Genomic DNA, 111286 nt, shown 5'->3' with positions numbered 1-111286 from the left:
CGTGCGGACCGGCGCCGGACGACGAGCGGTCGCCCTCGACGGATCAGCGGTCGAGCAGGGCCGACTCGGGTGTGTGCAGCCGGGCCATGATCGAGGCGGTGTCGGCCGGCACCGACCTCCGGGTGGCGGAGGAGACGAGCACCATCACGAGGACCGCGAGCGGGATCGACCACGCGGCAGGGGCCTCGAGGAGCGAGCCGAGCCAGCCGCCCGGCGGCGTCCCGACGATCGTCGTCGTCGCGGCGCCGATGGTGGTGGCACCGCCGACGGTAATCCCGGCGGCCGCCCCGGCCGGAGTCAGTCCACGCCACCAGACCCCGAGGATGACGAGGGGGGCGAAGGTGGAGGCAGCGATGGCGAAGGCGTGGCCGACCGCCCGCGACAGCCCGACCGGGTCGATGAGCTGGCTGACCGCGAGCGGAGCGAGGATGCCGAGGGCGGCCGCGACCCGGAACACCTGGACGGGGTGGAAGTCGCCCCCGGTACGGCGGCTCACGGCGCGCCGCAGCGCGTCCTGGTCGATGGCTCCCGCGACGGACATCGCCAGGCCCGACGCGGTCGAGAGGAATGCAGCGAAGGCTCCGCCCGCGAGCACCGCGGTGATGATCTCGGCACCGATCCCAGGGAGCATCGCCGAGGGCAGGCCGAGCACGACGTCGTCGGCTCCCACCCCTTCGCCCTCGGTGAGGTAGCTGCGTCCGAGCACCCCGTACACCGGCGGGAAGAGGTAGAACAGCCCGAGGAGGGCGAGGACGGCGACCGTGGTGCGCCGGGCCGCGCGCCCGTCAGGGTTGGTGTAGAAGCGGACGACGATGTGCGGCAGGCCCATCGTGCCGAGGCAGAGCGCGGCCAGCGTGCTGTAGGTGGTGAAGAGCGGGTGGTCGGTGTACACCGGCGCGGTCAGCGGCTCCCACCACGACTCGCCCGCCTGCGGCGCTGGTCGGCCCTGGCGCAGCCACACGGCGGTGAGGACGAAGGCGGGGACGGCGATCGCGGTCAGCTTGACCCAGTACTGCACCGCCTGCACCAGGGTGATCGAGCGCATCCCGCCTCCGACGACGTTGGCGGTCACCACGGCGGCGAGCACGACGCTGCCGACCCAGGTCGGCAGCCCGCTGACCTGGCGCAGGACGAGACCGGCGCCTTGCAGCTGGGGCAGCAGGTACAGCCAGCCGATCCCCACGACGAGGGCTGCGCTGAGCAGCCGCAGCGGGGTGGAGCCCAGGCGCATCTCGGCGAAGTCCGGCAGGGTGTACGCGCCGGACCGCCGCAGCGGTGCCGCCACGAGGAGAAGCAGCACGAGGTAACCGACCGTGTACCCGACGGGGAGCCAGAGCATGTCGGCGCCGCGCTCGTAGACCAGCCCGGCGACGCCGAGGAAGCTTGCGGCGGAGAGGTACTCGCCTCCGATCGCGCTGGCGTTGCGCCACGGTCCGACGGTGCGTCCCGCCACGTAGAAGTCGCTCGTGCCGCGGGCGAAGCGCATGCCGAGCAGCCCGAGCGCGAGGGTGACGACGCTGACGAGCGCGATCGCCGCGACGCTGACGGGCGCGATCTGCTCGCTCATCGGTCGCGCACTGCCTCGGCGAACTGCCTCTCGATCCGCTCCGCCGCCCGGGCGTACAGGTGAGCAACGACCACCACGGCGGGGTAGACGACGACACCGAGGAGGATCCACGGGGCCGGGAGCCCGCCGACCGACAGGGACCGAAGGGAGGGGAGCAGCGCGAAGAGGAGCGGCAGGGAGCCAAGGGCCGAGGCGACGACGACGCCGACGGTGACGGTGAGCCGGAGCTGGGCGCGCATCAGCGAGTCGAGGTAGGCGGCGCCGAGCGGACTCTGGGTGGTGATCTCGCGTCGGAGGGAGGGACGCCGCTGCGGCATCCCCGTGGTTCGCGTCCGGGTGACGCGGACCCGCTCAGGCGGGTGGGTCACGACCGGTCGTCGGGTCGTACGAGGGTGGAGCGCAGCGCGCGGGTGTGCCGACGTGAGACCTGCAGCTCGGTCCCCAGGTCGACGACCACGGTGTATCGCCCCTGGCTGGTGCGCACCTCGGTGATGTGGCGTGTCGCGACGAGGGTGCTGCGGTGGATCCGGACGAACCCGGCCTCGGCCCAGCGCTCCTCCAGGGTGGCCAGGGGGATCCGGACGAGGTGCGACCCGGTCGGGGTGTGTAGCCGGGCGTAGTCCCCCTGGGCCTGGACGTACCGGATGTCGCTGCGGGAGACGAAGCGGGTGACCCCACCGAGCTCGACGGGGATCGTCTCGTCCTCCTCGGCGGCCGGGACCTCTCCACGCTCGCGCTGGGCGAGGCAGCGTCGTACCGCCTCGCCGATGCGCTCCTGGCGCACGGGCTTCATGACGTAGTCAACGGCCTCGAGGTCGAAGGCGTCGACGGCGTGGGTGTCGTAGGCGGTGACGAAGACGATCTGCGGCGGCTCGGCGAAGCGTCGGACCACCCTCGCCAGCTGCATCCCGTCCAGGCCGGGCATGGAGATGTCGGAGAAGATGACGTCGACCCGCTCGTTCTCCAGCGCGGCGAGAGCCGCGGTGCCGCTGCCGGCGGTGAGGACCCGACCGATCCGCGGGTCCTGGTCGAGCACCCAGCCGAGCTCGCCGCGCGCCGGCGTCTCGTCGTCGACGACGAGCGCGACGAGGCCCTCGGTCTCCTCGGGCGTTCCAGCGGCCATGCGAGGCAGCCTAGGGCCCGGCTGCGGCCGGCGCCTCCCGGATGGCAGGAGAGTACTTGGGGAGCCGGAAGGTCACCCGCATCCCGGCGCCTGCCGCGGTCTCGACCGTCAGCCCGTACTGATCGCCGTACACCTGACGCAGCCGCGCGTCGACGTTGCCCAGCCCGACGGAGTCCGCGCGGCTCTGCCCGTCGAGGATCTTGCGGATGCTCGCGGGGTCCGTGCCCACCCCGTCGTCGTCGACGGCGACCTCGACCTCGGTGCCCGCGTCGGTCACCGAGATGGTCACCACCCCTTCGCCCTCCTTCGCCGCCAGCCCGTGCCGCACGGCGTTCTCCACCAGGGGCTGGATCACGAGGTAGGGCAGCTGCACCGGCAGCGCCTCGGGCGCGATCTTGAGGCTGACCCCCAACCGCTCGCCGAAGCGAGCCTGCTCGAGGACGAGGTAGCGCTCGACGTTGGTCAGCTCCTCCGCGAGGGTGGTGAAGGCGCCATCGCGGCGCAGCGCGTAGCGGGTGAAGTCGGCGAACTCCAGCAGCAGCTCGCGGGCCCTCGCGGGGTCGGTGCGGACGAAGGAGGCGATCGCGGCGAGCGAGTTGTAGATGAAGTGGGGGCTGATCTGCGCTCGCAGCGCCCGTAGCTCGGCCTCCATCGCCCGGGTGCGCTCGAAGGAGAGCTCGGCGACCTCTACCTGGGTGGCGACCCACGAGGCGAGCTCCTCGACCGCCCGGGCCATCGCCGCGGACGTCGCGGGTGCGTAGGCGGCCAGTGCGCCCACCACCCCGTCATCCACCGTGATCGGCACTATGACGCCGGCCCGGACCGGGCACTCCGTGCTCGAGCAGGTGACCTCGGCGGGCCCGAGGACGACCGTGCGTCCCTGCTCGAGGGCCGCGGCGGCCTGGTCGACGACGCCCTTCAGGTGATGCTCCCCCTCGCCGTCCCAGACGATGACCGACTTGCGGTCGGTGATGGCCAGGGCGGGGGTGGCGAGGAGGGCGCGAAGGTAGGGGGCGGCCGCCTCGCAGCCGTCGTCGGTGAGCCCTTCGGCGAGATGACGGCCCGCGAGCGAGGCCGTGTGCAGCGTCTCGTAGGTGGCCTGCTCACTCACCGTCATGAATCCGCGGGGTCGGGTGCGCCCTCGCCACAGCCCGACCGCGACGACGATCACGAGGCAGGCCATCGCGACGACGAGCGCGGTGGGCAGGTGCAGCCCGGTCATGCACAGCAGCGTAGGCCGACCCGGGCGTGGGTGCCGCGCACCGTAGGGTGGCGAGGTGTCCTCGCCGCTCGTCACCTCGCTCCGGACCCTCGCCGACCTTCCCGACGTGACCGAGGCCAGCGAGGCCGCCAGGGAGGCCTGCACCTCCCTTCGCTGGCACGAAGGCTTGCGTCGGCGCACCGCCGAGGCGGCGGCCGAGTCACGAGTCCGGGGAGCGTGGGCCAGTGCCGAGCTCGACGGGGCACGCTCGTCGGCGACGATCGTGCGCGCTCTGATGATCGGCAGCAGGGAGCGCTCGCTCGACCCGGACCCGGCGGAGCGAGTGATCCACGGGGCGATCGCGGCCACCGCAGAGACCGAGCACCTGCGCGCAGCCGTCGTCTCGGCCCCGGGTCAGGTCCTCGCCCGGCTGCACACCGTCGCTGCGGCCGAGCTGGTCGAGCACCCCGACCAGCTCGGCCGACCGAGGGTGGAGGGTGAGGGGTGCGGGGAGCTCTCGGACCTCGGCGAGCCGCCGGAGCGAGGCGAGCTGCGCGCCCGGCTGACCGGGATCCTCGACCTCATGGCCGTGGCCGGGGAGGTGCCCGCGTTGGTAGCCGCTGCTGTCGTGCACGCCGAGATCCTCGCCGTGCGCCCCTTCACCACGGGCAACGGGCTGGTCGCGCGCGCCGTGGAACGCCTGCTCGTGCAGGCGCTGGGGCTCGACCCGACGGGGGTCGCCGTGCCCGAGGCGGGCCACGGAGCCGAAGGGGGACCGGCTTACCTCGGCTCGGCGGCGGGGTACGTGCACGGGGGGCCGGACGGGGTCCGGCTGTGGCTGCGTCACTGCGGAGCGGCGGTCGTGGCGGGGGCCGGCGAAGGGGTTCTTGTGGCCGACTCGGTCAGGGCCGGTCGGTTGCGCTGATCATTGACCAATTCCTTACCTTCGAGAGCGCCTCTCCGTGTGGCCCGGGCGGCTCTATGAATGTAGAGTGAATGTCGTCGCTCCCTACGGGTTGTAGCGACCACGGCATGACTCCTCTCCCCCCGGAGCATGTTGTGAGGTGGCCCCGGCCCTCCCCCGGCCGGGGCCACCGCCGTATCCCCCCTCCTATCGATCTGCGAGAGTGCCGGATTGGCTTGCCTGGGGGCGTGGGGAGGCGGCCAGTTCGGCACTCTCGGCGCGAAGGGGGAGGGGCGGGCTGCGCACGATCCACAGCCGCCTAGCGCGTGTGGTGGTTCTTCACAGGCGGCAGCGCCCCGACCCGGCAGCGGTCTCGGCCCTGGACCGTGGGGGCATGGCACGTCACCAGCTGCTCACCGTCGTCGGGACGTCCGGCGGGCTCGGCGCCTCGACGCTCGCCGCCGCCCTCGCGCGGCACCTCGGAGGGTCGGTGGTGGACGGGGACCGCTGCGGCTCCGGGATCGACGCCACCATGGTGCTCGAGGAGGAGGACGGTCTGCGCTGGCCTGACCTGGCGGGGGTCGAAGGGGGCCTGGACCCGGCCCGTCTGGTGTCGCGCCTGCCCGGCCGGGAGGTCCCGACCCTGGCGTCGGCGGGCCCGCGCACTCCGCCCCAGGCCGCCGTGGAGGCGGCGCTGCGTGCCCTGCGGTCGTTCGCACCGGTCGTCGTCGACCTCCCCCCGCACGCGCTGGCAACTCTCCCTGAGCCCGACGAGGTCGATCTCGTCGTGCTGGTCGCGGGTCTGCGGCCACGCCAGGTGAGAGACGCTGTGGTCCACGCGGCGCGGGTGGACCCGTCCCGGTCGGTGCTGGTCACCCGGGGATCGAGACGGTCTGCGCCTGCGGCGGACGACGTGGCCCGCCTGCTGGAGATCCCGCTGCTCGAGCACGTCGAGGACCAGCCATCGGTGCTCCGGGACGAGGGGCGTGGCCTGGCGCCGCGACCCAGGGGTGCCTGGGGTCGCGTGGCGCGAGCCGTCGAGGCGGAGCTGGCCCGCCTCAGATCGGTCGAAGAGGACCTGAGGCCGAAGGGGGTGGCATGAGCGCCTCTTCCGGTGACCCGACCGCAGACCTGATCCGTCACGGGCGGCTGCCGGACGACGAGACGATCCGTGACGTGGCCGAGAGCGAGGCGGCCGTCCTGGGCTCGCGGGGGGTGATCCGGCGCGTCGACGACCTGCGGACGGCCCTCGTGGGTCTGGGGCCGGTGGCGGAGGTGGTCGCCGACGGCAGTGTCACTGACGTACTCGTCAACGGGGACGGCTCGGTCTGGGTCGACCGCGGTCACGGCGTGCAGCGCTCGACGGTGACCATCGGCGGCCCCGAAGCCTTGCGACGGTTGGCTACCCGCCTGGCCGGGCTGGCTGGGCGTCGCCTCGACGACGCCCAACCCTGGGTCGACGGGCTGCTGCCGGACGGGTCTCGCCTGCACGCGGTGCTCCCACCGCTCGTCGACGGTGGGGCCCATCTCAGTCTCCGGATCCCGCGGCACCGGGGCAGGAGCCTGATCGACCTCGTCGACCTGGGGATGCTCAGCCACGAGCAGGCGGCACTGCTGGAGCAGGCCGTGGCTGATCGGCGCGCCATCGTCGTCAGCGGGGGGACTGGGAGCGGCAAGACCACCCTGCTCGCCGCGCTCCTGGGCGCCGTCGCCCACCACGAGCGGATCCTCCTCGTCGAGGACGTCGCGGAGATGAGCATGGATCACCCGCACATGGTCCGGCTCCAGGCGCGTGGTGCCAACGTCGACGGAGCCGGGACCGTGACGATGACCGAGCTGGTGCGCCAGGCGCTGCGGATGCGACCGGACCGGCTGGTCGTAGGAGAGGTGCGAGGAGCGGAGGTCCGAGAGCTGCTCATGGCGCTCAACACCGGGCACGAGGGAGGGTTCGGGACGATCCACGCCAACACGGCAGCAGACGTCCCCGCGCGCTTCGAGGCACTGGGAGCCCTGGCGGGGATGTCCCCCGAGGTCACCAGGGCCCAGCTGCGCCTGGCCGTGGATCTGGTGGTGCATCTGCGCCGGGACGGTAGCTGCCGTCGCGTCGAGGAGCTCGTCGCGATGAGAGAGCTGATCAGCTCGTGATGTGGGTCCTCGCGCTGCTCACGCTGGCCGCCACGGTCTGGCCGGTGGCCGTTCCGAACCGCCCGGGGCGCGGCCGACTGGCGAGCGATACGAGGCTGACGAGCCCGCTGCGCTCGACGAGCACGAGATCGGGGAAGCTGCCGAGTCGGCTGTCGCGTCTTCGTCGCTCCCCGAGCATGACCGCCGCGGACATCGCGGACGCCGCCGAGCTGCTGGCCATGGGACTGCGGTCCGGGGCTCCGCCCGTCCGTGCGGTCGAGGTGGTCCTGCCCGACTGCCCCGACGCCGTGACTCCCCTTCTGCGCTCCCTCGCCGAGGACCTGCGCCGTGGCGAGTCGGTCGAGCCGACATTGTCCGACTGGACCCAGCGGCATCCCGAGCTGGCTCCGGTCTCGGCTGCCTGGGCGCTCAGTGAGCGGGTCGGGGTGGCGCTGGCGCCGGCCCTGGACCAGGCGGCGAGATCGAGCCGCGAGATCGTGCAGGCTCGGCGGCGGGTCGAGGCAGCCGGTGCGGGGGCGCGCGCGACGATGTGGCTGCTCACCGCGCTGCCGATGGTCGGCCTCGGCGCCGCCGTCCTGCTCGGCGTGACCCCGGCGGTCCTCGTCGGCGAGCCGGCAGGTCTGGTCAGCATCGCCGTCGGCGTGCTCCTCACCGGCGTGGGGTGGACGGTCAGCACGATCATCGTGCGGCGTGCGACCCGCCCGGGCGTGGGATGACCGATGGTCCTCTCGCTCGCCCTGGCCGTCCTCGCGATCGTGCTGTGGCCCGTTCCGGTTCTCGCCCGGGGGCTCGCGCCGGCCCGGCCGTCGGTCGCCGCTGAGCACCGTCCGACGACGGAGCAGATCGCCGCGGCGACCGACCTGCTCGCCCTGGCGCTGCGCTCGGGCAGTCCGCTCGTCGTGGCGCTCGATGCCGTCGCGGCTGTCAGCCCGGATGCAGTCGCCCAGGACCTGCGCCGTGTGCGGGCGGCGTTGGGCTGGGGACGATCACTCCGAGAGGCCTGGGCCTACGCCGGTCCCGGGTGGAGCCGCACAGCGGTCGCCACCGTCGTGGCCAGCGAGTGCGGTGCCCCGGTCGCGGACGTTCTTCGGGAGTGCGCCGCCGCCCTGCGAGAACGAGAGAGCAGACGGTTGGAGACGGCTGCGGGTCGGGCGGGGGTGCTCCTCGTGCTGCCCCTGGGTGTGTGCTTCTTGCCCGCCTTCATCGCGACCTCGGTGGTGCCGGTCGTCGTGGTGATGCTCGCCCGTCAGCTGCCCTGAGACCCGGCGCCCTCCCACCAGATCGCGCCGACACTGGTGATCTCTGGCCTCTCGACGCGCATCGGGTCGGTTCCGGCGAGGGCTGTCCGGGCTGCGCCGAGGGGGGTCGCCGACGGTCCACACCTCAAGCGCTGGCCCAGGCTGTGTCCACAGGACGCGCTCGCGGTCCAGCGTCGGTTCGGCCAGAGCGGTTGCCTGGTCCTGGTGCGGCGCACGAGGCGCCGTTCGAGCAGATCAGGAGGATCTCGACGATGAGAAGTTCCCTTGCACGATGGATGCGACGAGTCAGGGCCCTGGGTGACGCCGGGATGACGACCGCGGAGTACGCGGTCGGCACGCTTGCAGCAGTGACGTTCGGCCTGGTCCTGCTCGCGGTGGTCAAGTCCGGCCCGGTGAAGTCAGGTCTGGCCGGTGTCATCACCGAGGCCCTTGGCCTGCGGTGACCCACGGCGCCGCGACGCCGGGATGGTGACCGCCGAGCTTGCGGTCGCCGTCCCGGCCGTGGTGCTCGTGCTGTCGTTGTGCCTGACCGGGGTCGGGCTCGGGGTGGACCACCTGCAGTGCGCGGACGCCGCTCGGATCGGCGCGCGCGAGCTCGCGCGCGCAGAGGACCCCGAACGCGTGGCGCGTGATACCGCGCGTGCGGCGCCACCGGGGGCGGCTATCGCCTGGGACCACCACGGCGATCTCGTCGAGGTGACCGTCCGGGTCGGCACGCCGGCTCTGGCTGGAGTCCTTGGCGTCGACTCGCTGAGCTGCAGCTCAGCCGCCCGGGTGGAGAGCAGCCCCGGATGAGCACGCTGAATCGCGCCGTGCCGCCGGGCACTCGTCGGTCGGGCGACGGCGGGTCGAGCGCGGTGCTCGCTCTGGCGGCGATGTGCGTGGTGATCCTCTGCGCCACGGGGGCACTCGGGGTGGCTAGCGCCCTGGGAGCTGCTCACCAGGCACGCTCTGCGGCCGATCTGGCCGCGCTGGCCGGGGCGGGGGCCCTTCAGGCGAGCGCCCCGCTCGATGCGTGTGCCGCCGCGCGTGATCTCGCGCATCGCAACGACGCCCAGCTGGTCTCCTGCCGGGTCGAGCGAGGTCAGGAGGTGATCGTCGAGACCTCCTCGACGGTCCCGTTGCGGCTACCAGGCCTCTCTCCGGAGGCCATGGTCGGCCGGGCGCGGGCGGGACCTCACCGGCCCTGACGGGGAGAGCCGTCCCGCGGGGGAGGAGGCGGGAGGGCGCCGTCGCCGCGGCTGCTGCGGACCTGGCCCTCGGCCACCTCCGCGCGCTCCCGGGCGATCTGGGTCGAGGTCCGCTGGTCGTCCAGCTCCGCGTGGTGGCGGCGCTCGCTCTCGGTCCGCTCCCGCTCCAGCCGGGCGTCGGCCTCCTCGCGGTCCCGGCGGCGAGCCTCCTCCTCGGCGGCCAGGCGCTCGCGCGACTCCCGCTCGGCCTCCTTGCGCTCCCGGCGCTTGCGGCGGGAGCGGGCCAGTGCAGACCGGATCATCACCAGGCCGAGCCAGAAGAGGAACATCACCGCCATGCCCGCCACGACGAGGGCGAGCGGAGTCAAGGAGACACTGACGGCGTCGAAGAAGGTCAGGTCCACCTCCTGGCTCATCGGCCCCTCCGCCCCTGTCCCGAGGATGAGGGCGACGCCGAGAGCGATCGCGATGAGAAGGACGATCAGGCCGAGGATGAGCATCGTCGTCTCCTTGCTGCTGGCGAATGGTGTGCTGCTGATGGCGGTGCGCACGGTGGCGGTGCGGTGGCGAACGGTCGAAGGCCGTGACCGGGGTGCCGGCCGTCCGTCGAGCATGACGACCCTATCTCGCGGCCGAGCGGCTCGCCTGGTGAGATCCGTCGTAGAGCCCGGGCCGGTGAGACCCGCTCAGCGGTCCCATTCACTCAGGAGCGCCCGGAGGAGCGCGAGCGCACCGGCCTTGTGCAGCGGGTCGTTCCCGTTGCCGCACTTCGGGGACTGGACGCACCGGGGGCATCCATGGGTGCAGCCGCAGCTGCTGATCGCCTCGTGGGTCATCGCCCACCACTCACGGGCGACCTCGAAGGCGCGCGCGCTGAACCCCGCGCCACCGGGGTAGCCGTCGTAGACCATGATCGTCGGCAGGCCGGTATCGACGTGCCGCTCGGTGGACACCCCGCCGATGTCCCACCGATCGCAGGCCGTCAGCAGCGGGAGGGTGCCGATCGCCGCATGCTCGGCGGCGTGCGCGGCACCCGGGACGTCCGGCGCCGCGACCCCTGCCTCGGCCAGCAGGCGGGGGTCCATCGTCCACCACACCGCCTCGGTCCGCAGCGACTGCTCCGGCAGCTCCAGGGCGTGTCGACCGATGACCTCACCACCGGGCAGACGGCGCAGGAACGAGGTGACCTGGCGACGGACGGTGACCCGCCCCCGCGAGAGACGCACCGCGCCTCGGGTCTCACCCTCGCGCTCGGCGACGATGTCGAAGCTCGAGACCGACTGTGCGGTCGTGGTCCACCCTGGGTCGCCGCGGACGACGGTTGCCGTGGCCGCGTCCAGGTCGAGGTCGGTGACGACATAGGTCTCGCCCTGGTGGACGTGCACCGCTCCCGCGTGCACCTGGGAATGCGCGGCAGCCGCGTCGACCGTCCCGACGACCCGGCCGGTCCTCCCTTCGACGACGCTCACGACCGGTCCGGCCCCGCGCAGCGAGACGTGGTCGCCCGGCCGGTCCGGGCGCGCCCAGAACCACCCCGCCGGTCGTCGCCGGAGCACCGCCCGGGCGGTGAGCCGGTGGAGGGCCGCGGCGAGCCCGTCGCCGAACCACCGGTCGTCGCCGAGGGTGACCGGGATCTCCGCCGCGGCCGCCGCGATGTGGGGCGCGAGCACGTGGACGTTCCCGGGGTCGACGACGACGGACTCGACCGGGCCGCCGAAGAGGTAGTCGGGGTGGTCGAGCAGCCAGCTGTCCAGGGGGTCGTCCGCTGCCACAGAGACCACCAGAGCGGGCGAGTCGTCGCCGGTGGCCGCGTCCCGGCCGGCCCGCCCGGCCTGCTGCCACCACGACGAGCGTCGCCCCGGCCACCCAGCGATGACCACCGCCTCGAGCCCGCTGATGTCGACCCCCAGCTCCAGGGCGTTGGTGGCCGCCACGCCGAGGAGCTCACGGCTGCGCAGCCGACGCTCGAGCTCACGCCGCTCCTCGGGCAGGTAGCCGCCGCGGTAGGCCGCGACCTGGTCGACGAGGTCCGGCTCGCGCAGGGCCAGCTCCTCCCGGGCCTGTGCCGCCAGGGTCTCGACGCCCGCGCGCGACCGGGCGAAGGCCAACGTCTGGACGCCGCTCCCCACGAGCGTCGAGACGATGTCGGCGGACTCGGCGGTCACCGAGCGCCGCCCTCCTCCGGCGCGCTCGGGCGGCTCCCAGAGGACGCAGGTCCGCGCCGACCGGGGGGAGCCGTCGTCGGTCACCGCCGTCACGGTGCGTCCGGTCAGCGCTTGGGCGTGCCGTCCCGGGTCGGCGATCGTGGCCGAGCACAGCACGACCACCGGGGTCGCGCCGTAGTGCTGCGCCACCCTGAGCAGGCGGCGCAGCACCAGGGCGACGTGACTGCCGAAGACCCCCCGGTAGGCGTGGCACTCGTCGACCACCACATAGCTCAGCGCTCGCATGAACGGAGCCCAGCCGCGATGGCCGGCCAGCAGCGAGTGGTGCACGAGGTCGGGGTTGGTCAGGACGATCTGAGCGTGCTCGCGGATCCAACGCCGCTCGTCCGGCGGTGTGTCGCCGTCGTAGGTCGCGGCACGCACTCCCGGCACCGCGAGCGAGTCGATCCGGGCGCGCTGATCGGCTGCCAACGCCTTGGTGGGCGCGAGATAGAGGGTCGTGCCGCCCCGGATCTCGCCTCCGGGTGCCCGGCCCGGCGGCGGTCCGTCCAGCGCCGCAGAGAGGGCGGGCAGCAGGTAGCCCAGCGACTTGCCCGACGCGGTGCCGGTGGCGATGACGACGTCCTCGCCCCGATGGGCGAGATCCGCGGCGGACCGTTGGTGGGTCCACAGCTGCGTGATCCCGGCAGCTTCGAGGGCGGCCCCCACGAGCGGGGGGACCCAGGGTGGGAGCTCGCGGGTCCGGGCGCTGCGAGCCGGGAGGTGCTCGACGTGCCGCACCCGCCCGGGCAGCGCCGTGCTGAGCATCGCGAGGGCGTCGAAGGGGGTGGGCTTGGCCGGCATGGAGCCGTCACCGCCGCCGACTTCTTCGGTCGGAGAAGTGAGATGGCTCATGGTGGTCTACGGTATGGGCAGCAGCACGAGTCGGGCACGCACGCCTCTTGCCTGCAAGACCGTCGAGACATCGGCGCCTAGCAGGCGCCTGACCCATGAAGGAGATCGCCCGTGACCCTGACGCTGGCGACCAGCGAGACCCACGACGTGGCGGTCGTGGCCTGTTCCGGTGAGATCGACGCGACCAACGCCGGTCGGCTGCGCGACGCGGTTCAGGAGCAGATCCAGGCGGGCCACCTGCACGTGGCGCTCGACCTGACCGAGGTCACCTTCTTGGACTCCACGGGCCTGGGAGTGATCGTCGGGCGGCTGAAGACCCTCCGACGCGAAGGGGGTGCGCTCACCATCGCCGTCACCGCGCCTCGGGTGCGGCGGGTCTTCGAGATCACCGGCTTGGACAAGGTCTTCACCCTCCACGAGAGCATCGACGAGGCGGCTCGGGAAGCCGGAGAGGCACGCGACACCGCACGGCTGTAGGGTGACGACACCTCCCGCCTGAGGGAGTTGTCGAGCACGCACCATCGAGGAGGATGGCATGCCGCTGATCACCCCTGCCGCGGAGACGCTGGACCTGTCGAGCGGCAACCTCTACGTGACCGCCGGCGTGGCGGTCATCGGCATCGTCGCCCTCTTCATGGGGATCGTGTTCCGGCAGCAGGTCATCGCCGCCGATGCGGGGACCGAGCGCATGCAGGAGATCGGCGCGGCGGTGGAGGAGGGCGCCCACGCCTACCTGCGCCGCCAGTTCCGCACGCTGGCGATCTTCGTCGTCCTCGTCTTCCTGCTCCTCCTCGCCCTGCCCGCCGACACCGAGGCCGTGCGCTGGGGCCGGTCCGGCTTCTTCGTCGTCGGCGCGGTGTTCTCCGCGGCGATCGGCTACCTCGGGATGTCGCTGGCGGTGAAGGCCAACGTGCGCGTGGCCGAGGCCGCCCGCACGCAGGGCCGCGATGCCGGCATGAGGATCGCCTTCCGCACCGGTGGAGTGGTCGGCATGTTCACCGTGGGCCTGGGCCTGCTGGGCGCCGCGGTCGTCGTCCTGGCCTACCAGGGCTATGCGCCCAAGGTGCTCGAGGGCTTCGGCTTCGGCGCGGCCCTGCTCGCGATGTTCATGCGGGTCGGTGGCGGGATCTTCACCAAGGCCGCCGACGTGGGCGCCGACCTCGTCGGCAAGGTCGAGGCCGGGATCCCCGAGGACGACCCGCGCAACGCCGCGACCATCGCAGACAACGTGGGTGACAACGTCGGCGACTGCGCCGGCATGGCTGCCGACCTCTTCGAGTCCTACGCGGTGATGCTCGTCGCCGCTCTCATCCTCGGCTCTGCCGCCTTCGGCGAGTACGGCCTGGTCTTCCCCCTCATCGTCCCGGCCATCGGTGCCCTCACCGCGCTGCTCGGGGTCTTCATCACCAAGGCCGCGCCTGGGGGCGACGCGCTTGCGGCGATCAACCGCAGCTTCTATCTCACCGCGGGCATCGCCGCCGTCCTCACCGCGGTCGCGGCCTTCATCTACCTGCCGAGCAGCTACGCCGAGCTCGGCGGCGACGAGCAGGTCGCCCAGTTAGCGGGTGACCCGCGGTTGAGCGCCCTGCTCGCGGTGATCATCGGGGTCGCCCTGGCCGCCGTGATCCTCTGGCTGACCGGCTACTTCACCGGTACCGACAAGCGTCCGACCAGGGACGTCGCCCGCACCACGCTCACCGGGGCCGCGACGGTGGTGCTCTCCGGGATCGGGCTCGGGCTGGAGTCGGCGGTCTACAAGGTGATCACCCTCGCGGTCGCGATCTACCTGGCCTTCCTCCTCGGTGGCGGGTCGATGACCTTGTCGCTGTTCTTCATCGCCCTCGCCGGGTGCGGCATCCTCACCACCGTCGGGGTCATCGTCGCGATGGACACCTTCGGACCGGTGTCGGACAACGCCCAGGGCATCGCGGAGATGAGCGGCGACGTGGACGGTGAGGCCGAGCAGGTGCTCACCGAGCTCGACGCTGTGGGCAACACGACCAAGGCGATCACCAAGGGCATCGCGATCGCCACGGCAGTATTCGCCGCGACCGCCCTCTTCGGCTCGTACACCGACGCCTGGTCCAGCCAGCTGCAGGCGAGTGCCCAGGAGCTGGGCCAGCGGGTCCAGTCCGGGGAGATCGCGCCGGACGCGGTGCCGGCGATCGAGCAGACCCTTCGTGACTTCCAGACCTCGGCAGGGTCAGAGGTCGTCAGCCCCCTGACGCTCGTCGGGGTGTTGCTCGGGGCCGCGGTGGTCTTCCTCTTCTCGGGGCTGGCAATCAACGCGGTAACCCGGGCCGCGGGCGCCATCGTCTTCGAGGTGCGACGCCAGTTCCGCGATCACCCGGGCATCATGGCGGGCACCGAGCGCCCCGAGTACGGACGGGTGGTCGACATCTGCACCCGCGACAGCCTGCGCGAGCTGGCCACCCCGGGTCTGCTCGCCGCCCTCACCCCGGTCGTCGTCGGGTTCGGGCTTGGCATCGGCGCCCTCGCCGGGTTCCTCGCCGGTGCCATCGCCTGCGGCGCGCTCATGGCCGTCTTCCTGTCCGACTCCGGCGGCGCCTGGGACAACGCGAAGAAGATCGTCGAGGACGGCTACCACGGCGGCAAGGGCTCTGACGCCCACGCCGCCGCGGTCATCGGTGACACCGTCGGCGACCCCTTCAAGGACACCGCCGGCCCCGCGATCAACCCGCTGATCAAGGTGATGAACCTCGTCTCGGTGCTCATCGCCCCGGCGATCGTGTTGCTGACCGTCGGTGAGGACCCGCAGGACTGGATCCGGTACGCCATCGCCGCGGTGGCCCTTCTCGTCCTCGTCGTGGCCGTGCTCATCACCAAGCGCCGCGACCTCGCGATCGGGGACGCCGACGAGCCGGAGGACGTCCTCGTCCACACTGCCTGAGCGCACCGGACACACGAAGGGGCCGCCCGGGATCATCCCGGGCGGCCCCTTCGCGTCGGTGCCGGGTCTACTTCTCCCGGACGACCGAGCCGTCCTCCTGCAGCCGCAGGAGCGGGTAGATGCCGTCCTCGTCGTGCACCTCACGGCCGGTGACGGGCGGGTTGAAGACGCAGTACATGCGCATCTGCTCCTCGCAGACGACCCGGTGCCGCTCGTTCCCGTCGAGCAGGTACATCGAGCCGGCGCCGATCTCGAACTCCTCGCCGGTCTCGAGGTTGGTCAGCGTGCCCTTGCCCTCGACCAGCCACACCGCCTCGATGTGGTTGGCGTAGTGGAACTCGTTGGTCGTGCCCGCCTTGATGGTCGTCTCGTGGAAGGAGAAGCCGACCCGGTCGTCGGCAAGCACGATCCGCTTCGAGCGCCAGGTCTGGGCCTCGTTGCTCACGTCCCGGTCGGTGTCGGTGATCTCGTCGATGGTTCGCACGATCATGGGGACCTCCTCGATCAGGCAGCGGCGTCGTGGGCGAGCGCGCGCTCGACCGCCGCGTAGGTGATGTCGGCGCCGCGCTGGCGCTCCTCGTCGGTGATGATCAGCGGGGCGAGGAACTTCACGACCTCGTCCTGCGGCCCGGCGGTCTCGACGAGCAGGTGGTTGTCGAAGCACTCCTTCATCACCTGCTCGGAGAGCTCGGGGTTGGTGAAGGCGATACCGAATGCCATGCCGCGTCCGCGCAGCTCGACCTGGCCGGGGAACTTCTCGACCAGGGGCGCGAACTTCTCCCGCAGCCAGCGGCCGTTCTCCAGCGTCCGCTTCTCCAGGGTGTCGTCGGACCAGAACTTGCGCAGCGCCACCTCCGCGGTGACGAAGGCCATGTTGTTGCCGCGGAAGGTCCCGTTGTGCTCGCCGGGGGTCCACTCGTCGAGCTCCGGGCGGAAGAGGGTCAGCGCCAGGGGCAGGCCGTAGCCGCCGATCGACTTCGAGATGGCGACGATGTCGGGCTTGATGCCGGCGAACTCGAAGGAGAAGAACTCGCCGGTCCGGCCGCATCCCATCTGCACCTCGTCGACGATGAGCAAGAGCTCGTGCCGGTCGCACAGGTCACGCAGGGCCCGCAGCCAATCGGCGCGCGCGGCGTTGATGCCGCCCTCGCCCTGGACGCACTCGACGATCACTGCGGCCGGCTTGTTCAGGCCGGAGCCGGAGTCCTCGAGCAGGCGGTCCATCCACTTGAAGTCGGACTCGACCCCTTCGAGGTAGTTGTCGTAGGGCATCGGGGTGGCGTGCACCAGGGGGACCCCGGCGCCGGCACGCTTCATCGAGTTGCCGGTCACCGCGAGCGAGCCCAGCGTCATGCCGTGGAAGGAGTTGGTGAAGTTGATGATCGCCTCGCGGCCGGTCACCTTGCGCGCCAGCTTCAGCGCCGACTCCACCGCGTTGGTGCCGGTCGGCCCGGGGAACATGACCTTGTAGTCCAGGCCGCGCGGCTCGATAATGACCGACTGGAAGGCCTCGAGGAAGCGCCGCTTGGCCGGCGTGTACTTGTCGAGCGAGTGGGTGATGCCGTCGCGCTGGACGTACTCCAGGAGCGCGGCCTTCATGTCGTCGTCGTTGTGGCCGTAGTTCAGCGCCCCGGCGCCGCCGAAGAAGTCGAGGTACTCGACGCCGTCCTCGGTGGTGAGGGTCGCCCCCTTCGCGGTGTCGAAGACGACCGGCCAGTTGCGCGAGTAGCTGCGGACCTCGGACTCGTGCTTCTCGAAGGCGGAGATGTCGCTCGTGCCATCAGCTGTCATGTCGTTCACTCTCCTGTGGTCTGCTCGGGCTCGGACCCGACCGTGTAGAGGTTCTCGTCGACGAAGCCCTCACCAAGGTGCTCGCCGGACATGTACTCCTCGACCCCCAGGTCGAGGTCTCGCTCGCGGGCGAGCGCGGCGAAGGTGCGCTGGCTCGCCTCGTTGGTCGCGGTGACGGTGGTGCGCAGTCGCACCACCCCGTGGTCGGCCAACCGGTTCATCAGGGCGTGGAGCATGCGCTTGGCGTACCCCTTGCCGCGCTGGTCGGCCTCGACGCCGACCTGCCAGACGAAGAGCGAGTCGGGCTCGCTGGGCCGGATGAAGCCGGTGACGAAGCCGACGATCCGCCCGTCGTCCTCGACGACGATCGAGGAGTCGGCGAACTCGGCACCCCACAGCGCATACGCGTACTCGGTGTTGAGGTCGAGCACCCCGGTGTCGCGAGCGATCTCCCACATGCGCAGTCCGTCGTCGACGGTCGGCGGGCGGAAGACCGGCTCGGGGCCGGGGGTGGAGTCGGGGTCAGATGGGCGGGAACCGGCGTCATCGTGAGGACTCATGTCGCCTCCAGGATAGCGAGGTCGGCCCGGCCGGGCCCGCGGGCACCAGGATCGCGCCGACCACGACCCCGCGCGGGGCTGAGATCATGGCGGGCGTGGACTCCCGGACGACGCCCCTGACCGACCCGGCCGGGCTGCGCGACCTGCGCGCCGATCTCGCCGGTCACGGTGTCGACAGCGACGCGCTGAGCACGCTCCTCGGCCCGGTCGCTGCCGCCGCCCTGCGCCGCGACGACCCCGTGCCGGTGCGCCGACGGCTGCGCGATCTCGACGGCCCGCTCGCCACCTTCGTGCGCTTCTTCACCCTCGGCGACCCGGTCGACGCCGCCGAGCTCGACGAGCTCTGCCCCTCCCTCGGCGCGGGCGGGCTGCTCGAGCTCGGCCTGGCCGCCCCGGCAGAGGGGGGTCTGCGCGCGACCTGCGACCTCATGCCCTACGGGGCCGATGCCGCGACCTGGCTCGTGGCGTCCGATCACGGCGAGCTGGCCCTGGGCTCGTCGCTGCCGCACGACCACGTCCTCGGGGTCGGCGGAGCATCGACGACGCTGGCCTCGTGGACGCCGCGGCCGCAGGTGGCCCGAGCCCTCGACCTCGGCACCGGGTGCGGGGTCCAGGCGCTGCACCTCTCGACCCACTGCCGTGAGGTCGTGGCGACCGATGTCGCCGCCCGGGCGCTGGGGTACGCGTCGGTCAACGCCGCGCTCGCCGACGTCGAGCTGGAGATGCGGTCCGGTTCGCTGCTCGAGCCGGTGGCCGGCGAGCGCTTCGACCTCGTGGTGAGCAATCCCCCCTTCGTCATCACGCCCCGGCGCGAGGACGTGCCGGTCTACGAGTACCGGGACGGGCAGGGCACCGGGCACGAGGTGGTCGCCGACCTCGTGCGCGGCGTCGGTGACCACCTCGAGCCCGGGGGGCTCGCGGTGCTCCTGGGCAACTGGGAGACCGGCGAAGGGGGTGACTGGCGCGACGTCGTCGGTGGCTGGCTCGACGACGCCGAGCGAAGGGGGACCCCGCTCGATGCCTGGGTCGTGCAGCGCGAGGAGCAGGACCCTGCGGAGTACGCCGCGACCTGGGTCCGCGACGGCGGGCAACGCCCCGGCACGCCGGAGCATGCAGCTCTCGAGGAGGCGTGGCTGGCCGACTTCGCGGCCCGAGGGGTCGCGCGGATCGGCTTCGGGGTGATCGTGCTGCAGCGGCCGGCGGGGGAGCGGGGCACGTTCCGCGACCTGGTCGACCACCGTGGGCCGGTCGAGCAGCCGATGGGCCCACGGGTGCTGGAGGGGGTGCGGGCCCGGACCTGGCTGGCCGAGCATGACGACGACGCGGTCCTCGACGTCGCGTGGCGCTGCGCGCCGGACGTCATCGAGGAGCGGCACACCCGACCGGGCGAGAGCGACCCGGTGCTCATCCTCGCCCGGCAGGGCGCGGGCCTCGGGCGCACCGCGGGCCTCGACACCCTCGGGGCCGCCCTGCTGTCGGTCTGCGACGGGGAGCTTACGGCGCGTCAGGCGGTGGCCGCGATCGCCGGGCTGCTCGACCTCGACGCCGCCCAGGCTCAGGAGCAGGCCGTCGCGCTGCTGCGCGAGCTCGTCGCCGACGGCTTCGTCGCCGGTGGTGTCACGGACCGAGGTTGACCCGCCAGCGGTCGTCGATGCGGACCAGCTTGATCTCGCTGGAGCGGCCGTCGTAGGTCGTCGGCACGGTCGCGGTCACCCCGTCCTCGGAGACGGTGGCCTCGCCGATCTCGAGCTGGTCCGGGTCGCCGATGAGGGCCCCGCCCGGGCTCTCCTGCGCCACCTCGGCCAAGGTCTGCGGGCAGCTCTCGTCCGGCGCCGACAGCTCGAACGCCTTGAGCTGCTCGGGGTCGAGCAGCTCGCACACCCGCTCGAAGTCGCCCGCGGACGCCGCCTGGGCGAAGTCCTCGACGGTCGCCTCGGGGGTGTCGCCGGACGCGCAGCCCGCAAGCCCGACCAGGCACGCAAGGGCGAGCGTCTGCCAGCGACGGATCACGGCGCTCCCTCCCTTCGTCGGTCATCAGCGGTGCACTGCTCCGCCGGGTGATCGCGAGGCTACCGGCCAGGGCTGGGCTCACCTGACCCGCGGGTACGACGACACGAGTGCGAAGGGCGGGCCTGGACCCGACAGGCACAGGCTGGCCGGTGGCGGTCGCCAGCCCACTTCTGTCGTCCTACCCGCGCGTCAGTCGAAGGTCCAGGACCTCTTGCTCAGGCCGAACCAGAAGCCGTCGACCTCGGTGCGCCCGGCCGGGGTTCCCCCTTCGGCGCCCGCCCCCATCGCCACGAGCAGGGGAGCCCAGTGCTCGGTCCGGGGATGTGCCACCTGGGCAGCGGGGGCGCGCCGGGCGAAGTCGGCCATGGCGTCGACATCGCCCGCCCCCACCGTCTCGGCCGCCCAGTGGTCGAACTCGGCCGACTCCGTGGGGGCCGTCGCGTCCGCTCCGGCCCGTGGGTCGAACCAGGCGAGGTTGTGGGTGGTGAACCCGCTGCCGAGGACGAGCACCCCCTGATCGCGAAGGGGGCTCAGGGCGCGCCCGACGTCGAGCAGCCGGCGGGGCTCGAGGGTCGGCAACGACATTTGGAGCACCGGCACGTCAGCCTCGGGGTACATCTCGACGAGGGGGACGTAGGCGCCGTGGTCCAGCCCCCGCCGGGGGTCGTGACGAACGCTCTCACCGGTCGCGCCCAGCAGCCCGGCCACCTCGTCGGCCAGCCAGGGCGCGGTCGGAGCCCGATAGGTGACGTCGTAGTAGCGCTGCGGGAAGCCCCAGAAGTCGTAGACCAGGGGCGTGCCCGCCTCGGTGGCGCCGAGGGTGATCGGGTCGGACTCCCAGTGGGCCGAGACGACGAGGACGGCCCGGGGGCGGGGGAGCCGTCCAGCCCAGTCGGCGAGCTCGCCGCGCCAGCGGGCGTCGTCGGCGAGCGGTGGAGCGCCGTGGCTGAGGAAAGCGACAGGCATCGTCATGCCACCAATTTTAGTTGATGATGAAACCACTGCGAAGGGGGTGCGGCAGGACCTGGCAGGGCCGGTCGATGCGTGGGCTACCGTTCGACTCGCGCCCTCGTCCAGCGCCGCGACGAATCCGTGGCACGAGGCCGGAGCAAGAGGAGTCACCTATGAGCGCTCGCAATCTCGTCATCGTGGAGTCACCGGCCAAGGCCAAGACCATCGCCGGGTACCTCGGTCCCGACTTCGTCGTGGAGGCCTCGGTGGGCCACATCCGTGACATCCCGCAGCCCCGTGACCTGCCGGCCGAGGAGAAGAAGGGGCCGTTCGGCCGCTTCGGGGTCAACGTCGAGGACGGCTCCTTCGACGCCCTCTACGTCGTCGACCCGGACAAGAAGAAGAAGGTCGCCGAGCTCAAGCGCCTGCTCAAGGACGCCGACACCCTCTACCTCGCCACCGATGAGGACCGCGAGGGCGAGGCGATCGCCTGGCACCTGCACGAGGCACTCGCCCCCAAGGTGCCGGTCAAGCGGATGGTCTTCCACGAGATCACCCAGGAGGCGATCCAGCGGGCGATCGAGGCCACCCGTGACATCGACATGGATCTCGTCGACGCCCAGGAGGGGCGCCGGATCCTCGACCGGCTCTACGGCTTCGACATCAGCCCGGTGCTGTGGCGCAAGATCAAGCAGGGCCTCTCGGCGGGGCGGGTGCAGTCGGTCGCCACCCGGATCGTCGTCGAGCGCGAGCGGGAGCGGATGGCCTTCGTCGCCGCCTCGTACTGGGACGTCACCGGCACCTTCACCCCGAAGACCACCCGGGAGGAGTTCTCGGCCCGGCTGACCGCCCTGGACGGCAGCCGGATCGCGACCGGCCGCGACTTCGCCGACGACGGCACGCTGAAGAAGGCGGACGCCCGCCACCTCGACGAGGCCGAAGCGACCCAGGTGGCCGACGCTCTCCGCTCGGCCCGCGCGCACGTCTCCGCGGTCACCGAGAAGCCGTACACCCGCCGCCCGTATGCCCCCTTCACCACCTCGACCCTGCAGCAGGAGGCCTCGCGCAAGCTGCGCCTCGGCAGCCGGGACGCGATGCGGGTGGCGCAGCGGCTGTACGAGAACGGCTACATCACCTACATGCGGACCGACTCGACCAACCTGTCGCAGACCGCGATCCGCGCGGCGCGGGGCCAGGCGCGGGACATGTACGGCGGCGACTACGTCCCCGACCAGCCGCGGGTCTACGGCAAGAAGGCCAAGGGTGCCCAGGAGGCGCACGAGGCGATCCGTCCGGCCGGCGACCACTTCCGCACCCCGGCTCAGGTCCAGGGCGAGCTGCGCGGAGACGAGTTCCGCCTCTACGAGCTGATCTGGAAGCGCACCGTGGCCTCGCAGATGGCGGACGCGAAGGGGTCGACCGCCACGATCAAGATCGCGGCCGACATCAGCGGCTGCCCAGCGGGCAGCGACGCCGAGCTGAGCGTCTCGGGGACGGTCATCACCTTCAAGGGCTTCCTGGCCGCCTACGAGGAGGGCAAGGACGAGACCCGTTCGGGCGACGGCAGCGGGGGCGACGCCGAGGAGCGCCGGCTGCCCAAGCTCGGGGAGGGCGCCGGGCTCGACGTCGTCCGGGCGAGCGCGGACGGGCACGAGACCTCCCCGCCGCCGCGCTACACCGAGGCCAGCCTGGTGAAGAAGATGGAGGAGCTCGGCATCGGCCGGCCCTCGACCTATGCCTCCACCGTGGCCACCGTGCAGGATCGCGGGTACGTGCGCCGGCAGGGATCGGCGCTGGTGGCGACCTGGCTGGCCTTCGCCGCCACCCAGTTGATGGAGCGGCACTTCCCCCAGCTCGTCGACTACGACTTCACCGCGCGGATGGAGGAGGACCTCGACGAGATCGCGGCCGGCGACAGCGACCGGGTGCGCTGGCTGAACCGCTTCTACAACGGTGACGAGGCGACGAGCGCGGTCGGCCTGCGGGCGATGGTCGAGGACCTCGGCGAGATCGACGCGAAGGGGGTGAGCACCGTCCCCATCGGTGACGGGATCGTCGTGCGGGTGGGACGCTACGGCCCCTACGTCGAGGAGGTCGCCCCTGCCGGGGTCGACCCCGCCACCGGCGAGGTGACCGGCGAGCTGGGCGAGCCCGCGCAGACCGAGGACGGCAAGCCTCGCCGGGCGAACATGCCCGAGGACATCGCCCCGGACGAGATGACCGCGGCGAAGGGGCGTGAGCTGCTGGCGCAGTCCGCGGACGACGGGCGTGAGCTCGGCACCAACCCCGAGACCGGTCGGGTGGTCGTGGCCAAGGCGGGCCGGTACGGGCCGTACGTCACCGAGGTGCTCACCGACGAGGAGGCGGCGAAGACCGGCAAGGCCAAGGTCAAGCCGAAGACCGCCAGCCTCTTCGCGGACATGGATCTCGCGACGATCGAGCTGCCCACCGCCCTTCGCCTCCTGTCTCTCCCTCGGGTCGTCGGCACCGTCACCGAGACGACCACCGACGAGGACGGCACCGAGCGCGAGGCCGAGGTCGAGATCACGGCCCAGAACGGCCGGTACGGCCCCTACCTGAAGAAGGGCAAGGACAGCCGGAGCCTGGAGACCGAGCAGCAGCTCTTCGACATCACCCTCGAGGAGGCGCAGGCGATCTACGCCCAGCCGAAGCGACGCGGTCGCGCGGCGGCCAAGCCGCCGTTGCGTGAGCTCGGCACCGACCCCGAGAGCGGCAACGAGGTCGTCGTCAAGGACGGGCGATTCGGGCCGTACGTCACCGACGGGGCGACCAACGCCACCCTGCGGCGGGGCGACGAGCCGGAGTCGATCACCGCCGAGCGGGCTTACGAGCTGCTTGCCGAGAAACGCGCGAAGGGGCCGACGACCCGGAAGAAGTCAGCGGCGAAGAAGACCGCGAAGAAGGCCTCGGGCACGGCCAAGAAGACCGCGAAGACGGCCTCGGGCACGGCCAAGAAGTCCACCGCGAAGAAGGCGGCGAGCACGACGAAGAAGGCGGCCTCGAAGCGGACGTGACCTCCGTCTCGACTCGTTGAGGCACTTGCTACCGCTGGGTATGGTCCGGATGACCGTTCCCCACGAAGGAGTGCAGGCATGGATCTCGACCCGTCGACCCTCTCGACGATGAGCCCACGCGAGTTCGCCCAGGTGGTGGGGGCGATGTCGGACCGGGAGATCGCGGCAACGATGGGTGGCGAGCACCGGCGCGCGATCCTCGATGCGATCTTCGCGCGGTTCCAGGACCAGTTCCGGCCCAGCGCGGCCGACGGGGTGTCGGCGGTCACCCAGTTCCGCGTGACCGGTGGCCCGCCGACGGACCCGCACGACACCTACGAGATCGTCATTGACGACGGCAGCTGCACGCTGAGCGAGGAGCCCGGTGACACCTTTGACCTGTCCTTCATGATGCCGCCGGCAGAGCTGGCGAAGATGCTCACCGGTCGTGGCAACCCGACCCTGGCGGTGATGCGCGGGAAGATCTCGGTGCGCGGCGACCTGGCCCTGGCCGCGCGGTTCCCCTCCTTCTTCGAGACGGCGAAGGGGTGAGCATGAACCTCCTGACCGTCGGCAAGACCATGGCTAAGCGGGGGATGCTCGCCCCTGGGCCGCCGCACCAGCAGGTCGCCCAGCTCGTGGCGCTCAGGCGGTGGGGCTTCGGCCTGGCCGGTGAGCTCCGCCAGGCTGCCAATCGCAGTCCGAAGGCGGTTGCCGTCATCGACGAGCGGCGGGGCAGCATCACCTATGCCGAGCTGCTCGAGCGCAGCGAGCGGGTGGCGGCGGTCCTGCAGGACCGCGGCTACGGTGAGGGCGACCGGATCGCGCTGCTCGCCCGCAACCATGTCGGCGCGATCGAGGTGATGTGCGGCGCGGCTGCGATCGGGGTCGACGTCGTGCTCGGCAACACCGGTCTCGGCCCGGCGCAGCTGGCCGAGGTCATGCGCCAGCAGGAGGTCGCGGCGGTCATCCATGACGACGAGCTCGCCGAGGCGGTCTCGGCGCTACCCGTCGAGGTGGAGCGGATGGGGGAGAGCGAGCTCTCGGCCCTGGTGGAGTCCGCGGCTCGCCCCGAGCTGGCGCCGCCCGCGCGCGGTGGTCGCACGATCATCCTCACCTCGGGGACGACCGGCACCCCGAAGGGCGCGGCACGCAAGACGCCGGGTGGCTTCGGCCCGCTTATCTCGATCATCGACCGGATCCCGCTCCGCGCGGGAGACCGGATCCTCATCTCCGCCCCCTTGTTCCACACGTGGGGCTACGCGGCGATGCAGCTCTCGATCGCGATCCGGGCGACCATGGTGCTGCAGCGACGCTTCCGCGCCGAGGAGGCCCGACGGGCGCTGGAGGAGCATCAGCCCGACGCGATGTTCGCCGTCCCGGTCATGCTCCAGCGGATGATGGAGCTGCCCAGCGACCCGCAGGCTCGCACCCGCCGTGCGCTCCGGGTGGTTGCCACCTCCGGCTCGCCCTACCCGTCGGGCTTCACCACCGGCTTCATGGACGAGTTCGGCGACGTCCTCTACAACCTCTACGGCTCGACCGAGGCGTCGTGGGTGTGCATCGCCACGCCGCAGGACCTGCGCCGCGACCCGGACACAGCGGGGACCCCGCCCCTCGGCACGGTCGTCAAGATCGTCGACGGCGACGGGCGCGAGCTGCCGAGCGGGCAGACGGGACGGATCTTCTGCGGCAACGAGTTGGTCTTCGACGGGTACACGAACGGCCAGGGCAAGGAGTTCCTCGACGGCCTGGTCTCCACGGGGGACATGGGCTACGAGCGGGACGGGCTCTACTTCGTCGTCGGGCGCGACGACGACATGGTGATCGTCGGCGGGGAGAACGTCTACCCGATCGAGGTCGAGTCCCTCCTCGCCCAGCACCCGGCTGTCCGTGAGGTCAGCGTCGTCGGTGTTCCCGACCCCGATCTCGGGCAGCGTCTGGCCGCCTTCATCGCACTCATGCCGGGCGAGGAGCTCACCGCCGAGGAGGTCACGCAGATGGTGCGCGCCGAGCGGGCCCGCCATTGCGTCCCGCGCGAAGTAGTCTTCCTAGACGAACTGCCGCGCAACGCGACGGGCAAGGTCCTCGGCCGCGAGCTGCGCCAGCAGTTCAGCTGAGGTCGGTTGTCCTCCCTTCGGGCGAAGGGAGGGAAGGTCCCGTCAGCCCGCCTCGGCCTCGGACACCAAGCCTTCACCGGTGAGCCACTCCCAGGCGACGTCGCCGGGCTCCTCGCCCTCGACGTCGATCCGGGCGTTGAGCTCGATGAGCACGTCGTCGGTGAGCGCCTCGCTGACCGGGGCGAAGAGGTCGCGGATCTGGGGAAACTCCTCGATCACCGTCGAGGTGACGACGGGGCAGAGGTTGTACTTCGGGAAGAACTCGCGGTCGTCCTCGAGGACGACGAGGTCGAGTGCCTTGATCCGCCCGTCGGTCGTGAAGATCTCGCCGAAGTTGCACAAGCCCTGGTCGGTGGCCTCGTAGATCGCGCCGGTGTCGAGGACCTTCACCTGGTCCTCGGGGACCTCCCGGCCGCGCTGGAGGTCGTAGGTCTGCAACATCGGGTCCATGCCGTCGTTGCGGTTGTTGAACTCGGACTCGACGCAGAAGCTCAGCTCGCCGGAGTCGAGGTCCTGCAGGTCAGAGAGCGCTTCGACACCCAGCTCCTCGGCCTTCGCCCGGGGGGTGGCGAAGCCGTAGGTGTTGTTCATCGGTGCGGGGCTGAGCCAGACCAGGTCGTTCTCCTCCAGGTCGCGCTGGCGGACGGCCTCGTACTGCTCCTGCTCATCAGGGATCGGGTCGGTCTCGCCGAGGTAGGCGATCCACGCCGTACCGGTGTACTCCCACATCACCTGGATCTCGCCCTGCAGCATCGCTTGGCGGCTGCTGGCCGAGCCGGGAATGTTCGTCAGGTCCTGCACGTCGGCTCCCGCCGACTTCAGCAGGATGACCGCCATCTTGCCGACGAGGACCTGCTCGGAGAAGTTCTTCGACCCGACCGCGGCCTCGAGCCCATCGAGATCGATCCCGGAGATTGCTCCGCTCAACGTCCCCGACCGGGTGAAGCCGCCGCCGGTGCCCAGACCGCAACCGGTGAGCGCCGCGGCTGCGGTGCCGCCGAGCAGGAGGGCCCGCCGGGAGATCGCCTGGGTGGGGCGAGGGGTGGTCATGAGAGCCCCTTCGGGGTGGCGATGCGCTCGAAAACCCGGCCGGCCCAGTCGATGAGCAGGGCGAGGACGGCGATGATCAGGGCGCCGCTGATGAGGACGGAGTTGCGGAAGAGGGTGATGCCGGTGACGATCAGCGCGCCGAGGCCACCGGCGTTGATGAAGGTCGCGAACGATGCGGTACCGACGACGAGCACGAGCGCGGTGCGGACCCCGGCCATGATGATCGGGATCGCCAGCGGCAGCTCGACCCGACGGAGCACGTCGAAGCCGGACATCCCCATCCCGCGCGCCGCCTCGACCAGCGTCGGGTCGACCTGCTGCAGGCCGACGATGGTGTTGCGCAGGACGGGCAGGAAGGCGTACAGCCCGAGCGAGATGACGGCCGCGCGGAACCCGAAGCCTATCCACATCGCGAGGAGCACGATGATGCCGATCACGGGCGCGGCCTGGCCGGCGTTGGCGAAACCGACCACCGGGGTGCTGAGCCGTCGGAAGGCCGGGCGGGTGAGCAGGATCCCCAGCGGGACGGCGGTGACGAGGACGATCGCCGTCGTGACGAGGGTGAGCACGATGTGCTCCCTCGTGAGGTCCAGGATGGTGCCCCAGGCGAGCTGCCTGGACTCGATGTCGTCCAGCTCGGCGGTCTGGCGCCAGAGGGTCCAGCCGCCGAGGATCGCCGCGCAGATGAGCGGCAGACCCACGAGGAGGCCCAGGCCGTGGCTCGGCTGCTCCGCGCCGGCCTCGGCGGAGGAGGGGTCGTTCTGCTCGCTCACGCTTGCTCCCCCCTCGACGGATCGGCGTCGTCCTCGCTGCCGTGCTTGGAGCCGGAGCCGGTGTCGTCCTCGACCGAGCTGTCCTGCAGCTCGTCCTCGGAGGGGGTGATCGCGTACTCGTCGGACTCGCCGGTGCGCGCCTCGCGGGTCAGCGTCTGGATGTGCTCGGTGACGGTGTCGAACTCGAGCACCCCGAGGAACTCGTCGCGCCGCCCGGTGACGAGGACGCCGCCGTGCGAGGCGGCAAGCATCGAGTCGAGGGCGTCGTTGAGCGTCGCGCGATGGTCGACGACCTCGAGGTCACGGCTGGAGGCGCGCAGCGTGCCGACCCGCTCCGCCTCCCGCAGTCCGACCCACGCGGCGGGTCGCCTCTTGTCGTCCAGCACGATCACGCCGCCCTGCCTCGCCGAGCGCGCGGCCCGGGCGGCCTCGGCACCGTCGTCCCCGACGCGGGCGGTTACCGCGTCGTGGAGGTCGAGCTCGCTGACCCGCATGAGCGCGAGCTGCTTGAGCGAGGAGTCGGAGCCGACGAAGTCCTCGACGAAGGAGTTGGCCGGCGCCGCGAGGATGTTGGCGGGGGTGTCGTACTGGGCGATGTTGGCCCCCTCCTGGAGGATGAGGATGCGGTCGCCGAGCTTGATCGCCTCGTCGATGTCGTGGGTGACGCAGACGATCGTCTTCTGCAGCTCCTCCTGGATGCTCATCAGCTCGTCCTGCAGGCGCTGGCGGGTGATCGGGTCGACCGCCCCGAAGGGCTCGTCCATGAGCAGCACCGGTGGGTCCGCGGCCAGCCCCCGGGCGACACCGACGCGCTGCTGCTGACCACCGGAGAGCTCACGCGGGTAGCGGTCCCGGTAGCGCTCCGGGCTCAGCCCGACCAGGTCGAGCAGCTCGTCGACCCGCGAGGCGACCCGCTTCTTGTCCCAGCCGAGGAGGCGGGGGACGAGGGCGATGTTGTCGCGCACCGACATGTGCGGGAAGAGGCTTCCGCCCTGGATGACGTAGCCGATGTGTCGGCGCAGCTCGGTCTCGTCCTTGGAGCGGATGTCCTCGCCGTCGATCGTGATCGTCCCCGACGTCGGCTCGTGGAGCCGGTTGATCATCTTCAGCGAGGTGGTCTTGCCGCACCCGGACGGGCCGACGAACATCACGACCTGCCCTGCGGGGATGGTCAGCGAGAGGCTGTCGACGGCCGGCGCGGTCTGCCCCGGGTAGGTCTTGGTGACGTCGTCGAAGACGATCTCCGCTCCGCTGACTGACCGGTCAGCGGAGCGGGCTTCCCCGGTGTCTCGGGCGTCTCGCGGCTCGGCGGCCTCGGTGCTGGCGGTGCTCATGCGCGGATTCCCTTCGAGGTGGTCAGGCGAGAGACGAGGAGGAGGATCGCGTCGAGCAGCAACGCGAGGATGATGATCCCGACGGTCCCGACGACGGCGTAGGGCACGGCGTTCTGCCCGCCGATCTGGGTCAGCCCGGTGAAGATGTACTGCCCGAGGCCAGGGCCAAGCGCGTACGCGGCGATCGCCGCGACCCCCATCGACATCTGGGCCGAGGTCCGCAGCCCGGCCATGATGACCGGCCAGGCCAGCGGCAGCTGGACGCGCAGGAAGCGTCCGAAGGCAGACATCCCCATGCCCTGAGCCGACTCCATGAGGAGCGGGGAGACCCCCATCAGTCCGACGACGGCGTTGCGCAGGATCGGCAGCGTCGCGTAGAAGGTCACGAGCAGCACCGACGGGAGCGTGCCGATGCCGACGAGGGGGAGAAGGAGCCCGAGAAGGGCGAAGGAGGGGATCGTCAGCCCGATCGCGCTGATCGCGTTGGCCACCGGCTCAAGAGCCTTGACCCGGGTGACGAGCAGCGCGACGGCGATCGCGATGACCGTCGCCAGGACGAGGGCCTGGACCACCAGCGAGGTGTGCTGGAAGGCGCGGTAGGCGATGTCCTGCCAGCGTTCGGACACGAACTCCCACATGGACATCGCTCCTCGGCCATGGTCGGGAGGTCGACCGTCGGCGCACTCGGGTGGCTCGTTCTTATCCCGCTACGGCGAAGGGGTCAACGCTGCGGGTGAAGTCGTGGCGAGTCTGTGACCTGCGCCGTTGTCCGGAGAGAGGCTCTTGGTAGGTCGAGAAGAGGGCCGGTTCAGAGCCACTGACCGAAGGCGAGGGGCTCCCGGGTGAAGCGGTAGGTCGCCCAGGTGAGGTGGCTCACGGATCCGTCGGAGGACCGCTCGACGGTCAGCACCTCGCCGCGCTCACGGCCCGAGACGGTCCGGTAGGTCCGCTCGTCCACCCGCTCGAAGACGGCGGGCGGATCCCCCTTCGCCGCGCCCTCGACCCGAGCCTCGAGCTTGCCCTCACGGACCGAGAGGACGAACCCGGTGCCCTCGGAGTACCAGTGGCCGAGCAGCTCGGCCAGCCCCTCGGGGATCTCTGAGCCCGGGACCCAGGGCTCGAGCTCGGCCGGCTCCCGCTCGACCGCCTCGTGACCCATGCCGATCGCCGCGGCGGCCGGCGGGACCGGGTTGGTCTGGTTCATCAGGAGGACGGCCGTGGTCCGCGAGTCGCGCTCGGTGAAACACCCGGTGACCGACCCCGGCCACCCGCCGGTGTGACCGACCCACGTGCGCCCTTCCTTGCGCAGCAGCTGCAGGCCCAGACTCCAGGCCATGGTCCACCCGGTCGCGTCGGCCATCGTCTGCGGCTGGCACATCTCCTCAAGGGTGTCCGGCGCGAGCACCTCCGCCACCGGGTCCGCGACGAACGCGCCCCACCGGGCCAGGTCCGCCGGCGTCGAGCGCAGACCGCCGGCGGGGTCGAGCGCCTTGGCGTCGAACTCGGGCTCGGGCACCGGGACGTCGCTGAAGGGCGGCACGTAATACCCCTTCGCCCGCCGTCCGCTCGGTCGGGTCCCGGTGCGCCGCATCTCCAACGGGCCGAGGATCCGCCGGCGGATCGACTCCTCCCAGCCGCACCCGTCGAGGCGGGCGACCACCTCGCCGAGCATCGAGTAGGCGAGGTTGGAGTAGTGCCACCGGTCGTGCGGCCGGCCCACCCGGGCCGCCTCGTCCCAGCCGGCCACGAGATCCTCGCGCTCGGGCATGACCATGGTGTCGAAGATGCCGCCGACCGGCTCACGCTGCATGCCCGAGGTGTGCGAGAGCAGCTGGCGGATCGTCACCCCTTCGTGCACCGTCCCGGCGACGTACCGGTCGACGGTGTCGTCGAGGTCGAGCCTGCCTTCGTCACGCAGCGCCATGATCGCGACCGCGGTGAAGGTCTTGGAGTTGCTCGCCACGGGGTACTGGGTGTCCTCGTCCGGTGTGTCGGCAGGCCGGGCGAGGTCGATCGTCCCCACCCCGCGGAACCACTGGAGCGCTCCGCGGCGCGCGACGCCGGCGGCCAGGCCCGGCACCCGGCCGTCCCGCTGCGCCGTCAGGGCCAGTCGGTCGAGCGCTCGGCAGGTGTCGTCGCGGAAGGTCATGGCCGTCAGGGTACGAGGGGTCGGGCGGCCCGTCGCGGTGCGGCCAGGAGGAGCAGCGCCAGCACGATCAGGGCCATGCCGACCGCACTCAGGCCGCTCAGCCGCTCCTGCAGGACGAGGACTCCGAGCAGGGTCGCGGTCACCGGTTCGGCGAGCGAGAGGGTCGCCACGGTCCCGGCAGCGAGACCGGCCAGGCCCCGCTGGAAGAGCACGTAGGAGACGCCGGTGGCCACCACCCCGAGCCAGAGCGCCACGGCAAGCCCGCGACCGGTCGCGAGCCAGGAGAGGTCGGCTCGGGTCAGGGCGGGACTGAGCACCACCGCGCCGATCGAGAAGAGCCCGGCCATCGCCGTCATCCCCGGCACCCCGCGCAGCAGCAGCCCGCGGGCGGCGACGGTGTACCCGGCGTAGCTGAGCGCGGCACCCACGGCCGCGGCCACGCCGATCGGCTCGACCGGGCTCGCGCCTGCGGTGCCGACCACGAGCAGCACCACGCCGAGGACCGCTCCAGCTGTGGCCACCGACCACCGGCCGCCGAGGCGCTCGCCGAGCAGCAGGCCGAGCGCCCCGGTGGCCAGCGGCGCCAGGCCGAGGGTGATGACGGTTCCGACCGCGACCCCTGCGCGCTCGACGCCGAGGAAGAAGCAGGCCTGGTAGGCGGCCACGGCGAGCCCGCCGAGGCCGAGCAGGACCGCGACGGGGGCCCGGCGGCTTCGATCGGGCTCGACCGGGACCGGGCGAGCAGACCCGGCCCGGCTGCGGCTGCCCGCGGCCGCGGCGAGCACGACCAGGACGAGCGCGCCGATGCAGATCCGGATCGCCCCGACGCTGACCGGGTCGGTGCCGGGCGGGCCGAGGGCCTGAGCGGTGCCGGTCGTACCCCAGAGCGAGGCGGCAGCGACTGCCGCCAGGGCGGCGTGGGCACGGCCTGCTCGTCTCACGGCAGGCATTGCACCATGCGCCGCTGGGTCGGGCGACGGGGTCGGTGGCGTGACCTAGGCTCGACGACGTGAGCGCACCTCCTCCGCCCGGTGGCCCGGGCCTCTTCCTCGCCTTCGAGGGTGGGGACGGTGCGGGCAAGTCCACGCAGGTGGGCCTGCTCGCTGAGGCCTACGAGTCGGCCGGCCGTGAGGTGGTCCTTACCCGGCAACCAGGTGGGACCGAGCTGGGTGCCCGCCTGCGCGACCTTGTCCTCCACGGCCAGGCGATGTCGGCGCGGGCGGAGGCGCTGATCTTCGCCGCCGACAAGGCGCAGCACGTGGCCGAGGTGGTCCGCCCGGCGATGGCGCGCGGGGCCGTGGTCATCACCGACCGGTACACCGACTCGTCCGTGGCCTACCAGGGCGCCGGCCGTGACCTCTCCCACGACGAGGTGCACGGCATCCAGATGTGGGCCGTGGGCGGGCTGGTGCCGGATCTCACGGTGGTCCTCGACATCACCGCCGAGGAGGGCCGCCGGCGGCGGGGCGTGGTGCACGACCGGCTTGAGCGCGAGCCGGACGGGTTCCACGAGGCGGTCCGCGCGCACTTCCTCGCGATGGCGGCGGGGGACCCGGGCCGCTACGTCGTCGTCGACGGGTCGCGGCCGGCGGAGCAGATCCACGAGTCGGTGCGTGCCGGGCTGGAGGCGAAGGGGGTGGCGCCGGCATGAGTGGGACGGCCGTCGTCGACGGACCGGCAGATCAGCTGCCCGGCGGGGTGTGGCGTGACGTCGTCGGCCAGGCGCCGGCGCTGGAGGTGCTCCGGCGAGCGGTGGCCGACGAGGACGCGATGACCCACGCGTGGCTCTTCACCGGCCCTCCCGGGTCGGGCCGCTCCACGGCAGCCCGCGCCTTCGCCGGGGCGCTGCTGTGCTCCCGGGGCGGGTGCGGTGAATGCAAGGAGTGCGCCACCGCGGTGGACGGCACCCATGCCGACGTCGACGTGCTCGCGACCGACGCCCTCTCGATCGGCGTGGCTCAGGCCCGTGAGCTGGTCCAGCTCGCGGGTCGCTCACCATCGGTCGGGCGGTGGCGGATCATCCTCGTCGAGGATGCCGACCGGCTGACCGAGCAGTCGGGCAACGCCCTGCTCAAGGCGCTCGAGGAGCCGACCCCACGGACCGTGTGGCTGCTGTGCGCCCCCAGTCCCGACGATGTGCTCGTGACCGTGCGCTCCCGCGCCCGCCAGGTCCGGCTGCGCACCCCTTCGGTCGAGGACGTCACTGCCCTCCTGGTACGCCGCGACGGCATCGACCCGACCACGGCGGGGTATGCCGCTCGGGCAGCCCAGAGCCACATCGGCATGGCCCGGCGGCTGGCGACCGACGAGAGCTCACGGGCCCGGCGCCGCGAGACGATCTCTATGGCCACCAGGATCCGGGGGGTGGCCGACGCGGTCGGCGCTGCCGCGGACCTCATGAAGATCGCCGAGGAGGAGCGCGACAAGGTCCTCACCGACCGGCACGCGGAGGAGAAGGCCAAGCTCCTGGCCACCCTCGGCGCCGAGGCCGGTGCGCGGACCCAGCCGCCGCACGTGCGCGCTCAGATCACCGCCCTGGAGAAGGCGCAGAAGACCCGGGCGACTCGGTTCACCCGAGACATGATCGACCGCGCCCTGCTCGACCTCTTCTCGGTCTACCGCGATGCGCTGGTCGTCCATGCCGGTGGCGCGGTGCCGTTGATCAACGAGGACTCGCGGGTGGTCGTCGAGGAGGTGGCGCAGGCTCTCAGCGCGGAGCGGATCCTCCTGGCGATGGACTCGATCGGCGTGGCCCGGCGGCGCATCGACGCCAACGTCGCGCCGCTCCTGGCGCTGGAGGCGATGGCGATCGACCTCACCCTGCCGCGCTGAGCCCGGCTCGGTAGCGTTGACGACCATGCGCGCTCGCCTGCTCGGTCTCACCTGCTCGGTATCGCTCCTCCTCGCGGGCTGCTCCTGGCTGCCAGGGCAGGACGAGCCGCGGGAGGTCCCCGCGGAGGCGACCAAGGCGCCGGAGGGGCAGGCCGGTCTCGCGCGCTTCTACGCGCAGGAGCTGGAGTGGGGCGGCTGCGACGACCGCGACGGTGAGTGCGCCGAGCTCGAGGTGCCCGTCGACTACGACGACCCCGAGGGCGAGAGCATGACGATCGCCCTGCTCCGGCAGCGGGCCAAGGGCAAGAGCACCGGCAGCCTGGTCTACAACCCCGGTGGCCCGGGTGCCGCCGGCACCGACTGGGCTGCGTACTCGGACTACTACTCGAGCCCGTCGGTGCGCCGCGAGCTCGACTTCGTCGGCTTCGACCCGCGGGGCACCGGCGACTCCTCACCAGTCGACTGCCTCGACGACGCTGCGCTGGACACCTACCTGGGGACCGACCTCACCCCCGACGACCAGGCTGAGGAGGACCGACTCGCCGAGGTCAACCGCGGCTTCGGCGAGGGGTGCAAGGCGATGTCGGGCGACATCGCCCCGCACATCTCGACGGAGGACGCCGCGCGTGATCTCGACGTGCTGCGAGCGGCGCTCGGCGAGAGCGAGCTGACCTACCTCGGCAAGTCCTATGGCACCTATCTCGGGACCGTCTACGCCGGCCTCTTCCCCGACCGCGTGGGCCGCTTCGTCCTCGACGGGGCGATCGCCCCCGACCTGAGCGCAGCGGAGTTCACCATCGGGCAGGCGACCGGATTCGACGGGGCGACGAGGGCGTGGGCGCGGGACTGCGCCGACTCGGGGTGCTCGCTGGGGTCCAGCGAGGACGAGGTCGTGCAGTCGGTGCAGGATCTCCTCGCCGACCTCGACCGGCAGCCGCTCGAGGGTCTCGACGGCCTCGAGCTCACCGAGTCGTGGGCTTCGCTGGGGATCGCCCAGGCGATGTACGACCAGGGCCAGTGGGCGACGCTCACCGCAGCCCTGGAGTCGGCCCGCTCGGGCAACGGCCAGGACCTGATGCAGCTCGCCTTCGCGTACGCATTCCGCCAGCCGGGCGGTGGCTATCGGAGCAACATCATGGAGGCGCTCTACGCGGTCAACTGCCTGGACCGTCCCGAGCCGGAGGGGGCCGAGCGGGAGGCGATGGTCGAGGAGGCCGCCGGGGCGGCGCCGATCTGGGGCGAGATGATGGCCGGCACCTCGGGCCCCTGCTCGCAGTGGCCGTACGAGCCGGTCGGCGAGCCGGGCGCGATCGAGGCGAAGGGGGCGAACCCGATCCTCGTCGTCGGGACGACCGGGGACCCGGCCACCCCGTACGTGTGGGCCGAGCAGCTCGATCGCCAGCTCGACTCCAGCACCCTGCTCACCTACGAGGGGGACGGGCACACCGCCTACATGCGCCAGAACGACTGCGTCGACAAGGCGGTCGACGGCTACCTGCTTTCCGGAGAGATGCCAGAGGCGGGCACGGTCTGCTCCTAGCGCACCGAGATTTCGTGGCCGTGAGCGCGCTACGTATACTCGTGGCTTGCGTCCGGGCGATCCTCGGACGTGCTGCCGCCTTAGCTCAGACGGCTAGAGCGTCTCACTCGTAATGAGAAGGTCAAGGGTTCGATTCCCTTAGGCGGCTCACGCACGACCCCGTCCTGACCAGCGGAAGCGCTGGCCTCCAGGGCGGGGTCGTTCTGGTTTTTCATACCGACGTCCGAGGCCGCGCGTAAAGAATGCTTGACGGAGTGAAGTGCGTAAACATAGCTTGACGCGTGCAGATCCGAGACTGCGTCGCGCAGACGGCGATCGGCGGTCAACGTTTTACGACTCCCTGAGGTGAAGCGATGACTGTCACGAAGCACGATGAGTCCACGGGGCTTGACCGGATCGAAGTTGGTACGCATCCGGCTCGCGATGCGGTGCACTTCCGCCGGATCCTCGCTGCGCGCAAGTCCGTTGCCGAAGCCGAGCAGGAGCTGCGCGACGCGGTCAGGGACGCCCGTGCGGCCGGCGACTCCTGGAGCATGATCGGTGCCGCGCTCGACACAACTCGCCAGGCTGCTCACCAGCGCTTCGGCCGAGACTGACCCTCCGCAGCGCGGCAGACCCGCGGCGTCGCCCTCCGCGAGGCAGGACCTCGGTGGGCGAGCGGGGGAGTATTTGCTAGGTGATCCTTCCGAGAGTGCGTGACCCTCGCCTCGTCACGGTCCGGCGAGGCGGCTCCCTGACCGACGAGCATCACCAGCTCCTCGCCCTGTGGGCCGCCGCCTGCGCAGAGCACGTTGTGACGCTCTTCGAGTCGGAGTGCCCTTCGGACCCCCGGCCACGGGCGGCGATCGAGGCGACCCGCGCCTGGGCCCGCGGCGAGATGGCGATGATGACCGCCCGCGCGCAGGGCGGGCATGCCATGGGTGCGGCCCGACCCCTACGGGGCGCTGCGCGATACGCCGCGTACTCCGCGGGCCAGGCGGCGTGCGTGGCGCACGTAGCCGAGCACGACCTTGGCGCGGCTGCCTACGCGATCCGCGCAGCGCAGGCCGCAGAGCAGAGCTCACCGGAAGCCGGCGTGCGGGAACGGGAGTGGCAACGCCAGCGCCTCCCCGAGGCGGTCAGATCGCTGGTGCTTGAGGACCAGGTCCGCCGCAGCGAGATCTGCTGGAACCTCTTCACCGATTGACCGGGAGGCGCTGTCCGCGGTTGGTCGCCGTGGAGAGTGTGCTCTTCGGGCGTCGTCGGGTGATGCCACCTGGCTGTCGGGCCGGTTAGCGGACCATGCGTCGCTCGACTCCCACTGGCTCGCTCTTGCTCGTGCCGTCGAACCGAAAGCCCTGACGCTCGTAGAAGGCGATGGCCCGGCGGTTGCCGTCCAGGACCCAGAGATAGGCCGGGCCGTCAGCGATCGCAGCGTTAAGCAGTGCATGACCGACCCCGGTCCCGTACACCTCGGCCCGCACGTACAGGGCCATCACCTCGCGCTCTGGCAGGTCCGAGGACGGCTCATCTCGACCTGAGCCGACACTGACGAAGCCGATGAGCCCCCCTTCGCCATCCTCCGCAACGAGGTGAGTGCCCGTTCTTGTCGCCAGGGTCTTGCGCCAGCGGTCGAGCCGGACACTTCGACGAGCTCGCCTCCCGGTCTGGATGTCGGCGTCGATGAGGCCGGTGTAGGCCTCCTCCCACACGTCGAGGTGGAGGTCGGTCAGCGCTTCGGCGTCCTCGAGCTGCGCGGGTCTGATGCGCACGAAGGGATCGTAACGAGCGTTGTCAGTGCTTGCCTCTACCGTCGTCAGCATGAGCACAGCAGCTGTGGCGAACGGGTGGACCGGGCCGGCCGGTCCGGGGCTCCCCGCAGCCGTGGCTGCGCGGGAGGTCGTGGACTGGTTGTCGACGGTCGGCGCGGAGAGCCTGGCGGAGGCCGAGGCGCTCGAGGTGATCGGATTGCTCGAGCGGGCGAAGGGGGCGGCTGCCGCTGCACAGGCTCGTCTCACCGTGTCCTTCGTCAAGGGTCGAGACGCAGCGGTGGCGGCCGTGGAGGGCAGCGGCGAGATCGACGCACGGACGGCGCGGCAGCGGCGGGCCGCCGCGCGTTCGGAGGTGGCGTTGGCGCGTCGGTGCTCCCCGAGCCAGGCCGACCGTCACGTCGGTCTCGCGCGCGCCCTCGTCGACGAGCTCCCCGAGACCATGGCCGCGCTCACCGCGGGAGACATCAGCGAGTGGAGGGCGACCGTCGTGGCCCGAGGCACCGCCTGCCTGAGCCGGGCGGACCGTCTCGAGGCCGACCGGCGGCTTGCTCCCGACCTCGACCGACTCGGCGACCGCGGCATCGACCGCGCTGCCCGACGGGTCAGTGCGGAGCTGGATGCCGAGTCGGTGGTGGAGCGTCACCGGCGGGCGGTTGCGAGCCGGAGCGTGAGCGTCCGGCCGGCGCCGGACGGCATGGCCTGGCTGAGCATCCTCGGCCCGCTGGTCGACGTCGTGGGGGCGCACGCCGCGCTGACGGCGGCGGAGCAGGCGAGGTGGGTCGCCACCGGTGACCCTGCCCGTGACGCGGCCCGTGCCGGCGACGAGCGAGGACGAGGAGCGTGGATGGCCGACACCGCGCTGGAGCGTCTCTCCGGTCGCGGTGAGGGGGAGGTTCAGCCCGTCGAGATCGGTCTGGTCATGACTCCCGCGGCGTTGCTGCCTCGGTTGGGCGATGTCTCAGGTGGCCCATGCGGACATGAAGCCAGCAACGGGCCGGTCGAGGTCCCGGGCTGGGGGTCCATCCCGGGCGCTGCGGTACGCGAGCACCTTGCTCGGCTGCTGGAGGGGCCCGCCGCTGGTGCAGCAGAGCACAACGCCTCCGGTGAATCGGCGGAGACCAGCGCCGAGCGTGAGCGGAGGGTGTGGCTGCGTCGCCTCTTCACCGGCCCGGACGGACGGGATCTCGTGGCGACCGACTCGCGGCGCCGGCTCTTCGGCGGAGCGCTGCGAGCGATGTTGATGATGCGCGACCCCACCTGCCGCATCCCCTGGTGCGACGCGCCGACCCGCGAGATCGATCACGTGAGGGCCGTCGCCGACGGAGGGGAGACGAGCGCCGCCAACGCGATGGGGGTCTGCTCCCGCCACAACCTCGACAAGGAGACCCCAGGGTGGGGAGTCGAGGTGCGTCGCAGCGGGCTGGACCCCGGCGAGAGCACCCACATGGTTCGACTCGCCACGCCTACGGGCGTCGTCTACGACGCCCAGGCGCCGCCCCTTCGCGGGCACGGGACCCACCCACCGCCCGCTGAGGAAGCCTTCTCGCCGCTGGAGCGCTACCTCGAGCACCTCATCGCCGCCGCGGCCTGATCGGAGGTCAGTGCCCGCGGACCCGCTTGAGGACAGCGTCGGCGACCTCTGCGGGCCGCTTCTCTGGCAGCCAGTGGCCGACCTCCAGCTCGACGAAGCGGTAGACCGCGTCCGGGTCGAGCCCGGCCCGCTCAGCTGCCCGGCGCATGACGACCCCGGTCCGCTCGGCGGCGTCACGTCCGAGCGCTGCGTCCTTGGACCCCCAGACGTAGGTGGTGGGCACGATCCCAGAGGCGTCCTTCGCACGCTCGGCGGACCCGTTCGGTGCCTGCGACCGCCCCCGGCCGAGGCGCTCCTGGAGCATCTGGCGAAGGGGGAGCGAGGCCCGGTACCAGTTCAGGCTCGCCCTGGCCGCCCCGGGCCGGCCCATCCGCTGTCCGTACATGGCGGCGAGATCGCTCGGCAGGCCGCTGCGCACGAGGAAGCGTCGGGTCGCGCGCTTGAAGATCGCCGCCGGCAGCACCGGCAGGGCGAAGAAGACCATGTACGCCGAGCGCCGCGCCTGGTCGCCGTTCTTGAACGCCCACGCCATGGCCGCCGGGTGAGGGGTCGAGAGCACCGTCAGGCTGGCCACCCGCTCGGGGTGGCGGGAGGCGACCACCCAGGCGAGCGCGCCGCCCCAGTCATGCCCGACGACGTGGACGCGCTGCGCGCCGGCGGCATCGGCGAGGGCGATGACGTCGGCCACCGACTCGGTGATCTCGTAGGCGGCCGGGTCAGGCGGGCGTGCTCCCGGAGAGTAGCCGCGCAGGTCGGGGGCGAGGACCCGCAGCCCACCCTCGACGAGGTGGGGGGTCACGGACCGCCAGGCCCTGCGGTCCTGCGGCCACCCGTGCAGGAGCACGACGACATCGCGTGGCGGAGACGACTCGCCGTCGTGCGAGTCGTCCAGGTCGAAGGTCAGACCGTCTCGGTCGAAATAGCGCACCCGACAAACCTAACCACGCGAGAGCGAGCAGGCAGAGTGGTGACGGTGATGCGTCGCTTCGCCTTCGTCGACCGGTGGCTCCTGCCGGCGCGGCCGGGTGAGGTCTTCGAGGTGCTCGCTGACGTCGACGGCTATCCCCGGTGGTGGCCCGAGGTGCGCAGCATGAGGCGCATCGACGACTGCCGGGGGACCGCCGTGGTGCGCTCCCGGCTGCCGATGAACCTTCACCTGCAGATGACCCGCGAGACGGTCGATCCCGACGAGGGTGTGCTCCGGGTGGGGATCCGCGGTGACCTGCTCGGCTGGGCCCAGTGGATCGTCATCGACGAGGGCGAGGGGACAGCCGCGGTCTTCACCCAGGAGGTCGAGCCGGCCAAGCGGGCCTGGAGGGCGGCAGCCTCGGCGGCCCCGGTGCTCGGTCGCCATCTCCTCGTGCGCAACCACGAGGCGATGATGCACTCTGGTCGCGCCAGCCTCGCCCGATACCTCCGCACCGGACCGGCCGGACCGGCCGGGGCGGGCTGACTGGCCTACTCGTCGTCGGAGAGCGGGTTCTCCTTCGTCGCCAGCTCCTCGCGGGCCCGGGCACTGGCGGCGGCGTGGTCCTCCTCGGAGCGTGCGACGACATTGTGAGAAGTGTCGCCGAAGGGTGCGCGCCACCGGGCCGTCGAGACGCCGGCGGCCTTGGCCCGCTCGATGGCTTCGTCGATGCACCGCTCGGCCTCGCTGCGCCCGGCCCAGTGCGCGCCCTCGACCGACTTGCCCGGCTCGAGGTCCTTGTAGGTCTCGAAGAAGTGCTGGATCTCGAGGCGGTCGAACTCGCTGACGTCTTCGAGCTCCTGGATGTGGTCCTTGCGAGGGTCGCCGGCAGGGATGCACAGGATCTTGTCGTCGCCGCCGGCCTCGTCGCGCATGTGGAACATGCCGATGGGCCGGGCCCGCACCAGGCAGCCGGGGAAGGTGGGGTCGTCGAGGAGCACCAAGGCGTCCAGCGGGTCGCCGTCCTCACCGAGGCTCTCCTCGACGTACCCGTAGTCGCTGGGGTAGGCCATCGAGGTGAAGAGCATCCGGTCCAGACGGATGCGTCCGGTCTCGTGATCGACCTCGTACTTGTTGCGCTGACCCTTCGGGATCTCGATCGTGACGTCGAACTCCATGAACAACCCCTTGCGTGCGATGACCTAGTCTCGTCCCGGACAGTGTCCACCATCGGTGACCGATGACCGGCGAAGGGGGCAGGCGATGCGCCGCGCGCTGCCGATTCTCGCCGCCCTGCTCACGGGCCTCGTGACGTACGGAGCCGCCGATGTCGTCGATGTCGCGCCGGGGGTCCTCACCTACGACAGGCCCGGGGATGTGGCGCAGATCACCTCCGAGGCGCAGGTCGGGGCTCCTCCGACGGTGCTGCCCGCTGCCGGGGAGCAGGCGCCCCGTCCGACCGACGACAGCCTCGCGCGCCAGCTCGACCCGCAGGTGCGCGACGCGTGGCTCGGCCCCTCGGTCGGCATGGTCGTGCGCGACGCCCTCACCGGTGACGTGCTCTACGACCACCGTGGCGATCGGCCCATGACCCCGGCGTCGACACAGAAGATCCTCAGCGCGGCGGCGGTGGCACGCACCCTCGACCCGGCGACCCGGATGCAGACCCAGGTCGTCGAGGGAGCGAAGGGGGAGCTCGTCCTCGTCGCCTCCGGCGACACCCTGCTCGCCTCGGGCGCCGGCGACCCCGGCGCCACCGAGGGTCACGCCGGCCTGCGCGACCTCGCCCGGGCGGTCGCGGAGAGCCTTGGGCCGCAGGCGAAGGGGGAGAAGCTCCCCCTTCGCCTCGACGGGACCTACGCGGCCGGCCCCCGCGTGCCCTCGACCTGGGACCCGGCCGACCTGGCCGCCGGGTACACCCAGCGGGTGACGATGATCGGACTCGCCGATGAGCGGCCCCAGGTCTTCGAGCCGTCGCCGAGGTATCCGGAGCGCTCCGTGCTCAAGGCGCTCGCCGCCGAGCTGAAGAAGGAAGGGGTCGCTACGACCCCGGAGCTCGACCCGGACTCGTGGTCCGAGCCGGCACCGGACGGGGCCGAGGTGCTCGGTCAGGTCGAGTCCGCCCCGGTGAGCGAGGTGCTCGCCGAGGCGCTGCGCTCCAGCGACAACGCGCTCACCGAGAACCTCGCCCGCCAGGCCGCCCAGGCAGATGGTGCCGAGGCCTCGACCGCACGCGACGTGGCGGACTGGGTGCGGGCCACCCTCGACGAGGCCGGGGTGGACATGAGCGGCGTGACGATGGTCGACGCCTCCGGCCTGAGCTCGGGGCAGAAGATCCCTGCCTCGGTCATCTCCGACACGATGCAGCTCGGGATCACCGGAAGCGCCCGGTCGCTGCGCACGGTCCTGCTCGAGCTGCCCGTGGCCGGGGTGAGCGGCACGCTGCACGACCGCTTCGTCGCTGAGGACTCGCGGCCGGCCGCCGGGATCGCGCGGGCGAAGACCGGGACACTCACCGGCATCTCGAGCCTCGCCGGGACGACTGTCACCAGCGACGGGCGCGTGCTCACCTACACGATCTTGGCCGACAAGGTGCCCGACACCACGGGAACACTGGGAGCCCGCGCGGTGCTGGACCGGATGGTCGGCATCCTCACCAGCTGCGGCTGCCGCTGAGATCACGCCCCGGACAGAGGAGTCACCGTGACCGATTACGTCGACTGGAGCTTTGCCAAGACTGCCGGAGCACGGCTCGCGCCGGCGGGCCCGGACGTCTCCGCGAGCGAGGCGCAGGAGGTCGTAGCCCAGGTGCGCGAGCTCGCGGCGGCAGCGGTCGAGCCCGTCGCACACACCGCGCAGCTCCGCGCGCCCGGTGACGCGCCCGCTCCCCTCGTGATCGACCGGCCCACCTGGATCGGGGTCAACGCCGACTCGATGTCGGCGATGCTCGGTCCGGTCGTCGACCGGATTACCGCGCGCCAGAAGCAGGCGCCCGGTCCGGTGGCGCAGGCGGTCGGCGGCAAGATCACCGGCGCCGAGGTCGGCGGGCTGCTCGCCTTCCTCAGTACGAAGGTCCTCGGCCAGTACGACCTCGCGCCGGGCGGCACCCCTTCGCTGCTCCTCGTCGCGCCCAACCTCGTCGCGACCGAGCGTGAGCTCGAGGTCGACAGCCGCGACTTCCGCTTCTGGGTGTGCCTGCACGAGGAGACCCACCGGGTGCAGTTCACTGCGGTCCCGTGGCTGCGCGACCACATGGTCGAGCGGGCACAGTCCCTGGCCGGCGACCTCGTGCCCGACCCGGACTCGCTCGGCCAGCGGCTCCAGCAGGTGGCCAAGGAGCTGCCGCGGGTGATCTCCGGCGAGGGGCAGGGTCTGGCCGAGATCTTCGCCACCCCGGAGCAGCGGGAGCAGATGGCCGAGATCACCGCCGTGATGTCGTTGCTCGAGGGGCACGCCGACGTCGTCATGGACGACGTCGGACCGGCGCACGTGCCGAGCGTCGAGGAGATCCGGCGCAAGTTCGAGAAGCGGCGCGACGGCCTCGGATCGGTCGACAAGGTGCTGCGCCGCCTGCTCGGGCTGGAGGCCAAGATGCGCCAGTACCGTGACGGGGCGAGGTTCGTCCGCGCGGTGCAGGACGAGGTCGGCGTCGACGGATTCAACGCGGTGTGGACCTCCCCGGAGACCCTCCCGCGGGCCAGCGAGATCAGCGACCCCGCTGCCTGGGTGCGTCGCGTCCACGCCTGAGGCGTCGGTCGTGGCGGCGGGGCACCCAGCGCAGGCGGAGGTCCGCCGAGAGATCCGGCGGGCCCTGCGTGAGGTCCTGGGCGGCGCGAAGGGGGGTCAGTCACCGCTGATCCTCGCGGCCGTCAGCGGGGGAGCGGACTCGCTCGCGCTCGCCGCCGGCCTGGCCGCAGAGGCGGCGGCCCTCGGGGTCCGCGCGGGTGCCGTGGTCGTCGACCACGGGCTGCAGACCGGCTCGGCCGGGACAGCCGATACCGCCGCGGCGCAGTGCCGAGAGCTCGGCCTCGACCCGGTGCGGATCGAGCGGGTGCAGGTCGACCCGATCGGCGAAGGGGTGGAGGCTGCCGCCCGCGCCGCCCGCCACGATGTCCTGGACCGGGTCGCGAAGGAGAGCGGATCCCCCTTCGTCCTCCTCGGGCACACCCGGGACGACCAGGCCGAGCAGGTGCTCCTCGGCCTCGCCCGCGGGTCCGGCGCGCGATCGCTGGCCGGCATGCCGGCCCGTCGGGGGCGCCTTCTGCGGCCGTTGCTCGGCGTCAGCCGCGCCACCACCCACGCGGCCTGCGCGGCGTGGGGGCTCACCCCCTTCGCCGACCCGATGAACGAGGACCCCGCCTTCGCCCGCGTCCGCGCCCGCCGGGCGCTCGCTGACCTCGAGGCCGACCTCGGCCCGGGGCTGACCGAGGCTCTCAGCCGCTCGGCCGACCTGCTGCGGGTCGACGCGGACCACCTCGACGGGCTCGCCCGGGCCGCGCTGGCTCCCTTCGCCTCAGTGGCCGAGCTGCCTCTGGCCGACCTCGCGGCGCTGCCCACGGCGGTGCGGACCCGGGTCCTGCGTCGCCTCCTGCTCGGCCGAGGGGCCCGCCCGGGCGATCTGTCGGCGGCGCACGTCGCCGCCGTGGACCGCCTCGTCACCGGGCGGCGGGCCCGGGGACCGCTCCACCTGCCCGGCATCCGGGTGAGCCGGGTCGGCAAGGGGGCAGACGCCCGGCTGTCCATCGAGGCGGTCGCTCCGGTCTAATAGGGGCCGTGGACGCCAAGGACATCGAGGCAGACCTGATCAGGGTGCACTGCACCGAGGAGCAGATCCAGACCCGGCTCGGTGAGCTGGCCGTCGAGGTCTGGGACCACTACGAGGGCAAGGACCTGCTCCTCGTCGGCGTCCTCAAGGGCGCGGTGATGGTCATGGCCGACCTCATGCGCCACCTGCCCGGCTCGGCGCCGATGGACTGGATGGCGGTGAGCTCCTACGGCTCGGGCACCAAGTCCTCCGGGGTGGTACGAATCCTCAAGGACCTCGACGCCGACATCACCGGCAAGCACGTGCTCATCGTCGAGGACATCATCGACTCCGGGCTGACCCTGTCCTGGATCCGCGCCAACCTCAGCTCGCGCAACCCTGCCTCGGTCGAGATCCTCACCCTGCTGCGCAAGCCAGACGCCGCGAAGGTCGAGATCGACACGCGGTGGGTCGGCTTCGACATCCCCAACGAGTTCGTCGTCGGCTACGGCCTCGACTACGACGAGGGCTACCGCAACCTGCGCGACGTCGCGACCCTCGCCCCGCACGTCTACTCCTGAGCCCACGGCGGGAGTGGCGGAACACCGGACCGCGTGACGGCGTTGCCCTCGGTGGCTGAGTGCTTCCCGACAGCCGCGTCGGGTAGGTTCGGCCATTGATCCTGCCGCCCACGCGCGGTCGACACTCGACGAGGAAGTCCGGGAACCCCCGAAGCCGCATGAACGCAAAGAAGATCGTCCGCGCCCCGCTGTTCTGGGCGCTCGCCCTGCTCGCCATCTTCCTGCTCGTCTTCCAGATGGGCAGCGGCAGCGAGTACGCCCGGATCGACACCTCCGCCGCCGAGAAGCTCGTCTCGGACAAGAAGGTGGAGCAGGCGCACTTCACCAGCGACAACACCCTGCAGCTGGACCTGACGGACGGGAGCACCTACTCCGACGGGCAGGCGGTGGACAAGGCGACGAAGGTCGAGACCGAGTTCGTCGACGCCCGCGCCGAGCACATGGTCAACCTCGTCGACGAGAACGTCCCCGGGGTGGTCAACGACACGATCGAGGAGCCGAGCATCTGGAGCTCGCTGCTCCTCTCGCTCCTCCCGCTGCTGCTGCTCGTCGCGCTCTTCTGGTTCCTCATCAGCCAGGCGCAGGGCGGCGGCAACCGGGTCATGCAGTTCGGCAAGTCCAAGGCCAAGCTCGCCTCGAAGGAGGCGCCGAAGGTCACCTTCGCCGATGTCGCCGGCGCCCAGGAGGCGGTCGAGGAGCTGCACGAGATCAAGGAGTTCCTCAAGGAGCCGAGCAAGTTCCTCGCCGTCGGCGCGAAGATCCCCAAGGGTGTGCTGCTCTACGGCCCGCCCGGCACGGGTAAGACCCTGCTCGCCCGGGCGGTCGCCGGCGAGGCGGGCGTGCCGTTCTACTCGATCTCGGGCTCGGACTTCGTCGAGATGTTCGTCGGTGTCGGTGCCTCCCGCGTGCGAGACCTCTTCGAGCAGGCCAAGAGCAACGCTCCGGCGATCGTCTTCGTCGACGAGATCGACGCGGTGGGCCGCCACCGCGGCGCCGGCCTCGGCGGCGGGCACGACGAGCGCGAGCAGACGCTGAACCAGCTGCTCGTCGAGATGGACGGCTTCGACGTCAAGTCCAACGTCATCCTCATCGCGGCGACCAACCGGCCGGACATCCTCGACCCCGCGCTCCTGCGCCCGGGCCGCTTCGACCGCCAGATCGCCGTCGAGGCGCCGGACATGATCGGCCGGCACCGCATCCTCGAGGTCCACGCGTCGGGCAAGCCGATGGCGCCCGGGGTGGACCTGCTGGCCGTCGCTCGTCGGACCCCTGGCATGACCGGTGCCGACCTGGCCAACGTGCTCAACGAGGCCGCGCTGCTCACCGCGCGTAGCGACAAGCAGTTCATCGACGACGCGACGCTCGACGAGGCGATCGACCGGGTGATGGCCGGTCCGCAGAAGCGCACCCGGATCATGAGCGCCAAGGAGCGCAAGATCACCGCCTACCACGAGGGCGGGCACGCGCTGGTGGCGGCGGCGATGAACCACACCGACCCCGTCGCCAAGATCACGATCCTGCCGCGTGGACGTGCCCTCGGGTACACGATGGTGCTGCCGAGCGACGACAAGTACTCCACCACGCGCAACGAGATCCTCGACCAGCTGGCCTATGCCCTCGGCGGACGCGTCGCGGAGGAGATCATCTTCCACGACCCGACCACGGGCGCGGCCAACGACATCGAGAAGGCCACCGCGATGGCCCGCAAGATGGTCACCGAGTTCGGCATGAGCGAGCGGATCGGCGCGGTCAAGCTCGGGCAGAGCCAGGGAGAGGTCTTCCTCGGCCGCGACATGGGCCACCAGCGTGACTACTCCGAGGACATCGCCGCGATCGTCGACGAAGAGGTGCGCCGCTTCATCGAGGCCGCGCACGACGAGGCCTGGCACGCGCTGAACGACAACCGGGACGTCCTCGACCAGCTCGTCCTCGAGCTGCTCGAGCACGAGACGCTCGGGCCCAAGGAGATCGCCGAGATCTTCACTGACGTGCGCAAGCGTCCGGTACGCCCGACCTGGCTCTCCAGCGACGAGCGCACCCTCTCCGACAAGCCGCCGGTGCTCACTCCTGCCGAGCAGGAGGCCATGGCCCGGCGCGACGCCGAGCAGCCGGCCAGCCCGACCGGGGCGCCACCGGCTGGCGTGGGTGAGCAGCTGGGCGACCCGCAGACCACCGCCGCGATCGACCAGGCCGCCGAGGAGGGCGCGAGCCCGTACCCGGAGGAGAACCCGCCGGCGCAGACCGAGCAGCTGCCTCCCGGCGGCACGGTCGACCCGGACGGACCGCACAGCTGAACCGACAGGCGAGCAGGAGGCGCGATCGTGAGCCACGACCTCACCGCGGAGGCCGCCGCGTGGGACACCCCGCCCGACCGGGCGATGGATCTGCCTCGGATCGAGGCCGCGGTGCGCGAGATCCTCATCGCCGTCGGTGAGGACCCCGACCGTGAGGGTCTGCTCGACACCCCGGCCCGGGTCGCCCGCTCCTACGCGGAGACCTTCGCCGGGCTGCACCAGGACCCCGCCGGACTGCTCGCGACGACCTTCGACATCGACCATGACGAGCTCGTCATCGTCCGGGACATCGCCCTGTACTCCACCTGCGAGCACCACCTGGTGCCCTTCCACGGCGTCGCGCACGTCGGCTACGTGCCCGGACGCAGCGGCAAGGTCACCGGCCTGAGCAAGCTCGCACGGCTGGTCGACGTCTACGCACGCCGCCCGCAGGTGCAGGAGCGGCTCACGACGCAGATCGCCGACGCGCTCGTCGAGCACCTCGACGTCGCGGGCGTCATCGTCGTGGTCGAGGCCGAGCACCTCTGCATGTCGATGCGCGGGGTGCGCAAGCCCGGCGCCCGAACCCTCACCTCCGCCGTCCGCGGGCAGCTGCGCGACCCGGCCACCCGGGCAGAGGCGATGGCGCTGCTCACCGAGGCCCGATGACGCCGGCGACTCCTGCTCGGCCCGGACCGCTGGTCATGGGCATCGTCAACGTCACCCCGGACTCGTTCAGCGACGGCGGTGAATGGTTCGACCCCGAGCGCGCGGTCGAGCACGGCGTGGAGCTGGCGGATCAGGGTGCCGCGATCGTGGACGTCGGGGGCGAGTCGACCCGGCCAGGGGCGCACCGACCGAGCGAGGAGGACGAGCTGGCCCGCGTCCTGCCGGTCGTGGAGGGGCTGAGCGAGCAGGGCGTCACGGTATCGGTCGACACGATGCGGGCCTCGGTCGCTCGAGCCGCCCTCGAGGCCGGTGCGACGATGATCAACGACGTGAGCGGGGGGCTTGCGGACCCGCAGATGCCGTCGGTGGTGGCCGGGACCGGTACTCCCTTCGTCGCGATGCACTGGCGCGGGCACAGCACCAGGATGCAGTCGCTGGCGCACTACGACGACGTCGTCGAGGATGTGTGCCGAGAGCTCACGGAGCGGGTCGAGGCGCTCGTGGCCGAGGGTGTCGGCGAAGACCAGATCATCCTCGACCCCGGCATCGGCTTCGCAAAGACCGCCGAGCACAACTGGGAGCTGCTGGCCGGCCTCGACGCCGTCGTGGCGCTCGGGCTGCCCGTCCTGCTCGGCACCTCCCGCAAGGGCTTCCTCGGGTCGGTCGGCCGCACTCGCGGCGCGGAGCGGGCCCCGCAGCAGCGTGATGTCGCCACCGCGGTGACCACGATGCATGCCGCGCTCAGCGGTGTCTGGGCGGTCCGGGTGCATGACGTCGTCGCCACCGTCGACGCTCTCGATGTCACGACCGCTCTGGCAGCCGCGGCAGGGGCTCGGCGATGACGCAGCGCCGCCCAGGTCGGCCGACCAGCACAGACACCATCGAGCTCATCGGCGTGCGAGCGCGCGGATTCCACGGCGTCCTGCCGGACGAACGACGCGACGGGCAAGACTTCGTCGTCGACGTCGTCATGGAGGTCGATCTCGCTCCCGCCGGGGCGAGTGACGCCCTGGAGCACACGGTGAGCTACGCCGAGGTCGCCGACGACGTCGTCGCGGTCGTCGAGGGGCCACCGCGCGACCTCATCGAGGTCGTGGCGAGCGACATCGCCGAGCTGACCCTGCGGCGTCCCCGGGTCGGCGCCGTCGAGGTCACGGTACACAAGCCCCAGGCGCCGGTGGGTCACCCCTTCGCCGACGTCCGGGTGCGGATCCGCCGGAGCCGCCGCTCCCCGGTCGTCATCGCGCTGGGCAGCAACCTCGGTGACTCGGGGACGACGCTCGCCGAGGCTGCGGAGCGGATCACTGACGTGATCGAGATCGAGTCCGAGAGCCCCATCTACCGCACCGACCCGGTCGGGGGGCCGGAGCAGGCCGAGTACCTCAACTCCGTCGTCGTCGGGCACACCGCGCTGACCCCTTGGGCTCTGCTGCACGAGCTGAACAGAATCGAGGCCGAGCACGGGCGGACTCGCGACATCCGGTGGGGGCCGCGCACCCTCGATCTCGACATCATCAGCTACGGCGCCCCGGGCAGACCGGACGAGGTCGTCCTCGACGAGCCGGACCTGATCCTGCCGCACCCCCGAGCGCACGAGCGCGCCTTCGTCCTCGTGCCGTGGCTGGCGGCCGACCCCGACGCACGCCTACGGGTAGGCGAGGAGGTGCACCGCGTGAGCGACCTGGTCAGCCGGTGCGACACCTCAGGGGTGCGCGCCGACGGGTCCCCCCGATGATCGAGACCGGGCTGCGCCTGCGGACCTCGCTGCTGGTGGCGCTCGCAGCGTCGGTGACCTCGTGGCTGCTCAGCCGCTGGTGGCTCTCCGAGGGACGGGCTGCGCTGCAGGCTCCGTGGCTGGCGCCCGTGCTCCTGCTCGTCATGGCCGGTGCCCTGCTCGTCGTCGCCTGGCCGCTGCGCCGGTACCGCAAGGGTGGCCGGCCGGTCGATCCGCTACGTGCAGCTCGGGTGCTCGCGCTCTGCCAGGCGGCAGCGCTGACCGGCGCGGTGGTCCTTGGGCTGTACCTGGGGCACGCCGGTGCGCTGCTCCCGGACGTCGGCTTCGGGCAGTACGGCGAGCGGGTGCTCCGCCTGGTCCTCGCTGCCGCTACGGCCGCCAGCGTGGTCGTCGCGGCGCACGTGGGGCAGTCGTGGTGCCGGGTCAGGGACGACCCGGATGAGGACCCCGAGCGGTAACGGTCATGCGGGCTCGGCCCACACCACCCAGTTGCCCTGGTAGTGGCCTCCGTCGAGTGGCGTGGTCGGGTCGCAGGTGATGAGTCGCAACACCGGGCGCGGGTTGTCGTGGTCCCAGATCGAGTCGTCGGTGGGCACCTGGGTCTTGCCCGCGGCCTCGGAACGAGTGATCCGGAAGTTCACGACCTTCCCTGAGCCATAGGTCACCTTGACCGTGTCGCCGGCACGGACCTCTCTTCGGCCCGCACCCAGGTGCGCGAGCTTGACATCCAGCGAGCATCGACCTAGCCCCGTCCGTGCAGGTCGGCAGGGGTTTCGAGCCACAAACTACTGATCGGTCACATCGCGAGACCTGGGCACGCGCCGCGGTTGTCGCCTCATCGGTCGGCGTCGCCGATCATGAAGCACATCGAGGCCAGCAGGGGGACGAGCTCCTCGACGCGGTGCCCCGGCACGACGAAGCCGAGCGAGGAGACGGTGCAGAAGGAGGCGGAGCGCAGCTTCAGCCGCCAGGGCGTCTTGTCTCCTCGGGAGACGAGGTAGTAGCCGTTCTCGCCGAGCGGGCTCTCCGTCGCCGTGTACCGGTCACCCTCCGGCACCCGCAGCACCTTGGGCAGGCGCTGGTTGATCGGCCCCTGCGGCAGCGAGCGCATCCCCTCGACGCAGGCGTCGACGAGATCCAGCGAGACGGCGCTCTGCTCCAGCAGCACCTCCAGGCGGGCCGGCACGTCCCCGGCCGAGCGGGTGATGACCCTCCCCGGACCCCCCGGGGAGAAGAGGTCACCGTAGGCAAGGTAGGGCGCGTCGCGGCGCAGGTCCATGTCGATCCCGCTGGCCCGCGCAGCGGGCCCACTCACCCCCAGGTCCAGGGCGAGCGAAGGGGGGAGTCGGCCCACCCCCTTCGCCCTGTCGACCGCGGGGTCGGCCAGCAGCGCCTCCGAGATGACGGCCAGCCTGCGGCGGACGTCGGCGCAGGTGTCGTCGACCCTCCCGAGCCAGCCGGCGGGCAGGTCGTCCTTGAGACCCCCGACGCGGTTGAACATGAAGTGCATCCGCCCGCCGGTGAGCTCCTCCATGACCGCCTGGACCCCCTCCCGGGCCGCGTGCGCCTCGGCGGCCACCGGCGAGGACCCACCCTCGACGGGGAAGGCGCCGAGGAAGACCAGGTGGCTGAGCACGCGGCCCAGCTCGGCGAGCAGGGTGCGAGCCCAGACGGCGCGTTCGGGCAGCTCCATCCCGAGCATCGCCTCGACGCCGAGGACGACGCCGAGCTCGCTGCTGAAGGCCGACAGCCAGTCGTGCCGGTTGGCCAGGACGGTGATCTGGCGGTAGTCGCGCACCTCGAAGAGCTTCTCGGCGCCGCGGTGGAGGTACCCCACGACGGGCTCGGCGCGTTCGATGACATCGTCTCGCAGGGACACTCGCAGTCGCAGCATGCCGTGCGCGGACGGGTGGTGCGGGCCCAGCCCGAGGACCAGGTCGACGCCTTGGCCGCCACCGCCGACGCCGAGCGTGAGCTCCGAGGCAGCGGGCGAGCGGTCTGGCATGCGGGCGAGTATGCCTTCTCCCCGGCGCTGCCAACGGCCAGCCTGGTTACAGTCGAGACCGTGCCCCCATCTGCCCGTGCCCTCCTGGCGGGCGCACTCTCGGCGGTCGCGCTCGCCGCCGCTACGGGGGTGCCCTGGTCCGAGCAGGGCGAGGCCCGAGGACAGGTGGCCCACGTCAGCGTCCTCGAGCCCTGGTACCGCGCCCTCGACGGCTCCGCCGACGCGCCCGCGACGGTCGTCGTCATGGGCGACTCCGTCAGCGAGGGCTACGGCGCGGTCGCCGACCTCGAGCGACGGTGGGTCGGCCGGTTGCAAGACAACCTCCGCGCGACCCTGCCGGGTTCGACCTGCCCCGTCGGCAGTGGTGGGTACGAAGGAACGACCTCGCTCGTGCCGGCGTGGTACGCGGCGCCGAGCCTGCCCGACCCGCAGATCGACGGCGAGCACCTCCTGCTCGACGAGGTCGGGCCCGGCGGTCGGGCGGTGCTGCTCGGTCCTGGCGCGTCGATCACCTGGCGGGCCCGGGCGGCGGAGGTGGCGATCGGCTACCGTACCGGCCGGGTCGGGGGCGTCCTGCGGGTCACCGTCGACGGTGAGACCGCGCTGGCCGGGGCGGCGATCGAGACCGAGTCCGAGGAATCGGCCCGTCAGGTCTGGTTCTCGGCGACCCGGGACGTCGAGCAGCGCAGGTACACGGTGACCAACGTGAGCCGCAAGCGGTACGCGACGGTGACAGACATGACGCCCTATCTGGGCGACCGTGGCCGGTGCGTTCACGTCGTCGACGCCTCGCACTCCGGCATCGCCGCAAGCACGGTGAGCGCTCGACCGGACTACGTCCGCGACTCGATCTCGATGAACCCCGACCTCCTCGTCCTTCCGCTCGGCTTCAACGACGCCCGCGCCGGGCGCTCGCCGGAGCAGCTGCAGCGCAGCGTCGCCCGGATCATCGCGATCGCCCGCTCCAGCGGGTACCGCGGCCCGGTGCTGCTGGCGTCCTGGCACACCCCACCGCCCGGCTTCTTCGACACCTCGTGGTGGGACTACCGCGCCTCCCTGCAGGAGCTGGCAGGCGACCGCGGGGTCGCCTATGTCGACATCGGCAGCGACCTTCCCCCGGTAGCGGGCGCCCCGAAGGGGGTCTATCTCGACGCCCTCCACCCCGGGCCGAGAGGGCAAGAGCTCATCGCCGCCGCGATGACCCGCAGCCTGACCCGGACCGGGCCGGTCGTCCCCGGCGCCCAGTAGCTCGCAAGGCCTTGCCGGGAGGTGCGGCCTTGGGTGGTACGAGCCTTGGTAGGTGCGGCTTCACTCGATTTGCGAGGATCGGCCCATGCCCGAACCGGCCGACCTGCTCGACCTGGACGACCCGGAGGTCGTCGCCGACCCCTATCCCGCGCTGCACCACCTGCGCGAGCACGCCCCCTTCGCCTGGCACGAAGGCCTGCACGCGCACGTCGCGACGGGGCACGAGCAGGTGTCCGCCGCGCTGCGGAACCGCTCGCTGGGCCGGATCTTCACCGACCGCGAGCCGGCGGCGGACTGGTCGACCTTCAACTGGCTGCACGCCGACTCGATCCTCGACAGCGAGCCGCCGAAGCACACCCGGCTGCGTCGCCTCGTCGCGGGTGCCTTCGGTCGCGGTCACGTGGCGCGGCTCGCTCCCCGCATCGAGAAGATCGCCCGTGAGCTCGTCGAGCAGGCAGGCGATGGCCCCTTCGACCTCATCGACGCGGTCGCCGAGCCGTTGCCGGTCACCGTCATCGCCGAGCTGCTGGACTGGCCGCAGGCCGACCGGCACCTGCTGCGGCCGTGGAGCCAGGCCATCGTGAAGATGTACGAGGTCTCGCCCACGCCGCAGGAGCAGGCGGCGGCCCAGCAGGCGGCGCGCGACTTCGCCGAGTACGCCGACGCGCTCGCCGACCACCGCGCCCGGCATCCCGGCAGCGACCTCCTGACCGATCTCGTGACCGCCCGCGATGCCGGCGACCGGCTGAGCCGGCGCGAGCTCGTCGCGACCGTCGTGCTGCTGCTCAACGCCGGGCACGAGGCGAGCGTCAACGGCCTGGGCAACGGCATGCACTCCTGGCTGACCGCCGGAGCCCCCGCCGTGGACACCGACGATGAGGGCGCCACCGAGTCGCTGGTCGAGGAGATGCTGCGTCACGACAGCCCGCTGCACCTCTTCGAGCGGACCGCGACGCAGGACGTGGTCGTCGCCGGCCACGAGGTGGCGAAGGGGGAGAAGGTCGTGGTCCTGCTCGGGGCGGCAAACCGTGACCCGGCCGTCTTCGCCGATCCGGACGTCTTCGACCCCCGCCGCTCGCCGAACCCTCATCTCGCGTTCGGTCTCGGCATCCACTTCTGCATCGGGGCCCCGCTCGCCCGTCTCGAGATGCAGCAGGCGGTGCGCGCCCTCCTCTCGGCCCACCCGCCTCTGGAGGTTCGCGACGCGGTGCGCCGGCCCACCTTCGTCCTGCGCGGCTTCGAGCGACTCGTCCTGGCCCCCGCCTAGCGGCCCGCTCGGGGAGTCACCGGGCGATGACCCACCAGAAGTCGCCGAAGGGGTGGCCGGTGAGCGATGTGGTGGCGCCGGCGTCGGCGAGGCCCTGGAGGTAGCGGGACGGGTCGGTGCTGGCCTCGCGGGGGTCAGGTAATGCCGAGGACGGTCCCCAGCGGCGGACCGCCTCACGGCCGAGCAGCCGGGTGCTCTGGCGAAGGGAGTCCACCGCCACGTGCGCGGTGAGGTCACCGCTGCCGTCCGGGACCGGCGGAACCGCTCGCCCTTCGCGGTAGCCGGTGAGCGTGCCGTGGCGAGGGCGGCTCTCCCGGGTGTGGCCGTAGTCGATCGCCACCGCCGCCAGCGGCCGCCACCGCTCGAGCATCGTCGCCCAGGCCTCGTCTCGTGCGAGGCCGATCTCGACCCGGGAGCCGGGATCGCGCTCCGGCCACCATCGGTGCGCCCACTCCTGCTCGGCGCGCACGGGCTCTTGCCCCAGTCGCTCCCGGCTGGACGCGTCGACCTCGACGGTTCGCAGCCGACCGTGCGGGTCCACCTCGGCGATCGTGCATGGCACGACGTCGAGCCACTCGTGCGCCACCACCAGCGCCCGCCCCAGCGGCACGGCGCCCGCCTGGGCGACCTGCTCGACCCCCGGCAGCCGTGCGCCGCCAGGGGAGCGCACCCACCCGATCCCCGGCGACAGGCTCGTCGGTCGCTCGACGACGTCGCAGCCGGTCAGGGCGCCGGCGAAGCCGACCTCGCGCAACGCCTCGAGCAGCTCACCGCGACCCGCGCCGAGGTCGACGACCCCGTCGGCGCCGAGCTCACTGGCCAGATTGGCCAGGGTGCGCGCCAGGGCACGCCCGGGGACGCCGTGGGTCGCCGTCGCGAAGTGGCCCGCCGGACCGGCCGACCCCCGGTAAAAGCCGCCGGCGCCGTACAACGCCTCGTCCCACGCCCGCGCCCAGCTCTGCACGTCCGCCAGCGTAGGAGTCAGGCGGGCCGGTACCGTCGGGGCCGTGACCACCGGCGCGAGCAGGACCGACCCGGACATGCCGCGACCGTGGCTGCGGGTCGGTGTCGTCGGTGCCGGGCGAGTCGGCGCGGTCCTCGGCGCCGCCCTCGCCGCCGCGGGCCACCGTGTCGTCGCCGTCAGCGCCGTGAGCGAGGCCAGCCGGGAGCGGGCCGACGCGCTGCTGCCCGGTGTGCCGGTGCAGCCCGTCGAGGACGTCGTCGCTGCTGGCGACCTCGTACTCCTCGCCGTGCCCGACGACGCCCTCGCCGACCTCGTCGCCGGTCTCGGCGCGCGGGGTCTGTGGCGGCCCGGCCAGATCGCGGCGCACACCTCGGGGCGGCACGGGCTCGCCCCCTTCGCTCCCGCGGCGGACCGAGGCGTCCTCCCCCTCGCCCTGCACCCCGCGATGACCTTCACCGGGACCAGCCTCGACCTGGCGCGCCTGACCGAGTGCTGCTTCGGCATCACCGCGCCCGACCCGGTGCGTGCCGTCGCCGAGGCGCTCGTCGTCGAGATGGGCGGCGAGCCGGTCTGGGTGCCGGAGGAGGCACGCACGCTCTACCACGCAGCGCTCGCGCACGGCTCGAACCACCTCGTCACCCTCGTCGCGCAGGCTCGCGAGATCCTCGCCGCGGCCGGTATCGAGGACGGGGAGAGGCTGCTGCGCCCCCTGCTGCAGGCCAGTCTCGACGGCTCCCTCGCCTCGGGTGACGGCGCCCTGACCGGCCCCGTCTCGCGAGGCGACGTCGGCACCCTCGCCGCTCACCTCGACGCCCTCGAGCCGCTGGCCGAGGACCTGCGCCCGGCCTATGTCGCGCACGCCACGGCCACCGCGCACCGGGCGGCGCGCACCCGTCGGCTCCGGCCCGACCAGGCCGACGCCGTCCTCGCCGCCCTCGGGGAGGCGGGCACGCCCCCTTCGCCGCTGTCCTCGCCAGCCGTCCCGCCACCGACACCCGACGAGAAGGACCACCGATGACCGAGCCGAGCACACCCCGGGTCGCCCGCACCCGCGACGAGCTGCGGGCCGCCCGCGCGGAGCTGGCCGGGCAGACCGCGGTCGTGATGACCATGGGGGCCCTGCACGAGGGGCACGCCACTCTCATCCGGCAGGCGCGGGAGGAGGCCGACCACGTCGTCGTGACGATCTTCCTCAACCCGCTGCAGTTCGGGCCGCGCGAGGACCTCTCGAAGTACCCGCGCACCTTCGACGACGACCTCGCGATCTGCGAGCGGGAGGGGGCCGACCTCGTCTTCGCCCCGACCCCTGACGTCGTCTACCCCGATGGTGACCCCGGCGTGCGGATCTCGGCGGGGCCGCTCGGCGACGTCCTCGAGGGGCAGTCCCGGCCGGGCCACTTCGACGGCATGCTCACCGTCGTCGCCAAGCTCATGCACCTCACCGGCGGTGACGCCTTCTACTTCGGGCAGAAGGACGCCCAGCAGCTCCTCCTCATCCGCCGGATGGTCCGCGACGTCGACTTCCCCGCCCAGGTGGTCTCGGTGCCGACCGTGCGGGAGGCCGACGGTCTCGCGATGAGCAGCCGCAACACCTACCTCACCGACAGCGACCGCGAGGTGGCGCTCTCGCTCTCCCAGGCGCTCTCCGCGGGCGCCGCTGCGGCCGCGGAGGGTCCCTCGTCGGTCCGCCGCGCGGCCCGCGCCGTCCTCGTCCAGGAGCCGCTGGTGCTCGTGGACTACCTCGTCCTGGTTCACCCGACGACGCTGGAGGACGTCCCCGAGTGGTACCGCGGAGAGGCGTTGCTCGCCGTCGCGGGCCGGGTCGGGACTACCCGGCTCATCGACAACACCCCGGTGGTCATCGGTCCGGGTGGCGGGCGGCGGGACGTCTTCTCCCAGACCCTCGACCCGGTGCCCTGAGGCGGACGGACGGGCGAAGGGGGCGACCGCCCCCTTCGATATCCTCGGGCGAGTGAGTGAGACCCCCGCCGACCCGAACCCGACCGACGACCTGCCCGAGCAGCTCCGGGTACGCCGGGAGAAGCGGGACCGGCTGCTCGCGGCGGGCGCCGCGCCGTACCCGACGAGCGTTGCGCGCACCCACACGCTCGCCGAGGTCGCCGCCCGGTACGAGCACCTCGAGACCGGTGAGGAGACCGACGACGTCGTCACCGTCGCGGGCCGGGTGATGTTCGTGCGGACCACCGGCAAGCTCGCCTTCGCCTCGCTGCAGGAGGGCGTCGGTGACCGGCTGCAGGTGATGCTCTCGCTCGCTGAGGTCGGCGAGGAGTCGCTGGCGGCGTGGAAGGCCGATGTCGACCTCGGCGACCACGTCAGCGTCACCGGCCGGGTGATCCGCTCCCGGCGCGGTGAGCTCTCGGTCATGGCGAGCAGCTGGTCGATGGCGAGCAAGGCGCTGCGGCCGCTGCCCGTGCTGCACAAAGAGCTCTCCGAGGAGGCCAGGGTGCGCCAGCGCTACGCCGACCTCGTGGTGCGCCAGGAGGCCCGCGACATGGTGCGCACCAAGGCCACGGTGCTGCGCGCGGTCCGCTCCACCCTCGACGGTGACGGCTACGTCGAGGTCGAGACCCCGGTGCTCCAGCTGGTCCACGGCGGGGCAGCAGCTCGCCCCTTCGCGACGCACATGAACGCCTTCGACCAGGACATGTCCTTGCGGATCGCCCTTGAGCTCAACCTCAAGAAGGCCGTCGTCGGCGGGGTCGACCGGGTCTACGAGATGGGTCGGATCTTCCGCAACGAGGGCGTCGACTCCACGCACAGCCCCGAGTTCACGATGCTCGAGGCGTACGAGGCCTACGGCGACCAGCGCAGCGTCGCCGACCTCACCCGGCGGATCTACCTCGCCGTTGCCGACGCGCTGGGGTCGCGCCAGGTGGAGACGCCGATGGGGACCGTGGACCTCGACGGGTCGTGGCGTTGGCTGTCGGTCTACCCGGGCCTGTCCGAGGCGCTCGGGCGGGAGGTCACCCCGGACACGGCGAAGGGGGATCTGCTCGCGATCGCCGCCGAGCGGGAGGTCGAGGTCGACCCGTCCTGGCCGGCCGGCAAGATCGTCATGGAGCTCTTCGGCGAGATCGTCGAGCCGGGGATCCTCGAGCCGACCTTCGTGTGCGACTATCCGGCCGAGGCGCAGCCGCTCGCGCGGCGGCACGACGAGGACCCCCGACTGATCCACGCCTGGGACCTCATCATCGCCGGGGTCGAGCGAGGCACCGGGTTCACCGAGCTGGTCGACCCCGTGGTCCAGCGCGAGGTGCTCACGGCGCAGTCGCTCGCGGCAGCCGCGGGCGACCCCGAGGCGATGCAGCTCGACGAGGATTTCCTGCGGGCGCTGGAGTACGGCGCGCCGCCCATGGGCGGGATCGGGATCGGTATCGACCGGATGGTGATGTTCTTCACCGGTGCGGGTATTCGCGAGACCCTGCTCTTCCCCCACCTCAAGCCGGAGGCATAGATGCTCGACACGATCGGCCCGTACGTGGCCACCCTGCTGCCCACGGCCGGGGTCGCATTCCTTTTCTACTGGATCATCCGGTACATGCTCGAGGCGGACCGGCGTGAGCGCAAGGCGATCGCCGCGTGGCGCAAGGAGCACGAGATCGCCGACGGCGAGCGCCCTGCCGGCCAGCAGGAGGATGCATCGCGCACCGCTCCGGCGGCGGCAGTCGAGGACATGTCGAGCGAAGAAAAAGGCGGCAGGTCCGACGCCTGATTTCGCCGGGCGTCGATTTCGTCGTGAATCGACTGGGGCGTTATTCTGTTTCTTCCGGGGGTAAACGCAGATCGCGACCGCGATATGCACCGGACATCACCTGAGTGCAGACGAAAGGCCAGACGAAATGGCACAGCGAGTGCAGATCATCCTTGAGGACGACCTCGATGGCGGCCCCGCCGAGGAGACCGTGACATTCGGTCTGGACGGCGTGACCTACGAGATCGACCTCAACGAGCGCAACGCCGCCGCCCTGCGCGACGGCATGGCCCGCTACGTGGGCAACGCCCGCCGGGCCGGGGGCCGCAAGCAGACCGGCCGCAAGTCCTCTGGCGGCGGCAGCAACGAGACCGCCAAGATCCGCGAGTGGGCCAAGGCCAACGGCTACGACGTGAGCGAGCGTGGCCGGATCTCCGCCGAGGTCCAGGAGGCCTACGCGAAGGCGAACGGCTGACGCGCGAGCAGCATCCAGATGCCGGCGGCGGTGACTTCGCCGCCGGCATCCGTGCTCTCAGCGCGTCGTTGTCCTTCCTGCGGGTCACCCCCGCCCACGGTCGGCGTCCCGGGGAGATCCCGCTCGACGCGCCCCTTCGGGACCCGGCGCGGATCCGGTGGTGGATCGAGTCCTACCGCGCGCTGACGTTGCTCCAGGCGGGGGAGTGTCCGCCGGGGGTGGCCTCGACCTTTGTGCTGCAGTTCCACCTCGACGCCTTCGCCCGGGTGGTCGCTGCTGCCGCGCTGACCGGGCGGTGGGTGCTCGACACCGACCCGGCCCGCTACGCGCTGGTGCTCGACCCGACCTACCTCTTCCCGGTGGAGGTCCGGGTGGCGAAGGGGGAGTCCCGGGTGATCCACGACCCGGTCGAGCGCCTTCGGCTCGCCGAGGACGGGTACCGACCCGCTGCGACCGCGCTCGCCCGCGCCTTCCCGGCCGTGGAGAAGATGTCGAGCCGGCAACGCGACGGCATGGCCGAGGACATGTGGGCCCGGGCCGTCCACCAGCATCGTGGCGGTCCGGTGCCGCGGCGTCGCTCGTGCTGCCTCATGTACGCCCTGCCCGGCCTCGACGTCTGCGCCGGCTGCCCCCGCACGCCCGACCCACCCCCTTCGCTCGACCCACCACCCTCGCCCGACCCGCCCCCTTCGCCCGACCCGCCCCCTTCGCCTCCCTCGCCCACCGCAGGTCCCTAGGTTTCTGTCAGGCGCTCAGGAACATTCCTGAGCGTCTGACAGAAACCTAGGGAAATTCGGATCTGGGTCAGGGGAGGAGGTCGGCGAGCAGGTCGCCGTCGGTCTCCAGCCGGGCGAGCACCTCGGTGTGGTCGAGCTGGACCAGCGCGTCGGGGTCCTCCGACCCCGCCTCGATCTCGTCCCAGGTGCGCGGCGCCGCGACCCACGGGTCCTCCCGGCCGCGCATCGAGTAGGGGCAGATCGTCGTCTTGGCTGCGACGTTCTGGCTCCAGTCGAGGAAGACCTTGCCCGGGCGCAGCGTCTTGGTCATCTTCCACAGCACGAGGTCGGGCCGGGTCGCGGTCATCTCCTGCGCCAGCTGCTGGGCGAGGTCGCGCACCTGCGCGCTCGTCAGATCACCGCCGAGCGCGGCGTAGAGCTGCATTCCCTTGCTGCCGGAGGTGACCGGGTACAGCTGCATGCCGAGCGCCCCGAGCCGCTCGCGCAGCAGCAGCGCCACCTGAGCGCACTCGTGCAGACCGGCGGGCGCGCCCGGGTCGAGGTCGATGACCAGCCGGTCCGGGTTCACCGGCTCACCGTCGATCACCCGCCACTGCGGCACGTGCAGCTCGATGCTGTTGAGGTTGACGAGGTAGGTCAGCTGGGCCAGGTCACGCACGAGCGGGTAGGTCACGTCGTCCAGACGCACCCGGTCCAGCCACGACGGCGCGCCGGACGGGACGTTCTTCTCGAAGAAGCTGGCATCCTCGACCCCATGCGGGAAGCGCACCCGCGTCACCGGCCGGTCGGCGAGGTGCGCCAGGAGGGTCGCCCCGACGCCCGCGTAGTAGCTGAGCAGCTCCCCCTTCGTCGTCTCGGTCGCGGGGTACATCACCTTGTCCAGCGAGGTCAGTCGCAACCGGCGGCCCTCGACCTCGACGCGGGTGACCTGCGGGTCAGGCATCGCCGAGCTCGCTCAGGTCGGCGGGACGCAGGTCGGTGCGCACGGCGACCAGGCTCGGTTGGCGCAGCTTGCCGCTGCTGCCGCGCCCCAGGTGACGCACGTCGACGACCACCTCGGGCTCGGTCCACGTCGCCCCTCTCGCGTCCTCGACCGGGACGTCGGTGGCGAAGGGGGACTCGGCGGCCTCGGTGAGCCGGTCGCGCAGCGCCTGGCCGGTCCGCCCGCCGAGGCCGGAGCCGACCCGGCCGACGTAGGCCCAGCCGCCGTCGCCGTCGGGGACCCCGGCGAGGATCGCCCCCAGCCGGGTGGCGCTCCCGGTCTCGGGGCGCCACCCGCCGACGACGACAGAGAGGGTCGGGCGGTGCGCGAGCTTGCGCCAGTCCGGCGAGCGTCGGCCCGGGGTGTAGCGGGCCTCGCGCCGCTTGGAGACCACACCCTCCAGGCCCTGCTCGGCGGTGACGGCAAGCAGGCCGGCGCCGTCGTCGTAGACCGCCGGCACCTGCCAGCGCGGACCGTCGAGCTCGAGCTGCTCCAGCAGCGCCCGGCGCGCGGTCCACGGCTGCTCGGTGAGGTCCTGACCGAGCAGCCGGAGGACGTCGAAGGCCATGAGCGTCACCGGGCGTGCGCCGGCGAGGGTCGCGGCCTTGCGCGCGCTCGCCACGTGCATCCGCTCCGCCAGCGCCGAGAACGACGGCACGCCGTCCTCGAGCGTGATCACCTCGCCGTCGAGCAGCATGTCGTCGTACAGGGTCGCTAGCGGCGCCAGCTCCGGGAAGGCGGCGGTGACGTCTCGACCCGACCGGCTGGTCAGGCGCAGCTGACCCCCCTTCGCCTCTGCGAGCACCCGCATCCCGTCCCACTTGACCTCGTGCACCCAGGCCGGGCCGGTCGGGACGCTGTCGGTGGGTGAGGCGAGCATGGGGCGCACCTGCCCGATCCTGCCGCACAAGGGGCATGCTTGGGTCATGCGCGCGATCTGGAAGGGTGCCGTCTCCTTCGGCCTGGTCAACGTCCCGGTGCGGCTGTACTCGGCCACGGAGAACCACGACGTGCAGTTCCGGCAGGTGCACGCCAGCGACGGCGGGCGCATCCGGTACCGGCGGGTGTGCCAGATCGACGGTGAGGAGGTTGCCTACGACGACATCGCGAAGGGGTACGAGACCGAGGACGGGGAGATGGTCGTCCTCACCGACGAGGACTTCGCCGACCTGCCGACGCGATCGAGCAAGGAGATCAGCGTCGAGAAGTTCGTGCCCGCCGACCAGATCGACCCGATCTACTTCGACAAGACGTACTACCTCGAGCCGGACAAGGCCGCGCAGAAGCCGTACGTCCTGCTGCGCGACGCCCTCGAGGGGGAGGACCGGGTGGCGGTCGCGACGGTCTCGATCCGCACCCGGATGACGATGGCGACGCTGCGCGTGCGTGAGGGCATGATCGTCATGCAGACGATGATCTGGCCTGACGAGGTGCGCTCGGTGGACTCCTTCGGCGACCTCGGGGAGGACCTCGAGGCCAGCGACAAGGAGATGGCGATGGCCCGGGTGCTCATCGAGCAGCTCGAGGGCGAGTTCGACCCGGACGACTACGAGGACGACTACGCCAACGCGGTCAAGGAGCTGGTCCGCGCCAAGGTCGAGGGCGGCGAGGTCAAGGTCAGCGCCCCCGAGGAGGACGAAGGGGGAGAGGTCGTCGACCTGCTCGCGGCCCTGGCGAAGTCGGTGGAGACGGCCAAGAGCCGGCGTGGGGAGTCCACCTCGAGCGGCTCGGGTGGTTCGTCGGGCGGGACGTCGTCGCAGAAGTCGGCGACGAAGAAGACCGCGGCCAAGAAGTCTCCCGCGAAGAAGTCCACGGCCAAGAAGTCCACCGCGAAGAAGACCCCTGCCAAGAAGACGACGAAGAAGAGCACCGCGAAGTCCACGGCGAAGAAGAAGGCCAGCTGAGGTGCCCGAGGGGCACACCCTCCACCGCATCGCCCGCGACCTCGACGCCGCCTTCGCCGGTCAGGCGGTGCGGGTCAGCTCCCCGCAGGGACGCTTCGCCGACGGCGCCGCGCTGCTCGACGGCGGGGTGCTCGAGGAGGCCCGCGCGTACGGCAAGCACCTCTTCGTCGAGATCGGTGAGCGCATCCTGCACGTCCACCTCGGGCTGATCGGCACCTTCACCATCGACGAGGTGGCCTACACCGGCGAGCGGCCGGTGATCGGGCGGGTGCGCTGCCGGATCGAGAGCGAGGCGCACGTGGCCGACCTGCGCGGCCCGATGCGCTGCGAGGTGATCACTCCCGAGGACGAGACGGCGACGGTCGCCAAGCTCGGCCCGGACCCCCTTCGCGACGTCTCCGGTGACGTGGCCTGGACCCGGATCAGCCGGTCCAAGAAGTCGGTCGCCGCCCTCCTCATGGACCAGTCGGTGCTGGCCGGGGTCGGCAACGTCTACCGCTGCGAGGTGCTCTTCCGCGCCGGGATCGACCCGATGACGCCGGGGCAGCGGCTCGGCCGCGAGCAGTGGGAGCAGGTCTGGGCCGACCTGCGCCGGTTGCTGCCGCTGGGGATCGCGACGAGCCGGATCGTCACCCTGCCCGAGCAGGTGGAGGAGGTCGAGGCGACCCTGGCGAAGGGGGATGAGGTGCACCTCACCGAGCGGGCCAGCTTCGTCTACAAGCGGACCGGCGAGCCGTGCCTGGTGTGCGGGAATCCGGTGCAGGCGTCGGATGTCGCTGGTCGGACGCTGTACTGGTGCCCGGTCTGTCAGCGCGCGTGAAGCAACCCTGTTGATAACTCGGCGACGAGATCTCGGCCTGGTCAACGTCGTGACCGGCCTCGTGATGGCGGCTGCCCTCGCGCCCTGGTCTCGGATCGTCGTAGGCGTGACCCGAGCCCTTGGGTCGGATCGGGCGACCGCAGAGGAGGTGACGGAACATCCCTTCGCCTCGATGCGTTGAGCCCACCAGATCGGTCTGGCTCGTCTCCTCGGTGTCCGCTCCCAGCGAACGGCGTAGGAGCGGCGGCCCAGCCCGGATAGAGTCGAGGCAGCCAAGCTGAGAAGGGGTGTCCCCATGTTCGAGAGGTTTACCGATCGAGCGCGTCGTGTCGTCGTGCTCGCGCAAGAAGAGGCGCGCCTGCTCAACCACAACTACATCGGCACCGAGCACATCCTGCTCGGGCTGATCCACGAGGGCGAAGGGGTGGCCAGCAAGGCGCTGGAGTCCCTCGGCATCTCGCTGGAGCAGGTGCGGGAGCAGGTCCAGGACATCATCGGCCCCGGCCAGCAGGCGCCGTCCGGCCACATCCCCTTCACGCCACGGGCGAAGAAGGTGCTCGAGCTCTCGCTTCGCGAGGCGCTCCAGCTCGGCCACAACTACATCGGCACCGAGCACATCCTGCTCGGCCTGATCCGTGAGGGCGAAGGGGTGGCCGCCCAGGTCCTCGTCAAGCTCGGCGCGGACCTCGGTCGGGTGCGCCAGACCGTGATCCAGCTGATCTCTGGCTACCAGGGCGGCAAGGGCGGCGAGACTGCCGCCGCCGGCGTCGGTGCCAGCTCCGGCGGTGCCGAGGGGCAGCCGGCCGGATCCCTCGTCCTCGACCAGTTCGGGCGCAACCTCACCCAGGCCGCCCGCGAGGACGCCCTCGACCCGATCGAGGGGCGCGAGACCGAGATCGAGCGGGTCATGCAGACCCTCTCGCGGCGCACCAAGAACAACCCCGTCCTCGTCGGCGAGCCCGGCGTCGGCAAGTCCGCGATCGTCGAGGGGCTGGCCCAGCGGGTCGTCGCCGGCGACGTGCCCGAGACCCTCAAGGACAAGCAGCTCTACACCCTCGACCTCGGCTCGCTCGTGGCCGGCAGCCGCTACCGCGGAGACTTCGAGGAGCGGCTGAAGAAGGTCCTCAAGGAGATCAAGACCCGCGGCGACATCATCCTCTTCATCGACGAGATCCACACCCTCGTCGGGGCCGGTGCCGCCGAGGGCGCGATCGACGCCGCGAGCATCCTCAAGCCGATGCTCGCCCGCGGCGAGCTGCAGACCATCGGCGCGACGACGCTCGACGAGTACCGCAAGCACATCGAGAAGGACGCCGCGCTGGAGCGCCGCTTCCAGCGGATCACGGTCGACGAGCCCACCGCCGAGGAGGCCGTCGAGATCCTCAAGAAGCTGCGCGACCGCTACGAGGCGCACCACGGCGTCGAGATCACCGACGCCGCGCTCGAGGCCGCGGTGCGGATGAGCGACCGCTACGTCAACGACCGCTTCCTGCCCGACAAGGCGATCGACCTCATCGACGAGGCCGGCGCTCGCATGCGTATCTTCCGCCTCACCGCGCCGCCGGACCTCAAGGAGCTCGACGACAAGATCGCCGACGTGCGCCGCGACAAGGAGTCGGCCATCGACGGCCAGGACTTCGAGCTCGCCGCGCGGCTGCGTGACGACGAGAAGACCCTGCTCCGGGAGAAGGCCGAGCGCGAGGAGAGCTGGAAGTCCGGCCGGATGGACACCCCCGCGCTGCTCGACGAGGAGCAGATCGCCGAGGTGCTCACGATGAGCACCGGCGTGCCGGTCGGCCAGATCAAGCAGGACGACGTCAGCCGCCTCATGAGCATGGAGTCCGAGCTGCACAAGCGGGTCATCGGCAACGACCGCGCCATCGAGGTGCTCTCACGCTCGATCCGCCGCACCCGGGCTGGGCTGAAGGACCCGCGCCGCCCCGGTGGCTCGTTCATCTTCGCCGGGCCGACCGGTGTCGGCAAGACCGAGCTGGCCAAGGCGCTCGCGGAGTTCCTCTTCGGCGACGAGGACGCGCTCATCACCCTCGACATGTCCGAGTTCTCGGAGAAGCACACCGCGAGCCGGCTCTTCGGCTCCCCGCCCGGGTACGTCGGCTACGACGAGGGTGGGCAGCTGACCGAGAAGGTCCGGCGCAAGCCCTTCTCCGTGGTCCTCTTCGACGAGGTGGAGAAGGCCCACCCGGACATCTTCAACAGCCTGCTGCAGGTGCTCGAGGAGGGCCGCCTGACCGACTCTCAGGGTCGGATGGTCGACTTCAAGAACACGGTGATCATCATGACCACCAACCTCGGCTCGCGAGAGATCCGGTCGGTCTCGCTCGGCTTCTCCGCGGGCGTGGACTCGGCCACCGAGTACGAGAAGATGCAGGCCTCGGTCCGCACGGCGCTCAAGGACAACTTCCGTCCCGAGTTCCTCAACCGCGTCGACGAGGTCATCGTCTTCCCCCGGCTCACCGAGGAGGAGATCATCCAGATCGTCGACCTCGAGGTCGCCAAGCTCGACAAGCGGCTCAAGGACCGCGACATGGGCATCGTGCTCAGTCCCGCGGCGAAGAAGGAGCTCGCCCACCGCGGCTACGACCCGTCGCTCGGCGCTCGGCCGCTCAAGCGGGCGATCCAGCGCGAGATCGAGGACGCCCTGTCGGAGAAGATCATCTTCGGCGAGCTCACCGACGGTCAGATCATCAGTGTCGACCTCGAGGGCGAGGGCAAGGACGCGACCTTCGTCTTCGAGTCCACGACCACCGACGACCTGCCGGTCGCGGTCGGCGTCGGTGACTCCGGCGACGGGGGCAGCGACTCCGACGGCCCCGTCACCGTCGGAGAGTAGCCAGAAGCAGTCGAAGGGGTGGATGCCGGCTCAGCCGGCATCCACCCCTTCGCTCTGTCCGGGTTGCTCGCTCTCTCCTGATTATCGGGTTGAGGGGGTTTCTTCAGCTTCACCCGGCTACCGATGTCGGGTGAAGCGACAAATAGTCCCTCAACCCGATAATCAGGGGACTACTCAGCCGGGGGCTGCCAGCGCGGATCGCGCCCGATGAAGGCCAAGAACTGGTCCTGCACGCTCGCATCCTCGGGCACCGGCTGATGCTCGCCGAACTGCCCCGACCCACGGATGACGTCCTCCATCTGCCGCATCCCGTCGTAGGCGTCGGCGATGTAGTCCTCATCGAGCTCGTCGTGCTGACCGGTCGCGCGCGCGAGGTCCCAGGTGTGGAAGACGACATCGCTGGTGAAGTAGCGGTCGATCATCTCCGGCAGAGGCATCGAGCCGATGTCCTCATGGGTGAAGGCCACCCCTTCGCTCGCCGGGTCCTCAAGCAGGGCCTGGACCTGGCCGTCCAGGCCGGCCCAGGCGGCGGGTGGGTCGTCCACCGCCGAGGGGATGGGTACCAGGGTGATCTCGCTGCCCCCTTCGAGCATCTGCGGGAACCACGTGGTCAGGTGACCCACGACATCCCGGGCGAGCCACTGCTCCACCGGCGTCGGTGCGTCCCAGTCGCGGGTCCCGCGGACCCGGTCGGAGAACGTCGCGGCTGCCAGGCGGTACCGCTCGGCTGGTGTCGCATCGGTGAGTCTGCTCATGGGGTGACCTCCGTGGTCGTGGGGGATGGTCGGCGCGTCCAGAGTGCCGTAGCGGACCGACGCTGTCATGCGGTCGTGGCACGACGTCGTGGCCGGCCGCGTAGATTCGTCGGGTGCCCCGCCCCGAGATCGCCATCCGCAGCGCCCGGACCGCCGACGTCCGCCGGATCCGAGAGCTCGTCCAGCCTCTCGCCGAGTCGCGAGTCCTCGTGAGCAAAGAGTGGGTGAGCTACTACGAAGGGGTGCAGGAGTTCCGGGTCGCCGAGGTCGACGGGGAGGTCGCCGGGTGTGGTGCGCTGCACGTGATGTGGGAGGACCTCGCCGAGATCCGCACCCTGGCGGTCGCGCAGGAGCTCCTCGGCTCCGGGGTGGGCTCGACCCTGCTGAGCGCGCTGCTCGACGACGCGCGTGAGCTCGGGGTTCGCCGGATCTTCTGCCTCACCTTCGAGACCGAGTTCTTCGGTCGGCACGGGTTCTCCGAGATCGAGGGGCAGGCGGTCGACCCCGAGGTGTACGCCGAGCTGCTGCGTTCCTACGACGAAGGCGTCGCCGAGTTCCTCGACCTTGAGCGGGTCAAGCCCAACACCCTCGGCAACACCCGCATGCTGCGACTCCTCTGAGCTGGCGAGCCGAAGGACCTACGCTGCACCGATGAGCACCGCCGCGATCCGCCATCTCGTCGTTATGGGAGTCTCCGGGGCGGGCAAGACCACCCTGGCGAAGGGGGTCGCCGACGCGACCGGGTGGGACTTCCTCGAGGGTGACGCGCTGCACCCCCGGGCCAACATCGCGAAGATGGCAAGCGGTCACCCCTTGACCGACGAGGACCGCTGGCCCTGGCTGGAGGCGATCGGTGACTGGATCGACGCCCGTGAGCGGGAGCGCGAGAGCGCGGTCATCGCCTGCTCGGCGCTCAAGCGCTCCTACCGCGACCTATTGCGCGAGGGGCGTCCGCATGTCGAGTTCTTCCTCATCGACGTGCCGGAGGAGGAGCTGCACCGCCGCCTGGAGCAGCGCGACGACCACTTCATGAAGGCGTCGATGCTGCGCTCGCAGCTCGACACCCTGGAACGCCCGGACCCCAGGACGGAGCCGGCGGCCGTGCTGCGCTCGGACGGCGACGAGGACGAGGCGTTGCGCCTGACGCTGGAGGCGCTCGGCGTCGAGGACGCCTCTCACGCTGGCAGCGAGTAGCCCGCCTCGACCGGCTCGACCAGCCCGTCCTCGACGAGTCCTGCCAGACAGCGGTCGACCTTGACCGGGTCCTGCGGCCACACCGTGTCGAGGTGGTCCCGGGCGACCGGCGAAGGGGTGTCGCGCAGCAGCTGCAGGATCCGCCCCCTGACCTGACGGTCGGTGCCGTGCCAGGCCTGACCCCGCCGGGCCGGCCCGTCGTCGGGGGGACACCCCGCCCGCTGCCAGGCGCAGATCTCGAGCACGGGACAGTCCCCGCAGCGCGGCGCGCGCGCCGTGCACACCAGCGCCCCCAGCTCCATGACGGCCGCATTCCACGCGTTGGCCTGCTCCCGGTCCGAGGGCATGGCTGCTGCTGCGACCGCTCGCTCACGGGCGGTAAGCGAGGGTGCCGGCAGGGCGCGACCCTCGACGGCTCGGACGAGGACCCGGCGGATGTTCGTGTCGATCACGACCTGCGGGTCGCCGTGGGCGAAGGAGGCGACGGCGGCCGCGGTGTACTCGCCGACACCCGGCAGCGCGAGCAGGTCCTCGTAGCTGGTCGGGACCTGACCGTCGTGTCGCGCGACCATGGCTCGGGCAGCCTCGTGCAGCCGGAGGGCGCGCCGCGGGTATCCGAGCCGGCCCCAGTGGCGCACCGCCTCACCTGCCGGGGCATCGGCCAGTGCGAAGGGGGTCGGCCAGCGGCTTATCCATTCTCGCCAGATCGGCTCGACCCGGGCGACCGGGGTCTGCTGCGACATCACCTCGGAGAGGAAGATCTCCCAGGCCGAAGCGGTCGCGGATCGCCAGGGGAGGTCGCGGGCGTGCTCGCTGAACCAGTCGAGGATGCGCGCGTGCAGCGTGCCGAGGACTCGGTCGTCGATGCGGGCCTCAGACATACCGTTCGAGGATCGAGGTCTCCGCGAGCCGGGAGAGCCCCTCACGGACGAGCCGCGCTCGACCCTCGCCGACACCGTCCACCTGCATGAGGTCGTCGACCCCCGCGGCGAGCAGGCCTTGCAGGGTGCCGAAGTGGGTCACGAGGCGCTCGATGATCGCGCCCGGCAGACGGGGCACCTTGGCGAGGATGCGGTAGCCGTGGGGGCTGACGGTGCTGTCGAGGTTCTCCCCGCCGATCGAGTAGCCGATCGCCTTGGCGCAGCTGCCCGGGTCGAGGAGCTGGGTCGAGTCCAACGCCGCGAGGTTGGCGAGCACCTGCTCCATCCGCTGCCGGTCGTCGGCCGAGCTGAGGTAGTCGCGGATCACCCACTCGAGGTCGTCCTGCAGCCCCGCCGTCAGCTCCTCGAGCTGCAGGGTGAGCAGGCGGCCCTCGGTGCCGAGCTCGACGGTGTAGCTCTGGATCTCGGCGCCGATGCGTCGGACCATCTCCATGCGCTGCAGCACCGAGGCGACATCGCGGATCGAGACGAGGTCCTCGATCTCGAGGGCCGACAGGGTGCTCGTCACCTCGTCGAGCCGCGCCTTGTAGCGCTCCAGGGTCTGCAACGCCTGGTTGGCGAAGGCGATCAGCTCGGGCGTGGCCTTGACCACATGGCGATGGCCACCGACGTAGAACGCCACGATCCGCATCGACTGGCTCACCGAGACCACCGGGTGGCCGGTCTGCCGGGCGACGCGCTCGGCGGTGCGGTGGCGCGTGCCCGACTCGCTGGTCTCGATGCTCGGGTCGGGCAGCAGCTGCACCCCGGCGTGCACGATCCGGGTCATGCCCCGGTCGAGCACGATCGCCCCGTCCATCTTGGCCAGCTCACGCAGCCGGGTGGCGGAGAACTCGACGTCGAGCCGGAACCCCCCGGTGCACAGCCCCTCGACGGTCTTGTCGTGGCCCAGGACGATGAGGGCACCGGTGTTGCCGCGCAGGATGCGTTCGAGACCGTCACGCAGCTCGGTCCCGGGGGCGACCGCTGCGAGGGTCGCCCGGAAGAGATCGAGGTCGTCGTCGAGGTCAGGCACGAGGCGATCCTATGGCGACCCCACCTCGCTCGTCGCGCCGCGACGCTCCACCTCGCGGATCGCGGCGCGCACGTCGCTGACCTCGACGACCTCCATCCCGGCCGGCGCCGCGCCGCCGTCCAGCGCGCCGGCCGGGACGAGCGCGGTCGTGAAGCCGAGCCGTGCCGCCTCCGTCAGCCGACGGGACACCCCGACCGCGGGCCGGACCTCGCCGGACAGCCCGACCTCGCCGAGCGCGAGCAGCTGGTGGGGGAGGGCCCGGTCCATCACGGCGCTCGCGATCGCGAGGGCGACCGCGAGGTCGCTCGACGGCTCGGTGATGCGCACCCCGCCGACCGTGCTGACGTAGGTGTCGGCGTTGCCGACGGGGGCACCGGCCCTGCGGTCCAGGACCGCCATGATCATCGAGACCCGGGAGGAGTCCAGCCCCACGCTCGCCCGCCGCGGGGTCGGGATCTGCGAGGGTGCGACGAGTGCCTGGATCTCGGTGACCAGCGGCCGGCGCCCCTCGAGGGTGACGGTCGCACAGGTGCCCGGGACGGTGATGTGCCGGGAGGAGAGGAAGAGCCCGCTCGGGTCTTCCAGCCCGTGGATGCCGGTGTCGGTGAGGTCGAAGCAGCCCACCTCGTCGGTGGGGCCGTACCGGTTCTTGACCGCTCGCACAAGGCGCAGCCGCGACTGACGGTCACCGTCGAACTGGACCACCACATCGACCAGGTGCTCCAACATGCGAGGCCCGGCGATCGAGCCCTCCTTGGTGACGTGACCGACGAGCAGCATGGCGACCCCCTTCGCCTTGGCATGCTGGATCAGGGCTCCCGCGACCTCCCGGACCTGGCTGACGTTGCCCGCCGCTCCGTCGACCTCGGCCGAGGCGAGGGTCTGCACGGAGTCGACGACGACGAGCGCCGGTGAGCGCTGCTCGAGGTGGGCCAGCACGGTGCCGAGATCGGTCTCGCTCGCGAGGTACAGCCCGTCGGCAAGCGCCCCGATGCGCTGGGCCCGGGCGCGGACCTGGGCTGCGGACTCCTCGCCGCTGACGTAGAGCACCGGCCTGCCTGCGGCGGCTCGCGCGGCGACGTCGAGCAGCAGCGTCGACTTGCCGATCCCGGGCTCCCCGGCGACGAGGACGACCGAGCCGGGCACGATGCCGCCTCCGAGCACCCGGTCGAACTCCGAGACGCCCGTGCTCCAGGCCTGCGCGTCCTCGACCGGCACGTCGGCGATCGGCCGAGCGGGGTGCTCGACCCGGCCGGTCGTCGCCGTACGCACGCGAGGCGCCCCGACCTCCTCGACGGTGCCCCAGGCGTGGCACTCGCCGCAGCGGCCGACCCACTTCACGCTGCTCCAGCCGCACTCTACGCAGCGGAATCCGGGCGCCCGGGAGCTCTTCGAGGTGGCCATGACGAGACACGCTACGGGCCGGGGCCGACAACCGCCCCAGGCCGAGAGGTGCGCCGGACCGTTGGTCTGAGGTTCCCCGGGGATCTGCGAAGGGGAGGGGCGACCGTTGGTCTGAGACTCCCCGGGGATCTGCGAAGGGGAGGGGCGACCGTTGGTCTGAGGTTCCCCGGGGATCTGCGAAGGGGGAGGGTCAGCGGGCGCGGTCGGCCGCGAGGGTCGCCGGGTGGACCAGGAGGGGGAGCAGGGCGCGACCCTCCGGGGTGGGGCGGGCCCCCTTCGCCCTCCTGCCGACCCCCCGAGCCGGCCGGGTGGCCGCCTCGACCAGCGCCAGGTGCGCCTCGCAGCGCACGGCCAGCTCATCGTAGGCCGCCTGGCCCATGAGCTCGACCAAGCCGTCTCGCTCGGTGAGGTAGACCGGGTCGGCGGCGACGTGGGCGTCGGGGTTGCCCGAGCAGTACCAGTCCAGGTCGTGCCCGCCGGCGCCCCAGCCCCGCCGGTCGTACTCCCCGATCGACACCTCGAGGTAGTTCTCGCCGTCCGGGAGCTCGACCGTGCGGTAGGTGCGCCGGATCGGCAGCTGCCAGCACACGTCGGGCTTGAGGGTGTGCGGCGGGACGCCCTCGAGCATCGCGTGCTGGTGCAGCGCGCAACCCGCGCCGGCGGGGAAGCCCGGCCGGTTGAAGAAGATGCACGCTCCGTCGACGACCTTGGTCTTGCGCTCCCCGTCCTCCTTCTCGGTCCACTCCGAGAGCTTGAGCGAGCTCGGCCGCAGCTCCCACTCGTCGTCCCCGAGCTGCTCGGCCGCGGCCCGCACCCGCTTGATGTCGTCCTTGTCGCTGAAGTGGGCCCCCAGCACGCAGCAGCCGTAGTCGGGCTGGTCGGCGTCGATGCCCTCGCAGCCGCGCCCGAAGATGCAGGTCCATCGAGAGGTCAGCCAGGTCAGGTCGCAGCGCAGGCGCTGCCCGTCCTGCGCCGGGTCGTCGAACTCGACCCAGGTCCGCGGGGTCTGCAGCGGGGTCTCCCCGGGGTGAGCGCTCATCGCGGTAACCCTAAGCCCGTAGGCTCTGCCACCATGCGCCTCGGGGTCGTCGATGTCGGATCCAACACCGTCCACCTGCTCGTCGTCGACGCGCACCAGGGAGCCCAGCCCCTGCCGGCGATGTCGCACAAGATCGACCTGCGCCTCGCCGAGCACGTCACCCCCGAGGGATGGATCGAGGACAAGGGCCGCGACCGGCTCGTGCGTTTCGTCCAGGAGTGCCTCGACGCCGCCGAGGACCAGGGGGTCGAGGAGCTCATGTGCTTCGCGACGAGCGCGATCCGCGAGGCGCCCAACGGCGAGGACGTCCTCGCCAAGGTCGAGCGCAAGACCGGGGTGGACCTCCAGGTCCTCGCCGGTGAGGACGAGGCCCGCCTGACCTTCCTCGCCGCGCGCCGGTGGACCGGCTGGTCCGCGGGCAAGCTGCTCGTGCTCGACATCGGCGGTGGCTCGCTCGAGCTGAGCATCGGCACCGACGAGGACCCCGACGTCGCGCTCAGCCTGCTCCTCGGCGCCGGTCGGGTGACCCGGGAGCGGCTCGCCGGGGACCCCCCTTCGCCTGCCGACATCAAGGCGGCCCGCAAGGCGGTCCGCGCCGAGATCGCCGCCCACATCCGACCTCTGGCCAAGGCCGGCGCCCCGGACGCCGTCGTGGGCACCAGCAAGACCATGCGCTCGCTGGCCCGGATCGCCGGGGCCGCGCCCTCGGCGGACGGCCCCTACGTGCGCCGCACCCTGACCAAGGACGCCGTCACCGAGATCATCGCCCAGGTGGCGCCGATGACCGCCGCGCAGCGGCGCGACCTGCCCGGCGTCTCGGCCTCCCGCTCGCACCAGATCCTCGGCGGGGCCATCGTCGCCGAGGCGGCGATGGACCTGCTCGGCGTGCCCAGTCTCGAGATCTGCCCCTGGGCCCTGCGCGAAGGGGTGATCCTGCGTTACCTGGATCACCTCGACTCCTGAGCCGGTAGCCGACCCGCAGCGGGCCGGCCGGCGGGCGTAGGCTCGCGAGCATGCCGCCTCGCGCCCGGATCCCCGTGGCCCTGTCGACGGCCTCGGTGTATCCCAGCGGTACGGCGGCAGCCTTCGAGATCGCGTCGAGGCTGGGGTACGACGGCGTCGAGGTGATGATCTGGACCGACCCGATGAGCCAGCAGGGCCCGGCGCTGCGGGCGCTCTCCGAGCACCACGAGCTGCCGGTGGTCTCCGTGCACGCCCCGACCCTGCTGCTCACCCAGCGGGTCTACGGCAGCGACCCCTGGACCAAGATCGACCGTTCGATCGAGGTGGCCCAGGAGGTCGGTGCTCCGACCGTCGTACTGCACCCGCCCTTCCGGTGGCAGAAGGAGTACGCCGCCGGCTTCGCCGACGGGGTGGCCCAGCGCGAGCACGACACCGGGGTCCGGCTGGCCGTCGAGAACATGTACCCCTGGGCCGCCCGCGGGCGGCAGGTCCAGGCCTACCTGCCCCACTGGGACCCGGTGCCGCAGCCCTACGACCACGTGACGATCGACCTCTCCCACACCGCCAGCGCCGGGTCGGATGCGATGGAGATGGTCCGCGCGCTCGGTCCGCGCCTGACCCATCTGCACCTGACCGACGGGAGCGGACGGACCATCACCGACGAGCACCTCGTGCCCGGCCGCGGCTCGCAGCCGTGCGCCGAGGTGCTGCAGCACCTCGCGGGCAGCGGCTTCGACGGGTCGGTGGTCCTCGAGGTCGGGACCCGGCGCCGCGACGCTCGCGAGCGGGAGCTCGACCTCGTCGAGTCGCTGGAGTTCGCCCGGGAGCGCCTCGGGCAGTAGGGCTGTCGACGACGGCGAAGGGTGACCGAGGGGTCATTCACCGAGACCGGCGGGCCGTCGGGCGGCGTCTACGCTGCCCCCATGTCTGAGCGTGAGTTCCTCATGATCGTCAACGAGGAGGCGGGGACCAGCGACGAGCAACGGGTCGAGCAGGTGCGTCGCCTCCTCGCCGCGCAGGCCGATGTCAAGGTCGCGCGGACCGGGTCGATCGACGAGCTGCAGCACGCCCTGGACAACCGCGGCAGCGCGGAGGTCGTGGTGTGCGGCGGTGACGGCTCGCTGCACGCGGTCGTCACGGCGCTGTGCCTCGTCTACGAGCTCGACGAGGACGACCTGCCCGCGCTGGGCCTGATCCCCCTCGGGACGGGCAACGACTTCGCCCGCGCGGCGGGGATCCCCGAGGACCCGGAGGAGGCGGCGCGGATCGTGCTGGAGGGGCCGCTGCAGCCGATCGACATCATCCGGGACGCTGACGACTTCATCGTCGTCAACGCCGTCCACGTCGGGACCGGCGACCGTGCCGGCCGTGAGGCGAAGCCGTGGAAGGACCGCCTCGGCACGATCGGTCTCGGTCCGCTCGGCTATGTCATCGGGAGTGTCATCGCCGGCTTTCGCAAGGACGGGTGGAAGCTCGTGGTGGAGGTCGACGGCGAGGTCGTCGCCGACGGCTCGACCCGGCTGATGCAGGTGGCGATGGCCAACGGCACGAGCATCGGCGGTGGCGCGGCCCTCGCGCCCGAGGCCGAGCCGGGGGACGGGCGCGCCGACGTGGTGATCGCCGAGTCCCGCACCCGGCTTGAGCGGGTCCAGTACGCGCTGCACCTCAAGTCCGGAGATCTCGACCGGCTGAACGGGGTCCGCCGGATGACAGGGGCGCATGTGCGACTGCGCTCGGCGACCGGCAGCTCGTTCGGCGTCAACGCCGACGGCGAGCTGCTCGACCCGGTCACCGAGGCCGAGTGGACCCTGCAGCGCGCGGCCTACCGGCTTCACCTGCCGGAGGAGGCCGACTCCCAGCCCCGAGCGAGCGAGCCGGTCCGATGAGCATGCTGCCGACCTCGGCCGGGCTGCGGGCGGCGGTGGTCGACGTCCTCACCGTGCCGCCGGTGCGCTCCAGGGTGTCCGCTTCGGGCCTGGTGCACGCCGCTCGTGAGCGCTTCGTCGCCGGGCCTGTCTTGGACGACGCGCTCGACACCGCCGCCGACCTGGGTCGGACCACCCGCGCGGCGGCGATCCAGCCGCTCTGTGTGCCCGCCGACGACGAGGCCACGTGCGCCGCCAACCGCAGCGTGGCTCAGGAGTGCCTCGCCGCCATCGCCGCGCTACCGCCTGGCACCCAGCGGCCCGACGTCTTCCTCTCCCCGGCCGTGCTCGGCCTCGGGGTGAGCCCGCCCGGCGTCCTCAGCACGTACCTCACCGGGCTCGCGGAGTCGGCCGGCGCCGCCGGCGTCTCGATCACCCTGCGCAGCGCCCCGGCGGGGCTGGACGGGGAGCTGGTCGACCTCGTCACCTCGGTGACCGGGTCCACTGGCGCGAAGGGGGGACCCTCCCCCCTTCGCACGACGGTCCTGACCCGGCGGCACCGGGCCGAGGAAGACTGCAGCCGGCTGGTCGACGCCGGCGTCGCGGTCCGGCTGGTCCGCGGCGGCCCGCGGGAGTCGGGCCACACGGCGTGGACGGACCGTCACGAGGCTGACCTCGCGTTCGTGCGCTGCCTCAGCGTGGCGTTGACCGGCGACGCAGGGCCGATGGTGGCGACCCAGGACCCCGTGCTGCTCGAGGTGATCGACGCGATGGCCGAGCAGCACGGACGCCACCGCGACCTCGAGTACCAGCTCTACCTCGGGGTGCAGCCCGACCTGCAGGTGAGACTGGCCGACGCGGGGCACCGCGTGCGGGTGCTCGTCCCGTACGGCTCGGACTGGTACGCCTACCTCGCCGACCTGATCGAACGTCCCTCGACCACCCGCAGGATGCTCAGCGCGCTCACCGGGCGGGGCTGAGGGGCCCGGTCGCTACGCTGAGCCGGATGAGCGAGCAGCAGCGGACCACAGCGATCTACGGCGTCGGCTCGATGGGCGGGGCGATCCTCGAGGGCCTGCTCTCCGGACGCAGGGACGGCGATCCCGAGGTGCTCGCCGTGGTGCGCCGCGAGGAGCAGGCCCGCGAGCTCGACGCCCGGGATGGTGCGCGCTCGGTGGCCCCGGAGGAGGCGGCGGCTCAGGCCGATCTGCACCTGCTCGTCGTCAAGCCGGCGGTGGTCCCCGAGCTGCTCGAGCAGGTGCGCGACTCCCTTCGCCCCGGCAGTGTCGTGGTCAGCCTCGCCCTCGGGGTGAGCCTGAGCGACCTGGGCGACCTCCTGCCGGACGAGGTGGCGGCGATCCGCGGCATGCCCAGCACCCCGGCCCGGGTCGGTCAGGGGATGACCGTGCTCTCTCCCGGGGCGAGCGTGAGCCAGGCCCAGCTGGACGCGGTCCGTGAGGTGCTCGCGGCGACGGGAGAGACCATCGTGCTGCCGGAGACCCAGCAGGACGTCGCGACGGCGCTCTCGGGCTCGGCCCCGGCGTACTTCTACCTCGTCGTCGAGGCGCTCGTCGACGCCGGTGTCGCCGGGGGGCTGCCGCGGGCCACGGCCGTGGAGCTCGCCACCCAGGCCGCCCTCGGCGCCGGGACGATGATGCGGGAGACGGGCGAGGAACCGGCGCTCCTTCGGGCCGCGGTCACCTCCCCCGGAGGGTCCACCGCCGCCGCGCTGCGCCAGCTCGAGGCCGGCGGCCTGCGCGAGACCTTCGCCCGGGCCGTGGAGGCGTGCGCCCGGCGGTCGGCCGGATGAGCAAGACCCCCGAGCTGGTCGGCGACGGGTGGGACGGGCCGGTGCGCGTGCGCCGGCTCACCCCGCAGGACTGGGCCGACCTGCGGTCGGTCCGGCTGGCGATGCTGCTCGACACCCCGCTGGCGTACGGGTCGACCTACGAGCGAGAGCGGGAGTACCCCGAGGAGCTGTGGCGCGAGCGGGCCGGCGGGCTGGCCTGGATGGCCTGGACCGGCTCCCGACCGGTCGGGTCGGTGACGCTCTACGCCAGCGACGACCGGCCGTCGGAGGAGATCTGGCTCGTGGGGATGTGGGTCGCCGCCCATGCCCGGGGCGGTGGGGCGGCGCAGGCCCTCGTCGAGGCGGCCGTGGCGCAGGCCCGTGCGGACGGGCTGGAGCGGGTCGTCCTCGAGGTCGCCGAGAACAACCCCAGGGCGCGTGCCGCCTACTCTCGGATGGGGTTCGTCGAGACCGGGGAGGCCGGGCCCTCCTCCACCCACCCCAGGGTCTGCGAGCTGGAGATGGTGCGGTACCTGACCGGGTGAACTCCTGGTGACACGCTCGGCACCCGCCCGCCAGACATGACAGAGTATGGCCATGAGTGAGATCACCGTGCGTGCCCTCGGCGAGGACGACTGGGAGACCTATCGAGAGGTTCGCCTGGCTGCGCTCGAGGAGTCTCCGGACGCCTTCGTCGCCGACAAGGCCGATGAGGAGGGCAAGTCGGAGCAGTTCTGGCGCGAGCGGATGAACCGCAGCCGCCGCCTGCTCGCCGAAGCCGACGGCGGCCGGGTCGGCGTCGTGAGCATCGGCTCCTCCCCGGAGAAGCCGGACGAGGAGACCGACGACTCCGCAGGTCAGCTCTTCGGTCTGTGGGTCGCCCCCGAGTGGCGCGGCAGGAGCGTCGCGGCGACGCTCGTACGCGAAGCGTCCAAGGACGCGAAGGGGAGAGGCCTGCGCCGGCTCTTCTACTGGGTCGGGACCGACAACCCCCGCGCGGTCGCCTTCGCCAGCAGCTTCGGATTCCGCCCGACCGACGACCGGCGCCCGATGCGCACGCACAGCGACGACGGCGAGGAAGAGATCGCCATGGTCCTCGCCCTCGGCGACGACCGCGGCGACGGCTGAGCCGCTCTCCGCTCCGTCAGGCCCCGCGCGCCGTCAGGGGCGCGCTGCCATCCGCTCGATGAGCGAGGTGGGGCCGCTGACGATGATCGTGTCGCCCTCGTGGACCTTGGTCTCGGGCCGCGCATGCGTGAAGTCCTCACCGGGCGGCTTGACCCCGACGACGGTGACGCCGTACCTGCTGCGGATCTGAGACTGCTCCAGGGTGAAGCCGACCGCCTCCTTGGGCGGGATCATCTTGACGATCGCGAAGCCGTCGTCGAACTCGATGTAGTCGATGAGCTTACTGCCGACGAGGTGGGCCAGGCGCTGCCCGGACTCGATCTCGGGGGAGAGGACGTGCTGCACCCCGATGCGGGCCAGGATGCGGGCGTGCTCCGGGCTCACCGCCTTGGCCCAGACCTTCGGGGCCCCGGCGTCGATGAGGTTGACCGCGGCGAGGACCGATGCCTCGACCGACGACCCGATGCCGAGGACGGCCCCGGAGAACTCCGCCGGGCGCAGCTCCTCCACGAAGGTGACGTTCGTGGCGTCGCCCTGCACGATCCGACCCACCCGGCCGAGGTAGGACTCGGCGAGGGCGTGATCGAGCTCGACCGCGGTCACGCGGTTGCCGAGACGGTGCAGCTCGGTGGCCACAGCTCCGCCGAACCGTCCCATCCCGACGACGAGGATGTCCTCGTTGTGCACCCGCATCTTCCCCATGCGTAAAAGCTCCCGTGTCGAAGGTCCTTCCAGGCCCCGACTGTAGTGCGAGTACCGTGCGAGCATGAGCACACGGGCGTGCGTGGTGTGGGGGCCGGAGTTCACGAAGTACGACTTCGGGGTCGGCCACCCGATGGCGCCGCTTCGCATCGACCTCACCGCGAAGCTGGCGCAGTCGCTCGGCGTGCTCGCCGACGTCGACGTCGTCTCACCCGGTGTCGCCGACGATCAGACGCTGTTGGCCGCGCACGACGGGGAGTACGTCGAGGCCGTGAAGCAGGTCAGCGCCGACCCGAGCCGGGCCGATGCCCGCTTCGGCATCGGGACCGAGGACGTCCCGGCGTTCGAGGGCATGCACGAGGCCAGCGCCAGGATCGTCGCGGGCACGATGGAGGTCACCCGCCGGGTCTGGCACGGCGAGAACCAGCACGGGGTGAACTTCACCGGCGGGATGCACCACGCCATGCGCGATCGCGCCTCGGGGTTCTGCATCTACAACGACATCGTCGTGGCCATCGAGTGGCTGCTGGCGCAGGGCGTCGAGCGGGTGGCCTACGTCGACGTCGACGTCCATCACGGCGACGGAGTGCAGGCCGCGTTCTACGACGACCCGCGCGTGCTCACCTGCTCGCTGCACGAGTCGGGCCGGACGCTCTTCCCCGGGACGGGATGGCCAGGGGACGTCGGCGGGCCGGGTGCGGAAGGGACCGCCGTCAACGTGGCGCTCCCACCCGCGGTGACCGACTCGCCGTGGCTGCGGGCGCTGGCCTCGGCGGTCATCCCGGTGGTCGAGGCCTTCGAGCCGCAGGTGCTCATCACCCAGCACGGGTGCGACACCCACTCCAGCGACCCGCTCGCCCACATGGCGCTCACGGTCGACGCGCAGCGCCACGCGATGGCCACGCTGCACCGCCTCTCCCACGACCTCTGCGACGGGCGCTGGATCGCCCTGGGCGGAGGAGGGTACGAGCTCGTCGACGTCGTCCCGCGCTCCTGGGCGCACCTCACCGCCATTGCCGCGCACCAGCCGGTCGACGTCGCGACCGAGCTACCCGCGGACTACGTCGCCCAGGTGCAGCACCTCGCCGGCAAGACGCCCCCAGCGCGGATGGGAGACCTGCCGCGCTCCGAGCTGCCGATCTGGGTGCAGCCCTGGTCGATGGGCTACAACCCGCACAGCGACGTCGACCGAGCGATCATGGCGACCCGCGAGGCGGTCTTCCCCACCCACGGCCTCGACGTCTGGTTCGACTAGATCTGCGGCCGTCGCATCGGCGTGTCGCCTGGACATCGGCGTCGACGATTCTCTCAGGGGCTTCACAGCAGTCACAACTACCTCTATGGTTACCCTGCACGCGTCGTAGAAGTCCGTCGGCCACCTGAGCTGGCGCTGCGCTCGTCAGGGAAAGGTTCAGGTGGGGAGATGTCGGAGGACCGACTGAGTGGGGTCACGTTCCTCACGGTCGCGGAGGTGGCCTCGATCATGCGCGTCTCGAAGATGACGGTCTATCGCATGGTCCACGCAGGCGAGCTGCCCGCGGTCCGGGTCGGCCGGTCCTTCCGCGTCCCCAAGGAGGCCGTCGACGCATACCTCGACTCCTCCTACGTCGAGACCGCATAGAGCGAAGGGGGGGGGCGCCGCCCCCTTCGCCTCCGGCCGGTTTGGGGTCGGTACGAGCGCCAGATAGGCTGCTGCATCGACTCTGACCCGAGAAGAGGCGCGGTGAGATGCCCTCCCCTCCCGGGCACTCAGCACGACGAAGCACGATGAAGGACGACGTATGGGTTCTGTGATCAAGAAGCGCCGCAAGCGGATGGCGAAGAAGAAGCACCGCAAGCTGCTGCGCAAGACGCGCCACCAGCGCCGCAACAAGAAGTGACGCACAGCGGGCCCCAGCCGATCGGCTGGGGCCCGCAGCCGTCTCCCTGCCCCCGTCTCCTTGCCCCGTCCCGGCCACCGTGGGCGCATGCCTGGTTAGGCTCGGGCTCACACCGCTCACCTGCGCCAGGATCGAGGGAGGAACCAGGTGGCTCGCACCGTGCTCATCACCGGGGTGTCGCGACACCTCGGTGGCGCCTTCGCGCGCCGGCTCAGCGCCGAGGAGGACGTCACCCGGATCATCGGCGTCGACGTCGTCCCTCCCCGCCACGGAATCGGGCGGGCCGAGTTCGTCCGGGCCGACATCCGCAGCCCGCTCATCGCGCGGATCGTCTCCGACAACGAGGTCGACACCGTGGTGCACATGGGGGTCATCGCCACCCCGGCCGCCAGCGGAGGGCGGGTCTCCCAGAAGGAGATCAACGTCATCGGCACCATGCAGCTGCTCGCTGCCTGCCAGAAGGCCGAGAGCCTCCAGCGCCTCGTGGTGAAGTCGACCTCCGCCGTCTACGGTTCCAGCCCCAAGGACCCGGCGATGTTCAAGGAGGAGTTCTCAGCGCGCCGGCTGCCCTCGGGTGGGTGGGGCCGAGACTCCGTCGAGGTCGAGGGGTACGTGCGCGGCTTCGCGCGGCGCCGGCCCGACGTCGGGATCACCATGCTGCGCTTCGCCAACGTCATCGGGCCGCGCATCCGGACCGCGATGACCGACTACTTCTCGCTCCCGCTCATCCCGCTGCCGCTCGGCTACGACGGCAGGCTGCAGTTCGTCCACGAGGATGACGTCGGCGAGGCCCTGACGACGGCGCTGCTCCAGGACGCCGTCGGCACGGTCAACATCGCCGGTGACGGCATCATCACCGCCACCCAGGCGGCCAACCTCGCCGGCCGCCCGTTCCTGTCGATACCGCACCAGGGCAGCGGGACGATCGGGGGCTTGCTGCAACGCAGCGGCCTCGTCGACAGCAGCCCGGACCAGATCACGTTGCTCACCTTCGGCCGGGGCGTCGACACGACGAAGATGCGCGCCGAGCTCGGGTTCGAGCCGCGCTACACCACACGAGAGGCGTTCGAGTCCTTCGCCGCCCGCCTCACCCACCGGCGATTCTTCCTCGGCGGGCGCAAGCAGCCCAGCTGGCTTGCCGCACACGCCGCCGAGCGAGCGATCGCCGCGATCGACCTCACCGGGAAGAAGGACTGATGGCCGAGAAGAAGCCTGCGAAGAAGTCTGCCGCGAAGAAGTCGACCGCGAAGACCGCCCCGACGAAGAAGGCGACCGCCGCGAAGGGGACGACCCCCGCGAAGAAGGCCGGCGCCAAGAGAGCCTCCACGACGTCGACCCCTACCGCCGTCGCCACCGCCGCCGAGCGTGCCGGTGGCGAGCGGGCGCGTCGTCGCTCGACCCCGCTGCTCTCGGGCAGCGAGGAGGGCCGGGCGCAGGCCCGCCGCACGCCGGCCCGCCGCACGCCGGCCCGCCGCACGCCGGCCCGCCGGGCACCGGCTCGCCCCACCGCCCCGACGCTCCGCGTCGTCGAGGGGGAGGGGGGTGGCGACGCCGCGCCGCGACGACGCGAGCGGGCCAGGGCCAGCTCGGCCGGTGCCGCCGCGCTGCAGGGTGCGGTGCGTTCGGTCGAGGCCGAGAGCCCGTCCGAGACGCCGACCAGCACCACGCCGAGCTCGGGCACCACGCTCGCGCCGGGGGTCGCCGAGCTCCTCTCGGTCGCCCTCAGCGCCGGTCAGGTCGCCTCGCGCAGCATCGGCTCCGCCATGAGCCAGGCCGCGGGCGAGGACCTGGAGCGTCGGCTCGGTGACGTCCTCGCCTTCCTCCGTCGCAGGGTCCAGGGCGACTACGTGGTCGACGACTTCGGCTTCGACGAGGACTTCACGATCCACACCGCGTTCCCGCTCCTGCGCCCGCTGAAGGACCGCTGGTTCCGGGTCGAGGTCCGCGGCATCGAGAACATCCCCGCCGAGGGCGGCGCGCTTGTCGTGAGCAACCACTCGGGAACCGTCGCCATCGACTCGGTCATCACCCAGCTGGCGATCTATGACGAGCACCCGCAGCGGCGTTTCCTACGGATGCTCGGCGCCGACCTCGTCTTCCAGATGCCCCTCGTCGGCGACTTCGCGCGCAAGACCGGCGCGACCCTCGCGACCAACCCCGACGCCGAGCGCCTCATGAGCAACGGCGAGCTGGTGGGGGTCTGGCCCGAGGGCTTCAAGGGCGTGGGCAAGCCCTTCCGGGAGCGGTACAAGCTGCAGCGCTTCGGCCGTGGAGGCTTCGTCTCGGCCGCGATGCGCAGCGAGGTCCCGATCATCCCCTGCTCGGTCGTCGGCGCCGAGGAGGTCTACCCGATGATCGGCAACCTCAAGACCCTCGCCCGCCTCCTCGGCGCACCGTACGCGCCGGTGACGCCGACCTTCCCGCTCCTCGGGCCGCTCGGCCTGATCCCGCTGCCGAGCAAGTGGATCATCGAGTTCAGCCCGCCCGTCGACACCGCCAGCCTGGGCAAGGACGCGGCCGAGGACCCCGCGCTCGTCTTCGACCTCACCGACCAAGTTCGCGAGACCATCCAGCAGACGCTGTACTCGGTGCTCATGACCCGCCGCTCGGTCTTCTTCTGATGTCCGCTCGGCACCGGGCGGCGATGACGGGTTGGCAGCCCGGAGCGACGATCTCGGTGATCAGCCGGGACGGCTGCCACCTCTGCGACGACGTCGAAGGGGTGGTGGCCCGCGTCGCCGCCGACCTCGACGTGAGGTGGGAGCGGGTGGACGTCGACGCCGACCCCGAGCTGGTGGAGCGCTACGGCGAAGAGGTGCCGGTCACCTTCGTGGGCGGCCGTCAGCACGACTACTGGCGGATCGACGAGGCCCGCCTGCGGGCCGCGGTGGCCGACCTCCCTTCGTCCTAGCGGGTCCGGCGGCCGGTCGCCTCGGCGCGAAGGGGGCGGTGTTGCGCGGCGTCATCGCGCGCAGGCGCGACTTTGTGCAAATGTTCACAAGGGCGTAGCCTCGGGCAGCAGGAGCCGGGACGCGCCCCTCGGTGCGGCTGGCCCCGGAGAGGAGTCGTGCCGCCTGTGTCCGTCGAGAGCGCCGCCGAGCGCGGGATCCCGGACGCCGCAGTGGCTCGCCTCCCCGGATATCTGCGGGCCCTCGACACCATGACCGCCTCAGGCATCGCCTCGGTCTCCTCCGAAGAGCTGGCCGTCGAGGCAGGGGTGAGCAGCGCCAAGCTGCGCAAGGACCTCAGTCATCTCGGGTCGTACGGCGTCAGGGGAGTGGGCTACGACGTCTCCCACCTGCGCTACGAGATCTCGCGGGCGCTGGGCCTGACCCACGACTGGCCCGTCGTCATCGTCGGCATGGGCAACCTCGGCCGAGCCCTGGCGCAGTACGGCGGGTTCGAGCAGCAGGGCTTCTCGGTCGTCGCGCTGCTCGACCACGACCCCGAGGTCGTGGGTCAGCGGGTCGGCGACCTCGTCGTCCAGCCCATGACGGTTCTCCCGGCGCTCACCGGGTCGGGTGTGGTCATCGGCGTGATCGCCGCCCCCGCCCAGGCGGCCCAGGACGTCGCAGACGCCCTCGTCGGTGCCGGGATCGGCTCCATCCTCAACTTCGCCCCGTCGGCGGTCAACGTGCCCGACGGCGTTCAGGTCCGCCGGGTCGACCTCGCCTCCGAGCTGCAGATCCTCGCCTACCACGAGCAGCGTCGCGTCGAGTCGGCCGAGTCCGGCGCCCCGGCAGACGGCACCGCCGCGTCCGCCAGCGCCAGGACCGTGGGGGTGGCGCGATGAGCACCGTGGTCTTCGGCCTCAACCACCACCGCACCCCCATCGACCTGCTCGAGCGGGTCAGCCTGGGTCCGGCGCAGGTCGAGGCGCTGGCCACCCGCGCCCTGGCCAGCGGGGACATCGACGAGGTCCTCGTGCTCTCGACCTGCAACCGGACCGAGATCTACGCCGAGGTCTCCACCTTCCACGGTGCCGTCGCAGACCTCACCTCCGCCCTGACCGAGACCACCGGCCTGGAGGCGGACGACCTGGCGGAGCATCTCGAGCTGCAGTACGGCGAGGCCGCGGTCGCACACGTCTTCAACGTCGCGGCGGGGCTGGACTCGATGGCCGTTGGCGAGGCCCAGATCCTCGGCCAGCTACGGACGGCCCTGGCCGATGGACAGAGGGCCGGCGCGGTCGGCAGCTCGCTGAACTCGCTGGTGCAGCACGCCCTGCGGACCGGCAAGCGGGTCCGGACCCAGACCGGCCTCGAGCAGGTCTCCCGCTCGCTCGTCACCACCGGGCTCGCGCTGGCCGAGACCCGGCTGGGCGACCTGTCCCATCGTGCCGTCCTCGTCATCGGGGCCGGGGGGATGAGCGCGCTGGCAGCGGCAGCGGCGCTGCGACACGGGGTCGCCTCGCTCACCCTCGTCAACCGGACGCCCGGCAAGGCCGAGGCGCTGGCCACCCGCCTCGGGGCGCGCTGGCGACCGATCTCGGAGCTGGCCGATGCGCTCGCCGGAGCCGACGTCGTCATCTCCGCGACCGGCTCGACGGGTCTGGTCGTCTCCCTCGCCGACGGTGCAGACGCCCAGGTGGCCCGAGCCGGTGCCCCGCAGGTCTACCTCGACCTCGCCCTGCCGCACGACATCGCCCACCAGGTTGCCGACCTGCGCGGCGTCACCCTCGTCGGGCTCGAGCAGATCGGGCGGGCGCTCGACGACGGCGCCGAGCTGCCGCAGGTGGTCGCGGCGCGCGAGCTGGTCGCCGCAGAGGTCGGTGCCCACCTGACCGAGCGGGCCAAGCAGGTCGCCGGTCCGACCGTCGCCGCCCTCCGGGCAGCGGCGGCCGAGGTCGTCGCCCGAGAGATCGAGCGGCTCGACCAGCGCACCCCCGACCTCAGCGAGGCTGACCGCGCCCAGGTGCACCTCGCGGTCCACCGCGTCGTCGAGAAGCTGCTCCACCGCCCGACGATCCGGGTCAAGGAGATGGCCGTCGACGGGCGGATCGTGGAGTACGAGGACGCCATCCGCCAGCTTTTCGACCTGCACAAGGCGGACCTGCCATGACCGCCCTGAGGATCGGCAGTCGCCGGAGCAACCTCGCGATGACCCAGACCGGTCACGTGGCCGATGCGCTGCGCGCGGCTGGCCACGACGTCGAGATCGTCGAGATCACGACCGAGGGCGACGTCAACCGGGCCCCGCTGAGCACCCTCGGAGGCACCGGAGTCTTCGCCTCGGCGCTGCGGCAGGCGCTCCGCGACGGGCGGGTCGACGTAGCGGTGCACTCGCTGAAGGACCTGCCCACTGCTCCCGAGCCCGACCTGGCGATCGCTGCGGTCCCCGCCCGGGTCGACCCACGAGACGCGCTCGTCGCCCGCGACGGGCTGACCCTCGGCGAGCTCCCCGCCGGGTCGGTCATCGGGACCGGCTCGCCCCGACGTCGAGCCATGCTCGCCTCGCTCGGTCTGGGCCTGGACTTCCAGGACATCCGTGGCAACGTCGAGACCCGGCTCGCCATGGTCGGTGAGCAGGTCGACGCCGTGGTCCTCGCTGCTGCCGGCCTGCGTCGGGTCGACCTCGACGGCGTGGTGACCGAGTTCCTCGACCCCTTGCAGATCCTGCCGGCGCCCGGCCAGGGAGCCCTTGCCGTCGAGGTCCGGGCGGACGACGCCGAGACCCTCGGCGCGGTCGGCGCACTGGACCACGCCGACACCCGAGCGGCCACCACCGCCGAGAGGGCGCTGCTCGCCCGACTCGAGGCCGGCTGCTCCGCCCCCGTCGGAGCCCTCGCCGAGGTGGTCGAGGACGACAAGGGGCCGGCTCTCTCCCTTCGCGCCGCCGTAGCCGATCCCGCCGGCGACCGAGAGATCAGACGCTCCGCCACCGGACCTCTCGAGGACCCCGCTGGGCTCGGCCGCACGCTGGCCGAGACCCTCCTCGCCGACGGCGCCGGCGACATCGTCGCCGACGCCAGCCATGACCCTGTTCCCGCACCCAACTCGAGCTCTTCGGAGAGTGACACGTGAGCCCGCGCACGACGAGCACCACCACGACCGCCACCACCAGGAGTCGCCGCCCCGCGAGCGTCACCTTCGTCGGCGCCGGGCCGGGCGACCCGTCGCTGCTGACCCTCGCCGCGGTGCGCCACCTCGGCCGCGCCGACGCGGTCATCATCGACACCAGCGCCCGCGACAGCCTGGTCGCCGAGCACCTGCGCGACGACATCGAGATCGTCGACGCCGGCCACGGTGAGCACGGGCAGCAGCTGACCCATGCCTCGCGGGCCAAGCTGGTGGTCAAGACCGCCAAGGCCCACGCCGGTGGGCACGTCGTGCGGCTCATGGACGGTGACCCGGCCACCTTCAACGGCCTCGCCGAGGAGGCGAAGGCCCTGGCGAAGGCGGGCATCTCCTACGAGGTCGTGCCGGGCGTCTCCGCAGTCAACGCCGTCCCCACCTACGCGGGTATGCCGCTGACCGTCGGCCACGCCTCGAGCGTGCACGTCGTGGCGGTGACGAGCAGCAAGGTCCCCGACCTCTCCGGATCGGTCGCCGACGGCGTCACCGTGGTGCTCCTCGGCGACCCCGACAACCTCGGAGCCGCTCTGCGCGCCCTCGAGGCTGCGGGCCGCGACCCGAAGACCCCGGTCGCCATCACCCAGCGGGGCACGACGACGCAGCAGGCGACGGTCACCGGGACCCTCGCGGACGCTTCCGGTCTCGTCGACGACCTCGCGCTCCCGGCGCTCGCGGTCATCGGGCCACCGGTCGAGCTGCGCGATGAGCTCTCCTGGTTCGAGACCAAGCCGCTCTTCGGCTGGCGGGTGCTCGTGCCGCGGACCAAGGAGCAGTCACGATCGATGGAGGAGCGGCTCTCCGACTTCGGGGCCACCAGCGAGGTCGTGCCCACCATCTCGGTCGAGCCACCACGCACCCCGCAGGCGATGGAGCGGGCGGTTCGCGGCCTGGTGACCGGGCGGTACGAGTGGATCGGCTTCACCTCGGTCAACGCGGTCAGGGCGGTCCGGGAGAAGTTCGAGGAGATCGGGCTGGACGCCCGCGCCTTCTCGGGGCTGAAGATCGCCGCGGTCGGCGGTGCCACCGCCGCCGCGCTGCAGGATTGGGGGATCACTGCCGACCTCGTGCCGTCGGGGGAGCGCTCCGCCGCCGGGCTGCTCGAGGAGTGGCCGCCCTACGACGACGTGCTCGACCCGATCAACCGGGTCTTCCTGCCCCGCGCCGACATCGCCACCGACACCCTCGTCGCGGGCCTGCAGGAGATGGGCTGGGAGGTCGACGACGTGACCGCCTACCGGACCGTGCGGGCCGCCCCGCCGCCCGCACCCACCCGGGACGCGATCAAGTCGGGAGTCTTCGACGCGGTGGCGTTCACCTCGAGCTCGACCGTGCGCAACCTCATCGGGATCGCGGGCAAGCCGCACGCGAGCACCGTCATCGCCTGCATCGGCCCGGCGACCGCCAAGACCGCCGAGGAGCTCGGTCTGCGGGTCGACGTCGTCGCCGAGAGCGCCGACGCGGTGCTGCTCGTCGAGGGGCTCGCCGAGCACGCGCGGGGCCGGATCGCCCAGGCCATCGCGGAGGGCCACCCGGTGACCCGACCCTCGGAGCAGGCGCCGCCCGCGGCTCGCAAGCGGGCGAAGGGCTGATCGTGAGCCTCGAGGGACCGATGGTCCGTCCCCGGCGTCTGAGGACATCGACGCCCATGCGTCGCCTCGTGGCCGAGCACCGGCTGCACGCGTCCGACCTCGTCCTCCCCGCCTTCGTCCGCGAGGGGATCGCGGAGCCGGTCGAGGTCGCCAGCATGCCCGGGGTGCTCCAGCACACCGTCTCGACCCTCGTCGACCTCGCGCGGGAGTGCGTCGCCGCGGGCCTCGGCGGGATCATGCTCTTCGGTGTGCCCGAGGACAAGGACGCCGTGGGGTCGGGTGCCGACGACCCCGACGGCATCCTCAACGTCGCGACGCGGGCGGTGGTCGATGCGGTCGGCGACGACCTCGTCGTCATGACCGACCTGTGCCTGGACGAGTTCACCGACCACGGGCACTGCGGGGTGCTGCGTGAGAACGCCGCCGGTGCCACGGTCGTGGACAACGACGCCACGCTGGAGCGGTACGCAGACATGGCGATCGCTCAGGCTCGAGCGGGGTCGCACGTCCTGGGGTTGTCCGGGATGATGGACGGGCAGGTGGCCTTCGTCCGGGGGGCGCTGGACCGCGAGGGCTTCACCGACACCGCGATCCTGGCCTACTCCGCGAAGTACACCTCGGCGCTCTACGGCCCGTTCCGCGAGGCGGTCTGCTCCTCGTTGACCGGAGACCGGGCGACCTATCAGCAGGACCCGGCCAACGCGACCGAGGCGGTCCGCGAGCTCGAGCTGGACATCGCCGAGGGCGCCGACATCGTCATGGTCAAGCCGGCCGGCCCCCACCTGGACGTCGTCGCGGCGGCCGCGCAGCTATCCACCGTCCCGGTCGCCGCCTACCAGATCTCCGGCGAGTACGCCCAGATCGTCGCGGCTGCCGAGCGCGGGTGGATCGACCGGGACCAGGCCGCGCTGGAGTCGGTGCTGCACATCCGCCGGGCTGGTGCCGGCATCATCCTCAGCTACTTCGCGCTCGAGCTCGCGGCGCGAACGGCGCAGCGCGGGGAGGTCCGGTGGTGACCGAGCAGGTGCGGTGGCTCAGCGCCGAGGAGCAGAAGGCGTGGCGCGCCTACCTGCGGGGGACCCGGCTGCTTGAGCGTGCGCTGAGCGAGGACCTCCAGGGCTCGTGCCAGATCACCGAGTACGAGCTGCTCTCGATGCTCTCTGAGGCGCCCGATCAGCGGATGCGTATGTCGGTGCTCGCCGACCGCATCGTGCAGTCGCGAAGCCGGGTCACGCACACCGCCGGTCGTCTCGAGCGCCGCGGCTGGGTGCGCCGCGAACCGTCCAGCGAGGACGGCCGCGGAGTCGTCATCGGACTCACCCCGGAGGGGCGCGAGGTCGTCGGAGCGCTGGCGCCGCAGCACGTCGCCTCTGTGCATCGGCACCTGCTCGACGTGCTGACACCCGAGCAGGTGCAGGCCCTCGGCGAGGCGATGGCGGCCGTCCGCGACCACCTCGCCCCCGACCACCACGAGATCGGTCTCGACGACTAACCCCTTCGCAGATCCCCGGGGAACCACAGACCAGCGGCGCCTTCCAGGGTGACCGTTCGTCTGCAGATCCCCGGGGAACCTCAGACCGGCGGCGCCTTCCGGGGTGACCGTTCGTCTGCAGATCCCCGGGGAACCTCAGCCCGGCGGCGCCTTCCAGGGTGACCGTTCGTCTGCAGATCCCCGGGGAGCTGCGATTCGTGGGGGTGGGGGCGATTGACCGTTCGTCTGAGGTTGCCCGGGGAGCGCGACCCCTTGGGGCCGGTTGGCCTGCGGTGGGTGAGACTGGGGGCATGACCTCGACGACGCAGTCCCAGCAGCTCTTCGACCGGGCCCTCGAGGTGATCCCCGGTGGGGTGAACTCCCCGGTCCGGGCGTTCCGGGGGGTCGGGGGAACGCCGCGCTTCGTCGCCTCGGCGAAGGGGGCGTATCTCACCGACGTGGACGGCAACCGCTACGTCGACCTCATCGGCAGCTGGGGGCCGATGATCCTCGGGCATGCCCACCCCGACGTGCTCGCCGCCGTGACCGAGGCTGCGGCTCGTGGCTTCAGCTTCGGCACCCCGAGCGAGAACGAGGTGGCGCTCGCCGCCGAGATCGTCGCGCGGGTCGAGCCGGTCGAGCAGGTACGCCTGGTGAGCAGCGGCACCGAGGCGACGATGTCCGCCCTTCGCCTGGCGCGGGGGGTGACCGGCCGGAGCGCTGTGGTGAAGTTCGCCGGCTGCTACCACGGTCATGTCGACGCGCTGCTCGCGCACGCCGGATCCGGGGTGGCGACCTTCGCCCTGCCCGACTCGGCCGGGGTCCCGGCGAGCGCGGCGGGGGAGACGATCGTGCTCCCCTACAACGACATCGACGCGGTCGAACAGGTCTTCGCCGAGCGCGGTGAGGAGATCGCGGCCGTGATCACCGAGGCGTCACCGGGCAACATGGGTGTCGTCCCGCCGGCTCCCGGCTTCACCGAGGGCCTGCGCCGGGTCACCCGCGAGCACGGAGCGCTGCTCATCAGCGACGAGGTGATGACCGGCTTCCGCTGCAGCGCGGCCGGCTGGTACGGCCTCGAGACCGGCGAAGGGGGGAACAGTCCCGGCGGGTATCCCTCCGGCGCACCGGACCTCTTCACCTTCGGCAAGGTGATGGGCGGCGGGTTCCCGGCCGCCGCCTTCGGCGGGCGCGCCGAGATCATGGCGCAGCTGGCGCCGGACGGCCCGGTCTACCAGGCCGGGACCCTCTCGGGGAACCCGGTCGCCACGGCCGCCGGCCTGGCCACGCTGCGCGGGTGCACCCCTTCGCTCTACGGCCGGCTGCAGAGCGTCGCCGACACCATCTCCTCGGCCGCCGACACCGCGCTGACCGACGCCGGGGTTCCCCACGTCGTGCAGCGTGCGGGATCGATGTTCAGCATCTTCTTCACCGAAGGGGTCGACGGCGCCGTCACGAGCTACGCCGAGGCACAGGCTCAGGACACCGCAGCCTTCGGCCGGTTCTTCCACTCCATGCTCGACGCGGGGGTGCACCTGCCGCCGAGCGCCTTCGAGTCCTGGTTCGTCTCGGCAGCCCACGACGACGCCGCTGTCGAGCAGGTGCTCGACGCCCTGCCGGCAGCCGGCCGGGCCGCCGGTTAGGTCTGCCTGACCCCTTCGGGCGCTCTATGGCGCGGTAGTCTGAGCGCGTGGCTACGACAACCTCAGCGCCGGAGAAGCGGGGGGTGATGTCGTCCTCCATCGGCCTGAAGTGGCTCATGGCGGTCACCGGCATCGTCTTCCTGCTGTACGTCCTTCTTCACATGTACGGCAACCTCAAGGTGCTCGCCGGCCAGGAGGCGTTCGACACCTACGCCCACCACCTGCGCGAGATCGGCGAGCCGATGCTCCCGTACGGCGGGCTGCTGTGGATCGTGCGGATCGTGCTCATCGCCTCGATCATCGGCCACGTCTACGCCGCCTTCACCCTGTGGAGCCGTTCGAGCAGCGCCCGCCCCCAGGGCTACGCCGTGAAGAAGTCGATCAGCTCCTCGCTCGCCTCCCGCACGATGCGCTGGGGCGGGATCACGCTGCTGCTCTTCGTGATCTTCCACCTCATCCACTTCACGCTGGTCAAGCCGAACTTCAACAGCGAGGCCGACGCCGCAGCGGTGAAGGAGAGCCCGTACGTCATGGTCTCGGCGAGCTTCTCGCTGATCTGGGTGGTGCTCATCTACACCCTCGCGATGATCGCGCTCGGGATGCACATCTACCACGGTGCGTGGAGCGCGTCCCAGACCCTCGGCCTGACCAGCACCCCGCGAGCCCGGACGGTGGCGAAGACGACCGCGCAGGTGCTTGCCGCCCTGATCGTCGTGGGCTTCCTCATCCCGCCGTTCTACCTGTACTTCTCGAGCCTCTGAGGACCTGGAGCCGACACCCATGACTGAACTCATCGACGGCCTCTACCGCGAGGGCGAGCCGATCGCCGACAGCAAGGCCCCCGACGGCCCGATCGAGACCCGCTGGGAGCGCCACCAGTTCGAGAACGCCCTGGTCAACCCGGCCAACCGGCGCAAGCTGTCGGTCATCATCGTCGGGACGGGACTGGCCGGCGCCTCCGCCGGCGCCACCCTGGGCGAGGCCGGCTACCACGTGAAGACGTTCTGCTACCAGGACTCCCCGCGCCGGGCCCACTCGATCGCCGCCCAGGGCGGGATCAACGCCGCGAAGAACTACAAGGGCGACGGAGACTCGGTCTACCGCCTCTTCTACGACACCGTGAAGGGCGGCGACTACCGCTCGCGCGAGTCCAACGTCTACCGCCTCGCCGAGGTCAGCCCGAACATCATCGACCAGTGCGTCGCCCAGGGTGTCCCCTTCGCCCGGGAGTACGGCGGGCTGCTCGACAACCGGTCCTTCGGCGGCGTCCAGGTGCAGCGCACCTTCTACGCGCGCGGTCAGACCGGCCAGCAGCTGCTCATCGGTGCCTACCAGGCGCTGGAGCGCCAGATCGCCAAGGGCACGGTGGAGATGTTCAGCCGGCACGAGATGCTCGAGCTGGTCGTCATCGACGGCAAGGCCCGCGGCATCATCGCCCGCGACATGGTCACCGGTGAGATCGAGACCCACCTCGCCGACGCGGTCGTGCTGGCCAGCGGCGGCTACGGCAACGTCTTCTTCCTCTCCACCAACGCGATGGGGTGCAACGTCACCGCCGCCTGGCGGGCGCATCGCAAGGGCGCCTACATGGCCAACCCCTGCTACACCCAGATCCACCCGACCTGCATCCCGCAGCACGGTGACAAGCAGTCCAAGCTCACCCTGATGTCGGAGTCGTTGCGCAACGACGGGCGCATCTGGGTGCCGAAGAACGCCGAGGACTGCGACAAGGACCCCCGCGACATCCCCGAGGAGGACCGCGACTACTACCTGGAGCGGATCTACCCCTCCTTCGGCAACCTCGTGCCCCGTGACATCGCCTCGCGCCAGGCCAAGAACATGTGCGACGAAGGGCGCGGCGTCGGTCCGGCGATCGTCGAGGTCGGCCCGGACGGCGAGGAGCGCGAGGTGCGCCGCGGGGTGTACCTCGACTTCGCCTCGGCGATCGAGCGCATGGGCCGCGAGTCCGTGGAGTCCAAGTACGGCAACCTCTTCGACATGTACGAGCGGATCACGGGGGAGAACCCCTACGAGGTGCCGATGCGCATCTACCCCGCCGTGCACTACGTCATGGGCGGCCTCTGGGTGGACTACGACCTGGAGTCGAGCATCCCGGGCCTCTATGTCACCGGCGAGGCCAACTTCTCCGACCACGGCGCGAACCGACTCGGTGCCTCCGCGCTGATGCAGGGGCTCGCCGACGGCTACTTCGTCCTGCCCAACACGATCCGCGACTACCTCGCCAAGGGCCCCTTCGAGCCCGTCGCCGAGGACGCCCCCGAGGTCGAGGAGGCTCGCAGGAGCGTCACCGACCGGATCGAGCACTTCCTCACCTGTGACGGCGAGCGCACCGTGGACTCGATCCACAAGGAGCTCGGCTCGATCATGTGGGAGTACTGCGGGATGGAGCGCACGGCGGAGGGCTTGCAGAAGGCGATCGGCCTCATCCGCGAGCTCAAGACCGAGTTCTGGACCAACGTCAAGGTCCTCGGCAGCAACGACCAGCTCAACCAGAGCCTGGAGAAGGCCGGCCGGGTGGCGGACTTCCTCGAGCTCGGCGAGCTGATGTGCATCGACGCGCTGCACCGGGAGGAGTCCTGCGGTGGGCACTTCCGTGCCGAGTCGCAGACCGAGGAGGGAGAGGCCCTGCGCAACGACGAGGACTTCTCCTACGTCGCCGCCTGGGAGTACGCGACGAAGGGAGAGGACGCGGCCGAGCTCGAGCCCGTCCTGCACAAGGAAGACCTGGTCTACGAGTTCATCGAGATGAAGCAGCGGAGCTACAAGTAATGCGACTGACACTGAAGATCTGGCGCCAGGACGGTCCGGACGCCACGGGCGGCTTCGAGACCTACACCGTGGACGACATCTCTGAGGACATGAGCTTCCTGGAGATGCTCGACGAGCTGAACGAGAACCTCCAGGCTCGCGGCATCGAGCCGGTGGCCTTCGACAGCGACTGCCGTGAGGGCATCTGCGGCACCTGCGGTTTGATGATCTCCGGGCTCGCGCACGGACCGGAGGTCACGACGACCTGCCAGCTGCACATGCGCAGCTTCTCCGACGGCGAGGAGATCACCATCGAGCCGTGGCGGGCGCACGCCTTCCCGGTCATTCGCGATCTCGTGGTCGACCGCTCCGCCTTCGACCGGATCATCCAGGCGGGCGGCTTCATCTCGGTCGACACCGGAGCCGCTCCGGACGCCGCCGCGACGCCGGTCCCCAAGGTCCAGGCGGACCGGTCCTTCGACACCGCGACCTGCATCGGCTGCGGTGCGTGCGTCGCAGCATGCCCGAACGCCTCGGCCATGCTCTTCCTCGGCGCGAAGGTCACCCACCTCGGCGAGCTGCCCCAGGGGCAGGCCGAGCGCAACTCGCGGGTCGTGGACATGGTGGCCCAGCACGACCACGAAGGCTTCGGGGGCTGCACCAACATCGGCGAGTGCGCGGCGAGCTGCCCCAAGGAGATCCCGCTCGACGTCATCAGCCAGCTGAACAAGGACCTGCGGGTGGCGGCGCGAGCGCGTCGCTGAGATGAGCGTGGCATCCGTGGCGCGCCATGCCCGGTGCGCGTGATGACCGAGACGAGGCAGCCACTCTCGCCGCGGATGGCGGCCATCGCCGATGCTGCTGTCCGGGTGATCGCCAGGGCGGGCTTGCGTGGGATGACGCACCGGGCGGTCGACGCCGAGGCGGGGCTTCCAGAGGGGAGCACCTCGAGCTACCTGCGGACCAGGCTCGCGCTGCTCACCGCTGCCGGTGAGCGGGTCGTGTCGCTGCTGGAGGCGCGCATCGCGGTCATCATCGAGGCGGTGGAGGCGGGGGTCGACGAGGACGAGATCGTCGAGGACGCCCTCGACCTCTTCGTCAGCTGGCTCGACGAGCCCGAGCTGCTCATGGTGCGCGGAGAGCTCATGCTCGAGGCGGTGCGGGTCCCCGACGTTGCGGCGGTCATGCATCCGCTACGGCGCAGGCTGGTCGAGCTCGTCGCCCACATGCTCACCCGCCTCCAGACGCCCGAGCCCGAGCTGCGGGCGCCGGCGATCCTCGCCGCGATCGAGGGCGTTCTCAGCGCCGCCCTGGAGCAGGAGCCGCAGGACCGGGCGGACTACGTGCGGCGGGTAGGCCGGACCATCATCCAGGCGTTCAGGACGGACGAACCACTGATGCCCGGGTCGGCCGGCGACGCATCCTGACCCACGCGCGCCACACCCAGATGAGCAGCGCCGCCAGGGCGATGAGCACGAGGACGACGAGGATCGGCAGGAAGATCGCGACGAGGCTGATGCCGATCGACGCACCGTCCTCCATCGTGGAGACCACCGGAGCGCCCACCCCCGCGCTCCCGGCGTTGATCACCGGGCGCGACGCCGCCTTGCCCCCGTGCACGAGGCCGGCGACGACCACGCCGAGGACGACACCCAGCCAGGGGTTCTGCTGCATCCAGCTGGACTCCTCGATGCGCTCCGCGCCCACCGCCGCTGCACCCATGAGCCCACCCATCGCCGGGCGGATGAAGGTCTGGATCGCGTCGTTGAGCGAGTCCACCGCGGGCACCTTGTCGAGGGTGACCTCGGTGAGCAGCAGCACCGCGCCGATGCCGATCGCCCACCAGGACTCCATCCAGGCGTAGGCCGACGGCAGCGTCACGATGTCGGTGAACCGGGCCAGCAGCGCCATGATGAGGAACGGGACGTAGGCGTTGAGCCCGGCCGCAGCCGACAGGCCCATCCCGGTCAGAGCAGCAAGCACGTGGGGTCCCCTCGAGGTCCGGGCGGCCCCGGGGCGGGGACGCTCTGCTGGAGAGGAACGCTACGCGCACCACCGGTCATCCCGCACGCTGCCTCGCACCTAGGATTGAGCCCCATGAAGGTCCTCTCCGCTGTCGCCTGGCCGTACGCCAACGGTCCTCGGCACCTCGGCCACGTGGCCGGGTTCGCCGTCCCGTCCGACGTCTTCAGCCGGTACATGCGGATGGCAGGCCACGACGTCCTCATGGTGAGCGGGTCCGACGAGCACGGCACCCCGATCCTCGTCCTGGCCGAGAAGGAGGGGACGACGGCGCGCGAGCTCGTCGACGCCAACCACGCGATCATCGCCGCAGAGCTGGCCGATCTCGGGTGCTCCTACGACCTCTACACCCGCACCACGACGGCGAACCACCACGCGGTCGCCCAACAGCTCTTCCTCCAGATCTGGCGCAACGGCTACATGGTCGAGCAGACCACCCGCGGGGCGGTCAGCCCGTCGACGGGGCGCACGCTGCCGGACCGCTACATCGAGGGGACCTGTCCGCTGTGCGGGTACGAGGAGGCCCGCGGCGACCAGTGCGACAACTGCGGCAACCAGCTCGACCCGACCGACCTGATCGACCCGCGCAGCCGGATCAACGGCGAGACGCCCCAGTTCGTGCAGACCCAGCACTTCCTCCTCGACCTGCCGGCGCTGGCCGACGCGCTGCGCGAGTGGCTCGAGGGCAGGGAGGCCTCGGGCACCTGGCGGCCCAACGTCATCCGCTTCAGCCTGAACATCCTCGACGACATCCGACCCCGGGCCATGACCCGGGACATCGACTGGGGGATCCCGGTGCCCTTGGACGGGTGGCGGGACAACCCGAACAAGCGGCTCTACGTATGGTTCGACGCCGTCGTGGGCTACCTGTCGGCGTCGATCGAGTGGGCCCGCCGCCTGGGCGACCCCGACCGGTGGCGGGACTGGTGGGTGGAGGGGGCGGCCGCCGAGGGGTCCGAGTCCTACTACTTCATGGGCAAGGACAACATCACCTTCCACTCCCAGATCTGGCCGGCCGAGCTGCTCGCCTATGCCGGTCGAGGGGCGAAGGGGGGTGAGCCGGGTGATCTCGGCGTGCTCAACCTGCCGACCGAGGTGGTCTCGAGCGAGTACCTCACGATGGAGGGCAAGCAGTTCTCCACCTCCCGGGGCTACGTCATCTACATCCGGGACGTGCTCGAGAAGTACGGACCCGACGCGATCCGGTACTTCATCTGCGCCGCCGGCCCGGAGAGCCAGGACGCGAACTTCACCTGGGCCGACTTCGTCCAGCGCAACAACTCCGAGCTGGTCGGCGGGTGGGGCAACCTCGTCAACCGGACGGCGGCGATGATCGCCAAGAACTTCGGCGAGATCCCGCAGCCGGGCCCGCTGGAGCCGGTCGACGAGGCGATCCGCGAGCGCACCCTCGCCGCCTTCGACGAGGTCGGCTCGCTCCTGGCGCGGCAGCGGGTCAAGGCCGCGACCGCCGCCGCGATGCGGGCGGTGGCCGAGGTGAACAAGTACGTCACCGACACCGAGCCCTTCCGGCTCAAGGGCGAGGACCAGCGCGAGCGGCTGGCCACCGTGCTGCACACACTCGTGCAGTGCGTGAGCGACCTCAACACGATCTTCGCGCCCTTCCTCCCGCACTCCGCGAACGTCATCCACGGGATCATCGGCGGCGAGGGCGACTTCATGCCGATGCCGGTGCTGCAGGATGTCGAGGGCCTCGACGAAGGCGACGAGGGGCGCACCTACCCGGTCGTGACGGGGGAGTACTCGAGCACCCCGTCCTGGCAGAGCCGCCCGGTCCGGGTCGGTGCCACGATCGCCAAACCGTCCCCGGTCTTCACCAAGCTCGACGAGTCGGTCGTGGAGGCCGAGCTGAGCCAGGCAGAGGACGGGTGAGCTCGCCAGTGCCCGAGCGCAGCCACGGCGACCCGGCACCGGCCCCCGACCCGCTGCCGGTCCCGGTCGTCGACAACCACACCCACCTGGACATCCACCGACCGGACCTGCCGTCCCCCCTTCGCTCCTCTGCCGAGGAGCCACTGCTCGGCGCGCTGCAGGTGGCCGCCTCGGTCGGGGTCGATCGGGTCGTCCAGGTCGGCTGCGACCTCGAGAGCGCACGCTGGACCGTCTCGATCCTCGACGAGCACCCCGCCGTCCTCGGTGCGGTGGCCCTGCACCCCAACGAGGCGCCGGTGCTGGCGGACGCGGGCCGGCTGGACGAGGCGCTCGCCGAGATCGAGGAGCTGGCGCGGCACCCCAGGGTGCGGGCGATCGGTGAGACCGGGCTGGACTACTACCGGACCGGCGAAGGGGGAAGAGCGGCGCAGCAGGAGTCGTTCCGCCGCCACATCCACCTGGCCCGCAGTGCCGGCAAGGCGCTGCAGATCCACGACCGGGACAGCCACGAGGACGTGCTGCGGATCCTCGCCGAGGAGGGCGCGCCGGAGCGGACGGTGCTGCACTGCTTCAGCGGCGATGTCGCCATGGCCCGCGAGTGCGTCGAGCGGGGGTACTACCTCTCGTTCGCGGGGACGGTGACCTTCAAGAACGCTCGTGGGCTGCGCGACGCGCTGGCGGTCACGCCGATCGAGCAGGTGCTCGTCGAGACCGACGCCCCGTACCTCACCCCGACACCGCACCGTGGCTCGGCCAACGCCCCCTATCTGCTGCCCCTCACGGTGCGACGCATGGCCGACGTCCTCGCGCTCGACGTCGCCACCCTGTGCGGCCAGCTGTCGGCGAACTCCGAGCGGGTCTACGGGGCGTGGTGACCCCGGCCGGTCACCCCGTCGTTACCAAAACTTGACCTTTCGCGGGTGAGCAGGCACCGTAGATGTCTGAACGCCGGGTCCGGTACCCCTGAATGCGCCCTGCTCCGTCGCCGTCGCAGCGCCCGCGAGGTCACTCGTGGGCGCTTCTCACGGCCGGAGGCCAGTGCGCTCCGGTGCCCGGGACGAACGACGAAAGACCACTCGTGACTTCAGTTGCAACCCGCCGTATCGCCCAGGCCGGTGTCGTCGGAGGACTCGTCCTCGGCGTCTCCGGCGTCGCCGTCATGGACAAGTCCGTCGCCCTTGACGTCGACGGCGAGAAGAGCTCGGCCCACGCCTTCGGCGGGACCGTCGAGGACGTCCTGGACAAACAGGGCATCGAGGTCGGCGAGCGCGACCAGGTGACGCCGGCGCTGGACACCCCGGTCGAGGACGGTCAGGAGATCGTCGTGCGGTACGCCCGCCAGCTGACGATCACCGTCGACGGCGAGAAGAAGACCTACTGGACCACCGCGACCACCGTCGGCGACGCGCTCGAGCAGCTCGGGCTGCGAGGCGAGGGCGCCATCCTCTCCGCCTCGCGCAGCCAGAGCCTGGGCCGGGACGGGCTGTCCTTCAGCATGACCACGCCGAAGGACGTCACCCTCGTGGTGGCGGGCAAGAAGTCCAAGGAGACGGTCAATGCGCTCAACGTCGGGCAGGCCCTCAAGGCGCTCGAGGTGAAGTTCGACAGCGACGACAAGATCGCGCCGGGCAAGTCCAAGCCGGTCACGGACGGCATGACCATCCGGGTCGACGAGATCGAGAAGAAGTCGGCCAAGAAGACCGAGGCCATCCCCTTCGAGACGGTCGTGAAGAAGGACGACTCGAAGGAGGTCGGGACGAGCACGGTGAGCCGGGAGGGCAAGGCCGGGTCGCGGACCGTCACCTACGAGGTGACCTCCAAGAACGGCAAGCAGGTCTCGCAGAAGCAGACCGGGTCCAAGGTCACCTCCGAGCCGGTCGCCAAGATCGTCGTCCAGGGGACCAAGCCCAAGCCCCAGCCGAAGCCGGCTCCCTCCTCCACCAAGAGCAGCTCGTCCTCGACCAAGAGCAGCTCGTCCTCGGCGAAGAGCAGCTCGTCCTCGACCAAGAGCAGCTCCTCCTCGGCGAAGAGCAGCACGCCCGCGCCGAAGAGCTCGAGCACCTCGAGCAAGCGCTCGTCGTCGAGCTCGAGCTCGTCCAGCTCCTCTGGCTCCGGGCTGAACCTGGCCCGGGCGGCGATGTGGGACCGGATCGCGCAGTGCGAGTCGACCGGCAACTGGTCGATCAACACCGGCAACGGGTACTACGGCGGCCTGCAGTTCAACATCGGCACCTGGCTGAGCGTCGGCGGCGGCGACTTCGCCTCGCGACCGGACCTGGCCAGCCGCGCGGAGCAGATCACCGTGGCCAACCGGCTCTACGCCCAGCGCGGCCTGCAGCCCTGGGGCTGCGCCCACGCGGCCTGACCGGCTACCCACCGAGCCCCCGGCGCCTTGAGCGTCCGGGGGCTCGGTCGTCCCGGCATAGGGTGCGGTCATGACCAGCGGGCAGGTGCAGCTCCTCGGCGCCACGGCGATCCGTGAGCTCGCCGAGCGGTACGACGTGCGCCCGACCAAGCAGTGGGGGCAGAACTTCGTCGTCGACGCCAACACCGTGCGGCGGATCGTGCGGGTGGCCGGCGTGCGCCCCTCGGACGTCGTGCTCGAGGTCGGCCCGGGGCTGGGATCGCTGACGCTGGCCATCCTCGAGCAGGCGGCGCGCGCCGTCGTGATCGAGGTCGACCCGACCCTGGCGGCGGCGTTGCCGGAGACGGTCGCGACGCTGGCCCCGACCCGGGCCGAGGACCTCGCGGTGGTCCAGGCGGACGCGCTGCGGGTCAGCGAGCTGCCCGGACCCGCGCCGACCGCCCTCGTGGCGAACCTGCCCTACAACGTGTCCGTGCCCGTGGTGCTGCACCTCCTCGAGACCTTCCCGAGCATCGAGCGGGTGCTTGTCATGGTCCAGCTCGAGGTCGCCGAGCGGCTCGCGGCCGCTCCGGGCAGCCGCACCTACGGGGTGCCCAGCGCCAAGGCGGCGTGGTACGGCGAGGTCACCCTCGCCGGCACCGTTGCGCGCAGCATCTTCTGGCCCGTGCCCAACGTCGACTCCGGCCTGGTCCGGATCGTGCGTCGTGATCCCCCGCAGACCTCGGCGTCTCGGACGGAGGTCTTCGCCTGCGTCGACGCCGCCTTCGCCCAACGACGCAAGACCCTGCGCGCCGCGCTCAAGGGCTGGGCGGGGTCCGCCGCAGCGGCCGAGGAGTGCCTGCGGGCTGCGGGGGTAGACCCCCAGGCGCGCGGCGAGCAGATCTCGATCGAAGGCTTCGCCGCGGTCGCCGCGGCCCGGTCTAGGGTGAGCGCATGACCTCGGTGCTGGAGACGACGGCCGCCGTCACCGCCCGGGCGCCGGCCAAGGTCAACCTCGAGCTCGGGGTCGGGCCGCTGCGCGACGACGGCTATCACACCCTCTCCACCGTCTACCAGGCCGTCGGGGTGCACGACGACGTCACGGCCGCGATCGCCGACGAGTGGGGGGTGAGCGTCCGGGGCCGAGACGCCGAGCTCGTCCCGACCGACGAGAGCAACCTCGCGCTGCGGGCGGCCCGCCTGCTCGCCGAGCGGGCCGGTGACGTCGAGCCGGTGCACCTGACGATCCACAAGGGCATCCCCGTCGCCGGGGGCATGGCCGGGGGGTCGGCCGATGCCGCGGCCGCGCTGATCGCCTGCGACGCCCTGTGGGGGAGCGGCCTGGGCAAGGACGAGCTCGAGCCGCTCGCCGCCCAGCTGGGCGCCGATGTCCCGTTCCTCCTGCACGGCGGCACCGCCGTCGGCTCCGGCCGCGGCGAGCTGATCAGCCCGGTGCTGGCGCGTGGCACCTACCACTGGGTCTTCGTCCCCACTGACTCCGAGGGGCTGTCCACCCCGCAGGTCTACCGGACCTTCGACGAGCTCAACGCCGCCCGCGAGATCGACGAGCCGCGACCGAGCCCGGACATGATGGCAGCCCTGCGCAACGGGGACGCCGAGGCGCTGGCGGCCGTGCTCTCCAACGACCTCCAGCCGGCCGCGATCCTCCTCCAGCCGCGGATCGACGAGATCATCGAGTCGGCGATGGGCTTCGGCGCGCTCGCCGCGATCGTCTCGGGGTCCGGGCCCACCGTCGCGCTCCTCGCCGATGGGCAGGAGGGCGCGATCGACCTCTCGGTGGCCCTGGCCGCATCGCGCACTGCCGAGGACATCCTGCGGGCATCGGGACCGGTCGCGGGCGCGCACGTCATCCCCGCCCCTCGCCTGACCTGATGAGCAACCTGCTGACCCTCGAGCGCGCTCACCTCGCGCTCGGCACGACCCGCGTCCTCGACGGCGTCACCGTCGGGATCAACGAGGGCGCCCGGATCGGTGTCGTCGGCCGCAACGGCGGCGGCAAGTCCACCCTCCTGCGGGTGATCGCCGGTGAGCTCGACCTCGACGACGGCCGCCTCACCCGGTCCGGGGCGACGACGGTCCGGCTGCTCTCCCAGGCCGACACGCTCGACCCTGCCGCGACGGTGGGTGAGGTCGTCCTCGGGGACCTGGCCGAGCACGAGTGGGCGGGTGACGCCCGGGTCCGAGGGGTGCTCGAGGGTCTTCTGGGCGGACAGGCAGCCGAAGGGGTGGGCGGCCTGGACGCGACCGTCGGTCCGCTGTCCGGCGGAGAGCGCCGACGGGTCGCCCTGGCGGCGGCCCTCGTCGAGGACGCCGACGTGCTCATGCTCGACGAGCCGACGAACCACATGGACGTCGAAGGGGTGGCCTGGCTGGCCGAGCACCTCGTGAGCCGCCGCACGCGCCGGGGGCAGGCGCTGGTCACGATCACCCACGACCGCTGGTTCCTCGACGCGGTGGCCGAGCGCACCTGGGAGGTCGTGGACGGTCGCGTGGAGCAGTACGAGGGCGGCTACGCCGCCTACGTCCTCGCCAAGGCCGAGCGCGAGCGGATCGCGGCGGTGACGGCCGAGCGCCGCAACAACCTGCTGCGCAAGGAGCTCGCCTGGCTGCGCCGGGGCCCGCCCGCGCGCACCAGCAAGCCGAAGTTCCGGATCGACGCCGCCAACGCGCTCATCGCCGACGAGCCACCCCTTCGCGACGAGGTCGACCTGGTCCGCTTCGCGTCTACCCGCCTGGGCAAGGACGTCATCGACCTGCACGACGCCTCGGTCGCCCTCGGCGATCGCCGGCTGCTGGACCGGGTGACCTGGCACCTGGCGCCGGGGGAGCGGATCGGGGTCGTGGGGGTCAACGGCGCCGGCAAGTCCACCCTGCTGCGGGTGATCGCGGGCGAGCGCGAGCTCGACTCGGGCAAGCGCAAGCAAGGCATCACGGTGCGCATCGGACACCTCAGCCAGGAGGTCTCCGAGCTCGACCGCCTCGCGCAGCGCCGGGTGATCGACGCGGTCGAGGAGGTCCGCAAGGTCACCCACCTGGGCCGCAAGGAGGTCACCGCCTCGCAGCTGGCCAAGCGGCTCGGCTTCTCCGGTGGCCGCCAGCAGACCCGGGTGGCCGACCTCTCCGGCGGCGAGCGACGCCGGCTGCAGATCCTGCGGATCCTCATGGACGAGCCCAACGTGCTGCTCCTCGACGAGCCGACCAACGACCTGGACATCGAGACCCTCACCCAGCTCGAGGACGTCCTCGACGGCTGGCCGGGGACGCTGCTCGTCGTCAGCCACGACCGGTACCTGCTGGAGCGGATCAGCGACCGCCAGGTCGCGGTGATGGGTGACGGCAGGGTCCGTGACCTGCCCGGTGGAGTGCCCGAGTACCTCCGGCTGCGGGAGCGGTCGAGCACGGGTGAGCGGGCGAAGGGGGAGCAGGCTGCCCTCCCGTCCTCCGGACCGCGCGACCAGGAGGCGAAGGGGGAGGCCGGCGGCCTCCCTTCGCCCTCGCCCGCGGAGGAACGAGAGGCACGCAAGACGATGGCGCGGGTGGAGAAGCAGCTCACCCGGCTCTCCGAGCGCGAGGCGCGCCTGCACGCGGACCTGGCCGCCGCGGCCGCGGGCGGCGAGGACCACCAGCGGCTGCAGGGTCTCGACGCGGACCTGCGTGCGCTGGTCGCCGAGCGGGAGGAGCTCGAGCTGGAGTGGCTGGAGGCGGGCGAGATCGTCGAGTGACCGCTCGGACATCGAACGACCCGCGCCCGACCCCGCGTGACGGTGAACTTAGGTAAGGCTATGCTCACCTCACTGTCATCGAGTGAAGGGGTTTGTCTGCCATGCACATCACCAGGACCACCCGAGGCGCGGTCCTCGTCTCCATCTGCGCGCTCGGCCTGACCGCCTGCGGCGGCGGCACTCAGTCCAGCGAGACGTCCGCCTCGGCCTCGTCGAGCGAGGGGACGGTGAGCATCGAGGACAACCACGGCACGCAGGAGGTGTCCACCCCGCCGACGTCGGTCGTCGCCACCGACAACCGCTCGTTCGAGACCCTCGACTCCTGGGGTGTCACGCTCACCGCCGCGCCGAAGCCGCTGGTCCCCGAGGGTCTGGGCTACCGCGAGGACGAGCAGGTCGTCGACCTCGGGCTGCACGTGGAGCCCGACCTCGAGGCCGTCGTCGCGGCCGAGCCGGACCTCATCGTCAACGGTCAGCGCTTCGCCTCCTACAAGGGCGACTTCGAGAAGCTCGTCCCCGACGCCACCATCGTCGAGCTCGACCCGCGCGAGGGTGAGCCCTTCGACGGCGAGCTGAAGCGGCAGACCACCGCCCTCGGCTCGATCTTCGGGAAGGACTCCGAGGCCGAGCAGCTCAACGGCGCGCTGGACGAGCAGATCGAGCGGGTCAAGGCCTCCTACGACAAGGGTCAGAAGGTCATGAGCGTGATCACCTCCGGCGGGGAGATCGGTTACGTCGCGCCGAGCAACGGGCGCACCCTCGGCCCGCTGTACGACATCTTCGGGTTCACCCCCGCGCTGGAGGTCCCTGAGGGCAGCGACGACCACCAGGGGGACGACATCTCCGTCGAGGCGATCGCGGGGTCCAAGCCCGACGTCATCCTCGTGATGGATCGTGACGCGGCCGTCGCCGCGGACGAGGAGGGCTACCAGCCCGCCAAGGAGGTCATCGAGAAGTCCGAGGCGCTGCAGGACGTCCCCGCGGTGAAGAACGGGCAGGTCTACTACATGCCGAACGACACCTACGTCAACGAGGGCATCCAGACCTACACCGAGTACTTCGCCACGATCGCCGACGGACTCGAGCAGGCGAGCTGATCACCCCTTCGTCCACCCTCGAGCAGACGGCCGACCCGCGCGCGCGGGCCGGCCGTCTGCTCGACGGTCCGCTCGTCCTCGCGAGCCTCGGCGTGGCCGGGCTGCTCGTGCTCTCCCTGCTCACCGGGGTCGTCGACGTCCTCGGGGACGACGAGCTCGGCGGGGCAATGCTCGAGCTGACCAGGGTGCCCCGCACGATCGCCCTCGTGCTCGCCGGGGCGGCGATGTCGATGTCGGGCCTGGTGATGCAGATGCTCACCCAGAACAGGTTCGTCGAGCCGACGACGGTCGGGACGACCGAGTGGGCCTCTCTCGGCCTACTGCTCATGATGCTGCTCTGGCCCACCTCGGGCCTGCTGCTGCGCATGGTGGGCGCGGTCGTCATGGCCTTCGTCGGGACGATGATCTTCTTCGCCTTCCTCTCCCGGGTGCGGCTGACCTCCTCGCTCGTCGTGCCGATCGTGGGCATCATGCTCGGCGCCGTCGTCGGGGCCGTGACGAGCTACATCGCGCTGGCCACCGACACCCTGCAGAGCCTGGGGATCTGGTTCGCCGGCAGCTTCACCTCCGTGATCAAGGGGCAGTACGAGGTGCTGTGGGTCGTCGCCGCGGTCGTCGTGGCCGTCTTCGTCGTCGCGGACCGCTTCACCGTGGCCGGGCTGGGCGAGGACATCGCGACCAACGTCGGCCTGAACTACCGGGCGGTGGTGCTGCTCGGGACCGCGCTCATCGCCGTGGCCACCGGTGTGGTGACCGTGGTGATCGGCAACCTGCCCTTCCTCGGGCTCATCGTGCCCAACATCGTCTCGATCTTCCGCGGCGACGACCTCCGCTCCAACCTGCCCTGGGTGTGCCTGCTCGGGGTCGCGATCGTCACGCTGTGCGACATCATCGGCCGCACGATCATCGCCCCCTTCGAGGTCCCGGTCTCTCTCATCCTCGGGATGGTCGGAGCGGCCGTCTTCATCGTCCTGCTGCTGCGCGGGAGGCGGCGTGGCTGAGCCGTCGCTGCGCAGGCCCCGGACCGTGGTGAGCGGGTCTGGCGCCTTCGCCTCCGAGCGGGACCGCCGCCGGTACACCGTCCTGATGACCGTCCTCGGGGTGACGGCCGTGGCTGTCGCCGCCGCGATGCTCGCCTGGGACAACCCCTTGCCGTACGGGACTCCCGGCTTCTGGCGGATCGCGGAGCTGCGAGCGACGAACCTCCTCGTCGTCGCGGTCGTCGTGATCTGCCAGGCCAGTGCGACGGTTGCCTTCCAGTCCGCGGCCACCAACCGGATCATCACGCCGTCGATCATGGGCTTCGAGGCGCTCTACGTCGCGATCAGCACCGCCGCGGTGTACGTCCTCGGGGTGGCCGGCGTCGCCGCGCTGCAGGGCCTGCCCCAGTTCGCGCTGACGGTCGCGGTCATGGTCGGCTTCGCCCTGATGCTCTACGGCTGGCTGCTCACCGGCCGGCGCGGCGACATGCAGGTGATGCTCCTTGTCGGCATCGTCCTCGGCGGCGGGCTGGGCTCGCTCAGCACCTTCATGCAGCGCCTGCTCACGCCGAGCGAGTTCGACGTGCTCACCGCGCGCCTCTTCGGCTCGGTCGCCAACGCCGACGCCGCCTACCTCCCGCTCGCGATCCCGCTCTGCCTGGTGGGCGCGGCGGCCCTGTGGTCGCGCAGCCGCCGGCTCAACCTGATCAGCCTCGGCCGCGAGGCGAGCACCAACCTGGGCCTGGTGCACCGGCGCGAGGTGATGATCATCCTCTTCCTCGTCTCGGTGCTCATGGCCACCTCGACCGCGCTCGTCGGCCCCCTGACCTTCCTCGGCTTCCTCGTCGCGATGCTCAGCTACCAGCTCGCGGGGACCTGGGACCACCGCTTCGTGCTGCCACTGGCCTGCCTGCTCGGCTTCGTCGTGCTCGGTGGCGCCTACGTCGTGCTCAAGCACGTCTTCTACGCCGAGGGGGCGGTCTCGATCATCATCGAGGTCGTCGGCGGCTCGGCCTTCCTCTACGTCATCCTCAAGAAGGGCGCGCTGTGATCGAGCTGACCCAGGTCCGCAAGGACTACACGAGCGAGGTGCGGATCGGGCCGGTGGACCTGAGCATCCAGGCCGGCGGGATCACCGCGCTCGTCGGCCCGAACGGTGCCGGCAAGTCCACCATGCTCACGATCATCGGCCGGCTGCTCGGCAGCGACGCCGGGACGACGACCATCGGCGGGCACGACATCGCCACCACCCCGTCGCGGGAGCTGGCGAAGGTGGTCTCGGTGCTGCGCCAGGAGAACCACTTCGTCGCCCGGCTCACGGTGCGTCAGCTCGTCGCCCTCGGCAGGTTCCCCCACAGCCGCGGCCGCCTGACCGTGGCCGACGAAGGGGTGATCGAGCGCTCGATCGAGTTCTTCGACCTGGGCGAGCTGCAGGGTCGCTACCTCGACGAGCTGTCCGGCGGCCAGCGTCAGCGGGCCTACGTCGCGATGGTGCTGTGCCAGGACACCGACTATGTGCTGCTGGACGAGCCGCTGAACAACCTCGACATGCGCCACTCGGTGCTCATGATGCAGCACCTGCGTCGTGCAGCCGACGAGCTCGGTCGCACGATCGTCGTCGTGCTGCACGACATCAACTTCGCCGCCCGCTACGCCGACCGGATCTGCGCGATGAAGGACGGCGCCGTCGTCGAGCACGGCAGCCCCGAGGAGATCCTGCGCGACGACGTGCTGACCGGCGTCTTCGAGACGCCTGTGACCTGCATCGACGCGCCCGGCGGCCGGGTGGCTGTCTACTTCTGATCCGGCTCCAGGGGCGCGAGGACGCGCCGGAGCAGGCGCGCCAGACCGGCCTGGTCCTCGCCGGAGAGGATCGCGAGGATCTCGCGCTCGCGGTCCAAGAGGTCCGAGAGCGCGGCGTCGACGACCTGGCGCCCGTCGTCGGTCAGGGTGACGAGGACCCCCCTTCGGTCGGTCGGCGAAGGGGAGCGGGCCACCCAGCCGCGCGCCACGAGGCGGTCGATCCGGTTGGTCATCGTCCCCGAGGTGACCAGAGTCGCCCGGACCAGCTCGCCGGGGGAGAGGGTGTAGGGCGGCCCGGTGCGGCGCAGCGTCGAGAGGACGTCGAACTCCCAGCCGTCGAGGTCGTGCTCGGCGAAGGTGCGTGACCGCTGCTGGTGGAGGCGGCGACCGAGTCGGGAGATGCGGGACATCACCTGCATCGGGTCCGGGTCGAGGTCGGGGCGCTCCCGGCGCCATGCCGCGACTACCTCGTCGACGTCGTCTCTCGGCTCGCCCACAGAGATCACCATAGCGACATCAAGTATCTTGATATCAAGACACTGGCGTCGTAGGCTGCGGCTGTCGCCGACGACGAAGGAGAGAGCGATGCCGAGCTGGGACCCGACGCAGTACGACAGGTTCGCCGACGAGCGCGCCCGGCCCTTCCGGGACCTCCTCCATCGCGTCGATGCGCAGCAGCCGCGCCTCGTGCTCGACCTCGGGTGCGGCAACGGCCGGCTCACGCTCGAGCTGGCCGCGCGGTGGCCCGATGCCCGGGTGGTCGGCGTCGACAGCAGCCCGGAGATGCTGGCGGCCGCGCGCGAGCGTCAGGGCAGCGATGCGGTGGAGTGGGTCGAGGCCGACCTCACGGACTGGCAGATCGCCGACCTCGATGCTGCTCCCGACGTCATCGTGAGCAACGCGACCCTGCAGTGGATCCCGATGCACCTCCCGCTGGTCCAACGCTGGCTCGACGCCCTTGCCCCCGGTGGCTGGTTCGCCATGCAGGTGCCGGGCAACTTCGAGTCGCCGACTCATGCGCTGATGCGCCAGGTGGCCGCTGAGCACCCGCGGCGTGCCGAGCTCGAGGCGGCGACGAAGCGCTTCGGCGCCGGCGAGCCGAGCACCTACCTGCAGATCCTCAGCGCGGCGGGCCTGGCCGTCGACGTGTGGGAGACCACCTACCTGCACGTGCTCGACCCCGACGCGGAGCAGGAGAACCCGGTGCTGGAGTGGGTCTCCGGCACCGGCCTGCGCTCGGTGCTCGACCTGCTCACCGACGACCAGGAGCGGGCGGTCTTCCTCGCCGACTACGGCGACCGGGTCGCGCAGGCCTACCCGCGCACCGCGGCCGGGGTCATCCTGCCTTTCCGCCGGGTCTTCGCCGTCGGGCACAAGCCGTCGTGAGCGTCGTCGGGCTGCACCACGTGCAGATCGCCTGCCCGGCGGGCAGCGAGGAGGAGCTGCGCGGCTTCTACGGAGGCGTCCTCGGCCTGCCCGAGATCCCCAAGCCGCCGGTTCTCGCCGTCCGCGGTGGCGTCTGGTTCGCCTCCGGTGCCCAGGAGCTGCACTGCGGGGTGGAGACCCCCTTCGCCCCCGCCCGCAAGGCCCACCCGTGCCTGCTCGTGGAGCAGATCGAGGAGACGGCCCGGCTGGTGGCACAGGCCGGGGGAGAGGTGCGGTGGGACGACGCGATCCTCGGCGTGCGCCGCTTCCACACCGACGACACGGTCGGCAACCGCGTCGAGGTCCAGCAGGTGTGAGGCCGGCGCGGCGGCCCTGACTGGGCGCGCCCGATCCCTTGAGAGTGCTGACGGTGACTCGCGGGTAGAACGACACGAGTGCGGCGCCGGAGTGCTGGAGCGCCGAGATCTCGGCGGTCGGAACAGGGCAGCCGGGCACTTGTGTCGTCCGGCCCGCGACGCTTCGGCCGGCACCGGCGCGCCTCGACGCCGGCGTGAGTCGGCCCCAGGGTGAACTACCCTGGTCGGGCCGTCGGCCGCGAGCAGCATCGGCGGCGTTCCCCGGTTGGTCTGCCGGCAGGGCCCGCCTGACTTTGAATCAGGACAAGCGACGTAGGTTCGACTCCTACCCGGGGAGCCACGGGCGAAGGGGGTGCGAGTCCGGGCATCGCGACCGGGCGCCACCGGCCGGTATGGTGGCGAGGTCTCGCGCAGCGGGACATCCGCCGCACCGCCAGACCTGGGAGCCCCACGCCGTGAGTGATGCCCGCCCCGCCGCCGTCATCGTCCTCGCCGCCGGCGAGGGCACCCGGATGAAGAGCAAGACCCCCAAGGTGCTGCACCGCATCGGTGGCGACACCCTGCTCGGGCATGCGCTGCGCGCGGCGAAGGGGGCGGACGCCGCCTCCACCGTCGTCGTCATCCGGCACCAGCGCGAACGGGTGGCGGCCTTCATCGACGAGCGCAACGCCGAGGCAAACGCGCCGGTCCTCGTCGCGGACCAGGACGAGGTCAAGGGCACCGGCCGGGCCGCGGAGTGCGGGCT

113 protein-coding genes and 2 tRNA genes (1 of these 115 cut by a window edge) are annotated in these 111286 nt (G+C 71.6%); 82 read left to right on the top strand and 33 right to left on the bottom strand.

Annotated features, from left to right (window positions below; genetic code table 11):
• Nucleotides 1-43: 43 nt before the first annotated feature.
• Genes FB557_RS06160 through FB557_RS06145 form a run of 4 tightly spaced genes read right to left on the bottom strand, consistent with a single transcriptional unit; the run spans nt 44 to nt 3912 of the window.
• The gene (locus tag FB557_RS06160) at nt 44-1567 is read right to left on the bottom strand and encodes a sodium/solute symporter (RefSeq protein ID WP_144856665.1); all 1524 of its coding nucleotides are present in this window, start codon (nt 1565-1567) and stop codon (nt 44-46) included.
• Nucleotides 1564-1935, bottom strand: coding sequence for a hypothetical protein (locus FB557_RS06155; protein ID WP_144856663.1), 372 nt, complete (start codon nt 1933-1935; stop codon nt 1564-1566). Before FB557_RS06155 ends, FB557_RS06160 begins: the two co-directional genes overlap by 4 nt.
• On the bottom strand, nt 1932-2690 hold the full coding sequence (locus FB557_RS06150; protein WP_144856661.1) for a LytR/AlgR family response regulator transcription factor: 759 nt from the start codon (nt 2688-2690) through the stop codon (nt 1932-1934). The genes FB557_RS06155 and FB557_RS06150 overlap by 4 nt, the downstream gene beginning before the upstream one ends.
• A 10-nt stretch (nt 2691-2700) precedes the next feature.
• On the bottom strand, nt 2701-3912 hold the full coding sequence (locus FB557_RS06145; protein ID WP_144856659.1) for a sensor histidine kinase: 1212 nt from the start codon (nt 3910-3912) through the stop codon (nt 2701-2703).
• A 55-nt stretch (nt 3913-3967) separates the two neighbouring features.
• On the opposite strand from FB557_RS06145, the gene FB557_RS06140 reads away from it, so the two are divergent.
• The 8 genes from FB557_RS06140 to FB557_RS06105 all read left to right on the top strand — a co-directional run bounded on the left by FB557_RS06140 (nt 3968) and on the right by FB557_RS06105 (nt 9389).
• A complete protein-coding gene (locus tag FB557_RS06140; RefSeq protein WP_144856656.1) occupies nt 3968-4816 on the top strand; it encodes a Fic family protein in 849 nt (282 codons plus the stop codon).
• A 373-nt stretch (nt 4817-5189) separates the two neighbouring features.
• Nucleotides 5190-5897 carry a CpaE-like family protein gene (locus tag FB557_RS06135; protein WP_144856654.1) on the top strand — a complete coding sequence of 236 codons (708 nt, stop codon included), beginning with the start codon at nt 5190-5192 and terminating at the stop codon, nt 5895-5897.
• Complete coding sequence (locus FB557_RS06130; RefSeq protein WP_144856651.1) at nt 5894-6940, top strand: TadA family conjugal transfer-associated ATPase; 1047 nt, start codon at nt 5894-5896, stop codon at nt 6938-6940. Before FB557_RS06135 ends, FB557_RS06130 begins: the two co-directional genes overlap by 4 nt.
• 176 nt (nt 6941-7116) lie before the next feature.
• Nucleotides 7117-7656, top strand: a complete 540-nt coding sequence (locus FB557_RS06125; RefSeq protein WP_170236213.1) for a type II secretion system F family protein — start codon at nt 7117-7119, stop codon at nt 7654-7656.
• 3 nt (nt 7657-7659) lie between these two features.
• A complete protein-coding gene (locus FB557_RS06120; protein WP_144856647.1) occupies nt 7660-8199 on the top strand; it encodes a type II secretion system F family protein in 540 nt (179 codons plus the stop codon).
• A 251-nt stretch (nt 8200-8450) separates the two neighbouring features.
• On the top strand, nt 8451-8642 hold the full coding sequence (locus FB557_RS06115) for a DUF4244 domain-containing protein (protein ID WP_144856645.1): 192 nt from the start codon (nt 8451-8453) through the stop codon (nt 8640-8642).
• A gap of 25 nt (nt 8643-8667) precedes the next feature.
• Nucleotides 8668-8994 (top strand): TadE family type IV pilus minor pilin, encoded by a 327-nt coding sequence (locus tag FB557_RS06110; protein ID WP_144856643.1) that lies wholly within the window; start codon nt 8668-8670, stop codon nt 8992-8994.
• Nucleotides 8991-9389, top strand: coding sequence for an Rv3654c family TadE-like protein (locus FB557_RS06105; RefSeq protein ID WP_144856641.1), 399 nt, complete (start codon nt 8991-8993; stop codon nt 9387-9389). Before FB557_RS06110 ends, FB557_RS06105 begins: the two co-directional genes overlap by 4 nt.
• On the opposite strand, the gene FB557_RS06100 is transcribed toward FB557_RS06105, so the two are convergent.
• Together FB557_RS06100 and FB557_RS06095 are read right to left on the bottom strand one after the other, a co-directional pair.
• Nucleotides 9377-9940 carry a hypothetical protein gene (locus tag FB557_RS06100; RefSeq protein ID WP_144856639.1) on the bottom strand — a complete coding sequence of 188 codons (564 nt, stop codon included), beginning with the start codon at nt 9938-9940 and terminating at the stop codon, nt 9377-9379. The two genes, FB557_RS06105 and FB557_RS06100, sit on opposite strands and share 13 nt — an antisense overlap.
• A gap of 135 nt (nt 9941-10075) precedes the next feature.
• Nucleotides 10076-12448, bottom strand: coding sequence for a DEAD/DEAH box helicase (locus FB557_RS06095; protein ID WP_342778924.1), 2373 nt, complete (start codon nt 12446-12448; stop codon nt 10076-10078).
• 111 nt (nt 12449-12559) lie between these two features.
• On the opposite strand from FB557_RS06095, the gene FB557_RS06090 reads away from it, so the two are divergent.
• Complete coding sequence (locus FB557_RS06090) at nt 12560-12925, top strand: STAS domain-containing protein (RefSeq protein ID WP_144856637.1); 366 nt, start codon at nt 12560-12562, stop codon at nt 12923-12925.
• A 58-nt stretch (nt 12926-12983) separates the two neighbouring features.
• Nucleotides 12984-15359, top strand: coding sequence for a sodium-translocating pyrophosphatase (locus FB557_RS06085; protein ID WP_144856635.1), 2376 nt, complete (start codon nt 12984-12986; stop codon nt 15357-15359).
• Between the two features lie 67 nt (nt 15360-15426).
• Here the strand turns inward: FB557_RS06085 and FB557_RS06080 are convergent, their stop codons facing one another.
• Genes FB557_RS06080 through ectA form a run of 3 tightly spaced genes read right to left on the bottom strand, consistent with a single transcriptional unit; the run spans nt 15427 to nt 17710 of the window.
• Complete coding sequence (locus tag FB557_RS06080) at nt 15427-15849, bottom strand: ectoine synthase (protein WP_144856633.1); 423 nt, start codon at nt 15847-15849, stop codon at nt 15427-15429.
• Between the two features lie 14 nt (nt 15850-15863).
• Entirely contained in the window at nt 15864-17150 is a 1287-nt protein-coding gene (gene ectB, locus FB557_RS06075; protein ID WP_144856631.1) for a diaminobutyrate--2-oxoglutarate transaminase, read from the bottom strand.
• 5 nt (nt 17151-17155) lie between these two features.
• A complete protein-coding gene (gene ectA, locus FB557_RS06070; protein WP_144856629.1) occupies nt 17156-17710 on the bottom strand; it encodes a diaminobutyrate acetyltransferase in 555 nt (184 codons plus the stop codon).
• A gap of 86 nt (nt 17711-17796) precedes the next feature.
• On the opposite strand from ectA, the gene FB557_RS06065 reads away from it, so the two are divergent.
• Complete coding sequence (locus FB557_RS06065) at nt 17797-19344, top strand: PqqD family peptide modification chaperone (RefSeq protein WP_144856627.1); 1548 nt, start codon at nt 17797-17799, stop codon at nt 19342-19344.
• Here FB557_RS06065 and FB557_RS06060 read toward each other — a convergent pair.
• Nucleotides 19328-19720 carry a DUF4878 domain-containing protein gene (locus FB557_RS06060; protein WP_144856625.1) on the bottom strand — a complete coding sequence of 131 codons (393 nt, stop codon included), beginning with the start codon at nt 19718-19720 and terminating at the stop codon, nt 19328-19330. The genes FB557_RS06065 and FB557_RS06060 overlap by 17 nt on opposite strands.
• Before the next feature lie 189 nt (nt 19721-19909).
• On the bottom strand, nt 19910-20692 hold the full coding sequence (locus FB557_RS06055; protein ID WP_144856623.1) for a dioxygenase family protein: 783 nt from the start codon (nt 20690-20692) through the stop codon (nt 19910-19912).
• Between the two features lie 152 nt (nt 20693-20844).
• Between FB557_RS06055 and topA the strand changes: the two genes are divergently transcribed.
• The 3 genes from topA to FB557_RS06040 all read left to right on the top strand — a co-directional run bounded on the left by topA (nt 20845) and on the right by FB557_RS06040 (nt 25805).
• Nucleotides 20845-23706: a type I DNA topoisomerase gene (gene topA, locus FB557_RS06050; protein WP_144856621.1), complete on the top strand. Its 2862-nt coding sequence runs from the start codon at nt 20845-20847 to the stop codon at nt 23704-23706.
• 78 nt (nt 23707-23784) lie between these two features.
• Nucleotides 23785-24237: an SCP2 sterol-binding domain-containing protein gene (locus tag FB557_RS06045; protein ID WP_144856619.1), complete on the top strand. Its 453-nt coding sequence runs from the start codon at nt 23785-23787 to the stop codon at nt 24235-24237.
• Between the two features lie 2 nt (nt 24238-24239).
• Nucleotides 24240-25805, top strand: a complete 1566-nt coding sequence (locus tag FB557_RS06040) for an AMP-binding protein (protein WP_144856617.1) — start codon at nt 24240-24242, stop codon at nt 25803-25805.
• Between the two features lie 42 nt (nt 25806-25847).
• Here FB557_RS06040 and FB557_RS06035 read toward each other — a convergent pair whose 3' ends face one another.
• The 6 genes from FB557_RS06035 to FB557_RS06010 form a co-directional block, all read right to left on the bottom strand.
• Entirely contained in the window at nt 25848-26855 is a 1008-nt protein-coding gene (locus FB557_RS06035; protein ID WP_144856615.1) for a glycine betaine ABC transporter substrate-binding protein, read from the bottom strand.
• Complete coding sequence (locus FB557_RS06030; protein WP_144857112.1) at nt 26852-27568, bottom strand: ABC transporter permease; 717 nt, start codon at nt 27566-27568, stop codon at nt 26852-26854. The genes FB557_RS06035 and FB557_RS06030 overlap by 4 nt, the downstream gene beginning before the upstream one ends.
• Nucleotides 27569-27624: 56 nt before the next feature.
• The gene (locus tag FB557_RS06025) at nt 27625-28962 is read right to left on the bottom strand and encodes an ABC transporter ATP-binding protein (RefSeq protein ID WP_144856613.1); all 1338 of its coding nucleotides are present in this window, start codon (nt 28960-28962) and stop codon (nt 27625-27627) included.
• Nucleotides 28959-29600, bottom strand: a complete 642-nt coding sequence (locus FB557_RS06020; protein ID WP_144857111.1) for an ABC transporter permease — start codon at nt 29598-29600, stop codon at nt 28959-28961. The genes FB557_RS06025 and FB557_RS06020 overlap by 4 nt, the downstream gene beginning before the upstream one ends.
• A 170-nt stretch (nt 29601-29770) precedes the next feature.
• Nucleotides 29771-31111 (bottom strand): serine hydrolase domain-containing protein, encoded by a 1341-nt coding sequence (locus tag FB557_RS06015; RefSeq protein ID WP_144856611.1) that lies wholly within the window; start codon nt 31109-31111, stop codon nt 29771-29773.
• A 5-nt stretch (nt 31112-31116) separates the two neighbouring features.
• Nucleotides 31117-32052 carry an EamA family transporter gene (locus tag FB557_RS06010; protein ID WP_170236212.1) on the bottom strand — a complete coding sequence of 312 codons (936 nt, stop codon included), beginning with the start codon at nt 32050-32052 and terminating at the stop codon, nt 31117-31119.
• A gap of 68 nt (nt 32053-32120) precedes the next feature.
• Here FB557_RS06010 and tmk point away from each other — a divergent pair, with 68 nt between their 5' ends.
• From tmk to FB557_RS05980, 6 genes are all read left to right on the top strand, one after another.
• Nucleotides 32121-32762 (top strand): dTMP kinase, encoded by a 642-nt coding sequence (gene tmk, locus FB557_RS06005; protein WP_144856607.1) that lies wholly within the window; start codon nt 32121-32123, stop codon nt 32760-32762.
• The gene (locus tag FB557_RS06000; RefSeq protein ID WP_144856605.1) at nt 32759-33943 is read left to right on the top strand and encodes a DNA polymerase III subunit delta'; all 1185 of its coding nucleotides are present in this window, start codon (nt 32759-32761) and stop codon (nt 33941-33943) included. The genes tmk and FB557_RS06000 overlap by 4 nt, the downstream gene beginning before the upstream one ends.
• 25 nt (nt 33944-33968) lie before the next feature.
• Nucleotides 33969-35483 (top strand): alpha/beta hydrolase, encoded by a 1515-nt coding sequence (locus tag FB557_RS05995; protein ID WP_144856603.1) that lies wholly within the window; start codon nt 33969-33971, stop codon nt 35481-35483.
• Between the two features lie 74 nt (nt 35484-35557).
• Nucleotides 35558-35631, top strand: a tRNA-Thr gene (locus FB557_RS05990).
• A gap of 205 nt (nt 35632-35836) precedes the next feature.
• Entirely contained in the window at nt 35837-36079 is a 243-nt protein-coding gene (locus FB557_RS05985) for a hypothetical protein (protein ID WP_144856601.1), read from the top strand.
• Nucleotides 36080-36159: 80 nt separating this feature from the next.
• Nucleotides 36160-36669 (top strand): putative immunity protein, encoded by a 510-nt coding sequence (locus FB557_RS05980; RefSeq protein WP_144856599.1) that lies wholly within the window; start codon nt 36160-36162, stop codon nt 36667-36669.
• 85 nt (nt 36670-36754) lie between these two features.
• On the opposite strand, the gene FB557_RS05975 is transcribed toward FB557_RS05980, so the two are convergent.
• On the bottom strand, nt 36755-37234 hold the full coding sequence (locus FB557_RS05975; protein WP_170236211.1) for a GNAT family N-acetyltransferase: 480 nt from the start codon (nt 37232-37234) through the stop codon (nt 36755-36757).
• Nucleotides 37235-37283: 49 nt separating this feature from the next.
• Here FB557_RS05975 and FB557_RS05970 point away from each other — a divergent pair, with 49 nt between their 5' ends.
• Nucleotides 37284-38825 (top strand): HNH endonuclease signature motif containing protein, encoded by a 1542-nt coding sequence (locus tag FB557_RS05970; protein ID WP_144856595.1) that lies wholly within the window; start codon nt 37284-37286, stop codon nt 38823-38825.
• A gap of 7 nt (nt 38826-38832) precedes the next feature.
• Here FB557_RS05970 and FB557_RS05965 read toward each other — a convergent pair whose 3' ends face one another.
• Nucleotides 38833-39753: an alpha/beta fold hydrolase gene (locus FB557_RS05965; RefSeq protein ID WP_144856593.1), complete on the bottom strand. Its 921-nt coding sequence runs from the start codon at nt 39751-39753 to the stop codon at nt 38833-38835.
• Nucleotides 39754-39801: 48 nt separating this feature from the next.
• Here FB557_RS05965 and FB557_RS05960 point away from each other — a divergent pair, with 48 nt between their 5' ends.
• The gene (locus tag FB557_RS05960; protein ID WP_144856591.1) at nt 39802-40278 is read left to right on the top strand and encodes an SRPBCC family protein; all 477 of its coding nucleotides are present in this window, start codon (nt 39802-39804) and stop codon (nt 40276-40278) included.
• A 5-nt stretch (nt 40279-40283) separates the two neighbouring features.
• Here the strand turns inward: FB557_RS05960 and FB557_RS05955 are convergent, their stop codons facing one another.
• A complete protein-coding gene (locus FB557_RS05955) occupies nt 40284-40910 on the bottom strand; it encodes an inorganic diphosphatase (RefSeq protein WP_144856589.1) in 627 nt (208 codons plus the stop codon).
• Between the two features lie 55 nt (nt 40911-40965).
• Here FB557_RS05955 and FB557_RS05950 point away from each other — a divergent pair, with 55 nt between their 5' ends.
• From FB557_RS05950 to FB557_RS05910, 9 genes are all read left to right on the top strand, one after another.
• Nucleotides 40966-42408: a D-alanyl-D-alanine carboxypeptidase/D-alanyl-D-alanine-endopeptidase gene (locus FB557_RS05950; RefSeq protein ID WP_144856587.1), complete on the top strand. Its 1443-nt coding sequence runs from the start codon at nt 40966-40968 to the stop codon at nt 42406-42408.
• Nucleotides 42409-42435: 27 nt separating this feature from the next.
• A complete protein-coding gene (locus FB557_RS05945; protein ID WP_144856585.1) occupies nt 42436-43479 on the top strand; it encodes a zinc-dependent metalloprotease in 1044 nt (347 codons plus the stop codon).
• A 10-nt stretch (nt 43480-43489) separates the two neighbouring features.
• The gene (tilS, locus tag FB557_RS05940) at nt 43490-44497 is read left to right on the top strand and encodes a tRNA lysidine(34) synthetase TilS (RefSeq protein WP_144856583.1); all 1008 of its coding nucleotides are present in this window, start codon (nt 43490-43492) and stop codon (nt 44495-44497) included.
• An 8-nt stretch (nt 44498-44505) separates the two neighbouring features.
• A complete protein-coding gene (hpt, locus tag FB557_RS05935) occupies nt 44506-45057 on the top strand; it encodes a hypoxanthine phosphoribosyltransferase (RefSeq protein WP_144856581.1) in 552 nt (183 codons plus the stop codon).
• A 158-nt stretch (nt 45058-45215) separates the two neighbouring features.
• Complete coding sequence (gene ftsH / locus FB557_RS05930) at nt 45216-47351, top strand: ATP-dependent zinc metalloprotease FtsH (RefSeq protein WP_144856579.1); 2136 nt, start codon at nt 45216-45218, stop codon at nt 47349-47351.
• Between the two features lie 84 nt (nt 47352-47435).
• The gene (gene folE, locus FB557_RS05925) at nt 47436-47999 is read left to right on the top strand and encodes a GTP cyclohydrolase I FolE (RefSeq protein WP_144857110.1); all 564 of its coding nucleotides are present in this window, start codon (nt 47436-47438) and stop codon (nt 47997-47999) included.
• Entirely contained in the window at nt 47996-48841 is an 846-nt protein-coding gene (gene folP / locus FB557_RS05920; RefSeq protein WP_144856577.1) for a dihydropteroate synthase, read from the top strand. Before folE ends, folP begins: the two co-directional genes overlap by 4 nt.
• Nucleotides 48838-49734: a 2-amino-4-hydroxy-6-hydroxymethyldihydropteridine diphosphokinase gene (gene folK / locus FB557_RS05915; RefSeq protein ID WP_144856575.1), complete on the top strand. Its 897-nt coding sequence runs from the start codon at nt 48838-48840 to the stop codon at nt 49732-49734. Before folP ends, folK begins: the two co-directional genes overlap by 4 nt.
• Nucleotides 49731-50192, top strand: a complete 462-nt coding sequence (locus FB557_RS05910) for a DUF3180 domain-containing protein (RefSeq protein WP_144856572.1) — start codon at nt 49731-49733, stop codon at nt 50190-50192. Before folK ends, FB557_RS05910 begins: the two co-directional genes overlap by 4 nt.
• A 3-nt stretch (nt 50193-50195) precedes the next feature.
• Here the strand turns inward: FB557_RS05910 and FB557_RS14800 are convergent, their stop codons facing one another.
• Together FB557_RS14800 and FB557_RS05900 are read right to left on the bottom strand one after the other, a co-directional pair.
• Nucleotides 50196-50516 (bottom strand): sortase domain-containing protein, encoded by a 321-nt coding sequence (locus tag FB557_RS14800; RefSeq protein ID WP_144856570.1) that lies wholly within the window; start codon nt 50514-50516, stop codon nt 50196-50198.
• A 53-nt stretch (nt 50517-50569) separates the two neighbouring features.
• Nucleotides 50570-51739 carry an NADH-quinone oxidoreductase subunit D gene (locus FB557_RS05900; RefSeq protein WP_144856568.1) on the bottom strand — a complete coding sequence of 390 codons (1170 nt, stop codon included), beginning with the start codon at nt 51737-51739 and terminating at the stop codon, nt 50570-50572.
• A gap of 60 nt (nt 51740-51799) precedes the next feature.
• Here FB557_RS05900 and FB557_RS05895 point away from each other — a divergent pair, with 60 nt between their 5' ends.
• Entirely contained in the window at nt 51800-52987 is a 1188-nt protein-coding gene (locus FB557_RS05895) for an SGNH/GDSL hydrolase family protein (protein WP_144856566.1), read from the top strand.
• An 85-nt stretch (nt 52988-53072) separates the two neighbouring features.
• Nucleotides 53073-54254 carry a cytochrome P450 gene (locus FB557_RS05890; protein WP_211356497.1) on the top strand — a complete coding sequence of 394 codons (1182 nt, stop codon included), beginning with the start codon at nt 53073-53075 and terminating at the stop codon, nt 54252-54254.
• 16 nt (nt 54255-54270) lie between these two features.
• Here FB557_RS05890 and FB557_RS05885 read toward each other — a convergent pair whose 3' ends face one another.
• Entirely contained in the window at nt 54271-55296 is a 1026-nt protein-coding gene (locus FB557_RS05885; protein WP_144856564.1) for an SAM-dependent methyltransferase, read from the bottom strand.
• Here FB557_RS05885 and FB557_RS05880 point away from each other — a divergent pair.
• The 6 genes from FB557_RS05880 (at nt 55295) to FB557_RS14320 (ending at nt 60142) form a co-directional block, all read left to right on the top strand.
• Entirely contained in the window at nt 55295-56236 is a 942-nt protein-coding gene (locus tag FB557_RS05880) for a Rossmann-like and DUF2520 domain-containing protein (protein ID WP_144857108.1), read from the top strand. The genes FB557_RS05885 and FB557_RS05880 overlap by 2 nt on opposite strands.
• Nucleotides 56233-57138, top strand: coding sequence for a pantoate--beta-alanine ligase (gene panC / locus FB557_RS05875; protein ID WP_144856562.1), 906 nt, complete (start codon nt 56233-56235; stop codon nt 57136-57138). The genes FB557_RS05880 and panC overlap by 4 nt, the downstream gene beginning before the upstream one ends.
• A gap of 52 nt (nt 57139-57190) precedes the next feature.
• The gene (lysS, locus tag FB557_RS05870) at nt 57191-58693 is read left to right on the top strand and encodes a lysine--tRNA ligase (protein WP_144856560.1); all 1503 of its coding nucleotides are present in this window, start codon (nt 57191-57193) and stop codon (nt 58691-58693) included.
• Complete coding sequence (locus tag FB557_RS14135) at nt 58694-58951, top strand: hypothetical protein (protein ID WP_170236188.1); 258 nt, start codon at nt 58694-58696, stop codon at nt 58949-58951.
• 127 nt (nt 58952-59078) lie between these two features.
• Nucleotides 59079-59405: a histone-like nucleoid-structuring protein Lsr2 gene (locus tag FB557_RS05860; RefSeq protein ID WP_144856558.1), complete on the top strand. Its 327-nt coding sequence runs from the start codon at nt 59079-59081 to the stop codon at nt 59403-59405.
• Between the two features lie 68 nt (nt 59406-59473).
• Nucleotides 59474-60142 (top strand): (2Fe-2S)-binding protein, encoded by a 669-nt coding sequence (locus tag FB557_RS14320; protein WP_144856556.1) that lies wholly within the window; start codon nt 59474-59476, stop codon nt 60140-60142.
• 67 nt (nt 60143-60209) lie between these two features.
• On the opposite strand, the gene ligD (FB557_RS05850) is transcribed toward FB557_RS14320, so the two are convergent.
• Both ligD (FB557_RS05850) and ligD (FB557_RS05845) read right to left on the bottom strand, forming a co-directional pair.
• Nucleotides 60210-61085, bottom strand: coding sequence for a non-homologous end-joining DNA ligase (ligD, locus tag FB557_RS05850; RefSeq protein ID WP_144856554.1), 876 nt, complete (start codon nt 61083-61085; stop codon nt 60210-60212).
• Nucleotides 61078-62004, bottom strand: a complete 927-nt coding sequence (ligD, locus tag FB557_RS05845) for a non-homologous end-joining DNA ligase (RefSeq protein ID WP_170236209.1) — start codon at nt 62002-62004, stop codon at nt 61078-61080. Before ligD (FB557_RS05845) ends, ligD (FB557_RS05850) begins: the two co-directional genes overlap by 8 nt.
• A gap of 46 nt (nt 62005-62050) precedes the next feature.
• On the opposite strand from ligD (FB557_RS05845), the gene ku reads away from it, so the two are divergent.
• The 3 genes from ku (at nt 62051) to FB557_RS05830 (ending at nt 66699) form a co-directional block, all read left to right on the top strand.
• A complete protein-coding gene (gene ku / locus FB557_RS05840) occupies nt 62051-63028 on the top strand; it encodes a non-homologous end joining protein Ku (RefSeq protein ID WP_144856550.1) in 978 nt (325 codons plus the stop codon).
• 1 nt (nt 63029) lies between these two features.
• Nucleotides 63030-63848, top strand: a complete 819-nt coding sequence (locus FB557_RS05835) for an Fpg/Nei family DNA glycosylase (protein WP_144856548.1) — start codon at nt 63030-63032, stop codon at nt 63846-63848.
• 295 nt (nt 63849-64143) lie between these two features.
• Nucleotides 64144-66699 carry an ATP-dependent Clp protease ATP-binding subunit gene (locus FB557_RS05830; protein WP_144856546.1) on the top strand — a complete coding sequence of 852 codons (2556 nt, stop codon included), beginning with the start codon at nt 64144-64146 and terminating at the stop codon, nt 66697-66699.
• Nucleotides 66700-66869: 170 nt separating this feature from the next.
• Here the strand turns inward: FB557_RS05830 and FB557_RS05825 are convergent, their stop codons facing one another.
• Nucleotides 66870-67454 carry a TIGR03086 family metal-binding protein gene (locus tag FB557_RS05825; protein WP_144856544.1) on the bottom strand — a complete coding sequence of 195 codons (585 nt, stop codon included), beginning with the start codon at nt 67452-67454 and terminating at the stop codon, nt 66870-66872.
• A 113-nt stretch (nt 67455-67567) separates the two neighbouring features.
• On the opposite strand from FB557_RS05825, the gene FB557_RS05820 reads away from it, so the two are divergent.
• Together FB557_RS05820 and FB557_RS05815 are read left to right on the top strand one after the other, a co-directional pair.
• Entirely contained in the window at nt 67568-68074 is a 507-nt protein-coding gene (locus FB557_RS05820) for an amino-acid N-acetyltransferase (protein WP_144856542.1), read from the top strand.
• 31 nt (nt 68075-68105) lie between these two features.
• Nucleotides 68106-68648 (top strand): gluconokinase, encoded by a 543-nt coding sequence (locus FB557_RS05815; RefSeq protein WP_144856541.1) that lies wholly within the window; start codon nt 68106-68108, stop codon nt 68646-68648.
• Here the strand turns inward: FB557_RS05815 and FB557_RS05810 are convergent.
• The 4 genes from FB557_RS05810 to FB557_RS05795 all read right to left on the bottom strand — a co-directional run bounded on the left by FB557_RS05810 (nt 68630) and on the right by FB557_RS05795 (nt 73047).
• Nucleotides 68630-69529: an HhH-GPD family protein gene (locus FB557_RS05810; RefSeq protein ID WP_144856539.1), complete on the bottom strand. Its 900-nt coding sequence runs from the start codon at nt 69527-69529 to the stop codon at nt 68630-68632. The genes FB557_RS05815 and FB557_RS05810 overlap by 19 nt on opposite strands.
• Nucleotides 69522-70604, bottom strand: a complete 1083-nt coding sequence (gene disA, locus FB557_RS05805; protein WP_144856537.1) for a DNA integrity scanning diadenylate cyclase DisA — start codon at nt 70602-70604, stop codon at nt 69522-69524. Before disA ends, FB557_RS05810 begins: the two co-directional genes overlap by 8 nt.
• A gap of 9 nt (nt 70605-70613) precedes the next feature.
• A complete protein-coding gene (gene radA / locus FB557_RS05800; RefSeq protein WP_144856535.1) occupies nt 70614-72008 on the bottom strand; it encodes a DNA repair protein RadA in 1395 nt (464 codons plus the stop codon).
• 190 nt (nt 72009-72198) lie between these two features.
• Nucleotides 72199-73047, bottom strand: coding sequence for a DUF3109 family protein (locus FB557_RS05795; RefSeq protein ID WP_144856533.1), 849 nt, complete (start codon nt 73045-73047; stop codon nt 72199-72201).
• 33 nt (nt 73048-73080) lie between these two features.
• On the opposite strand from FB557_RS05795, the gene FB557_RS05790 reads away from it, so the two are divergent.
• The 7 genes from FB557_RS05790 (at nt 73081) to FB557_RS05760 (ending at nt 78792) form a co-directional block, all read left to right on the top strand.
• Complete coding sequence (locus tag FB557_RS05790; RefSeq protein ID WP_144856531.1) at nt 73081-74010, top strand: Ppx/GppA family phosphatase; 930 nt, start codon at nt 73081-73083, stop codon at nt 74008-74010.
• A 50-nt stretch (nt 74011-74060) separates the two neighbouring features.
• On the top strand, nt 74061-74852 hold the full coding sequence (locus FB557_RS05785; protein WP_144856529.1) for a sugar phosphate isomerase/epimerase family protein: 792 nt from the start codon (nt 74061-74063) through the stop codon (nt 74850-74852).
• An 81-nt stretch (nt 74853-74933) separates the two neighbouring features.
• On the top strand, nt 74934-75896 hold the full coding sequence (locus FB557_RS05780) for a diacylglycerol/lipid kinase family protein (protein WP_144856527.1): 963 nt from the start codon (nt 74934-74936) through the stop codon (nt 75894-75896).
• Entirely contained in the window at nt 75893-76855 is a 963-nt protein-coding gene (locus tag FB557_RS05775) for a proline dehydrogenase family protein (RefSeq protein ID WP_144856525.1), read from the top strand. Before FB557_RS05780 ends, FB557_RS05775 begins: the two co-directional genes overlap by 4 nt.
• 26 nt (nt 76856-76881) lie before the next feature.
• Nucleotides 76882-77685 carry a pyrroline-5-carboxylate reductase gene (proC, locus tag FB557_RS05770; RefSeq protein ID WP_144856523.1) on the top strand — a complete coding sequence of 268 codons (804 nt, stop codon included), beginning with the start codon at nt 76882-76884 and terminating at the stop codon, nt 77683-77685.
• Nucleotides 77682-78209, top strand: coding sequence for a GNAT family N-acetyltransferase (locus FB557_RS05765; RefSeq protein WP_144856521.1), 528 nt, complete (start codon nt 77682-77684; stop codon nt 78207-78209). The genes proC and FB557_RS05765 overlap by 4 nt, the downstream gene beginning before the upstream one ends.
• A gap of 52 nt (nt 78210-78261) precedes the next feature.
• Complete coding sequence (locus FB557_RS05760; RefSeq protein WP_144856519.1) at nt 78262-78792, top strand: GNAT family N-acetyltransferase; 531 nt, start codon at nt 78262-78264, stop codon at nt 78790-78792.
• A 33-nt stretch (nt 78793-78825) separates the two neighbouring features.
• Here FB557_RS05760 and FB557_RS05755 read toward each other — a convergent pair whose 3' ends face one another.
• The gene (locus FB557_RS05755) at nt 78826-79494 is read right to left on the bottom strand and encodes a potassium channel family protein (RefSeq protein WP_144856517.1); all 669 of its coding nucleotides are present in this window, start codon (nt 79492-79494) and stop codon (nt 78826-78828) included.
• 64 nt (nt 79495-79558) lie between these two features.
• Between FB557_RS05755 and FB557_RS05750 the strand changes: the two genes are divergently transcribed.
• The 17 genes from FB557_RS05750 (at nt 79559) to FB557_RS05670 (ending at nt 96347) form a co-directional block, all read left to right on the top strand.
• Nucleotides 79559-80749, top strand: a complete 1191-nt coding sequence (locus tag FB557_RS05750) for an acetoin utilization protein AcuC (protein ID WP_144856515.1) — start codon at nt 79559-79561, stop codon at nt 80747-80749.
• A 168-nt stretch (nt 80750-80917) separates the two neighbouring features.
• A complete protein-coding gene (locus FB557_RS05745) occupies nt 80918-81115 on the top strand; it encodes a helix-turn-helix domain-containing protein (RefSeq protein ID WP_144856513.1) in 198 nt (65 codons plus the stop codon).
• A 160-nt stretch (nt 81116-81275) separates the two neighbouring features.
• Nucleotides 81276-81374, top strand: a complete 99-nt coding sequence (locus FB557_RS05740; RefSeq protein WP_003792170.1) for a 30S ribosomal protein bS22 — start codon at nt 81276-81278, stop codon at nt 81372-81374.
• Nucleotides 81375-81521: 147 nt separating this feature from the next.
• The gene (locus tag FB557_RS05735; RefSeq protein WP_144856511.1) at nt 81522-82571 is read left to right on the top strand and encodes an NAD-dependent epimerase/dehydratase family protein; all 1050 of its coding nucleotides are present in this window, start codon (nt 81522-81524) and stop codon (nt 82569-82571) included.
• Nucleotides 82571-83995, top strand: a complete 1425-nt coding sequence (locus tag FB557_RS05730) for a lysophospholipid acyltransferase family protein (RefSeq protein WP_144856509.1) — start codon at nt 82571-82573, stop codon at nt 83993-83995. Before FB557_RS05735 ends, FB557_RS05730 begins: the two co-directional genes overlap by 1 nt.
• A gap of 23 nt (nt 83996-84018) precedes the next feature.
• Nucleotides 84019-84285, top strand: coding sequence for a glutaredoxin family protein (locus FB557_RS05725; RefSeq protein ID WP_144856507.1), 267 nt, complete (start codon nt 84019-84021; stop codon nt 84283-84285).
• Between the two features lie 165 nt (nt 84286-84450).
• The gene (locus FB557_RS05720) at nt 84451-85167 is read left to right on the top strand and encodes a redox-sensing transcriptional repressor Rex (RefSeq protein ID WP_144856505.1); all 717 of its coding nucleotides are present in this window, start codon (nt 84451-84453) and stop codon (nt 85165-85167) included.
• Nucleotides 85164-86435, top strand: coding sequence for a glutamyl-tRNA reductase (locus tag FB557_RS05715; protein WP_144856503.1), 1272 nt, complete (start codon nt 85164-85166; stop codon nt 86433-86435). Before FB557_RS05720 ends, FB557_RS05715 begins: the two co-directional genes overlap by 4 nt.
• Nucleotides 86432-87397: a hydroxymethylbilane synthase gene (hemC, locus tag FB557_RS05710; protein WP_144856501.1), complete on the top strand. Its 966-nt coding sequence runs from the start codon at nt 86432-86434 to the stop codon at nt 87395-87397. The genes FB557_RS05715 and hemC overlap by 4 nt, the downstream gene beginning before the upstream one ends.
• On the top strand, nt 87394-89037 hold the full coding sequence (locus tag FB557_RS05705) for a bifunctional uroporphyrinogen-III C-methyltransferase/uroporphyrinogen-III synthase (RefSeq protein ID WP_144856499.1): 1644 nt from the start codon (nt 87394-87396) through the stop codon (nt 89035-89037). Before hemC ends, FB557_RS05705 begins: the two co-directional genes overlap by 4 nt.
• Nucleotides 89038-89057: 20 nt before the next feature.
• A complete protein-coding gene (gene hemB / locus FB557_RS05700; protein WP_144857106.1) occupies nt 89058-90053 on the top strand; it encodes a porphobilinogen synthase in 996 nt (331 codons plus the stop codon).
• Nucleotides 90050-90529 (top strand): MarR family winged helix-turn-helix transcriptional regulator, encoded by a 480-nt coding sequence (locus tag FB557_RS05695; RefSeq protein ID WP_246074485.1) that lies wholly within the window; start codon nt 90050-90052, stop codon nt 90527-90529. Before hemB ends, FB557_RS05695 begins: the two co-directional genes overlap by 4 nt.
• Before the next feature lie 290 nt (nt 90530-90819).
• Nucleotides 90820-92151, top strand: coding sequence for a glutamate-1-semialdehyde 2,1-aminomutase (gene hemL, locus FB557_RS05690; RefSeq protein ID WP_144856497.1), 1332 nt, complete (start codon nt 90820-90822; stop codon nt 92149-92151).
• A 47-nt stretch (nt 92152-92198) separates the two neighbouring features.
• On the top strand, nt 92199-92912 hold the full coding sequence (locus FB557_RS05685) for a succinate dehydrogenase cytochrome b subunit (RefSeq protein ID WP_246074483.1): 714 nt from the start codon (nt 92199-92201) through the stop codon (nt 92910-92912).
• Between the two features lie 19 nt (nt 92913-92931).
• The gene (locus FB557_RS05680) at nt 92932-94941 is read left to right on the top strand and encodes a fumarate reductase/succinate dehydrogenase flavoprotein subunit (RefSeq protein WP_144856495.1); all 2010 of its coding nucleotides are present in this window, start codon (nt 92932-92934) and stop codon (nt 94939-94941) included.
• A complete protein-coding gene (locus FB557_RS05675) occupies nt 94941-95684 on the top strand; it encodes a succinate dehydrogenase/fumarate reductase iron-sulfur subunit (protein WP_144856493.1) in 744 nt (247 codons plus the stop codon). The genes FB557_RS05680 and FB557_RS05675 overlap by 1 nt, the downstream gene beginning before the upstream one ends.
• Before the next feature lie 42 nt (nt 95685-95726).
• Nucleotides 95727-96347 carry a TetR/AcrR family transcriptional regulator gene (locus tag FB557_RS05670; RefSeq protein ID WP_144856491.1) on the top strand — a complete coding sequence of 207 codons (621 nt, stop codon included), beginning with the start codon at nt 95727-95729 and terminating at the stop codon, nt 96345-96347.
• Here the strand turns inward: FB557_RS05670 and FB557_RS05665 are convergent.
• Nucleotides 96298-96903, bottom strand: a complete 606-nt coding sequence (locus FB557_RS05665; RefSeq protein WP_144856489.1) for a DUF4126 domain-containing protein — start codon at nt 96901-96903, stop codon at nt 96298-96300. The genes FB557_RS05670 and FB557_RS05665 overlap by 50 nt on opposite strands.
• Before the next feature lie 114 nt (nt 96904-97017).
• Here FB557_RS05665 and metG point away from each other — a divergent pair, with 114 nt between their 5' ends.
• The 10 genes from metG (at nt 97018) to FB557_RS05615 (ending at nt 108799) form a co-directional block, all read left to right on the top strand.
• A complete protein-coding gene (gene metG / locus FB557_RS05660; RefSeq protein WP_144856487.1) occupies nt 97018-98832 on the top strand; it encodes a methionine--tRNA ligase in 1815 nt (604 codons plus the stop codon).
• Entirely contained in the window at nt 98829-99707 is an 879-nt protein-coding gene (locus FB557_RS05655) for a TatD family hydrolase (RefSeq protein WP_246074482.1), read from the top strand. The genes metG and FB557_RS05655 overlap by 4 nt, the downstream gene beginning before the upstream one ends.
• Before the next feature lie 203 nt (nt 99708-99910).
• Nucleotides 99911-101197, top strand: a complete 1287-nt coding sequence (locus FB557_RS14710; protein ID WP_170236208.1) for a resuscitation-promoting factor — start codon at nt 99911-99913, stop codon at nt 101195-101197.
• A 70-nt stretch (nt 101198-101267) separates the two neighbouring features.
• Nucleotides 101268-102134, top strand: a complete 867-nt coding sequence (gene rsmA / locus FB557_RS05645; RefSeq protein WP_144856483.1) for a 16S rRNA (adenine(1518)-N(6)/adenine(1519)-N(6))-dimethyltransferase RsmA — start codon at nt 101268-101270, stop codon at nt 102132-102134.
• The gene (locus FB557_RS05640; protein WP_144856481.1) at nt 102131-103069 is read left to right on the top strand and encodes a 4-(cytidine 5'-diphospho)-2-C-methyl-D-erythritol kinase; all 939 of its coding nucleotides are present in this window, start codon (nt 102131-102133) and stop codon (nt 103067-103069) included. The genes rsmA and FB557_RS05640 overlap by 4 nt, the downstream gene beginning before the upstream one ends.
• Complete coding sequence (locus FB557_RS05635; RefSeq protein ID WP_144856479.1) at nt 103069-104919, top strand: ABC-F family ATP-binding cassette domain-containing protein; 1851 nt, start codon at nt 103069-103071, stop codon at nt 104917-104919. Before FB557_RS05640 ends, FB557_RS05635 begins: the two co-directional genes overlap by 1 nt.
• Nucleotides 104920-105020: 101 nt before the next feature.
• A complete protein-coding gene (locus FB557_RS05630) occupies nt 105021-106016 on the top strand; it encodes a siderophore ABC transporter substrate-binding protein (RefSeq protein WP_144856477.1) in 996 nt (331 codons plus the stop codon).
• Nucleotides 106017-106108: 92 nt separating this feature from the next.
• Nucleotides 106109-107017, top strand: a complete 909-nt coding sequence (locus FB557_RS05625) for an ABC transporter permease (protein ID WP_246074480.1) — start codon at nt 106109-106111, stop codon at nt 107015-107017.
• Complete coding sequence (locus FB557_RS05620) at nt 107010-108047, top strand: iron chelate uptake ABC transporter family permease subunit (RefSeq protein ID WP_246074478.1); 1038 nt, start codon at nt 107010-107012, stop codon at nt 108045-108047. The genes FB557_RS05625 and FB557_RS05620 overlap by 8 nt, the downstream gene beginning before the upstream one ends.
• On the top strand, nt 108044-108799 hold the full coding sequence (locus FB557_RS05615) for an iron ABC transporter ATP-binding protein (RefSeq protein ID WP_144856473.1): 756 nt from the start codon (nt 108044-108046) through the stop codon (nt 108797-108799). The genes FB557_RS05620 and FB557_RS05615 overlap by 4 nt, the downstream gene beginning before the upstream one ends.
• Here FB557_RS05615 and FB557_RS05610 read toward each other — a convergent pair.
• On the bottom strand, nt 108790-109308 hold the full coding sequence (locus FB557_RS05610) for a MarR family winged helix-turn-helix transcriptional regulator (RefSeq protein ID WP_144856471.1): 519 nt from the start codon (nt 109306-109308) through the stop codon (nt 108790-108792). The two genes, FB557_RS05615 and FB557_RS05610, sit on opposite strands and share 10 nt — an antisense overlap.
• A gap of 76 nt (nt 109309-109384) precedes the next feature.
• Between FB557_RS05610 and FB557_RS05605 the strand changes: the two genes are divergently transcribed.
• The 4 genes from FB557_RS05605 to glmU form a co-directional block, all read left to right on the top strand.
• A complete protein-coding gene (locus FB557_RS05605; protein WP_144856469.1) occupies nt 109385-110185 on the top strand; it encodes a methyltransferase domain-containing protein in 801 nt (266 codons plus the stop codon).
• The gene (locus tag FB557_RS05600; RefSeq protein WP_144856467.1) at nt 110182-110541 is read left to right on the top strand and encodes a VOC family protein; all 360 of its coding nucleotides are present in this window, start codon (nt 110182-110184) and stop codon (nt 110539-110541) included. The genes FB557_RS05605 and FB557_RS05600 overlap by 4 nt, the downstream gene beginning before the upstream one ends.
• A 258-nt stretch (nt 110542-110799) precedes the next feature.
• Nucleotides 110800-110881, top strand: a tRNA-Gln gene (locus tag FB557_RS05595).
• Between the two features lie 115 nt (nt 110882-110996).
• On the top strand, nt 110997-111286 hold the 5' portion of the coding sequence (gene glmU / locus FB557_RS05590) for a bifunctional UDP-N-acetylglucosamine diphosphorylase/glucosamine-1-phosphate N-acetyltransferase GlmU (RefSeq protein WP_144856465.1). 1219 nt of this gene lie beyond the right edge of the window; only the first 290 of its 1509 coding nucleotides appear in the window; its start codon is at nt 110997-110999; the stop codon falls past the right edge of the window.

Source organism: Marihabitans asiaticum (assembly GCF_007828725.1).
GTDB lineage: Bacteria > Actinomycetota > Actinomycetes > Actinomycetales > Dermatophilaceae > Marihabitans > Marihabitans asiaticum.
Note: the sequence above shows the minus strand (reverse complement) of the source record. Positions and strands in the feature narration are given on the sequence as shown.

Coding starts and splice junctions, on each gene's coding strand:
- FB557_RS05775 (WP_144856525.1), top strand. CDS start 75,893: ATGAGCATGCTGCCGACCTCGGCCGGGCTGCGGGCGGCGGTGGTCGAC.
- hemC (WP_144856501.1), top strand. CDS start 86,432: ATGACCGCCCTGAGGATCGGCAGTCGCCGGAGCAACCTCGCGATGACC.
- FB557_RS05955 (WP_144856589.1), bottom strand. CDS start 40,910: ATGGAGTTCGACGTCACGATCGAGATCCCGAAGGGTCAGCGCAACAAG.
- FB557_RS06150 (WP_144856661.1), bottom strand. CDS start 2,690: ATGGCCGCTGGAACGCCCGAGGAGACCGAGGGCCTCGTCGCGCTCGTC.
- metG (WP_144856487.1), top strand. CDS start 97,018: ATGAAGGTCCTCTCCGCTGTCGCCTGGCCGTACGCCAACGGTCCTCGG.
- FB557_RS06160 (WP_144856665.1), bottom strand. CDS start 1,567: ATGAGCGAGCAGATCGCGCCCGTCAGCGTCGCGGCGATCGCGCTCGTC.
- FB557_RS06035 (WP_144856615.1), bottom strand. CDS start 26,855: ATGACCACCCCTCGCCCCACCCAGGCGATCTCCCGGCGGGCCCTCCTG.
- FB557_RS06095 (WP_342778924.1), bottom strand. CDS start 12,448: ATGAGCCATCTCACTTCTCCGACCGAAGAAGTCGGCGGCGGTGACGGC.
- FB557_RS05670 (WP_144856491.1), top strand. CDS start 95,727: ATGACCGAGACGAGGCAGCCACTCTCGCCGCGGATGGCGGCCATCGCC.
- FB557_RS06120 (WP_144856647.1), top strand. CDS start 7,660: ATGGTCCTCTCGCTCGCCCTGGCCGTCCTCGCGATCGTGCTGTGGCCC.
- FB557_RS05880 (WP_144857108.1), top strand. CDS start 55,295: ATGCCGCGACCGTGGCTGCGGGTCGGTGTCGTCGGTGCCGGGCGAGTC.
- ectA (WP_144856629.1), bottom strand. CDS start 17,710: ATGAGTCCTCACGATGACGCCGGTTCCCGCCCATCTGACCCCGACTCC.
- FB557_RS05885 (WP_144856564.1), bottom strand. CDS start 55,296: ATGTCCGGGTCGGTCCTGCTCGCGCCGGTGGTCACGGCCCCGACGGTA.
- radA (WP_144856535.1), bottom strand. CDS start 72,008: ATGGCCACCTCGAAGAGCTCCCGGGCGCCCGGATTCCGCTGCGTAGAG.
- FB557_RS05745 (WP_144856513.1), top strand. CDS start 80,918: ATGTCGGAGGACCGACTGAGTGGGGTCACGTTCCTCACGGTCGCGGAG.
- FB557_RS06065 (WP_144856627.1), top strand. CDS start 17,797: ATGGCGGGCGTGGACTCCCGGACGACGCCCCTGACCGACCCGGCCGGG.
- FB557_RS05860 (WP_144856558.1), top strand. CDS start 59,079: ATGGCACAGCGAGTGCAGATCATCCTTGAGGACGACCTCGATGGCGGC.
- FB557_RS06135 (WP_144856654.1), top strand. CDS start 5,190: ATGGCACGTCACCAGCTGCTCACCGTCGTCGGGACGTCCGGCGGGCTC.
- FB557_RS06145 (WP_144856659.1), bottom strand. CDS start 3,912: ATGACCGGGCTGCACCTGCCCACCGCGCTCGTCGTCGCGATGGCCTGC.
- folE (WP_144857110.1), top strand. CDS start 47,436: ATGGATCTGCCTCGGATCGAGGCCGCGGTGCGCGAGATCCTCATCGCC.
- FB557_RS05640 (WP_144856481.1), top strand. CDS start 102,131: ATGACCTCGGTGCTGGAGACGACGGCCGCCGTCACCGCCCGGGCGCCG.
- FB557_RS05985 (WP_144856601.1), top strand. CDS start 35,837: ATGACTGTCACGAAGCACGATGAGTCCACGGGGCTTGACCGGATCGAA.
- ectB (WP_144856631.1), bottom strand. CDS start 17,150: ATGACAGCTGATGGCACGAGCGACATCTCCGCCTTCGAGAAGCACGAG.
- hemL (WP_144856497.1), top strand. CDS start 90,820: ATGACCTCGACGACGCAGTCCCAGCAGCTCTTCGACCGGGCCCTCGAG.
- FB557_RS06055 (WP_144856623.1), bottom strand. CDS start 20,692: ATGACGATGCCTGTCGCTTTCCTCAGCCACGGCGCTCCACCGCTCGCC.
- FB557_RS05830 (WP_144856546.1), top strand. CDS start 64,144: ATGTTCGAGAGGTTTACCGATCGAGCGCGTCGTGTCGTCGTGCTCGCG.
- FB557_RS06020 (WP_144857111.1), bottom strand. CDS start 29,600: ATGTGGGAGTTCGTGTCCGAACGCTGGCAGGACATCGCCTACCGCGCC.
- FB557_RS05765 (WP_144856521.1), top strand. CDS start 77,682: ATGAGCAAGACCCCCGAGCTGGTCGGCGACGGGTGGGACGGGCCGGTG.
- topA (WP_144856621.1), top strand. CDS start 20,845: ATGAGCGCTCGCAATCTCGTCATCGTGGAGTCACCGGCCAAGGCCAAG.
- FB557_RS05610 (WP_144856471.1), bottom strand. CDS start 109,308: ATGGTGATCTCTGTGGGCGAGCCGAGAGACGACGTCGACGAGGTAGTC.
- FB557_RS05785 (WP_144856529.1), top strand. CDS start 74,061: ATGCCGCCTCGCGCCCGGATCCCCGTGGCCCTGTCGACGGCCTCGGTG.
- FB557_RS06015 (WP_144856611.1), bottom strand. CDS start 31,111: ATGACCTTCCGCGACGACACCTGCCGAGCGCTCGACCGACTGGCCCTG.
- FB557_RS05815 (WP_144856541.1), top strand. CDS start 68,106: ATGAGCACCGCCGCGATCCGCCATCTCGTCGTTATGGGAGTCTCCGGG.
- FB557_RS05760 (WP_144856519.1), top strand. CDS start 78,262: ATGAGTGAGATCACCGTGCGTGCCCTCGGCGAGGACGACTGGGAGACC.
- FB557_RS05740 (WP_003792170.1), top strand. CDS start 81,276: ATGGGTTCTGTGATCAAGAAGCGCCGCAAGCGGATGGCGAAGAAGAAG.
- FB557_RS05605 (WP_144856469.1), top strand. CDS start 109,385: ATGCCGAGCTGGGACCCGACGCAGTACGACAGGTTCGCCGACGAGCGC.
- ligD (WP_170236209.1), bottom strand. CDS start 62,004: ATGCTCGCCTCACCCACCGACAGCGTCCCGACCGGCCCGGCCTGGGTG.
- hemB (WP_144857106.1), top strand. CDS start 89,058: ATGGTCCGTCCCCGGCGTCTGAGGACATCGACGCCCATGCGTCGCCTC.
- FB557_RS06040 (WP_144856617.1), top strand. CDS start 24,240: ATGAACCTCCTGACCGTCGGCAAGACCATGGCTAAGCGGGGGATGCTC.
- FB557_RS05635 (WP_144856479.1), top strand. CDS start 103,069: ATGAGCAACCTGCTGACCCTCGAGCGCGCTCACCTCGCGCTCGGCACG.
- FB557_RS05675 (WP_144856493.1), top strand. CDS start 94,941: ATGCGACTGACACTGAAGATCTGGCGCCAGGACGGTCCGGACGCCACG.
- FB557_RS06125 (WP_170236213.1), top strand. CDS start 7,117: ATGACCGCCGCGGACATCGCGGACGCCGCCGAGCTGCTGGCCATGGGA.
- FB557_RS06045 (WP_144856619.1), top strand. CDS start 23,785: ATGGATCTCGACCCGTCGACCCTCTCGACGATGAGCCCACGCGAGTTC.
- FB557_RS05790 (WP_144856531.1), top strand. CDS start 73,081: ATGCGCCTCGGGGTCGTCGATGTCGGATCCAACACCGTCCACCTGCTC.
- FB557_RS05900 (WP_144856568.1), bottom strand. CDS start 51,739: ATGCCAGACCGCTCGCCCGCTGCCTCGGAGCTCACGCTCGGCGTCGGC.
- proC (WP_144856523.1), top strand. CDS start 76,882: ATGAGCGAGCAGCAGCGGACCACAGCGATCTACGGCGTCGGCTCGATG.
- FB557_RS05825 (WP_144856544.1), bottom strand. CDS start 67,454: ATGAGCAGACTCACCGATGCGACACCAGCCGAGCGGTACCGCCTGGCA.
- FB557_RS06080 (WP_144856633.1), bottom strand. CDS start 15,849: ATGATCGTGCGAACCATCGACGAGATCACCGACACCGACCGGGACGTG.
- ku (WP_144856550.1), top strand. CDS start 62,051: ATGCGCGCGATCTGGAAGGGTGCCGTCTCCTTCGGCCTGGTCAACGTC.
- FB557_RS05970 (WP_144856595.1), top strand. CDS start 37,284: ATGAGCACAGCAGCTGTGGCGAACGGGTGGACCGGGCCGGCCGGTCCG.
- ftsH (WP_144856579.1), top strand. CDS start 45,216: ATGAACGCAAAGAAGATCGTCCGCGCCCCGCTGTTCTGGGCGCTCGCC.
- FB557_RS05630 (WP_144856477.1), top strand. CDS start 105,021: ATGCACATCACCAGGACCACCCGAGGCGCGGTCCTCGTCTCCATCTGC.
- FB557_RS05755 (WP_144856517.1), bottom strand. CDS start 79,494: ATGGGGAAGATGCGGGTGCACAACGAGGACATCCTCGTCGTCGGGATG.
- FB557_RS06105 (WP_144856641.1), top strand. CDS start 8,991: ATGAGCACGCTGAATCGCGCCGTGCCGCCGGGCACTCGTCGGTCGGGC.
- folK (WP_144856575.1), top strand. CDS start 48,838: ATGACGCAGCGCCGCCCAGGTCGGCCGACCAGCACAGACACCATCGAG.
- folP (WP_144856577.1), top strand. CDS start 47,996: ATGACGCCGGCGACTCCTGCTCGGCCCGGACCGCTGGTCATGGGCATC.
- FB557_RS05780 (WP_144856527.1), top strand. CDS start 74,934: ATGTCTGAGCGTGAGTTCCTCATGATCGTCAACGAGGAGGCGGGGACC.
- FB557_RS06085 (WP_144856635.1), top strand. CDS start 12,984: ATGCCGCTGATCACCCCTGCCGCGGAGACGCTGGACCTGTCGAGCGGC.
- rsmA (WP_144856483.1), top strand. CDS start 101,268: ATGACCAGCGGGCAGGTGCAGCTCCTCGGCGCCACGGCGATCCGTGAG.
- FB557_RS05795 (WP_144856533.1), bottom strand. CDS start 73,047: ATGAGCGCTCACCCCGGGGAGACCCCGCTGCAGACCCCGCGGACCTGG.
- FB557_RS05750 (WP_144856515.1), top strand. CDS start 79,559: ATGAGCACACGGGCGTGCGTGGTGTGGGGGCCGGAGTTCACGAAGTAC.
- FB557_RS06000 (WP_144856605.1), top strand. CDS start 32,759: ATGAGTGGGACGGCCGTCGTCGACGGACCGGCAGATCAGCTGCCCGGC.
- FB557_RS06115 (WP_144856645.1), top strand. CDS start 8,451: ATGAGAAGTTCCCTTGCACGATGGATGCGACGAGTCAGGGCCCTGGGT.
- FB557_RS05960 (WP_144856591.1), top strand. CDS start 39,802: ATGCGTCGCTTCGCCTTCGTCGACCGGTGGCTCCTGCCGGCGCGGCCG.
- FB557_RS05730 (WP_144856509.1), top strand. CDS start 82,571: ATGGCCGAGAAGAAGCCTGCGAAGAAGTCTGCCGCGAAGAAGTCGACC.
- FB557_RS14135 (WP_170236188.1), top strand. CDS start 58,694: ATGCTCGACACGATCGGCCCGTACGTGGCCACCCTGCTGCCCACGGCC.
- ligD (WP_144856554.1), bottom strand. CDS start 61,085: ATGCCTGACCCGCAGGTCACCCGCGTCGAGGTCGAGGGCCGCCGGTTG.
- FB557_RS05680 (WP_144856495.1), top strand. CDS start 92,932: ATGACTGAACTCATCGACGGCCTCTACCGCGAGGGCGAGCCGATCGCC.
- FB557_RS05910 (WP_144856572.1), top strand. CDS start 49,731: ATGATCGAGACCGGGCTGCGCCTGCGGACCTCGCTGCTGGTGGCGCTC.
- FB557_RS05725 (WP_144856507.1), top strand. CDS start 84,019: ATGACGGGTTGGCAGCCCGGAGCGACGATCTCGGTGATCAGCCGGGAC.
- FB557_RS06130 (WP_144856651.1), top strand. CDS start 5,894: ATGAGCGCCTCTTCCGGTGACCCGACCGCAGACCTGATCCGTCACGGG.
- FB557_RS05715 (WP_144856503.1), top strand. CDS start 85,164: ATGAGCACCGTGGTCTTCGGCCTCAACCACCACCGCACCCCCATCGAC.
- panC (WP_144856562.1), top strand. CDS start 56,233: ATGACCGAGCCGAGCACACCCCGGGTCGCCCGCACCCGCGACGAGCTG.
- FB557_RS05810 (WP_144856539.1), bottom strand. CDS start 69,529: ATGTCTGAGGCCCGCATCGACGACCGAGTCCTCGGCACGCTGCACGCG.
- FB557_RS05995 (WP_144856603.1), top strand. CDS start 33,969: ATGCGCGCTCGCCTGCTCGGTCTCACCTGCTCGGTATCGCTCCTCCTC.
- FB557_RS05890 (WP_211356497.1), top strand. CDS start 53,073: ATGCCCGAACCGGCCGACCTGCTCGACCTGGACGACCCGGAGGTCGTC.
- FB557_RS06025 (WP_144856613.1), bottom strand. CDS start 28,962: ATGAGCACCGCCAGCACCGAGGCCGCCGAGCCGCGAGACGCCCGAGAC.